The organism is Rhodococcus sp. WY5, from assembly GCF_018588185.1.
GTDB lineage: Bacteria > Actinomycetota > Actinomycetes > Mycobacteriales > Mycobacteriaceae > Rhodococcus_F > Rhodococcus_F qingshengii.
Genome location: NZ_JAAMPR010000001.1, coordinates 1 through 115,343 on the forward strand (window position 1 = coordinate 1; position 115,343 = coordinate 115,343).

Sequence of the window (115,343 nt, forward strand, 5' to 3'; positions counted from 1 at the left end):
AAGACGACAATCACCCGACGCGAGCACCGGTTGTTGCTCATGCCGACGGCGCGGTTGTCCAGTCGATGCTGCTCGACGGAGCAAGCCCGAACTCTTCGATCTTCGCGCGCAACTCTTCCGCGCCGTAGATATTGGGGAACCCACTGGTGAACATGGCGAGCGGGAGTACGACGAAACGGTTCTGCTTGACTGCGTCGAGATCGCGTAGGCCTTCTCGGCTCTTGATCGCGTCGATCTTGCCCTGTACTTCGTCGGCACTCTTCTTGTAGTCCATGATCACGATGATGTCGGGTTCTGACTTCGCGACGGTCTCCCAGCTCGCTTTGAACCAGGTATTGTCGACGTCGGCGAACACATTGGTTCCCCCGGCGACGTCGATGATTCCGTTGGGGGCTCCGTTGCCTCCGCTGGTGTACAGATCTTCTTCACCGCTGTCGTAGATCAGCACCTTCGGCTTGTCGGCGGCATCTGGCGCGGACTCCAGACGTGCCAAACGTGAATCCAATTCGGTCAATGCCTCGGCGGCGGTGTCCTCGGTTCCGAACAGCTTTCCGTAATTGGTCACGTCCGCACGAAGGGCATCCCACGGACCCATCGTGCCGAGCGCGGAATCCGCTGCGGCACTCTGCCGACAACTATCGGAGATCACATATGCATCGATGTTGTTGCTCTGCAGCGATTCCGGCGTCACACCGGAGGCGCCCTTGAACAAGCCACTGTAGGAGCCGACCACCAGGTCCGCCTGCTTACCCAGAATCGTCTCCATCGTGATCGTTCCGTCCAGGTGTGGGACGTCCGCAATTCCAGGGCCGAACATCGACTCCATGACCGCGTCGTTGTTCGTGTTCAACACGACGGCCGCGAGACGATCCAAACCGCCGACTCGAAGAATGGTGCCGATATTGGCCGCATTGCTTGTCGCAACGACGTTCTCGATCGGAAGCTGGAAAGTGCTTTCGGTCCCGCAGTTCTCCAATGTCACCGAAGTCTTGTCTGCAGCTTCGTCCACCGGTGCAGTTGCCGAGCAGCCGGCAACTGTCAACAACGCTGTCGCGGCTACAACCGCACCGAACGACGCGCGGGTCTTGACCTGTATCAAAGTGCACTCTCCGAAAATGATTGTTGTGGTTGAGAATTTCGTGATTCGAATACGAGGTGTGAACGGCCTGTCGCGGGGTTCACGAGTTCGAAAGTCTCGACGCCGAAAACAGTTGCCACCACCGAGGTGGTGAGTACGTCGGATGGATGTCCGAACGCCCTGGCCACTCCATCCGCGAGCACGAGCACCCGATCGCACACTGCCGCAGCCAAATCGAGGTCGTGCAGTGCCATGATCACCGTCCGGTCCAACGACCGGACCAGATCGAGCAGTTCGAGTTGATGCCGGATGTCGAGATGATTGGTCGGCTCGTCGAGGATGAGCACACCGGCGTCCTGCGCGAGACCTCGGGCGAGAAACACCCGCCGACGCTCACCGCCGGAAAGCGTGTCCATCGAAGAGAACCGGTGCTCGATCATTCCGACCTCGCCCAGAGCACGATCGACGACGGCATTCTCGTGCTTTCCACCGACGCTCCAGGGCTTTGCATGTGGTGTGCGGCCCAGACTCACGTACTCGTGAACCAACAAATCGGCGGGACTCTGCTCTTCCTGCGCCACAAAGGAAATGGCTTTGGCCCTCGACCGCGCGGACATCGCGTGCACGGACTCGCCGCCGACACGAATGTCACCGCCGGCGATCGGCCCGAGACCGGCGAGAGCACGCAAGAACGTCGACTTGCCCGAGCCGTTCGGACCAACCACGCCGACCACTGCGCCGGCGTCGGCCGCGATGTCGACGCCTTTGACGATGGTTCGACGGTCGATGCGGACAACGACTCCGGACGCGGTCAGCGCCAGGGCTCGGGCGCTCACGAACTGCCACCGAATCGGTAGCGCCGACGGCCGAGAAGCAGGAGAAACAGCGGTGCACCGATCACCCCGGTCACCACGCTCAGCGGGATCTCGGTCGGCCGCAACGAGGTCCGCGCCACGACGTCGACCCACACGAGGAACGACGCGCCGATCAGCGCTGCCGCCGGCAACACCACTCGATGTCTGGCTCCGACAAGCATGCGTGTGACGTGCGGTATGACCAAGCCTACGAAGGCAATCGCGCCGGACACCGCAACCATCGTGCCGACCAACGCTGCCAGCACGCCGAACAGCACGTTTCGCAGGGTTCGGATGGGAATACCGAGCGAAGCCGCGACGTCCGGTCCGGCCGCCAGCGCGTCCAGCCAACCGTGCAGCGCGAACACCGCTGCCGTCAACAGGAACACAACGATGACCGGCGCCCACAACTTGTCCCAGGATGCCCCGGCCAAACTTCCTAGGAGCCAGAACAATACGGACTGCGCGGCCTGGGAATCATTGGTACGCAGCACCAGAAAACTCGCGATCGCCGACAGGGCGGATGCGGTAACGGTGCCGGTCAGAACCAATCGCAGTGGAGTGATACCGCCTTGCAGCGTCGCGATGGTGAAGACGAGAATCGCAGCTCCCAACGCCCCGATCATCGCGCCGAAACTGAGCGCCCACACTCCCGCGCCGGCGAACAGTCCGGTGGTGATGACGGCGGTGGCACCGACACTCGCGCCGGACGACACTCCCAGCAGGTGGGGATCGGCGAGAGCGTTACGGACGAGGGTTTGCACCACCGCGCCGGCGACGGCAAGACCAGCGCCGACGGCCAGACCGAGCAGTACCCGAGGTGCTCTGATCCCCCACACGATCGCAAGTTCGGAACGCGTGACGGGTGGGCCTCCGAAGCGCGAGTGCACCACGTCCACCACAGTGGACACGGGGAGCATCTCGGATCCGAACGCCAACGCGCACACAGCAGAGAGCACGGTGACGACCAGCAGAGCGGGCAGCACGATACCCGGACCGAGTCGTCCTCGCGGTGCACCAGCCTTCGGCGCAGGCAGGTGGGTAGGTGGAGACAGAGCTCCGCCAACAGCATTCATGGTGTGACCGATCCATCCTCGTGGCATGACACAACGTCAACGAGGGTGGTATCTGGCTACGGTCGACGCAGGGACGACCTCACAGTGGCGGGACCGCGCCGGAATTGCACCGACTTCCCATTACCTCGATGATGACGTCAGAACCATAACGGACCGCGGTCACCATTCTCGACACCGGATCAAGGTTGCGACCCGATCATCGATCTCGCGTGCCGTACGACGGCTTCCGTTCGCACTCGAAGTTCTTCGGGTGAATCCGATTCCAGCACAACCCGATGCACCTGACTGTCCACGGCAGTCACGGTCAGCCGCGACGTCAACAACGCATCCTCCGCACTGAAACCGTGGCTCTGGAGGCGCTCCGAAAAGCCGAGTACCAGTTGACGATTCATTTCTTCGACCTGCTCGATGAGCTCACGCGTACGCGGAACCTGATCGTAGAGCAGGTGAAAGAACTCTCGCGGCTTACTGTTCACTTCGACCGCGCACTCCACCAACATCCTCACGGCCTCGTCCGGGGTGAGCTCACGCTCGACGATGTCGGCAAGGCAGAGCGCAAAACTCTCCCGCGCAGCACTCACGTGACGGTTCGCCAACTCCGAGAGGATCTCGTACTTGTCGCCGAAATACTGGTAGAGCGAGCCCACCGACACCCCTGCTTCGTCAGCGATCCGGTTGGTGGTCGCTGCCATGGCTTCCGAAGCGAAAACGCGAGTAGCTGCCTCCAGGATCGCGTCGTAGGTAGCCCTCGAGCGCTGCTGGGAGGGCCTTTTCCGCCGAGTCGACACGGTCCTCCGATGCGAGTTGTCAGCCGCGACGCCGATACCGAGAATTGTGTAGGTGACCAGCGCCGATTACTGGAAGTTTATGCCCGACCGGTACACCGACCACATGCCGGCGCCGACCCCGACGTGGTGGGAGTGGAACGGCAACACCGTCCACGTCGCACGGGCCGTGGTTCCAGACGCGCCGGTTCGTGTTCTCGGCATCCACGGCGCCGGCGGCTACTCGGGCGCGTTGTGGCCGTTCGCCGGGATCGGCGTGAAACTCGGAGCCGAAGTCCTCTTCCCTGACCTTCCGCTGTACGGCGACACCGTCGTAGCCGATCCCGCCGGCGTCCGGTACGAGCAGTGGGTCGATCTCCTCTGCGATCTCGTCCGGGCCGAGAAGGCAGCCGACGATCGGCCGCTGGTGTTGTTGGGCGCCAGCATCGGCGGTCTGCTGGCCTACGAGGTGGCCGCGCGGACCGGTCTGGCCGACGCCGTCGTCGCTACCTGTCTGCTCGATCCCTCGGATCCATCGGCCAGAGCTGCCGCGGCGCGGTTCGGCCCGATGGGTGTCTACGGCGCTCCCCTGATGCGGCGCACCGAACGACTGGTGGGCCGTATCCGCGTGCCCATCCGTTGGGTCGCCGACGTGGCGAACATGAGCAGCAATCGGGAGCTCGCAACGCTGTGCGCAACCGATCCGCGCGGTGGCGGTGTTCGGGTGCCACTCGGATTCCTCAGCAGCTACTTCTCGTTCGAGCACACCGCACCCGAAGCATTTCGGACGACGCCCGTTCTGCTCACCCACCCGGCCGACGACCGATGGACGCCACCCGAACTGAGCCTGCAGTTCCTCCGCCGCATCAACGCTCCCACCGAATTCGTGATGCTGGACGGGTGCGGGCACTTTCCCGTCGAAGAGCCGGGCCTGACGCAGTTCCACGACGCCGTCGCCACACTGCTGCACTCCGTCGCCGAGCGTCACCGCACGAAACCGTCGTCACCCGCCTAGCCTGAGAATCGTGAGCACCGAAACGGAAGCATCGGCCGACGAGAGCACCACGACGGTCGTACTGGCGTTTGCGGCGAACGCGCTGATCGCCGGTGCCAAGACGGCGGCCGCCATCGTCACCGGATCTGCATCGATGGTCGCAGAGGCCACCCACTCCTGGGCCGATACCGGCAACGAAGTGCTGCTGCTGATCGCGAACCGCCGCTCGAAAAGGGTTCCCGACCGAGACCAGCCACTCGGCTACGGCCGGGAGGCATACATCTGGTCGATGTTCGCCGCTCTCGGACTGTTTGCACTCGGCGCGGGTGTCTCGATCACTCATGGCATCCAGGAACTGTTCCATTCCGAACCGGCGTCCGACTTCGGTGTCGCCTACGCCGTCCTCGGCGTCTCGTTCATCCTCGAAGGCATCTCGTTCCGGCAGGCGTACAAACAACTCCGAAACGAAGCGTCCGCCGTGAACCGCGACGTCATGACCCAGGCACTCAACACATCCGACCCGACGACTCGGGCCGTGTTCGCCGAAGATGCTGCGGCACTTATCGGTTTGGTCATCGCGTTCGTCGGTGTTCTGTTGCACCAGGTCACCGGTTCACCCATCCCCGACGCCCTCGGCTCCATCTTCGTCGGCATTCTCCTCGGGGTCATCGCAATCATCCTGATAGATCGGAACCGCCGCTTCCTGGTCGGCGAAGAGGCCTCACCGACGCTGCGGGCAGCAGCCGTCGAAGCTCTCACCCAACTGCCCGAGATCAACCGAATCACGTTCCTGCGTATGGAATACCTCGGGCCGCGACAGGTCTACCTGGTGGCCAGCGTCGATCTGGTCGGTGACTACGCGGAATCCCGTGTGGCCCACACGTTGCGCGAACTCGAACGCTCACTCGAGCAGAGCCCACGTGTCGTGCGGGCGATCCTGACCCTCTCGACGCCTGAAGAACCGTCGATCGCAGTCTGAACTTTCGGCTGGGCGATAGGCTCTTTCGATGCGCGCACTGATCGTGATTCTGGCGGTTCTGGGATTTGTAGTCGGGGGAATTCCCCTGGTGGGCAGTCTGATCGACGTGATGACCAGCCCTGACGAGACCATCGTCTATCAGGGTTCCTACGTACCGTTCCGGGACGTGCAGATGGCTCGGGACTACGAGTCGACAATAGCCACCGCCTACGAACCCTTAGACGGACCGCGCTGGCTCGTCCTGGCCTGCTATCCCTTGATCGGAGCAGCATTGGGCGCTGCGACGGCCGTCGTACTGGGACGTCGCGGGTGGCACCTGACGCGAGCCTGAACAGACGCCGATGGCCACCCGCCGTCTACACGAGGGTGGCCATCGAAGAAGGAGTGCTTCAGATGTACATCGCCGGATCGATGTAGCTGTTCGGGTCCACCAGTTTTTCCTTGGTGGTCCGTGGCCGCGCCACCGCCGGGATACCCGTCGCGATGGATTCGGCCGGAACATCTCTGGTGACAACGGCATTGGCGCCGATAGCGCTACCTTCACCGATGACGACAGGTCCGAGGATCTTGGCACCAGCGCCGACGGTGACCCGGTCTCCCAGCGTCGGGTGACGTTTGACCTGTTCGAGCGAGCGACCACCGAGAGTGACGCCGTGATAGAGCATCACGTCGTTACCGACCTCGGCCGTCTCCCCGATCACGACGCCCATGCCGTGGTCGATGAAGAACCGCCGACCGATGGTGGCACCGGGATGAATCTCGATGCCGGTAACGAAGCGTGTCAGCTGCGAGAGCACTCGCGCCGGGCCGCGTAGTGCAGGGACAGCCCACATACGATGCGCAACCCGATGCGCCCAAATGGCATGCAGCCCTGAATAAACGAGCGCGTTCTCCACATTGCTGCGCGCGGCAGGATCCTGACCGCGCGCAGCCTGCAGGTCCTCGCGAATTGTCCCGAGGATACTCACAAGTCTCAGTCCCGGATGTGTTCGAACAGCGGGGTGGAGATGTAACGCTCGCCGAAGTCACACACGACAGCCACGATCAGCTTGCCGGCGTTTTCCGGACGCTTCGCCAACTCGAGTGCGGCCCAGACGATGGCACCGGACGAGATGCCGCCCAGGATGCCTTCCTGGGTGCCGAGTGCGCGAGCGACCTCGATGGAATCGGGGAACGAGACGTCGATGATCTCGTCGTAGATCTCGCGATCGAGGACGTCGGGCACGAAGTTCGCGCCGATTCCCTGGATCTTGTGGGGGCCGGGCTGGCCACCGTTGAGGATCGGCGAGTCGATGGGCTCGACGCCCACGATCTTGACCTCGGGCTTGTACTTGCGAAGGGTGCGTCCGACGCCGGTGATAGTGCCGCCGGTGCCGATGCCGGACACGAAGATGTCGACGGCGCCGTCGGTGTCGGCCCAGACCTCTTCGCCCGTCGTTGCCTCGTGGATGGCCGGGTTGGCCGGGTTCGCGAACTGGCTGGCCGAGACAGCGTTCTCGGTCTGCTCGACGATTTCCTTGGCCTTGGCGACCGCACCGGCCATGCCCTCGGATCCCGGGGTCAGCACGATCTCGGCGCCGTAAGCACGCAGCATCACGCGACGCTCGGTGGACATGGTCTCGGGCATGGTCAGGATGACCTTGTAGCCGCGAGCAGCACCGACCATGGCGAGTGCGATACCCGTGTTACCGCTGGTTCCCTCGACGATGGTGCCACCGGGCTTGAGTGCACCGGACTTCTCGGCGGCGTCGATAATCGCCACGCCGATCCGGTCCTTGACGCTGTTGGCCGGGTTGTAGAACTCGAGCTTGACGGCGACCTGTGCGTCCAGGCCCTCGGTCAGACGGTTGAGCCGCACGATCGGGGTGCGCCCGACCAATTCGGTCACGTTGTTGTAGATCCCGCTCATATCTGGTCCTCCTGAGGATCGAGTGTGTCGACCCGCTCGCTGATCACTGCTTTACGGCTGAACTGCATAACGGCTGAACTGCTTAACGGCTACAGGCAAGGGCATACAGACGACCGATGCCGCATCGGTTCATCAAATTGAACCAATGCGGCATCAGGCCACTACATACGGGGGCGGTTTATCAGGCCAACCGCTGCTTCAGAGCTTCGAACTCGTCGCGAATGCCGGTCGGCAGCTTCTCGCCGACGAAGTCGAACCACTCTTCGATGAGCGGGATCTCGGCCTTCCACTCGTCGATGTTGACCGCGAGAGCCTCGGTGATGTCGGCGTCCGACACGTCCAGGCCTTCGATGTCGAGTGCCGATCCGGTGGGAACGACGCCGATCGGGGTGTCGATACCGGCAGCCTTGTGCTCGATACGCTCGACGATCCACTTCAGGACGCGAGAGTTCTCGCCGAAGCCTGGCCACAGGAAGCGTCCGTCGTCGCCGCGGCGGAACCAGTTGACGTAGAAGACCTTGGGGAGCTTGGACGCGTCGGCGGACTTGCCGAGGTCGATCCAGTGCTGGAAGTAGTCACCGACGTTGTAGCCGAGGAACGGCAGCATTGCCATCGGATCGCGGCGAACCGTACCGACCTGGCCTTCGGCTGCTGCGGTCTGCTCGGAGCCGACCGTTGCACCCATGAAGACGCCGTGCTGCCAGTCGCGAGCCTCGGTGACCAGCGGAACCGTCGTCTTGCGGCGTCCGCCGAACAGGATTGCCGAGATCGGCACGCCCTTCGGGTCGTCCCACTCGGGAGCCATGATCGGGCACTGCGACATCGGGGTGCAGTAACGCGAGTTGGGATGAGCCGCATGGGTGCCCGACTCGGGCGTCCACTCGTTGCCCTTCCAGTCGATCAGGTGCTGCGGGTCGCCTTCGAGGCCCTCCCACCAGACGTCACCGTCGTCAGTCAGAGCGACGTTGGTGAAGACCGTGTTGCCCTGGTCGATGGTGCGCATGGCGTTGGGGTTCGAGGACCAGTTGGTGCCGGGAGCCACGCCGAAGAAACCGAATTCCGGGTTGACGGCGTACAGCTGTCCGTCCTCACCGAAACGCATCCAGGCGATGTCGTCACCGAGGGTCTCGGCGCGCCACCCGGGGATGGTCGGCTGGATCATCGCGAGGTTGGTCTTGCCACAAGCGGAGGGGAATGCCGCCGCGATGTAGTAGGCCTTGTCCTCGGGCGAGATGAGCTTGAGGATGAGCATGTGCTCGGCCAGCCAGCCCTCGTCGTGCGCCATTGCCGAGGCGATACGCAGCGAGTAGCACTTCTTGCCCAGGAGAGCGTTTCCGCCGTAGCCGGAACCGAAGCTCCAGATCTCACGATCCTCGGGGAAGTGGGTGATGTACTTGGTGTCGTTGCACGGCCACGCGACGTCTTCCTGGCCTTCGGCCAGCGGAGCGCCGAGCGAGTGCAGCGCCTTGACGAAGAATCCGTCGGTGCCGAGCTTGTCGAGAACCTTGCTGCCCATGCGGGTCATGACGCGCATGGATACGACGACGTACTCGGAATCGGTGAGCTCGACGCCCAGCTTCGGGTCCTCGGCGTCGAGGGGGCCCATGCAGAACGGCACGACGTACATGGTGCGTCCACGCATGCAACCGCGGTACAGGTCACCCATGAGGGTGCGCATCTCCGCCGGGTCCATCCAGTTGTTGGTGGGACCTGCGTCGATTTCTTCCTTCGAGCAGATGTACGTACGCGATTCGACTCGCGCGACATCGGACGGATCGGAGTTGCCGAGGAAAGAGTTCGGCTTCTTCTCGTCGTTGAGGCGGGTGAAGGTTCCTGCCTCGACCAACTTCGTTGTCAGTCGGTCCCATTCTTCGTCCGAGCCGTCTGCGAAGACGACGCGATCAGGCTGGGTGAGTTCGGCAACCTCTTGCACCCATGCAAGCAGTTCCTTGTGCTGCGTGGGGGGCGTGCCGTCAGTTCCATTGAGACCGGGAATGGTCGCTGAGGTCATCAAACTCTCCTGGGGTGAGCCGGAACCGGGTTCTCGTGACACCGGATGCGAACTGCAGCGCCCCGATACCAGTCGATCCCGGTGTCCCCCTCTCGACGGGGTCCAGCCGCGTCATCCACTCACGTGGATTTCACGGACGCCGGGTGTCCTATGTATTGAGGTTAACGCTGGCTGTTCACCTGCAGGTAATCGGGTGCGGTCAGAAATGTCACAGAAACGATTCAGTTGGTGTGTTCAGGTGCCTACCCGGCGCTCAGAGCACATAAACGGAAGCTTTTCAGAGCGCTCCGGCATCGATTTTCTGCCACACGAGGGCGCCTTCGTCGTCTCGACTGCATTCCCAGGCCGAGTAGTCGCCGTCCGAGTCGATCATCGTGAGGCGATCGGCGCTACCGTCGCGATCGAAATCGGACACGATCACGACGGCGTCGTCGGAGTGGACGACACGGCTGTCGACCGTTCCGTCACCGTCCAAGTCGAAGGCGTCGAAGTTCAGGTCGCCGGCATCGACCGGTCCCGACGCGGGCCCGAAGGTCTCGGGCTCGATACGCCCAGGATCGAGCGCTTCGGCTTCGTGCCCGTCGATGTGTCCGGCCGTGATCAGAAATGCTTCCATTACTCCCCCTACTGGATGGTGACCTACTGCTTCGGCAACCCCTACCGAAACCGTCCGCTCAGTATTACCAGACCCCGACGATCAGTCGTGGCCGAAATTGCCGCACTGTGGAGAACTCTGCACTCGCGAAATGATCAGTAGGCGGTGTTCAAAACGGCGAGGTCGCGCTCGCACGACGCGAGCTGACCCGATCTGGCCGCGGCGAGCTCACGAAGTTCACCGTCGATCTCCACGATTCGAGCCTGCGCCGACGCCAACTGCTCGCGACTCTCCGCCATGATCGCCGCTCCCAGATCCGCCTCGGCCTCGAGCAGCACGCTCTGCACTCGCTGCTCCCACTGAGCGCGAACCGCCGACATCGATTCGACGATCCACGACCTGGAGTGGGCACGATCGGCCGTCAGCCCGCGAGTTCGCGCCAACCACCACGCCGCGGCGCCACCCAGAATCAACGTCACGGGGATACTTGCGAACTCCAAGGCCGGAATCATTTCCAGCGGAGTCACTGCGATACGGCCGAGGCCGAGACCCGCGGACGCGCCGACAAGAATTGTCACCCGGTCCTCGTTTCCGCGCTGACGGCCCGGCAGGCCCTCCGGAATCTGCGGGGAAGGCATGTATCCGTTCGTCCCCGCAGATTCCACCGCTGCCGCCATCGCGGCGTCGAACACCCGGGTGTGGTGGTCGACCTCGTGCTGCAGTCGCGTCGGCACGCTGCCCAATTCGGCTCGCGAGGCCGTGTCGACCCAGGCACGTGCCCCGGCGACCGTCGCCCGGGTTGCCTCGGCGATTTGTTGTGACAGATCCCCGCGCGCTCGTTGCAGTCGGCTTCGCACCTGCACCAGGCGTTCGCCTCGCCGGCCGTCACGGTCTGCGAGCAGCTGCGATCGCTCTGCCCGCAGTTCGGCACCAGGAACACCGTCACGTAGATTCCGGATCTCCATCTCGATCATCCGGCGCGTCTGTGCGATGACTCCGGAATCCGAACCACCTGCTTCCCTCTCCCGTGCCGCCCGGCTCACGACTGCAACGAGTGACTGCTCCTGACCAGGCGCAATCGGGACCACGGGAGCCTGCGCAAAAGCGGTGCAGTGCGAAGCGAGAATCTCGGCATCACGCCGGCGCACCGCCTGCCAGTCTCGATAGACGTCGACGCGGGTCAGCGCCACCACCACCGGGGTTCCGCTCGCCGCAGCGTCGCCGAGGAGAAGGAGATCCTCGCGTCCGATCACACTGGCGGCGTCGACGACCAGAAGTACGACGTCGGCGTCCACCTCGCGTGTCACTGACGAACAATCATCCGAAGCATCGAACATCTGCGCGACGTCTTCCCGTCCACACCTTGGTGGACCGACAACGTAAATGCGAGTGCCACTGGATGTTTCGGCGGCGACCCGACGACCCGGATCGGATGCCGGATTCCATCGCTGCACCACGCGCAGCACCGAATCCGGAAGTACCGAAACGCTATTCATCGGTCACCGCCGGGGCAGAGCGATCGCCTCCGAGCTGCGCCCACCGACGCACATACCCGCGTCGAATCAGTGAGACCCGTTGTTGCGGACACTGTTCCGACTCGTTCATGAGCTCGCTCCACCACCGGCTGCACGTGCCCGCGTCGTCAGCAGTCCGAGGATCGGGAGGTTCGCCTTGACGCAGGGCTCGAATTTCGGGGCTCATCATCGCCGCCGCGGCGCCGAACAACACCGCGGAGTCCGAACTCAGATACAACTCGATCTCGTCCCTGCCCGCAGCGCTGCGCGAGGCAGATCGCCTCAGCGCCGGGCCGATCTGCTCGACCCGGCCCCACCACTGCGCCTCCAGAACAGGTCCGAGAGCCGCGAACAACTCTTCGACGCCGCGCCCGGTCAGTGTCTCCACCGGAACCGTGGGCACGCCGACGTTCTCCGAGATTTCCGCCGCCCGTCCCAGCGCCTCGTCCCAGCGCGGACCGAACAAGTCAGCCTTGTTCGCAGCGACGACCACACGATCGGAAACTCGAGCAATGGCTCGGCCGTCGACGTCGCGGACCGCGTCGACCACCACGTAGACAACGCAACGACGACCCAGATCGGGGTTCGACGTTCCAGGGACATCGAATGCCCTCGACTCGGTCACCACAACCGGTGCGCCGACAACTCTGCGCGAGAACCGGTCGTCGCGCCTCAGGATTCGCGCCAACGACGACCGCCCCACCCCGGCCCGTCCGGCGACCACCAGCTCGAGCGGCGCAGTCAGCGATCCGAGCACCGAGTGGACCGCCTCTGCGGCTCCCGAATCGATCGACGTCAGCCGATATGCCAGAGCGCGCAGCTGATCGATCGGCTCCGAGCAGGCGTCGTCGATCGATTCTGCGGGCAACATTCGTGACCACTCACGGCATGCAAATCCTGTGTTCATCCCCACCCCACGTCCCCATCGTGTCGGTGAGATTCTGTCAGGTTCTCGGCAAGGACGGCAGGTGACACCACCCTTTCGCCGACAGTCCGAAGTCGACGGTTTCAGGACTTTCCGTGGAAAGTCTCAACTCAAACTTCAGACCCGTCTGCGCTAAACGGGGGTCATGCGTGACAATGGGTTCGTGAACGAAGCCGATCAGCATGCACCGCAGACCCCTGACACGGGGCAGACGGACCACACCAAGGGGTCCCGTCTCCATCCGAGAGTGACCAGCTTTCGCTCTCGCCGGGGTGCGCTGACCGACGCACAGCAGCAGGCTTGGGACCGTCAGTGGCCGCTCATCGGCGCCGACGTCTCGGACACACCGCTCGACGCGAACGCCTGGTTCGGACGTGAAGCACCCCTGATCATCGAGATCGGTTCGGGTACCGGCACCGCGACGGCCGCAATGGCCAAGGCGGAACCGCACGTGAACCTGATCGCGATCGAGGTGTACCGCCCCGGGCTGGCGCAGCTTCTCCAGCAGGTCGAACGCGAAGAAATTCCCAACGTCCGCGTACTGCGCGGTGACGCGATGGACGTACTCGAGAACATGGTCGCCCCCGAATCGCTGACGGGCGTCCGGGTGTTCTTCCCGGATCCGTGGCCCAAAGCCCGACATCACAAGCGTCGCCTCCTGCAGGGGCCGACGTTCGCGCTGATCGCCAACCGTCTCAAGCCTGGCGGAGTGCTGCACGTGGCAACCGATCACGCCGAGTACGCCGAATGGATCGAAGAAGCCGGCAATGCCGAGCCGCTGCTGACCGCACTCGACTGGGAGTCTCCGATGACCCACGAGCGTCCGGTCACCAAGTTCGAGGACAAAGCCCATAAGGTCGGAAGTGCAATCACCGAGCTTATATGGGGGAAGATCAGAGCATGAGCGTCAGCGAACAGCTATCCGACGACGTGACGTCGTCGGAATCTCCTCTCGACTTCGGTCGTGACTCCCGCCACCCCAAGCGGGTGCTTCTGGTCTGGGACGCCCCTAACCTCGATATGGGCCTCGGCGCTATCCTCGGTGGCCGGCCTACCGCCGCCTACCGGCCACGATTCGACGCTTTGGGTCGTTGGCTGCTCTCTCGCACCGCCGAACTGTCCGCACAGAACAGCGGCACGCTCGAGCCTGAAGCGACCGTCTTCACCAACATCGCGTCCGGCAGCGCCGACGTCGTTCGTCCTTGGGTCGAAGCCTTGCGTAACGTGGGTTTCGCGGTGTTCGCCAAGCCGAAGGTCGATGAAGACAGCGATGTCGATTCGGACATGCTCGAGCACATCGCGCTCCGGTACGGCGAGGGCCTCGCCGGAATCATGGTCGCGTCCGCCGACGGCCAAGCGTTCCGCGAACCGCTCGAGGACATCGCAGCAACCGGCATCCCGGTCCAGGTTCTCGGGTTCCGTGAACACGCCAGCTGGGCTGTGTCGTCCGATATCTTGGACTTCGTCGATCTCGAGGACATCCCAGGTGTCTTCCGTGAGCCTCTGCCACGGGTAAGCCTGGACACCCTGCCCGACGAGGGCGCCTGGTTGCAGCCGTTCCGACCGCTTTCTGCCCTGCTCATCGGGCGAAAAAGTGTTGCCGAGTAGGAGTTGATCAGTGTTCGCCAGCTGGGGAAGCATCGTCTATCGAGCCCGCTTCACCGTCATCGCTGTCATGGTGGCGGGGCTCCTCGGGCTCGCTGCGTACGGCCTGAGCCTGCAGGATCATCTCAGCCAGAGCGGCTGGGACGATCCGGGGTCGGAATCGGTAGAGGCTGCCAAACTCGCTGACGGCACGTTCGGACGCAGCACGACGGGTGACGTCCTGGCGCTGTACACGGCGCCAGAGGGCAAGACCGTCGACGACCCCGAGTTCCAAGCGAAGGTCATCGACAATCTGCAGCGACTCGTCGCCGACAACCCCGACCAGATCATGAAGATCAACGGCTCGTACTTCAAGGTCGACAACGGTCTCTCGGTGGCGGCCCTGGCGGACAAGACCAAGCAACACGCGGTCACCAGCATCGCGATCGCCGGAGACAACGACACCGCTGTGTCCAACAACTTCCGCGACGTCGAGTCGCAGTTCTACATCGACGGCGTCGACGTGCAACTCGCCGGCCTGCAACCTGTCGCGAATTCGCTCAACGACACGATGGCCAACGACATCAAGCGCATGGAAATGCTCGCGATTCCTGCTGTCGGTGTCCTGCTGTTCTTCGTCTTCGGTGGCGTCGTCGCTGCTGCCCTCCCGTTGATCGTCGGCGGTCTGACCGTCATCGGCGCCAACGGCATCATTCGACTGATCACCAACTTCACCGAGGTCAACGCGTTTGTTGCGCCCGTGGTCTCTCTGGTCGGCCTGGGTCTGGCGATCGACTACGGACTGTTCATCGTCAGCCGTTTCCGAGAAGAGATAGCCGAGGGGTACGACACCCCGACCGCTGTACGCCGAACGGTCATGACGGCGGGTAGAACGGTCATGTTCTCGGCGACCATGGTTGCCGTCAGCCTCGGCGGTCTGCTGTTGTTCCCGCAGGGCTTCCTCAAATCGGTGGCTTACGGCGCCATTGCTGCCGTCATGCTTGCCGCGATCTCGTCCATCACGATTCTTCCCGCGATTCTCGGCATTCTCGGCAAGCGGATCGACGCGCTGACCTTCAAGAAGCTGCGCCAGACCAAGACCAACGAGGAAATCGAGAACGGTTTCTGGGGCAAGCTCACCCGCTGGGTCATGCAGCATCCGCTCAAGGTCGCGGTCCCGATCGTCGCGGCTCTACTGCTGATGATCATTCCGCTGACGGGCATCAAGTTCGGCGGTATCAACGAGACGTACCTGCCCCCGGACAGCCCCACGCGTGTCGCGCAGGCGCAGTTCGACGAACTCTTCCCCGGCAATCGCACCGAGCCCGTTCGACTCGTCATCGAGGGAGCCGACAACACCACCCTCGGTCAGATTTCCAAGACCGCAAATGCTGCGCCGGGTCTGGTCGAGAAGTTCACCCCGGAGGTTGCGACGAAGGACGGTGTCAACGTCCTCAAGGCCGGTCTGACGGAGCGGAACGAAGCACGTCCCACCATCGACTATCTGCGGTCCGCGGACTGGCCCGAGGGCACAACTGTGCTGGTCGGCGGTACTCCGGCCATCGAGCAGGACAGCGTCGACGCATTGCTCGATCGTCTGCCGCTGATGGTCGTATCCGTCATCCTGCTGACGACCTTGCTGATGTTCTTGACGTTCGGCTCGCTCGTCCTGCCCATCAAGGCCGCATTGATGAGCGCGCTCGGACTGGGTTCGACGCTCGGAATCTTGACCTGGATCTTCATCGACGGGCACGGTTCCGGTCTCTTGAACTTCACGCCGGGACCGATCATGTCTCCCGTCCTGGTGTTGATCATCGCGATCGTCTACGGCCTGTCGACCGACTACGAAGTGTTCCTGCTCTCCCGCATGGTCGAAGCGCGAGCGCAGGGCGCGAGTACTACCGAATCCATCCGTATCGGCACGGCACATACCGGCCGGATCATCACCGCTGCCGCACTGATTCTGATCGTGGTCACCGGCGCATTCGGCCTGTCCGATCTGGTGATGATGAAATACATCTCCTACGGCATGATCTCCGCGCTGATCATCGACGCGACTCTCATCCGAATGTTCCTGGTCCCCGCGACCATGAAACTGCTCGGCGACGACTGCTGGTGGGCTCCGGCCTGGATGAAGCGGATCCAGCAGAAGATCGGGCTGGGCGAGCCGATCCTCGACAACGAGCTGGTACTCGCGAACGTCCCGCAGATCGCGCCTGTCGGTGCGATCGCCGGACCGGGTCAGCCGCGCAAGATCGAAGCGGCCTCGCGGGTCATGCCGCCGCCTGCCCCGGCTGCACAGCCGGAAAGCGGACCTCGCGTTCCCGATCCTCTCACCGAGCCCATTCCGCTCAGCGAAATGGCGATCAAGGCACCCAACACGGAGGCTCCCGCCGCGGAGAAGCCGGCACCGCGACGTCGTCTCGATATCGGGAGTGCAGCCAGCGCCCCCCAGAACCTGATCGAGGCACCGGTACCCAATCCCTCGTACCGGCCGCAACCGAATGCCAGCGACAAGCGCAGAAACCCCACGCCCGCTGCGCCGGCCGAGCGTCCCATCGAGAGTTGGTTGTCGGACCTGCGGGCCCGGGAACAGACTCCCCCGGCCTCACGTCCACTGCCGGTGGTCCGGACGCCTTCGCGGACAAACGGTTCGGCGACCAACGGTGCTGCCAGCAGCAGTTCAGGCTCCAACGGCGCGAGCCGGAACGGCTCCGCAAACGGTGCTACCAACGGCTCTGCAACAAACGGTTCAGCCCCGACCTCGGTGGAGGCGACCCCCCAGTCGCCGCCTCCACCGACCGCTCCGGAGCGTCGTAACGGGGTTTTCACGGATTCGCCTTCGCCTACCAACGAGCCCCGAGTCTCGGACTCCACCCCTGACGGCGACGACAACGCCACCGGCAGGCACCGGCCTGACGACGCAGGCGCCATCAGCGTGAGCGAGCTCATCGCTCGCCAGGAGCGAAGCTGACCTGCTCCTGCTCCTGCTTGGCGAAGGCTCGTGCATAACGTGTCCCGACCAGCAGGAGCAGCAAGCCGACCACCAGGAAGGCAACGCTACGCACCAGCCCACTGAGTGTGGCCAGGTCGAAGAGGAACAGCTTTGCCACGGCCGCACTGGTGAGAGCAAGCCCGGCTCCGAGCAAGACGCGAGCGTGCTGGCGGTTGTTCAATCCGAGCACCAGCGCTGACGTGGCGGCAAGCATCCACACGATGGTTGCAACACTGTGCCCGGCAACGAATCCGGTTGCACTGTCGAAAATTTCGACGCCGGATGAGACGAGCGCGCACGTCACCGCGTAGAGGACACCGAACCCTGCGGCCGCCCATAGAACCGCCGCGTTGGAATCGGCAATCAACTTCAGTCGGTGAATCGCCCAGACCAGCATCACCACCGCGCCTATCGCCGTCAGGCTCGAGAGCGCCGTGATCGCACCGAGTTGCCTGGATGCGGCGCGAGCGGTCGTCAACGCTTCCGGCGGAACCGTCGTGAGGTATCCGATCGATCCGATTGCCGCAAAGGCGGTTCCGAGCGCGAAGACGAAGCGCGAACCCGCATACAGCGAGACTCCGAGGAAGATCATTCCGACCGTGAGGATCAGCGGTACGACCAGAGATTCAGTCGCCCCGGAGAAGCAGCAGAGCAACAATGCGAGGGCGCCGGTTGCGCCCAGTCCGAATCGCAGTTGCGTCGGCAAAGGCTTGGCCGCCGCTGCAGCCGAAAGAAGTAGTGCCGCAGCAATTCCGTACAGCACTGCGGATTCGGTGCGCCCGAGCACGGCTCCGACGCTCATCAGCGGAAGGGACGAGACGACAAAGGTAGCAGTGGACCACGCCCCTGCAATGCCGTCACGCGAGGGCGAACCCGTCCACTGCATAACCATCGCGCAGCCGGCCCCCACGATTGCAACCACGCCGGCACTGATCACCAATTGCACTGCACTGTTTCCGGATTCGTCGAAGATGAACTCCGACGCCATCGCTGCGAGCAGTGCGAGAACCACCGGTACGGTGCGCGCCATGCCCAGGTACTTCCAGTCACGACCGAGCTGGGCGGAGAATGTCGCCGATTGGATCGCGAAGAGGAAACCGATGAGGGTCAACGATATTCCCGACGTCAACACGGGAGCCAGCAGCGCTGCTCCCAGAACGATCATGAGCGCCAGCGATTCGGAATCCCACTTCACGGCGAGGGCAACGCCGGCGGCGGCGATTCCGAAGGCAATCACCATCGCGAGCGGTGTCGTCACCCAACCGTAGAGAACGGAGGCTGCGACGACATCGAGATACATCCCTGCAAAACCTGTGGCAGCCAGGGCAATTGCCCCCACTTTGCCCCCTGGCCGTCCGTGGACCCGCACCCCGGCAAACACCAAGGCGCCGGAAAGGAGCGCACCACCGAGCACCCGCAGCGGAGGTCCGAAGAATCCGGCCTGCGCTGCAAGTACCAGCAGCATCACGACGCCGATCAGTGTGACGGCAACACCGGCCGCGGCCAGGAGTCGACTGATGACACCGTCGCGTTGCCACCAGGGCTGGCGAGGTGCGGCAACCGGATACGTCGGCGGCTGCCACGCGGGCACGCTCTGCTGAGGACGCATTGGCGGCATCTGCGGCACCTGTGGCACCGGAGATGCGGGTGCCGGAACTACCGGCATGGGCGGGGTCGCAGTAGCCGAGGACAGCTGAGTCTGCAGGATCGACAGGTTCTGGCCCATGTGACGCAACTGCCGGCCGATGCTGTCGCACTCGGCCGAGAGGGCGGTCACCAGTCGCGGATCGACGGCGGAAGAGCTCGGTGTGGTCATGGCTTCGAGCTTGCTGCGTGGCCGAACCGATCAGATGAGTAGTACTACTCGATCAGCCTGGGGACTTCTCGTACTCAACTGAGGACACCTTCGACTGACAGCACCCTCGACTGACTGCATCATCGACTGACAGGGCACTAACGCCGAGGTGCCGCGTTCCGCAATCGTTCGGACAGAAGCCGACCCGAAGTGTGAAGCGGAGCGGGATCCTGACGCGCCCGAGCAAGGACCAGCGCGCCCTCGAGTGCGGACAGAGCGAGAATTGCCTCGGACTCGGCGTCTTCGCGGGACCAACCGTCTGCCTCGAGGCGCTGAGCCAGCAGTGCGAGCCACGAGTTGTACCCGTCCGCGCAAGCACCGCGGATGACCTCGGATTCGGTTGCGGCATCCAGTGTTGCCGTAGCCAGGGCGCATCCACGTTCGTAGTCCGAATCCGACAAACGCGCAGCCAATGCGGCGGCGAATGCCGAGATCGCGGTGGCTGCATCGGGTGAGCTCTCCAGCAGGTGCCGGATGAAATCGGCCATTGCCTCGCCACGTCGCCTCAGAGCCTCGCCTGCGAGTTCTTCCTTGCCGCCGGGAAAGTGAAAGTACAAGGAACCTTTGGTAGTCGCACTAGCCGAGAGAACTTCCGACACCCCCGTTCCGGCGTAGCCCTTCCGCTGCAACAAATCGGCAGCGGCATCGACCAACAAATCCCTCGTAGACATACGTTGAATATACCGATCAGTACACATATCGACAACACTTGAAGTGTATAAATTGTCAAAACCTTGCATCACTAGACCGATTGGTACATGATTCGGGAATCAACAAACCGGAGCGCGGCCAACGACGCTCACGACGACGAAGGACTGAATCGATGTCACCGAATTCCCCGAACAACACCACCACGACCGTCCTCGGACCGGACGAAGACCTCGCCGGGACCCTCGCGGCCACCGGCGTCCGGATGATGGTTCGTAACAAACAAACCGAGGGAGGTTTCTCTCTTGTACAACACCGCATCGCTCCGCATTCGATGACCTCACCGGTCCATCGCCACAGCCGGGAAGACGAGTACACGGTGGTTCAAAGTGGCCGCGTCGCAGCGATGGTCGGAGACGAGGTCGTCTACGCGGAGACCGGCGCCATGATCTTCAAACCGCGTGGCCAGTGGCACGCCGTGTGGAATCCCGACGACGCTCCAGCGCGGATTCTCGAAATCATCACGCCCGGAGGGATGGAAGACCTGTTCGAACTGATGCCGAAACTACTGGCCGAAGCAGGTTCCGCCGCGGAATCGGTTGCAGCGCGGGTAGAAGCAGACTTCGGGATCGAATTCGATCTCGTTGCCACCGCCGAGATCGCACAGACACACGGTGTGGGATTCGGCATCGAAAGTCACTGACCGACTGTCAGCACCTACCGATCGAAGGAAAATTCATGCTTGTACTCACCGGAGCAGAAGACCTCAGCGCCAACCTGAACCAAGAGCTGGGCGTCAGCGACTGGCACGATGTCACCCAGGAGTCCATCGACGAGTTCGCCCGGGTCACCGGCGACGATCAGTGGATTCACGTCGATGTGGATCGCGCGAAGGAGTCACCGTTCGGCGGAACCATCGCGCACGGCAACTACACGCTCTCACTCGGCCCCAAGTTCTCGTACGCAATGTTCTCGCTCGAAGGTTTTGCGTTTGCTCTCAACTGCGGATTCGACAAGGTCAGGTTGCCTGCTCCGCTTCCGGTCGGCTCTCGTGTCCGCATGCGCGCGACGTTGAGCAAAGTCGAACCGATCAACGGCGGTGTCCAGATCACGGTGACGCAGACGTTCGAACGAGAACACGGTGACAAGCCCGTGTGCGTCGCCGAGATGTTGACCCGCGCGTATCACTGAAAGGTCAGGAGCCGAACATCTTTCGGATCGTGGTACCGAAGGGATGCTTCGCGGTGACACTGCCGAATCGCACCTTGCCATGCACCACCAGATGCAGCGGGCCCATCTGTGGGCCGGACCGAACCTTGTTCGACGCGCTTCCCCCGACTGCCTCGACACCGTTCATGTCCACCGTCGCCTCTTCGGGAACGATCAGTGAAATCGAGCTGGCGTAGTCGTCGATCGAGATGTTCACGACCTGCGTCTGCATCACCGCACGCGTGAAATCGATAGTCACACTGGACATTCTGGTGTCGACCACGACAGCTGGTGGAACGATCCAGGCACCGTTCCGCGTCACCGTCGCCATTCGTCCACGGATCACGGCAGCATTTGCCGCTCCGTAAGTACCTACAACCGGAGCCCCGACGGGAGCGCGGTAAGGCGGGCTCGGGTGAACCGGCGGCGGTTGGGGTTGGTACGTCGGCGCCGGGTAGGGCTGGCCTTGGTACATCGGCTGACCCGCATTGGGATACGCGGGTGGGTCGTAGTCGGAGATCAGTGTGATGCCCGGAAGATCGGCGAGAACCGAGTTGAGCTCACCTCGTGTCTTTGCGGCCAAGGCAGTGTCCATGCGCTCGGTGAACTCACCGAGCGAGAGCATCCCTTGACCGACAGCTTTCTGCAGCAGCTCGCCGACATGCTCTCGTTCGGCATCGGATACGCGTAGATTCCTGGCCTCCATGATTTCCAGGATAAACGTTATTCGAGACCTTGTTCTATCGCGTATCGCGTGAGCTCGACGCGATTGGCCAACTGAAGCTTCCGAAGCGTTGCCTGCACATGGTTTTCGACGGTCCGGTGGCTGAGCGAGAGCCTCGTGGCGATCTGTTTTGCGCTCAGCCCCTTGGCGACAAGACGGAGCACTTCGGTCTCACGGTCGGTGAGCCGAGGCAGCTCGGGTGCGCGATCGTCGGCCGGTGCCGTCGACATCCGGCGGTACTCACCGAGCACCAATCCGGCGAGGCCGGGGGTGAAGACGGCTTGTCCGTCGAAAGTCGCTCGCACGGCCTCGAGCAGTTCCGCCACCGAAGCACTCTTGACCAGGTAACCCGACGCTCCGGCTTTGACCGCGTCGAGGACGTCGTCACGTTCGGCAGAGGCCGAAAGCACCAGTACCTTGCTCTTCGGCGAAACCTCGAGAATTGCGGTGGTGGCGTCGGCACCGTTTCCGTCCGGCAGGTTCATGTCCATCAGAACCACCGCCGGTTGCACGGCGGCGGCCCGGCGGCGCGCACTCTCGACACCCTCCGCCGTGGCGCTCACGGTGAAGCCGGCAGCTTCGAGGTCCCGGGAGACACCGTCGCGCCACATCGGGTGATCGTCGACGACCATCACCGTCACCGGATTCTCGCCATGTTCGTCAGCCGCGCTCACTTTTCCCCTTCGGAACGTTGATCTCCCATTCGGTGCCCTCCCCCGGCCCGGTTTGCAGGACTGCAGTGCCGCCGAGCACCTGCACTCGGCCGAGAATGGACTTCGATACTCCCATGCGGCCTTCGGCTTCGGCCTGCGCCAAGCGACCCTCGGGGATTCCGACGCCGTCGTCGCGGATGCTGACGATCACCTCGTCCGGCAAATCTTCGAGCAATACGTATGCCTTCGCCGCGGGCCCGGCGTGCAGCCCGACATTGGACAGAGCATTGTCGACGATGGCTGCCAGTTCGATGGCTCGATCACGCTCGATCACGACGGGGTGCGCGGGCGTCGACACCGACACTGACGTGCTTGCCTGCGTGGTCAGCAGCGGACACAGATCCACTGTCTGTCCGCCGACGTCTGCCGCGGCGCCCGAAACCTGCTCGGAGATCAGCATTCTCAAGGCGACCTCCTGCTCACCGGCCAGAGCAGCCAGTTCAGCTGCCTCGCCGCCGAGTGCCGCACCTCGCCTGCGCACCATCGCCAGCACCTGCAGAACGCCGTCGTGTACTTCGCGTGCCAAACGCTCGCGCTCTTCGGTGGCCGCCGCCAGACGGACGGCTTGCTCGAGTTGTCGATGCGAGCGCCGAGCGGTGGTGGTGGCCAAGCCCAACGCCAGGCCGACCGATACGAGCACGGGAGCCGTCGCATCGCGCCAGAGGTCCAGGTTGACCTGGTCGCGGATGATCGCGCTGGCCGCCGAGATGACAACTCCGGACGCCATACCGAGCCACGGCCCGCCGAGAATTGCCGCGGAGATGACCGCGTTGGTGGCCCACAGCGTGGTGGGCAGCGTCTGGTGATTCTGATACCACTCGTGGTCGGAGACCAGCCTCGTCGACGCCATCAGCAAGATGACGACCACCTGATCGGCGATCACCACCTGATACCGCGGCAGCTTCTTCCCGAACAAAGCACCGGATGTCCCGAGCAACAGTGCCGACACCCCGGTCCACACGGCCATCAGAGCGACGAAGAACCAGCTGAGCCGAGAGTTGGTGTAGTCGGAGGCCGAGGCGAACTGGTAGCTGATCGCGTACACCAGCGTGACGAGCCGAAATGCCTGCGCCGCCCGCCACAGCGGGGCATCAGGGTCGGTGTCGACGCCCGACGCCTCGCGAACGGTCGGCTGATAGTGCAGCCGACGACGGCGGGTGGGCTCAGTCATCGGGAGGAGTGGGGTTCACGATGCGAGGCTCGGCGCGCGGCTCGTCGGGTTCGGCGGGGAACAGTGGGGTTTCCGGATCTTCGACGTGCAGTTCGGCGTACGCGATGTCCGGGTCGTCGGCGAGGAGGGAACGAATAGCGGTATTCAGGACCGCGACGATCGGGACAGCCAAGAGCCCGCCGACGATTCCAGCGAGAACGATGCCCGTTGTAATGGCGAGAACGACTGCCAGCGGATGCAGTCGAACAGCGCGACCCAACAACAGCGGTTGCATCACGTGCGCTTCGAGCTGCATGACGCCGATGATGATGCCGAGGACGATCAGCGCCGTCAGGAAACCCTTCGTGACCAGAGCGACAAGCACCGCGAGAAAACCGGTCAGAAATGCACCGACGATCGGAATGAACGCGCCGATGAACACCAACGACGCCAGCGGCAGGGCGAGCGGCACCCCGAGGATCGCCAGGCCGGCACCGATACCGATCGCGTCGGCGGCGGCAACCGCGACCGTGGCGCGCACGTAGCCGATCAGCGACCCGAAACCTGCAGAACCGGCGATCCGTACGCGACGACGCGCGTCGGTGGGAACGATCCGGGTGACGAACTGCCAGATCTGATCGCCGCCGTAGAGGAAGAAGATGAGAGTGAACAGCGTCAGCAATGCCCCGGTGAAGATCTCGCCGATTACTGTCGCCGTGGTCAAGGCGCCGCTGGTCAGGGACTCACGATTGGATTGCACCGACTTGACGACCGAATCACCTGCCTGGCGGATCTGATCCTCGCTGAAGTGCAGCGGACCGCTGGTGAGCCAGTTCTGAATTTGCGTGACGCTGGCCGTGAACTGGTCGGTGAGCTGGGGCAACCCGTCGATGAACTGCTCGACGACAAACGTCATGATTCCCGCGACCAGTCCGATCGAGGCAAGCAGAACGACGATGACGGCTGCCGAGCGGGGAACACCCCACACCTGTAGCCGATCGACAATCGGGATCAGCAGAGCTGATGCCAGCAGAGCCAGCCCCACCGGGATGAGCACGGTTTCGAGGCGGAGTACGACGTACCCGAGAACCAACAGTCCGGCGAAGATCACAATGAGGCGCCACGACCATTCCGCAGCGATGCGCACGCCGGGATGCACCGCCCGAGCGTCGGCGGAGATGGGTTTGTTCATCCTCGATGCTCGCTCCGCACGCCCCCTGTTTGCGTTCACATCGCGAGCCTAACCGGCCCGGCCGACACAGGTGAGCGGACGAATAATCGGACGCGCGTACCAACACTTCGACCTCTGCCAGCTAAATTGAACCCTGTGCGGGCCTCATACAGAGCAATAGCGGTGACCATCCGCAGCCGGTGGCCCCTCTATATGCTCTCCATGCTCGCAGCCAATCTGATCGGCGCGGTACTGGTCTTTGCCTTCGTCCGGTACGGCGTGCCGATCCAGGAGTCCGACGCGATAGTTGCCGACCGGGTCCGCAATTTTGCGATCTTCGGCGTGTACCTGGCATTCGCCGGCGCCGTCAGCCTTACGGCGGCGGCAATGATGTTGAAGTCGGTCATCCGTTGGCGGCTGCGCGGGGGTCCACCCACGAGGTCCGAGCAGATGGCGGCACTGCACGCGCCGCTTCGCCAGGCCATCGTCCACCTGGTGCTGTGGATTCTGGGCGGCATCATCTTCGTGTTCCTGACCATCACCGAGATGCCCGGACTCGCGATCGCCGTGATCGTGACGGTGTGTATGGCCGCGACCACGACCTTCGGGTTCACTTACATGCTCGGTGAGCGCATTTTGCGTCCGGTCGCCGCCCAGGCTTTGAGCGAGGGCGAATTCGATCGGACCATGGCGCCTGGCGTCGGAACCCGGCTGGCGATGACCTGGGGACTCGGCACGCTGATGCCCGTCGCAGGCATCATCTTGCTGTGCTCGACGCAGCTCACGACCGATCTCGAGTTCTCCCCCGACTCGCTCGCGTGGGCGATCCTGCTCATCTCGATCATGGCGATCGTGCAGGCCTTTGCGCTGTCGATGCTGACGGCTACCCAGATCTCCGATCCGATCCGCCAACTGCGACGCGCCATCGAGCGGGTGCAGCGCGGCGCCACCGACGTACGCGTCGAGGTGTTCGACGGCAGTGAGATCGGCCGGCTGCAGGTCGGCTTCAACCGCATGATGAAAGAGTCCGACGAACGTCGTCTGCTGCGTGAGCTGTTCGGTCAGCACGTCGGCGAGGACGTGGCCCGGCGCGCGTTGAAGTTCGGTACCGAGCTGGGCGGCGAAACTCGATTCGTGGCAGTTCTGTTCGTCGACATGGTCGGATCCACCGGTGCCGCGGCCGAGCGCCCGCCGGGTGAAGTGGTCGAACTGCTCAACGAGTTCTTCCGTGTGGTCGTCGACGTCATCGATCGTCACCATGGTTTTGTCAACAAGTTCATGGGTGATGCAGCGCTCGCCATCTTCGGTGCACCACTCGATCGACCCGACGCTCCGACGGCAGCCCTCGCTGCGGCTCGCGAGCTGCGGTTCAAGCTCAACGACATCACCGGCCTCGACGTCGGAATCGGTGTGAGCGCGGGGCTCGCGGTCGCCGGCAACATCGGTGCTGCCGAACGTTTCGAGTACACCGTGATCGGTGATCCGGTCAACGAAGCGTCACGGCTCACCGAGCTCGCGAAACTTCGGCCCAGCCGGGTGCTGGCGTCGACGAGCGCGTTGTACTTCGCCGACGAAGAGGAACAGGCCGAGTGGGAACTCGGCGAGCAAGTCCAACTGCGTGGGCGCCGACGACTGACGCATCTGGCGTGGCCCGAAAAGTATCCAGAGGTCGATCCGGATCAAATTGGTTAGGGTGAGTCGATGGCTCAGCCTGGAAACACCCCACGGCGACTGAGACGACCACGCTCGCCCGTGGCCGAGACCAGTCGGGTCAGAGGGCGCTTCTGGTGGCTGAAGTGGGTGCTCGGGATAGCACTCATCGCCCTCCTGATAGTCGAAGGCGCATATCTCTGGCCCAGGCTCAGTGAGGCCTGGCGGGTCCTGACCGAAATCCATTGGGGTTGGGTGGCCGCGTGCGTCGCGGCCCAACTCATTTCACTCAGCGGTTACGCGTCCGTTCAACAACGTCTGCTCAATGCCGCTGGTGTGGTTGCCGGTCACCTCAAGAACCTCTCGGTCATCTATGCCAGTACGGCAATGGCGCTGACGTTGCCTGCGGGCCAGGTCTTCTCCACTGCGTTCACGTACAAGCAGACTCGAAAGTGGGGCGCTACACCGGTTGTCGCATCCTGGCAGTTGGCGATGTGCGGTGTCATCGCCGCCGCGACTCTGGCACTACTCGGCGCTACCGGCGCGGCGGCGTTCGGCACCAAGGTCAGCCCGGTGACGCTGACGATTTCGCTCGTCGGCATGGCAGCACTGTTTCTGGCGTTGCGATACATAGCCCAGAATCCCGGCAGCATCGAGCGCATCGGGCACCGAGTTCTGGCGCTGTACAACCGTTCTCGCAAGAACCCGACCGGGCGCGGTATGCACCGTTGGTCCGAAATCCTCAAGCAACTGGATTCGGTCGAGCTCAGCCGCACCGACTCGGTCATCGCATTCGGGTGGTCGGCCATCCATCGTGTCGCCGATGTCGCTTGTTTGGGTTTCGCATGCTGGGCGGTGGGCGCGGAACCCTCCTTCGCGGGGCTCCTGATTGCCTTTACCGCCGCCAAAGCAGTCGGCAGCATTCCGCTGCTGCCCGGCGGGCTGGGCTACGTGGACACCGCACTGATCACCGCGCTGACGATCGCCGGTGCCAGTGGAGCGCAGGCAATTGCGGCATGGTTTGTATATCGGATGGTCAGCTTCGTCGGGGTCGCTGTCGCCGGTTGGATCGTCTTCTTGATCACTTTCCGTGCAACCCACCACGAAGACCTCGAGATGGACCTCGAGTTCGAACGCCGCGAACAGCCGGGCGTCTAGCGTCGCAACGCTGCCGCCATGTCGTCGAGGTGTGCCCGGCTGATCCGTACGGCTGCCTCCGCGTCGCCGGCTTCGATGGCGTCCACCAACATTCGATGCTCGTCCGCATCGGGCTGGCTGTGGGGATGCAGGTCCAGAACCGCGATCAACTCGATCAACGCAGCCCGCAGACGCGGTACAAAGGTCTCGAAGAGTTCCGACAGCACGGGATTGTGTGCCGCGTCCACCACTGCTCGGTGGACGGCGATGTCGGCGTCGACGAACGCTGCGTCGCCAGAGTGCGCTGCGGCAGTTCTACCGTCGAGCGCTTGCCGCAGAGCCGCGACGTCAACGGCATCGCGCCGCTGCGCGGCGAGGCGAGCTGCTTCGATCTCGACCGCGTTGCGCACCTCGACGACGTGAAGGATCGCCTCGGCTTCGAGCACTCGGGGCCACTGATCCGGAGGCGTCGTACTCCGTAGGAAGACCCCGGCGCCCTGCCGCGATTCGAGCATGCCGAGGCCCGCGAGAGTCCGCACTGCTTCCCTGATAGTGGACCGCCCGATACCCAACTGCGCAGCAAGAGTGGTTTCACCTGGAAGTTTGGCGCCGACTTCCCATTCACCGCTCACGATCCGCGCGCGTAGCAACTCCGCGGCCTGGTCGGTGAGCAGCCGACGCTCGACGATCGGGGACACGTGAACTCCTCAGGTTGTCTGATAAGTGCTTTCGTTCTAGTGTAGCCCGCATGGCTACAGGAGCACTCCTTCTCGACTGCCGCGGCGGGGCCTGAAAGACCGGCACCCCTCCGCGGGGTTTCGCCATGCCGGTCTCTCGACTCGACCGCAGGAGAAACCGAAGATGAGTACTACCCGAGCCAACCGCTGGAACAACCAGAAGCCGTCACCCATGCCGTCCGAGCGCTATCGCGCCGCGTGGGATCGCGTCGACATTCCGACTTTCGAGCGGACGTGGCCGTCCAATCGCACCACCGCGGCGCCCCTGTGGGTGCCCGTCGATCTGCGTGACGGCAACCAAGCCCTCGCAGAACCGATGGACCCCGAACGCAAGCGTCGAATGTTCGAACTGATGGTGGCAATCGGCTACAAGGAAATCGAGGCCGGCTACCCCTCCGCGAGTCAGACCGATTTCGATTTCGTTCGCAACCTGGTGCGCTTCGATCTCGTTCCCGACGACGTCACCATCGTCGTATTCACTGCCGCGCGTACGGATTTGATCGAACGGACATATCAATCGATCGAGGGGCTGCCTGACGCGGTCGTCCACATGTACACGGCGACTGCGCCGACGTGGAGAAACGTCGTTCTCGGCAAGGAGCGAGAAGAGTTGCACGACATGATTTTCCGCGCCGCGCAAGACGTTGCTCGTGGCGGCGAAGGCCACGACGGCTGGCGATTCGAGTTCTCACCCGAGGTCTTCAACCTCACCGAACCCGACTACATCCTGCAGGTCTGCAACAGTCTCACCGAACTCTGGGACGCCAGCCCCGATCGCCCGGTCATCCACAACCTCCCTGCCACAGTCGAAATCGCCACCCCCAACATCTATGCCGATCAGATCGAATACATGCACCAGAATCTGGCCCGACGCGATTCGGTGATCCTCTCGGTCCACCCGCACAACGACCGCGGCACCGGCGTTGCGTGCGCCGAACTGGCAGTGCTGGCCGGCGCGCAGCGCGTCGAGGGATGCCTGTTCGGCAACGGCGAGCGGACGGGCAACGTCGACCTGGTCACACTGGGGCTGAATCTGCATGCACAGGGCGTCGATCCGGAAATCGACTTCTCCGACATCGACAAGATCCGTCGAACGGTGGAGTACTGCAACAGAATTCCCGTCCACGAACGCCACCCGTACGGCGGCGATCTCGTGTACACGGCATTTTCCGGAACCCACCAGGACGCGATCAAGAAGGGCTTCGCGCATCACTACGAGAGCGCGGAGGCTGCCGGCGTCGATCCGGGATCGGCGCCGTGGGCGGTCCCTTACCTGCCGATCGACCCCGCCGACGTCGGCCGCGACTACCAGGCGGTCATTCGTGTGAACAGCCAGTCGGGCAAGGGCGGAATCGCATATCTGCTGCAGACCGAGTACGGGGTCGAACTCCCCCGGCGCCTGCAGATCGACTTCGCCTCGCGGGTGCAGCTCGAAACCGACGACTCGGGCACCGAAATGACTGCCGACCAACTGTGGAAACTGCTGCTGCGCGAGTACGGGTACAACGGAGGAGTGCGTCGGTACTCACTGGAACACACCGCCGACGGTGATCAGTTGTTCGTTGCCATCGATCGCAACGGGCGCGAGGTCACCGCCGCGGCCAGTGCGTCCGGGCCGGTCGAGGCATTGAGCAAAATCCTGACCGAACAGGGCTCGGCCGTCGAGGTTGTCTCGCTCACCCAGCATTCACTGCCCCGCAACCCGAATTCTTCCGGGAGTGCGAATTCGGCAGTCACCATTGCAGAGTGCGTGGTGAACGGTGAAGGACGCTGGGGCATTGCGGTGCATCAGTCGGTGACAGCGTCGGCGCTTCACGCGGTCTATGGCGCAAGCACAAACACTGTGATGCAACTCACATGATCTTGCGGAAGGATTTCCCGGGGTCCATAGTTGAAGCTACAAGAACTTGAACATTCAACTACTTATTCAGGAGCTTCCATGACCACCGCAACCTTGCCCGCATTGACCGCCGGAACCTGGGTCATCGACACCGTCCACTCCACTGTCGGATTCTCGGTTCGCCACCTCATGGTTTCCAAGGTTCGTGGAACGTTCGACGAGTTCTCCGGAACGATCACCGTTGCCGAAGACGGAACCCCCGCCGTCGAGGCCGAGATTTCCGTGGACTCCATCAACACCAAGAACGAGCAGCGCGACGGCCACATCAAGTCCGCTGACTTCTTCGACGTCGAGAAGTTCCCGAAGGCCACCTTCAAGTCCACCGCAGTGCGCTCCAAGGGCAGCGACTTCGTCCTCGCCGGCGACTTCACGCTCCACGGCGTCACCCGCGAGGTCGAGCTGAACCTCGAGTTCAACGGCGTCAACCCGGGCATGGGCCAGGGCCCCGTCGCCGGATTCGAGGCCACCACCGTCATCAACCGCAAGGACTTCGACATCTCCATCGAGATGCCCCTCGAAGGCGGCGGAGCAGTTGTCGGCGACAAGATCACGATCACCCTCGAGATCGAAGCCGGCCTCCAGGCCTAACAGCACTGTGCGCCTTTATTAACCGCCCGCGGTTAATAAAGGCGCACAGTCGTATGGTGTGAGCGTGAAGAAGTACGCACCATTCCTGCTGATCGACGCCATTCTTGTCATAATCTTCTGCGCGATAGGGCGCCGTACCCACGAAGAAGCCAATGCGCTCGCCGGTCTGGCGAAGACATCCTGGCCCTTCCTGACCGGCCTGGTGATCGGATGGGCTGCCACGTTCGCGCTCTACCGCGACAAGTTCAACGCCGTTCTCCTTGTTCCCACCGGCGTTGTCGTTTGGCTCGGCGCCGTCGTCTTCGGGATGATCCTGCGAGTGTTGAGTGGCCAGGGCACCCAGTTCAGCTTCATCGTCGTCGCGACGCTGGTCCTCGGCGCGTTCCTTCTCGGTTGGCGCGCACTCGCTCCGCTGGTAGTGAGAATCCGCACCAAGTCGTAACCAAACTCCACGGCTCGGAACCACCCGAAATGCCCGAGCACGTAGGACACTTTTCGGATGAGCAACACTACGGAGCCCGTCGAACGTAGCGAGAAGGAAGACCGGGGGTTCTTCGGCCAACCCTTTGCGCTGGCGAACCTGTTCGGCGTCGAGATGTGGGAGAGATTCTCCTTCTACGGGATGCAAGGCATCCTCATCTACTACCTGTACTACAGCGTCAGCGACGGCGGCCTCGGCATCAGCCAGGCGGCAGCGACCAGCATCGTCGGCGCGTACGGCGGCACCGTCTACCTGTCGACGATTCTCGGGGCGTGGGTGGCCGACCGACTGCTCGGCTCCGAGCGCACGCTCTTCTACAGTGCTTCGCTGGTGATGGCCGGCCACATCGCACTGTCGGTTCTTCCCGGCATGTGGGGTGTCGGCGTCGGCCTCGTCATGGTCGCCTTCGGCAGCGGCGGCTTGAAGGCCAATGCGACCTCTCTGGTCGGAGATCTCTATTCCGAACAGGATGTTCGCCGCGACGCCGGATTCTCCATCTTCTACATGGGCATCAACATCGGCGGTCTTGTCGGTCCGCTGCTCACCGGAGCCGTCCAGGACGCCTGGGGATTCCACGCCGGTTTTGCTCTCGCTGCCGTCGGCATGGCGCTCGGCCTGATCCAGTACACGCTGGGCCGCAAGCATCTTCACGGAATCGGTGCCGAACCAGGCAACCCGTTGCCGGCGGACAAGCGCGCACTCTACATCGGGATCGGCATTGCCGCGATCGTCGTCGTCGCGGTCGCCTCCGTCACCGGTTTGATCACGGCGGACAACATGTCCGACGTCGTTGTCGGACTCACGATCGTCGCGTCGGTCGGTTACTTCCTCCTCATGCTCACCAGCAAGAAGGTCACCAAGGTCGAACGCAGTCGAGTCTTTGCGTTCATCCCGATGTTCATCGCGAGCGCGGCCTTCTGGTCGCTGTTTCAGCAGCAGTTCACCACCGTGCCGGTGATCTCAGACAAGCTCCTGGACCGCAATCTCTTCGGTTGGGACTTCCCGCCGACGTGGGTACAGTCGATCAATCCGGTGTTCATCATCATCTTTGCCGGTGTGTTCGCAGCGATGTGGACCAAACTCGGTGACCGTCAGCCGTCGTCGCCGATCAAGTTCGCGCTCGGTACCGGCACGATGGGTCTGGCGTTCCTGGCGTTCATCCCGATCACCGGGGGCGGACCGAACAGTGCGCCGCTCCTCGGCCTTGCCGGTGTGCTTCTGCTCTTCACCTTCGCGGAACTCTTCCTGTCCCCCGTCGGCCTTTCCCTTGCAACCAAACTCGCGCCCGAGCATTTCCACACTCAGATGGTGGCGTTGTTCTTCTTGTCCGTTGCATTGGGTTCTTCGATGGCGGGAACCTTGGCCGGTTACTTCGACATCGACGACAGTCGCCCGTTCTTCCTGATCATCGGTTTCTCGTCGATCGGAATCGGAGTGATTCTTGCTCTTGCCTCGCCGTGGATCAAGAAGCTGATGCAGGGCGTGAAGTAGACGGGCTCACTTCACCCACAACCACAGAGCCAACACGAATCCCGCTATCGCTACTGCCACACGCAGTACCGATGGCGGGATTTTCTTGACGACGGGCGGGCCACACCAACCTCCGGCCAACGCGCCGAGCGCCATCGCCAACGCGGCCACCCAATGCACCTGTCCGGAGAATGCGAAGATGAGTGCAGCCACAAGATTGGCGATGCCGAGAAAGAAACTCTTCAGGATCGTTGCACGCCACACCGTTTCGGAAGTGAGGATGAGCGTCGCAGCCAGGAAGATGACTCCGGCACCGGCACCGAAATAGCCGCCGTATACCGCGACGGCGAACAGTGCTGCGGAGTAGATTCCGGGGCGGTCACCGCCGCCGGACAACTCACGAATCTTCGGTTGCAGCAGCAGCGCGAGCGAGGCGAACACGACCATCGCCGGCACAACGGATTCGAACGAACCTTCCGGTGCCAGCCACAGGATGAGGGCACCGATGATGCCACCGGCCGCCGAATAGAGAGACCAGCGAACAAGTTTCGGACCGGTATCGGCAACTTCACGGGACGAGTTCGCCAACGCTCCGACGCCGACGGCCACCAACGCGACGGTATTGGTCATGTTCGCGCTGACCGGTGAGAGCCCGACGCTCAGCAGCGCCGGATACGAAACGATCGATGCAAGACCGGTGACAAAACCGACTAGACCGCTGAAGAATCCCGCTACGACGAGGAAAAGGAAATCGAGCAGGTTCACGAACCAGGAATCTACTCGCGGTGCCCGGTACTACTTGTCGGCAGGCTTGCCGAGTTCCTGGAAGAGCTTGTCCGTCATCTGCATTGCTCGATCACCGCCGTCGGCGTCTGCGACGAACACCGCGAACGCGAAGTCTCCGCGTGATCCGTAGAACCAGCGATCGTCACCGCTCGCTGCACCGGCCGCCATCATGTCCGGGTACCCAGCCAGTCCGCCGGCGCCTCGCATGGCGTCACGCAGACGATTGTTGACGTCGCCGGGCAATGCCGTCGGCGTGACGTCGGCGGTAGCCGGTTGTCCGAAGACCATCATCGGCATCGGGGCACTGCCGCGGGCGATCGATGCCGCGAGCATCGCCATTCCGAACGGAGTTACCGTCGGTGCGCTCGCGTCGTTGGACGTCTTGTTGGCCATGACGTTGTTCATCGCCTGGTCCACGCCGGGGCGGTTCGCGGCAAGCACTGCTGTCTGCTGTTCGAGTCCCTGAATGTGGAAGCCGTTGCCGAGTCCGAGTTGCTGCCCGGTGTCGGCCAACTGTTCGGGTGACACAGATCCGGGGTCGACGCCGTTCTGCATCGACGATGCGAGACGGACCAGATCGAGGGCACCGCCGGCCGGGCGCAACCCGGTGAAGGCGATCGGGCCCTGTTCGATGGCCTGATTGTTCTGTGCTGCAGCCAGAATGGCGCCGTCCGACGGGCGGATCGCGACGATGGCCGCAGGAGTACCTGCACTGACGACAGCTTCGATCGCGGCGAGTTGAGCGTGCGAGTCGAGGGTCGCGGCGACGTCGGGCCCGGGAGGTCCCTGGAAGCCGGCTTGCTTGATCGGGAATCCGTTGGGCTCGACCAGATTGACCGCCCAGCCGGCGGTGGCGTCGCGATTGGCCTGCCACACGGTCCGCAGTGGGTCCAGCAACGGCGAGTTGATGCGACGGTCGGAGGCGATCAGCTTGGGTGTCTTGACCACGACGACACCGGGGATCGCAAAATCGCTTTCCAGGTAGGCGTAGTCGGGATCGCGGAGCAGTACGGCGGTGACGGGCTTGCCGGGGTTTGCGGCGAGGTCGGCCAACATCGACTCCGAAGTGACCAACGGTGCGACAGGTTCGAGCACCGTGGCGAGGCGACGAGTGGTGTCGACGGGGTCCGGCATGGTGGCCGGGTCAAGAGTGATCGCGTTGATGGTCTGCTCGTTCATGAGCAGGGTGCCGGTGCTGTCGACTACCTTCGGCGGCGCTGCGTCCGTGCGGGTGTACGAAACGGTGCGACCGTTGCCGAGGTCGGGGACGAGGACCGACGGGTCCCAGGACACACGCCAGCCGACCGACAGATCACGAACCTCACCCTGCGACTGGTAGCTCCAGTCCTTGCCTTCGCCGAAGTTCCAGGACGCGTCGAGTGTGAAGAGTCCGGAGTCGCTACCCAGATCCATGACCTGAGCGACGTCGAAGTCGGTGGACTTGGCGGCCAGTCCGTCGAACATCTGCTGGATCGACGGCCGCGCCGCGTTGGGGTACGACGTGAGCGCCGCGGCAGCTTCGGCGTCGTGGTTGTTGAGGGCGGTGACGAAGTCCTCCACCACCGAGGCGGCGTCGGATTTCTTCTCCCCACCGATGACACACGACGCGAGCGCCACTGTCAGAACGACAGCAGTTATCGACGCAACGACATATTTTCCACGACGGTTGTGCTGTCCTCCGGGCCCCATGCATGTAACTCTTTACTTCTGTCACACGAGTAACAAGCACGGGATGCCTACGAACGTGTCACGGTTGAGCTACGACGGTGTGATCCAACTGCAACGGAAAACAGGTTTCAGCGCAGAAAAGTGCCCGCTACCTGCACTGCAGGCGAAGAGCTGTCCGCACCCGCGATGAATACCGCAAATGCGAGGTCTCCCTTGATTCCGACAAACCACCCATGTGCCGGGCCACCCTCGGTTTCGGCCGTGCCGGTCTTGCCGAGAAGCCCCGCAATGTCCTGCAACGACGTCGCCGTACCGCCTGTGACGGTCTCGCGCATCATCACCCGCAACTGTTCGGTCACCTCCGCGGGAGCCGGTGCAACGGTCTGATCTGCCACGCCGGGCTGTCCCTTGACCAACATCGGCGCGGGTGTCGTTCCGTTGGCGATCGAGGCCGCCACGAGAGCCATCCCGAAGGGCGTGGCGGTCACCGTGCCCTGTCCGATCGCGGACTCGACGCGTTCGGCGGGGGTGTTCGCGTCAGGGACGTTGCCCGTCACCGTCGTGAGTCCGGGGGTGACGTAGTCGACGCCGAGCCCGAACTGCAGCGCCGCCTTGTGCAAAGCATCGGCGGGCAGACCGACGGCCATCCTCGCCATTGTGGTGTTGCACGACTTCGCGAACGCGGTGTGCAGCGGAACCGATCCGAGGTCGAACTCGTCGTCGTTGGGAATCTGACGGCCCTCGATGTTCTCGGTACCCGGGCACGGCAGAACGGTGTCCGGTGTAGCGACACCGGCTTGCAGGGCCGCGGACGTCGTCACGGTCTTGAACGTCGAACCCGGTGGGTACAGGCCGGTCAGAGCGATCGGGCCCTGTGCGTCGGCGGGGGCGTTCTGGGCCACCGCCAACACCGCTCCGGTCGACGGCTGCAGCGCAACGATCGCCGCCTGTTGTGTCACCCCGGCAAGCGCATTCTCGGCCGCGAGTTGCATCGGTCGGTCGATCGTTGTGGCGATGTTCGGAGCAACCGGCCCGTCTTGGCCGGCGACGGTGGTGACGGTTCCGTTCTGCTTCACCTGCTGTACCGCCCAGCCCGCGGACTTGTCCTGCCCCTCCTGCCACAGATCGGACAACCCACTGAAAGTCGGCGACGCCAGAGTTTTGTCCACCGAGAGCAACCGAGCCTGCGGCGCCAAGCTCACTCCGGGAATCGCCGCCAACCGCTCCTCGATCGGTGCAAGATCCTCGGCCCGCAAAGTGATTGCGGTGACCGGCTTCCCACTTGCCGACGCAAGATCGCCGCTCAGCGATGCCGCCGTGATCGTCGGTGCGATGGGCGCGAGAAGGGCCGCCACGGCTGCCGTGTCCACCGGGGGCACCGCGACGGAATCGAGATTGACCAGCGTCACCACCTGCTGCTCCATGATCGGCTGGCCCGCCGCGTCCAGCACCGACGGCGGAGCACCGGTGGTGGGTGTGTAGCGCAAGGTCGTCGAGGAGGTCAGGTCCGGAGCCAACAGCGCCGGGTCCCACTGAATCAGCCAGTTGTCCCCGCTTTTCGACGCGTTTCCCTGCGTCGAGTAGTTCCAGTCCTGACCTTCACCGAACTTCCACGCCGCATCGAGTGTGAACGTCCCCGCAGAATCACCGGACTCGGTGGCGTCGGAGACGGTGAATGTTCCCTCGTCCTTGCCCAGCCCGTCGATCAGAGCCGAAATCGCAGTCGACGCCGCCGCCGGATCGGTGGTCAGGGCTGCCGCCGCTTGCACGTCATCGGACGTGAGCGCGGAGGCGAACTCCTCTGCCACTGATTTCGGCTGGTCAGGGCCAGAACTGCAGGCAACTACCGATCCTGCGGCCAATACCCCCAGAGCCACGGCAGCCACGGGACGACGGAAAGTTCGGAAGCTCTGACGAGCGTGTGAAAGGCGCACGACTCCGATCATGCCCGAATTTGTGGCGCCAGTTCGACTATCGGTGTAATCATGTAATCAGTGCAATAAACGCACGCCACACTCCACCAGCTCTCCGAGGAGAACGCCATGAAGAACTCACAAAACTCCGGCGACCGCAGGTTCGGCCGTCCCGGAGGTTGGCAACAGGCGTCGGTTCCCGACGCGAGTGATGCGTCCGACTGGTTTGCCGGTCGACTTCCAGATGACTGGTTCACCGGAACGGCCGACGTCCAGGTCGACCGCGAAGAAATCGTCGTGATCGGTGAACTCCCGGCAGTCGACGGTGGCGAGGCCGCCGCGGACGGAAGGATCTCACGCTTTCGCGAAACCACGCGCGCCGACCGGATGCGCATCGCCGACGAGGCCGAGGCTCGCTACGGGCGCAAGGTCGCCTGGGGTGTACGTCTGGACGAAAAGACCGTCCTGTTCACACATCTCGCAGTTCCGGTGATGACACGACTACGTCAGCCCGAACGCAAGGTTCTCGACACTCTGGTGGACGCGGGTGTTGCTCGTTCGCGAGCGGACGCCCTCATGTGGACAGTCCGGTTGGCGGGCAAGCACAGCGAACAATGGCTCACCGAACTCCGCGAAGCGATGTCGAAGGTCGACGACCTCCGATCCGAGGGTCCGAAAATCTGAAGGCCCGAAAATCTGAGCACCGAACACCGACGAGACCGACAGCACAGAATAATTCGATTGCACGGGACCGTTCGAGTGTTCTAACCTGGAACACGAATCATTCCCGACAGAACAGGAAACGGGCCGTTGCTCCTCTAGAGGTTCATCACGCGAAGGCACTCGCACCCATCAGCACTTGCTGAGCCGGGCGCACAGTCCAAGCACCCTCTGGAGTACTCATGACCCAATCCCATCTTTCTCTGTCGCTCTCGGATCTCACCTTCATCTGGCCGGACGGCGAATCAGTCTTTTCCCACACCAATTTTGTATTCCCCAGTAGCCGTGTCGGTCTCGTGGGACTCAACGGATCGGGAAAGTCGACTCTGCTGCGATTGATCGCAGGAGAGCTCTCACCGGAATCCGGATCCGTGACCGCTTCCGGCGAGGTCGGCTACCTCCGTCAGGACATCACACTCGATCCGAGCGTTCGGGTGGATGACATCCTCGGTATCCACGAACTCCGAAACGCATTGCACCGCATCGAAACCGGCGACGGCTCCGAATCCGACTTTGCGCTCGTGGACAACAACTGGGATATCGAGGAGAGCGCTCTCTCCACCTTGCATCGACTCGGCCTCGAGAAGGTGGTTCCGGATACCGCAGCATTGAGCCGAACTGTCGGCACCCTCTCCGGCGGAGAGACCGTCCTACTCGGCCTGACCGCAACGCTGCTGAAGAATCCACAGGTACTGCTCCTGGACGAGCCGACCAACAACCTGGATCGCGACGCTCGATCACGAGTTCATGCTGCAGTCCAACAGTTTCCGGGAACCGTGCTGATCGTCAGCCACGACCGGGAACTGCTCGACACCGCGGAGTACACGATCGAACTACGTCGGGGGGATCTACGCGTGTTCGGCGGCAACTACTCGCACTACCAGGAGGTCGTGACCGCTGAGCAGGAAAACGCACTCGCCACCGTTCGCGACGCCAAGGCCGATCTGGCAAAGCAGAGCCGCGAGCTGATCGACGCTCGAACGAAACTGGACCGGCGTAAGCGTTATGGGCAGAAGATGTTCGAGAACAAGCGGATGCCGCCGATCATCGCGCAGACACGAAAACGTCAGGCCCAAGTTTCGGCGGGAAAGCTGGCCCTCAACCATATCGGGAAGGTGGACGAGGCCAAGTCTGTCCTGTCGGAGGCAGAGGAACTCCTTCGAGACGATCGCGAGATTCGTCTGGATCTGCCTGCTACAGAGGTTCATCCGGGGCAGCAGGTTGCGCGGCTCGACGAGGTGACGTTGCAGAGCGGCCAAGTGGTATCGCTCCAGATCACCGGGCCGGAGCGGATTGCGATAGTGGGACGCAACGGAATCGGCAAGACGACGTTGCTCGATGCACTCGCCGCGTCGACTCCGTTCGTAGCCTCTCGTGCGCTCCCCCAACGTCTCGACGTGTTCGACGAGGATCTCTCGGTGGCGGACAACGTCGCGTTGGCCGCGCCACACGCGACAGCCGAGGAAATTCGCGGGCAGTTGGCACGGTTCCTTTTCCGGGGAACGGATTCCGACGTATCGGCATCCGCACTCTCCGGCGGTGAACGATTGCGTGCGGCGTTAGCCACGATCCTGCTGGCCGAACCCGCGCCCCAGCTGCTTCTTCTCGACGAGCCGACCAACAACCTGGACCTACCGAGTCTCGCCCACCTCACGCAGGCACTTTCCGATTTTCGCGGCGCCATGGTGGTGGTGAGTCACGATCTGCCGTTCCTTCGCGGCATCGGCATAACGCGATGGATCAGCATGGACGAGACTGGTATTCGAGACATCGATCCCGAGTAGGCCGACGGTTGACGCTGTCGGTGCTCGACGGTCTGGCCTACCGTGGGGCGATGTGCCTTCACCTCGACGCAACCGCCGCGCTGTCGCTCGCAGGTTGGGTTCGCGAAGAACCCACTCGATCGGCCTCTGCCCCAGTTCCGCAACCACTGGTCGGCGGTTGTGACCAACTCGTAGTGTGGGCGAGTTCGTTCTCCGTACTTGCCAGCTCCGACGACCAGGTGTGGTTTCTCTCGGCGGAGAACTATGCCGGTGGCGTTGGCGTCAGCGATGAGGCGTTTCCCTGGAATGCGTTCCGGCACGAGAGCCTGGCGGTCGCTTCCGGGCCGGCGGAGCGCGCGGCGATCAACGCCTTCTGGTCCACTCACCTCCCGGTCCTGCTGTCGGTGCGCAATGGGTACGAGTACTTGGCGCTCGCACCCGACGGTCAGGTTGTCCGTGGAGGAGAGCCGGAGTTCGAGGAGGTCACCATCGTCGCCGCTGATTTCGAGGCTCTGATTCGGGGCATAGCCGCAGGCGTCAGCACTGCAGACCCCTCAACCGATGCATTGCTTGGAACAGTGGGTACTGCCCCGCCGGGCAGTGACCGGTAGCTCTGGGGGAGGCGAGTTGACGGCCCGACTGTTCGTGAGAGTCCACGCCATCCGTCGAATGGGTCCGGACGACTACTCGAGTTCACGTGCGTAGCAACTGGCACCCATACTGGACGGGTGTTGCACGACGTGAGAAATCCGGTGGACGGTGCGCGGATCACCTATCAGATCGTGGGCGATGGCCCACCCCTGTTGATGGTGCACGGCACAGCGTTGTCGCGCTCCATCTGGCGTGGCTTCGGGTACGTCAAGGCACTTCAGGAGCAATATCGTCTGATCCTCGTCGACATGCGGGGTCACGGACGCAGTGACAAACCACACGACTCCGATTCGTATGCAATGGATCTGGTGGTCGGCGATCTCCTGGAGATCCTCGACACGGAGTCTCCGTTCGAGCCGGCACACGTCCTCGGATACTCGTTCGGCGGACGTTCGGTGATGTCGCTGACAGTCGAGCACTCCGAACGGGTGCGATCGCTGACCGTCGGGGGCGGTAGCAGCCGACCGATGACGGGCGCGTTCGACGCATTGTTCTTCCCGGGTTGCATCGACGTACTCGAAAGCGGCGGTATCGAGGGATTTCTGACCGGTTGGGGCGTGAGGCGCGGCAAACCGGTGGATCCTCAGACTGCGACTGCCTTCCGAATCAATGATGCCATCGCGCTCGCTGCCTACATGCGCCGCGCGGAGAAGGAGCACGGCATCGACGACGCCGTGCTGCAACGGATCACCACACCGGCGTTGTTGTTCGTCGGATCGAGAGATCGCGAGCGCCTGCCGGATACCGAGCATCTCGCGTCGCTGATCCCGGACAGTGCCTTGACTGTGATCGAAGGGGCTGACCACGCAAGCGCAGTCGCAGACTCCGATGCTGTACTGCGTGCGCTCATTCCGTTCCTCAGCCGACAGTAGTCCGCCTTGAACCTCTCGCTACTGCGATGTGAGCACTCTCGACTCCAGCGCGGTCACCGGTGGTTGCCGCAAGTCCAAGCGCCTCAACAACTGGGCATTCGCGGCAACGACCACAGTGGATACCGACATCAGGATTGCTCCGACCTCCATCGGCAGCACGAACCCGACGGGCGCCAGTACTCCCGCAGCGAGGGGAACCGAGATCGCGTTGTATCCCGCTGCCCACCAAAGGTTCTGAACCATCTTCCGGTAGGTGGCGCGGGAGAGCTCGATGACCGAGCTCACCGAACGCGGATCATCGCTGGCCAGAACAACTCCCGCCGACGCGATCGCCACGTCGGTTCCGGCACCGATCGCGATGCCCACATCCGCCTGGGCGAGTGCCGGCGCATCGTTGACCCCGTCACCGACCATCGCCACGCGGTGGCCCGCAGCCTGAAGCCGAGATACCTGCGCTCCCTTGTCCTGCGGAAGCACTTCGGCGAAAACTTCGTCGATCCCGAGCCTGCGAGCCACCGAATGGGCCACGGCCTCCGCGTCTCCGGTGACCATGGCCACCCGCACACCGCGAGCATGGAGGGCGTCGACGGCCAATGCTGATTCCGGGCGAATCTCGTCGGCCAATGCCAATGCGCCGATTACCTTCTCGTCACGCACTACATGCAGGACGGTCGACCCGTCACTGAGCCACTCTTCGGTCCCCGGGATCGCGGTGGCCCCGACCGATCGCAGCATCCCCGGTCCGCCGACACCGACGCGTGCACCGGCGACGTCCGCAGCAACCCCGATCCCGTTGTGCGCCTGAAAGTCGGAACCCGAAGTGAATTCGAGCGACAACTCCCGCGCCGCCGCGACGACGGCGCGCCCGAGTGGATGTTCGCTGTCGAACTCGACGGCAGCCGCTGCGCTGAGAACGTCGTCATCGGAATACCCGTCGACACCGCGTACACCGACCACTGCGGGCTCCCCCTTGGTGAGAGTGCCGGTCTTGTCGAAGAGAACGGTGTCTACGTTACGCATCGCCTCGAGGGCCATGCGGTCGGTGATCAAGATCCCAGCCCGAGCCGCCCGTTCCGTCGCGATCGAGACGACCAGTGGAATCGCCAACCCGAGCGCGTGCGGGCAGGCGATCACCAGAACGGTGATCGTCCGGGTGACTGCGCTCTCCGGGGTGCCCCAGATACTCCAAGCGATCGCGGTCAGCACTGCCGCGCCCAGTGCGTACCAGAACAGCAGAGCAGCGGCCTTGTCCGCCAACACCTGCGCGCGACTCGACGAGTTCTGGGCTTGTTCGACCAGGCGCCGGATACCGGCGAGCGCGGTGTCTTCTCCCACGGCGGTGACTCGAAGCCGAAGTGCCGAGTCGGTGGCTACCGTGCCGGCCACCACCTGATCTCCGACAGTCCGGCGCACAGTCTTCGACTCGCCTGTAATCATGGATTCGTCCATGTCGGCGCTTCCCTCGACCACCGTTCCGTCCGAGGGAACACGGGCGCCGGGACGAACTATCACCAGGTCGCCGGTCGCCAGAGCTGCGGTGGGCACGGTTTCCACCGATTCCCCCACCACCCGTTCTGCCTCGTCGGGCAGCAAAGCGGCAAGTGAATCCAAGGCGCTCGATGTCTGACTGAGCGAACGCATCTCGATCCAGTGGCCCAACAACATGATCACGATCAGAAGCGCGAGCTCCCACCAGAAATCGAGAGTGTGATCCACCCAGTGCAGACTCGCAGCCCATGACGCGAAGAAGGCCACGGTGATCGCGAGCGCGATCAACAGCATCATTCCCGGCTGCCGAGAACGGATTTCGGCAACAGCGCCGGTGAGGAACGGCTTGCCACCCCAGAAGTACATCACCGTGCCGAGTACCGGTGAGATCCATTCCACCAGAGAGTTTTCCGGCAGTGTGTACCCGACCAGATCAGCGAACATCGCGTCTGCCGCAACGACCGGAACCGCGATGACCAGCATGACTGCAAACAACGTCCGGAACTGTGCGACGTGATCCCCGTGACCACCGTGTGCCCCATGCTCCATCTGGCCATGGCTCATCTCGCTATGGTCCATCTGGCCATGGTCCATCTGGCCATGGTCCATCTGACTGTGATCCATGTGGCGGTCATCCCCTCGCGTGTGATTGCAGCACAGCACCGGTCAAGCCATCAGCCTCGAACGTATGCCCAGGTAGCCACCCGAGCAAGGTCACGCGGCCAAGGCCTCCTGTTCAACTCCCCTTCAACATCGCTTCCATCTGAGTGATTTCCGCCTGCTGACCGGCAATGATCGCTTCTGCCATCTTCTCCGCCGACGGGTCGAGCCCGTTGTCGAGTTCGGTCTGGGACATGGTGATGGCACCCTTGTGGTGCTCGATCATCATCGTCAGCCACAACTTGTCGAACTCCGCGCCACTGGCATCGGTGAGGGCGGTCATGTCGTCGGCCGACATCATTCCCGGCATCTCGGCCATCCCGACGCCGTGTCCCGCGTGCGCCGACTCATCCATGCCCTCCATCGAACTCGACGAAGGCTCGGGGCGTCCCCACTCCGTCAACAATTCGGTCATCTGAGCCATCTCCGGGCCTTGCGCTGCCTCTATCTGCGCTGCAAGAGAGAGAAGTTCGGCATTGTCGGTTCGACCGTCGACCATCCTGGCCATGTCCAATGCCTGCGCGTGATGCGGGTACATCCCTTCGAGAAACTCGATGTCGGCGGCATTGACACCCGCAGGAATCTCCGACTGTGCTGCAACACTGGCTGTTTCGGAAGAATGGTTGATGCTCTCCCCGGAGTTGTCCGAGCATCCGGCAATCAACAGTGCTGCCGCTGCCACAACCGGAACGAACCGCGCGGCGCTCTTCCTGACCGTCAAAGACATGTTTTCACTCCCGAGAATTGATTCTGTTCGATATGCACTGCACCACAATTGATTTGACAAGAGTGCTGCACATGCACAGTTGCCACGTTACCGGCGAAAATCCACCGCGAAGCCCGATAACCGGTTCGAACAGGCTTCCTTCATCGAATCTTCACAGTCGAGTGGAAACCACCACGCGCCAGCAATGCAGACACGCAGTCGACTAACCTCGGTCTGATGAGCGCCGAACTACGACCTGGCGAGGAACCGGGGCGCGTTCTTGTCGTCGACGACGAGACTGCCCTCGCCAAGGTTGTCGCCAACTATCTGACACGCGAAGGATTCACCGTGCGCCTCGCCCACGACGGGCCGAGCGCAGTACGTTCGGTGCGCGAATTCGAGCCCGCGCTGATAGTGCTCGATCTAATGCTCCCGGGCTTCGACGGCATGGAAGTCTGCCGACGAATCCGTACCTTCTCCGATGCGTACATCCTGATGCTGTCCGCCCGCGGTGAAGAGTCGGACAAGGTGACGGGTCTGGCGGCCGGCGCAGACGACTACGTGGTCAAACCCTTCGGCCCCCGCGAACTGGTTGCGCGAGTGAAAGCACTGCTCAGACGGCCACGCGCGTCGAGTTTGCTGCCAAAAGTGCTGCCGACGCCTCCCGGTCTCGACATCGACGTCCTCGCCCGCACCGTGCATGTCGACAACCACCCTGTCGATCTCACTCCCACCGAGTTCGCGTTGCTCTCCGCGCTTGCATCCCGACCCGACGCTGCCTGGAGTCGGGCCGAGATCATCGCCTCGGTGTGGGGCTCGTCCTGGTTCGGGGACCAGCACATCGTCGACGTCCATGTGCGTGCATTACGCCGCAAACTCGGCGACGACGCGACCGATCCTCGGTTCATCAGAACCGTCAGGGGCGTCGGATACTCCCTGAGGTCGTCATGAACGCGGTCGTCATGAAGAAACTCGGGCTACGCGGAAAACTGCTGCTGGCGCAGCTTGTCGTCCTGTTCGTCTCCTGCCTCGCCATCGCCGCAGTCGCCATTGCCGTCGCTGCCCCGCTCTTTCACAACCACCTCATGATGGCCGGCATCGAAGACTCGAATGTCCGTACCCACACCGAAGAGGCATTCGCTCAGACCATGACCATTGCACTGTTGTGCGGGATCGCGGTCGCACTGGTGGGCGCAGGCATCGCCGCGGTCTACATCGTCCGACGCATCACGGCCCCGATCTCAACGCTGGCGGAGGCGGCGCAAAGCGTCGCAGACGGGAACTTCGACGTGACTATCGGCAGGTCCGACGTAGATGCCGATTTCACGCGTCTCGAAACTGCCTTTGCCGACATGGCGGCACGCCTTGATCATTCGGATCGGGTCCGCAAACGCCTGCTTGCCGATCTTGCCCACGAATTACGCACTCCGGTATCGACTTTGGCTGCGTACGTCGACGGCATCGAGGATGGCGTCCTCCCCACGGACAACTCTTCATGGTCGGTCATGCGCGATCAACTCGAAAGACTGCGTCGGCTCTCTTGCGATCTGGCGGACGTCTCCGCGGCCGACGAACACGCTCTCGAACTCGATCGCCGAGACGAGAAGATCGACGACATCGTTTGCAGCGCAACGGCAGCAGCGGCGCCACGTTTCGCCGATCGTGGAGTCGAATTGACGACCGCGCTACCTCCGCAACCGATCACGGCCGAGGTCGATCGCCAACGAATCGAACAGATCCTCGCCAATCTGCTCGAAAACGCGTTGCGGCACACTCCGAGCGGAGGTTCGGTGACGGTGACACTCGCACGGGAAGGTGACCACCTCTCGGTGTCCGTCACCGACACCGGTGACGGAATTCCCGCAGACCAACTCGAATCAGTCTTCGACCGTTTCCATCGCGGTGATCGATCCGACGGTTCCGGTTTGGGGCTCACGATTGCGCGCAGCCTCGCGCTCGCACACGGCGGCGATCTGTCGGCGCTCCGAAACGAGCAACCTCTCGGCAGCACGCTGATCCTCACCTTGCCGACAGGTTTCAGGCTGCCGCTTTGAACGGATCGTGCTCGGCGATCAGCTTCTCGAGTCGAGCCTCGTCCACTCGAACCCTGACTGTGGATGCCTCCTGCTGATCACGAATCACCTTGGCCAACGTGAACGTACTGGTGACCAAGAACAGCAAGGACATTCCGAGAAATCCGCGTTGCCACGCATCGATCGGAAGATACGCAATTCCGAGGAGGGTGCCGACAAAACTGACGGCAAAGGCTATTCCGGCCTGAAGATAGAAGGCTGCAGTGGTCTTCGAGGGTGTTGTCGGTGTGCTCATGCTTCGAAGTCTGCTCGCCCATCCCGGCACTCGGATGCGTAGTCCTACTCGAGTGCGCACGGTACTTCCCCGGCAAAAATCAGATGCCGTCACCCATCCTGGTGGATAGTCTCGGTCCGGTATCCGGAGTTGTTCCAGAACAGTCAGACGGCAGGAGTGATCGATGACCCGCAGACATATCGCCATGGTGAGCATTCCGGCGCCGGGCCACGTCAATCCGAGCCTGGCGATCATCGCGCGTCTCGTCGCCGCCGGTCACCGCGTCACCTATGCCAACGACGAGTCGATGCGTGAGATCATCGAGGCGACCGGGGCCGAATTCGCACCGTACGTCTCCACGCTGCCCAGCCTCGTCCCTTCTCCCGACGGCGCCGAACCCGAGAAGAGCTGGGACGGGGATCTGATCGATCAGTTGACGATTTTCCAGGACGATTACGAGTCGATGCTGCCGCAGCTACGCCGAATCTACGAAGACGATCGCCCTGACCTCTTTCTCTACGACATCGCCGGCATTCCGGCACGAATACTGGCTCAGCAGTGGGGCGTTCCCATCATCCAGTTGTCGCCGACGTACGTTGCCTGGGACGGTTACGAAGCCGACGCCGCACCGATGTACGACGAAATTCGTTCCGATCCGAGAGGCGTCGCTCTGCTCGATCGGGAGACCCGGTTCTTCCGCGCCGAAGGCGTCGAGGTCGATCCGCGTGAGTTCACCGGACGCCCACCCCGTGCAATCGTGCTGATCGCAGAATCGATGCAGCCCAACGCCGAACGCGTGAACCGCGACGTCTACACGTTCGTCGGCCCCGCACTCGAACCGAGCAGTCAACCTTGGGTGAACCCGGATCCCGAACGCAAGCTCTTGTTGATCTCGCTGGGTTCAGCATTCACCGATCATCCGGATTTCTACCGCACCTGCGTCGAGGCTTTCGGCCAGATGGACGGCTGGCACGTCGTCCTCCAGATCGGAAAGCAGGTGCAGATCTCAGATCTCGGACCATTGCCCGACAACGTCGAAATACACCGTTGGGTACCGCAGTTCGCGATTCTGCAGCAGGCCGACGCGTTCGTGACCCACGCGGGTATGGGCGGATCCAGCGAGGGACTCGTGACCGGGACACCCATGATCGCAGTGCCGCAAGCCGTCGATCAGTTCGGCAACGCCGACTCGCTCGTCGACGCCGGTGTCGCAGTACGCGTCGACAGCGCTACCGTCACGGCAGTAGAGCTTCGTGAGGCGCTGACTCTGTTGAGCGCCGACGAGTTCCGCCGACGCAGCGCGGAGTTGGCAGAAGAACTCGCAGCGGCGGGCGGTGTGTCCCGTGCCGTCGAATTGATCGAAGCCGCTCTACCCGGCAGCGGGCCCAGATAATGTCTGCTACCAGTGCCAGGCGTCGCCGCCCACGTTCTTGATGGTTCGCTGCAGCACAGTGATGGTGGTGACAAACTCCTCTTCGGTGATTCCCTGCATCCGCTCTTCCTGCAGCATCTGCTGTACCCGCGCGGCGCGATCGAACTGCTCGGAGCCCGCATCAGTCGGGCGAAGGACAGACCCGTCTTCGCGCGCCCACCCCAGTTCGAGGGCAGAGTCGACGGCGTCATCGATCACGTCGGTGGATTCGTTCGGACCGATCGTCCGCAAGAGGACAGCGCGCTCCACCCCTTCAGGGTGCAGCGAAAGTTGGTGCAGGACCCACCACCCCGGCTGGGTGACGCCGATCGCTTCGAGTGCTCCGCGCGTGCGCGTGCGAATCGCTTCACCGGCTCGCGCGGTCCAGAATCCGATCGGCTGGTTGGCCGGTGGCTGCATCGCTTGTTTGTTCATGCACACGACGATAAAACCTCAACGGAAGTTCAGGTCAACCACCAGCGAGGTGAAGTTCTACATATGTTGCGTGATTGCTCGGCCGATAATGCGGGCGGCGTCGGGGAACTCACCCGGGTTCGGTCCGGCGTAGTTGAGCCGCAAGAACTTTCCAGTCGGTTCTGCCGGGAACCAATCGTCACCGGCCCCGACGATGACGCCGGCCGACCGGCAGTCCTGCACCACGCGTTCGACGTTCGTGGTGTCCGGGAGCCGAAGCCAGAGGTTGAGTCCGCCTTTCGGTACGGCGTCGAGGTGAGCGTCCGGCGCGTACTCGCGCAGACTCGACACGAGGAGGTCGCGTCTGGCCTCGAGTTGGTGACGAAGCCTGCGCAAGTGCGTTCGCCAGGCCGGTTGGGTCACGACGTCGAGCGCTACCGCTTGCAGCATCCCGCTGACGTACATCGAATCTGCCTGTGTATCAGCCAGAATCCGCTCGTACGCCGGACCCCGAGCGATCAATCCGGCAACTCGCACCGATGGGGACACGCTCTTGGTCAGCGCACGAAGGTAGACGACGTGACCGCTGTCGTCTCGTGCAGCGATGGGGCTGGGATCTGCGGTGATTCCGAAGTCGAGCGCCGAACTGTCCTCGATGAGGAATGCGCCGTGCCGACGGACGGTGTCGAGAACCTTGTCAGCCAACGACGGCGACCACAGCGCTCCCGTCGGACTCGCGAAGCTCGGTTGTGCGTAGAACGCACGGGCACCGGTCTGTTCGAATGCACGCGAAAGCTCTTCAGGATCAGGACCGTTGGCGCCGCTGGAAATCGGAATGACCGTGACTCCAGCCTGCGCGGCGGCCAGGATCGCTCCCCAGTAGGTCGGCGATTCCATGAGCAACGGACGCCCCTCCCCCACCAACGCGCGAAAGGACGTCGCAAGCCCACCCTGACTGCCGGGAAGTACAACCACGTCGTTCGGCCCCGGCGGAGTGATCCCGGCAGGAGTGGCGGAACCCAATTCGGAGGCAAACCAGGACTGCAGTTCCGGAAGCCCGGCAGCGAGGGGCCGATTGAACACGGCGTCGGTTCGCGTCGCCCTGGTGAAGGCTGCACGAACCAGACCTTCCGGCAACAGCTCTCGGGCCGGATAGCCGGAATGCAGCGCGATCACGTCGTTGGAGGTGGACTGCAGCGCCATGGGCAGCTGCAGACGATAGTTCGGCGATCCAAGCGCCGCTGTCTGCCACCCGTAGTCGTTGGGTCGCACGACGCGCGCCGCGCGCACGAAGGTCCCCACACCGGGACGAGCCTCCACAACCCCCTGAGATACCAGTGTTCGCAGCGCCTTCTGCACGGTGACCGGACTCGCCCCGTGCAGGCTGACGAGCGACCGAGTGGACGGAAGCTTCGCGCCTGGAGGAGCCGTCGCGATCCACTCACGCAAGGCTGCGACAATCCTCGAACTGCTATCATTGGACATGTCGAATCATAGTAGCGCTACTCCTCTTTCGCCGCTAGCGCTATCGCGAATCAATGTCCGTTTCCAGACCGAACCCTGAGGCGCCCTTCTCATCTGAAACACAACTCGCCCACCCGAACCGGAGAGGTACGTAACCGCGTGAACACACCCATCGATCAGGCCCGCAAGCTCGAGAATGTCAGGTACGACATCAGAGGGCGAATTCTCGACAAGACCGAAGAACTCGAGGATCAGGGACACACGATCCTGCGACTCAACGTCGGCAATCCGGCCCCCTTCGGGTTCGAAGCTCCGGACGAAATCATGATGGCCATGATCCGCAATCTCCCTACCGCGCAGGGATATTGCGATTCTCGCGGACTGTATTCGGCGCGCACTGCGGTGGTCCAGTACTACCAGACGCGGGGTATCACCGACGTCACCGTCGACGAGATCTATCTCGGAAACGGTGTGTCCGAACTGATCACCCTGACGATGCAGGCCCTCTGCAATCCAGAGGACGAGATCCTGATTCCCGCTCCCGACTATCCCTTGTGGACGGCTTCGGTTTCACTTGCCGGCGGCACGCCCGTCCACTACCTCACCGATGAAAGCCAAGGCTGGGCACCGGACTTCGACGATCTGGAAGCTCGGATCACGCCGCGCACCCGAGGGATTGTCGTCATCAATCCCAACAATCCGACGGGCGCCGTCTACTCGACGGAGGTGCTGCAACGCTTCGTGGATCTAGCGCGCAAACACGATCTGATGCTCTTCGCCGACGAGATCTACGAAAAGATCGTCTACGACGGCCGATCCATGACAAACCTTGCGACGATGACCGGGCGAGACGTTCTGTGTCTGACGTATTCGGGACTGTCCAAGGCCTACCGCGTGTGCGGATTCCGAGCCGGATGGCTGGCCATCACCGGACCACTCGAGCGGGCGTCGAGCTTCATCGAAGGCATCAAATTGCTGGCCAACATGCGAATGTGTGCCAACGTGCCGGCGCAGCACGCTATCCAGACTGCACTCGGCGGACGTCAGTCCATCGAGGACCTGTTGCTTCCACAAGGTCGGCTGACGGCCCAGCGCGATCTCGCACACACCACGCTCAACAGCATCGACGGGATCAGTTGTCAACAGGCCGACGGGGCGCTGTACCTGTTCCCCAAGCTCGACGTCGACAAGTTCGGCATCGTCGACGACGAGAGGTTCGTTCTCGATCTACTGGAATCGGAGAAGATTCTTGTCAGCCACGGTCGCGCGTTCAATTGGATCGAACCCGATCACTTCCGGTTGGTGACTCTCCCCAACACCGACGATCTCTCGACGGCACTCGAGCGACTCGGCAACTTCCTCAGTTCCTACAGCCAGTAGCCCTGGGTACCGGGCCCACATACGACTGAACGCCGACCGGATTTCCGGTCGGCGTTCAGTGGTGAAAATCAGCAGGCGATCAGGCAGTGACGATCGCGTCGAGGGCCGAGTAGAACAAGCCCAATCCGTCGTCACTGGGACCGGTGAGAGCCTCGGTGGCGTGCTCGGGGTGCGGCATCAAACCGACGACCCGGCCGTTGGCCGAGGAGATGCCGGCGATACGACGCTGCGAGCCGTTGGGGTTCTCCTCCGAGTAACGGAAGACGACGCGGCCTTCGCCCTCGAGTTCGTCGAGAACCTTCTCGGACGCCTGGAAGCGACCTTCACCCGACTTGAGGGGGATGAGGATCTGCGCGCCGGCCTCGTATCGCGAGGACCACGCCGTGTTGTTGGCTTCGACCGTCAACCACTCGTCGCGGCAGATGAAGTGCAGACCCTGGTTACGGGTCAGTGCACCGGGGAGCAAACCTGCTTCGCAGAGGATCTGGAAACCGTTGCAGATGCCCAGGACCGGCATGCCGCCCTTGGCTGCTTCCACAACCTTGCCCATCGCGGGAGCAAAACGTGCGATCGCGCCGCAACGAAGGTAATCGCCGTACGAGAATCCGCCGGGAACGATGACCGCGTCGACACCCTTGAGGTCTGCATCGCCGTGCCAGAGTTCGACAGCTTCACCGCCGGCCAGGTTCACTGCCCGCGCCGCGTCGATGTCGTCGAGCGTGCCGGGGAAAGTGATTACTCCGATACGTGCGCTCATGCCTCGACTCGCCTGACGGTCCAATCCTCGATCACCGTGTTGGCCAGCAGGCCTTCGGCGATCTTCTCGAGTTCGGCGTCTTCGACACTGCCGTCGATCTCCAACTCGAACCGCTTGCCCTGACGGACATCGGATACTCCTGCAAAGCCCAGGCGAGACAGTGCCCCGACAATTGCCTGTCCCTGGGGGTCGAGAATCTCGGCCTTGGGCATGACTTCGACGACGACACGGGCCACGTGCTGCTCCTCGGTACTAGTGCGCGAACCCGGAGTGAAACGCTCGGGTGATGGCCAGTTTACCGGGCGGACCCGAGATGGTTCGCATCGAGTGATCGGGGCGTGACGGCCACCACCTGTGAAACCCGCCTGCGAGTCCCTTCGGGGCGGCGCATACTCGAAATCATGCGACTGACACATTTTGGCCATTCCTGTGTGCTCGTGGAGTTGAACGGCTCGAAGATCCTCTTCGATCCCGGCAACTTCTCGCACGGATTCGAAGGCATCACCGGTCTCGACGCCATCCTCGTGACACATCAACACCCCGATCACGCAGACCCGGCGCGGCTGCCCGAACTGGCCGAAGCGAATCCTGACGCCGTGCTCTACAGCGATCCGCAGACGGCTGAAAAGCTCGGTGGGCGCTGGACCGGCGTCCGGCCGGGCGACCGGTTCAGCATCGGCGACGTCGAGGTGACCGGAACGGGCGGAGAGCACGCAATCATCCATCCGGACCTACCGATGATCGACAACACCGCGTTCCTCCTCGGTGACGCCACCAACCCGGCACGGTTCATGCATCCCGGCGATTCCCTCTACGTCCCCGAACAGAAGGTCGACGTTCTCGCCCTCCCCGCCGCCGCACCGTGGCTCAAGATCTCGGAGGCCATCGACTACCTCCGCGCGGTGGCGCCGCGCGTTGCGGTTCCCATTCATCAAGCGATCATCCGCGACGAGGCCGCAGGCATCTTCTACGGTCGCTACTCGGAAATGGCTGCCGACGGCACCGAGTTCCGAGTTCTCGGCGAGGAGTCGAGCGTCGAAGTCGCCTGATTCGGTTCTCACGCACTCACATCGACGATGATCCAGCCGGTGCTCGTGCCACCGGCTGCGTCGGTGAGTGTGTAGAGAATCCTGTCGGTGCCTGCCTTCGTTCCGGCTTCGAACACCACTTCGCCGTTTTCGAGCTTCACGGTGCCACCGAGAAGTGACGTCGCCCCGACGCCGGTCACTGTGATCGAATCTCCGTTGCTGTCATGATCATTCGCGACGGCGTCGACGGCGACTGTGCCGCCTGAGCGGACCCGCGCGGTGTCGAGTGCGGCGTACGGCGGGATCGGGCTTGCCGTGTACCGACCGACGTCGTCGAGTCGAGCCGAGGCAACCTCCGCCGCATCGACGATGGCAGCGAATTCGGTGCCGTCGAAGCGCGAGAGGTCGTTACCGTTCATGATGGTCGATCCCTCGGCGCCGCCGCCGTGGTAGTCGTCGGCATAGAAGTTGTGGCCCAACTCGTGGCGGAGAACGCGGCTGAAGTTGCCGTCGGACTCGGCACCGACATGCGCGTAGCTGTGGTCGAGTTCGAACTTCGAGTAGTAGGCATTTCCGCCACCGGATGCGCACACGACGGTCGCCTGATCGACACTCGACCCGACCTGATCGGACCACAGATCTTCCAACTGCTCGAGATTTTCACAACTGCTCGAGTACGGATCGCCGGCGGAATCTGCCCGCAGGACAACTCGACCGAGGACCGGCCGAATCCCGACGTCTCTGATCCAGATGGCAGCGGTGCGGGCCATTGATTCCTCGGCCCGATCCAGAGCGACGGCGGCACTGCCTGCGCCGTGCGCGGAGTACCACTCGCCACTGAGGTCCAGTCCGACCACGAACTGCTTGACCGTCTTGCCGACCCTTGCGGCCGAGGCCGGCGCAATGGCCGCGGTGGGCCACTTGGGTTTTGCGTCGATCGGCGCCGTGCTGCGACCGACCACCTCGGATCCGACGAACTCTATCGAAACACCACGATCGAAAATCACCTGCCCGCGCAGTGTTCCGGCGGAGTCGACGATGGCCGAGACGATTGCGTCCGGACGCCCTTCCACGCTGCCGATGTACGAACGGGGCGCCGGGATCACCGCGTCGGTCAGCTCTCCGTCGCTGTCTTGCACAGCCATCGAGAACTCGGATCCCCGCAGGTTCATCTTGTGAAGGCGCAGTGTGAGTTGCTCACCTTCATCGTCGACGGTTGCGGTGCGGACGCCATCGCTCGATCCGCTCGATCCGCTCGACCCGCCGTCGACACTGCCCGTCGGCAGCATGTGAACCGCGCCGGTCGGAGCGGCAGACGCGAGCGCCGGAACGAACGCAGCACAGACGACTGCGCCCACAGCCACGGCGACAAGACCCTCGGCCGACTTGGAGAACACTCTCGTGCGCATGGCGAGATCCCAATCCCATCTACTAGCGGCAGATTAACTGCACGCACTCTAGCAGTGGGAGAGTTGGCTGACCCAGCGCTCTAATTGATCGTCCGTTTTATGCGATTTTGACCCACTCTGCACTACTACCAGCAAGGAAGTAGAGAAACGCGAAGAGTCTGCCCGCTCGGACAACCCGGACAGACGACATGTTCTCGTAGCTATCAAATAGTTGCCAACTGCCGAATTCAGGCAGCGCCGAGCTCCTGAGACGGGGAGTTCCACCGATACACCTGCGAGTCGGCTTCGTGGAAGAGGGCAAGGTCGACGGCGTCGAGGACGGCCTGACGTGGGCCCTCGTTTCCCAACTGCTTGGCCGTGATCGACAATCTGACCAGTCCCCCACGTTTGGCGGCACGCCCGGCTCCGAGAACCAATGCGCGACACCACCACGGCTCGGCCTTGAAGCCTTCGCCGATCCCGAAAACCCTTCCCCGTTGCAAGGTTCCGCGGGTCAGATCATGTACTGCCCCGAGGCCTGCCATCGTGCGAAAGCCCGTCTCCGGCAACACCGACATGGCACCGGGCGATGCCACCCAGCGCGGCGGTGCGAACACCCGGGTCCGAAGGCCTGCATGCTCGAGAACGCGGTCCGCAGCGAGTAGTCGCAGTTTCGCTTCGTGCTTCGACAGAGTGGCGAACTCGGCTCGGCGACGCTTGGTCGCGGCCTGGTCGTAGCCGTGCAGAACGATGGCATCGCCGTGCTCGCGACGCTCACGCAGCCAAGCCGTCGTCACCGCGTCGTCGGCCAGTCGGTATTTGTCCTTCAGTCGCGGCGCCACCAGGAGCGACAAGCGGACACCTCGAGTGTCCATCTCGTCTGCGAATCCGGCAGCGAGATAACATGTCTCGTCTCTGATTCCGGATACCGACACGATCAGTTCTGCGGACATACTCCGATAGTGGCAGCTGTGGGTGAACAGCACACTGCCGCCGGATGATCATCCGGCGGCAGTTTTCAGCGCACCTACTGGTTCTTGGAAACCTCTAGTTCTTGGGAAGCGCAGCTTCGATCGCGGCGACAACCTCGGGTGCGTCAGGCTCGGTCCGCGGACGGAAGCGGTTGACGACGGTGCCGTCCGGTCCGATCAGGAACTTCTCGAAGTTCCACTGAATGTCTCCCGCAGCGCCTTCGGCGTCGGCCGCCTTGGTGAGCTCGGCGTACAGCGGATGCTGGTTTTCGCCGTTCACCTCGATCTTCTCGAGAAGCGGGAACGTGACGCCGTAGGTAGTGGAGCAGAACGTCTCGATCTCTTCGGCGGTACCCGGTTCCTGCCCCATGAACTGGTTGCACGGGATACCGATCACGGTCAGACCGCGATCGGCGTACTCGCTGGCCAGCTTCTCGAGCGCCGAGTACTGCGGGGTCAGTCCACACTTGGACGCGACGTTGACCACGAGGACGGCGCGGCCGTCGTATTCACCCAAATAGGTAGGCACGCCACCGAGGGTGTTGATCGCGATGTTCTGTACTGGAGTTGTCATAGGCTCCAACTTAGCGACTCTCTCACGCACTGCTCCTTCGCGCACTGCTAATTCGACGCTCCGAGAATGCGATCGAGGTCGTCCAGAACGGTGAGGCCGCCGAGCGGTCCGACGCCGGTGATCCAGTAGGACATGTCCACCAGATGCGGGTTCGGGAAGAATCCAGCGTTGTCGGCCACGGCCTTCGGCATCGTGCCGGCATCGGCCGGTTTCGCGGAGGTGACCAGGATGAGGTCGGCGTTGGCTCCGGAGACGAATTCCGGGGAGAGGTCGACCGAGATCGAGTTCTCCCAGTCGCGTGCGGGAATCGTGAGTCCAGCACATTCGAGAGTGCTTCCGGCAAACGACGTGGGTCCGTACAGCGTCAGAACGTCGTCGCGTGGGCGGATCAGCTGAGCGGTCTTGCCCTCGGTGCTGTGCTTGCTCGCCACTTCCTCGCAGCGTGCCGTGTAGTCACCGAGCAGTTCACCTGCCTGATCGGTCTTGTTCAACGCCTCTGCGACGAACTGGACGTTGTCCTGCCACGGATCGGTCTGAGTTGCCATGTAGACGGTCGGTGCGATGGCAGCGAGCTGCTCGTACAGATCACCGTGCCGCGATTCCGTTCCGATGATCAGGTCCGGGCTCAGTGCGACGATCTTCTCGAGGTTCGGTGCCGCGACGGTTCCGACCATCTCGATCTCCGCCGCCTTCTCACCGAGGTACGCCGGAACGCCGGTCGTCTCGCTGAGTACCGCGGTGCCCACGGGAATCACGCCCAGCGCTACCGACGTGTCGAGCTGAACCGGCTCGAGCACGACAACTCGCTGCGGATCCGTCGGTACGTCGGTAGTTCCACGGGCGTGGGTGACCGCGTGCACGGTGTCGGCAGACTGACTGCCGGTATCCGTCTTGTCGTCACTGCCACACGCCGTTGTCGTTGCCACTATGGCGGCGAGGACAAAACCACCCAGCATGTACTTCGTCCGCGAGTTACTGCGTTTCATTCACAAACTCCTGTTACCGACTGCTTCCGACCGTCACAGCCACGTGCATTCACCGCGGCTGAGCAAAGGATTCACCATCCAATAGTCTGGTGAGCCTAACCTACGAGACTGGAGCCTCATCATGTCTTCCCTCCCCTGCCACAGCGACGGTGTCCTGGGGAAAGGATCTATGCAGTGCCTTTCGGAATTTGTCGCCAATCCGCAAACCAGTCGACGCCCTCACGCCTGTACACGGCAGTCGTCGACCGCCGGCGAACCTATGGTCGGTCGCGCCGGAATGACACATCTGTGGGTATTGATCGAGCATCCCGGCCCCTGGCCGGCGTCCGCCCCTGACGACATTCTCCCCGTCGCGCTCACCGAAAAGATCTACGCAGCGCAGGGCCGTATCCGTGTCGTGGTGATCCGGCGGACCCGCAACCGCCGGGTGCTCACCCCGACGTGTGTACTCGCCTGGACGGACGGCACACGCCAATGGATGCGGGAAGGGGCGGTCGACCGATACGAGGACCTGTCGGTACTGCCGTTCGAATCGATGGCCACCGGTGCGGAACCCGACTTCGGCCGCTCCCGCACGGAACCACTCTTCGCAGTCTGCACGCATGGAAAGAAGGATGCGTGCTGCGCGGAACTCGGCCGCCCGGTCGTTTCGGCGCTGAACGCGGCACAGATCGCAGATGTGTGGGAATGCAGTCACATCGGCGGAGATCGTTTCGCGGCCAACATGATTGCGTGGCCTGCCGCAGTCTATTTCAGCCGACTGGACGGCAACTCCGCAATCGATGCTGCCGAGAAATACCTAGCCGGAGAATTGGAGCTGCTGCACCTGCGCGGCCGGGCGGCACTGTCACAGGCCGCTCAGGCAGCCGAACATGCTGTCCGACGCGCCACCGACATCGTCGCCACGGACGCACTCGAGAGCATCAGCGAGAGTATGGACGGAGAACACACGACTGTCGATCTTCGGTTGGAGGGGAGAGACTTTCGCGTCGTCGTTCGCTCCGGTCCTCCAGGGCTGCCGTTCCGACATGATTGTGGTGCCGGAGGGACCGTCGAATGGAGCGGATGGACCGTCGAGCACGTTCGCGAGCAACCCCACTGACCACTCGATTTCGACAAGAGTGCCCGGCAGGCCATCGAACCGAGATTTGCGCTGACTGACAACACTTCGAATCAGGTCGCGATGAAGGATCGACGCCCCTGGTGTTTACAGCTTGCATTCTTCCCATGACCACCGCACTGACGCCGAATGCCGTACCCCGGTCTGCTGATCCGATCAAAAGTGAGGTCGACTACGAAACACTGGCAGAGAAATTCCGTCCGATCTTCGCGGACATCGCACAAGGCGTCGTCGAACGCGAACGCGATCACGTGCTTCCCTTCCAACAGATCGACGCGCTCAAGAATGCAGGCTTCGGCGCCGTTCGGGTGCCGACAACACACGGTGGATCGGGTGCGAGCATCCCGCAATTGATCCGCTTACTAGTCGAGCTGTCGAGCGCCGATTCCAATATCACCCAGGCCCTGCGCGGACATTTCGCGTTTGTCGAAGACCGACTGGTCGCCGACCCCGGCCCGGAGCGTGACATCTGGCTCCGACGCTTCGCGGAGGGACAGTTGGTCGGCAACGCATGGACCGAAATCGGCGACGTTGCATTGGGCGAAGCCAACACCAAGGTCTCGCCCGCACCCGATGCCGACCATTTCCTGGCGAACGGGGCAAAGTTCTACAGCACGGGTTCCATCTTCGCCGACTGGATCGACCTGTACTCGCAGCGCACCGACACCGGCGCATTCGTGATCGCGGCGGTCGAGGCGAGACAACCCGGTGTCACACACAGTGACGATTGGAACGGGTTCGGTCAGCAGACGACTGGCTCCGGTTCATCCGTCTACGAGGACGCAATTGTACAGCCGGAGAACATCTTCGACTTCTCGACGCGATTCAAATACCAGACCGCGTTCTACCAATTGTTCCACCTCGCCACTCTCGCCGGCATCGCCAAGGCTGCGACGATCGAGATCTCTCGTCGAGTTGCCTCTCGTACTCGAACCTTCAGTCACGGCAACGCTCCGAGATACGCGCAGGATTCGCAGATCCAGCAAGTTGTCGGCGAGGTGTCCTCTGCTGCCTTTGCAGCCGAGGCCGTTGCACTGCACGCAGCACAGTCGTCCCAATGGGCTTACGAAGCCGCATTCTCCGGCTCGCCGGAGGAAGAGAAAGCCGCCAACATCGCAGCCGAAATCGATTCGGGGCGAGGGCAAGTCGCCTCGATCGGACTCGTCGTGCCGGCCACGGCCAAGATCTTCGACGCACTCGGTGCTTCCGGAGTCAGCCGCGACCTCGATCTCGATCGATTCTGGCGCAACGCCCGCACCGTCGCCAGCCACAATCCGGTCGTCTTCAAATCCAAAGTTGTCGGCGACTACGAAATCAACAGAACCGAACCGATTTACGTGTGGGCCATCGGGACCGCACCGACCGAAAAGGATGAACAGGCATGACCGTGACCAGTGAAACCGAAGTCTTCGTCGGCGTTCCCGAAACATCCGAGGGCTGGATCGACCGGGCTCGCGAGGTGAGCAACATCATTGCCGCCGACGCACTCGCCCGCGACCGAGCCGGCGAACCACCGTTCCGAGAAGTTCAGCTGCTCAAGGACAGTGGTCTTGTGACGCTCCTGGGCCCGGTCGAGTTCGGCGGCGGCGGGCAGCGATGGGAGACCGCCTACAAGGTGGTTCGGGAGATCGCCCGCGCCGACGGCTCCATCGGACAACTGCTCGGATACCACTACCTGTGGGCATGGGCAGCCAGATTGGTCGGAACCGATCCGCAGATCTCCGCTGTCGAGGAGCTGTACACGAGCAACCGATTCTTCTTCGGCGGCGCGGTCAACCCTCGAGACACCGACCTCACCGTCGCGGACCGCGGAGACACCCTGGTGTTCAACGGTGTGAAGTCGTTTTCCACCGGCGGCCGAGTCACCGACCTCACGGTGCTCGAAGGAATCATCGACGGAACTGCGACGCATGTGTTCGCAATCGTGCCGACTGCTCAGGACGGCATAGTCTTCCGCGGTGATTGGGACAATCTCGGGCAGCGCCTCACCGATTCCGGCAGTGTCGAGATCAACGACGTCGAGGTCGACTGGGCAAGTGCGGCAGGCTTTGTCGACAAGGAATTCCAACCTCTGGTCTACAACACCCTGAACTTCCCGGCGATCGAGATCGTGTTCGCCAACTTCTACCTCGGGATCGCTCGTGGCGCACTGGACACTGCCGCCGAGTACACCCGAACCCGTACGCGTCCATGGCCGTACGGCGGTGACAACCGCGAAATCGCAACCGACGAGTGGTACCTCCGTGAGGGCTACGGCGACTTGCAATCCAAGCTGTGGGCAGCGGAGGCCTTCGTGGATCAGGTCAGCCGTGAGGCCGACGCCGTGCTCCACGACGCTCGCGAAAACCTCACCGAGCAGGCTCGCGGCGACCTCGCCGTACGCATCGCGGCCGCAAAACTTCGCGCCGCCGACGTCTCCTTGGAGATCAGCAACAAGATCTTCGAGCTGACCGGTGCCCGAGCCACGTCCAACGACGTCGGCCTGGACATCTACTGGCGCAACATCCGGACGCATACCCTTCACGATCCGCTCGCGTACAAACGCCGTGAAGTCGGTAGTCGTTTTCTGACCGGCGAGATTCCCGAACCGACCTGGTACACCTAGCCACGAACAGAAAAAGACCGTCGCACGGTTGGTGCGGCGGTCTCTTTCATCGTTACGACCAGGATCACTGATCGTAGATCGGGTTCCGCGCCTGCAGCGCAGTCAAACGTTCAGCAGAGCGGACGTTTCTAGTGATGGCTCACGAACGACTGTTTGGTGCCGGTCGGAGCCGTTTCGAGCTTGTGCTGCTCTTCTTCGTCCTCGTCGTCGAGCATCGTGGCTTCGTTGAACGGAATCTTCCCGTCGAGTACCTCGACGACGCGTTCCTTGTCGATCGTCTTGGTCCAGGCGCCGACCAGGAGAGTCGCAACCGCATTGCCCGAGAAGTTGGTGATCGCTCGCGCTTCCGACATGAAGCGGTCGATTCCGACGATGAGTCCGACGCCGTCGAGAAGCTCGGGGCGATGGCTCTGCAGTCCGCCTGCCAGCGTGGCCAGACCGGCGCCGCTGACTCCGGCAGCGCCCTTGGAGGCGATGATCATGAACACCAGCAGCGAGAGCTGTTCACCGAAACCGAGTGGCTGTCCCATGGCGTCGGCGATGAAGATCGAGGCCATGGTCAGGTAGATCGCGGTGCCGTCGAGATTGAACGAGTAGCCCGTGGGAACGACGATGCCCACCGTGGTGCGCTCGACGCCTACGTGCTCCATCTTGGCGATCAGACGCGGCAGTGCCGATTCGGAGGACGACGTGGCGAAGATGAGCAGGTACTCACGGGCCAAGTACTTGACCAGCTTGAAGATGTTGAATCCGGTGACCGCGCGCAGCAGCGTTCCGAGAACACCGAAGACGAAGATCAGGCAGGTCAGGTAGAAGCCGATCATCAGCGTGCCGAGCTGGACGACGGCGTTCAAACCGGTCTGGCCGACGACGCTGGCGATGGCACCGAAAGCACCGATCGGGGCGAGCCAGAGGATCATCGTCAGGATCTTGAACACGAGCTTCTGGATGTATCCGACGGCCTTGAGGATCGGTTCACCCGACTTGCCGAGCGACTGGATCGCGAAGCCGACCAGAAGGGCGACGAACAGAGTCTGCAGCACGCTGCCGGCTGTGAGGGAGGACAGCATCGACGTCGGAATGATGGACGCGATGAAGTCCCAGGTACCGCCCGCGCTGTGGGCCTGATCTGCAAGCTTGGCCACGGAGGCCGCATTGGGCGTGATGTTCAGGCCACTGCCCGGGTTGAGCAGGTTGCCGACGCCCAGGCCGATCGCGAGTGCGATGGTGGACATCCCGATGAAGTAGGCGAGTGCGAGGCCGCCGACCTTGCCGACCTTGGCCGCCGCTCGAACCGAGCCGATGCCGAGCACGATGGTGCAGAAGATGACCGGGCTGATCATCATCTTGATCAGGCTGACGAACAACGTGCCGAGTACACCGACGGACTTACCGAACTCGGGTGCGAGCCAACCGACGAGGATGCCTCCGATGACCGCGACGATGACGCTCATGTAGAGCCAATGCGTCTTGTCGCGCTTTGCCTTGGTGCCCTCGGGCTGTGGGGAACCGTCTACTGTCCCTGTTGCCGTGCTGCTCATGGGGTGTCCTTTGGATCGGATATCTGTGAAGTGATCGGGATCACTTCGAGTCGTGGAGAATTCTTGTTGCAAACAGGTGGGCCCGGAAGTTTGTGTTCATTACGTTCAGGAGGCGCTCGATGGTCGAACGAAAGACCGGCCGACGTATGAGCGTCGCCAGGCAGATCCTGCTCCTGCAATTGGCGTTGTTGGCGCTGGTCATCGGTGTGGGGGCCGCGCTCGCAGTTGTCGACGAACGCCGAGACAGCGACGACGCGATCCGCAGGCAGGTGAGCTCGATAGCGCAGACTCTCGCCCTGTCGGATTCGACGGCGGCAGCCCTGACGAGTCCGGACCCGACCGCGATTCTGCAACCACAGACCGAGAAGATCCGACAGGCAACCGGCGTCGATTTCATCGTGGTGATGGCGCCTGATCGCACTCGGTTCACCCACACGAGCCCGGAGCTGATCGGTCAACTCTTCACCGGGAACATCGACCGCGCACTTGCCGGCGTGACCTTCACAGAGACGTACGCCGGGTCGCTGGGGCCGTCGATCCGCGCAGTCACTCCTGTCTACGATTCCGGCGGAACCTTGGTCGGTCTGGTTTCTGCCGGTGTCACCCGCGAGCAGATCACCAAGCAGTTCGCCCAAAGTGTTCCGGTCATCCTGTTCGTTGCCGGCGGCGGTCTTCTTGCCGCCCTCCTGAGTTCACTTCTGGTGAGTCGGCGTATCCGGCGACAGACCCTGGGGATGGCGCCGGATGAACTGCGCACCATGTACGAACACCACGACGCCGTCCTGCACAGCATCGGTGAGGGTCTGGTGGTGATCGGGCGAGGCCGAAGCAGAGATGCGCGAGTGGATATCGTCAACGACGAAGCGCGTCGCCTCCTCGATCTACCGGACGGGCCCGTGCCACTTTCGTCCATCCCCGAGACCATGCGAGTCGACGACGCCTCTCCCGCGAAGGATCAAGTGCACCTCACCGACAAGCGTGTGCTGGTGGTCAACCAACACCCGGTTGAGTGGGAGGGCAACAGAATTGGCACCGTGCTGACAATTCGCGATCACACCGAATTGCAGAACGTACTCGGGGAATTGGATTCGGTACGCAGTTTTGCCGAGTCGCTTCGATCGCAAGCCCACGAGAGTGCAAATCGTCTGCACACGATCATCACGATGGTCGAGTTGGGCCGGAACGAAGACGCAGTGGCCTTCGCCACCAATGAATTGCGAGTGTCCCAACAGTTGATAGATCGTCTGATGAATGCGGTCCACGAGCCGGCGCTCGCCGCACTGCTGCTCGGGAAAATGAGTGAAGCGGCCGAACGCGGGGTCGACCTGACCATCACCGAAGACACCGCGCTCGGTCCGGTTCCTTCGCTCAATGCACGCGAGTTGGTCACGCTGGTCGGCAATCTCGTGGACAATGCTATTGACGCATCGCGCGCGAGCGAGTCTCCGTGGGTGGAAGTGACGGTAATGGAAGAGGATTCGATGATGGTTGTTGCCGTCGCCGACAGCGGCCCGGGAATGACACCCGAAGCACTCGAAAAGGCCAAGGGCCGTGGCTACTCCACAAAATCCGGCTCTCGCGGACTCGGTCTCGCACTGGTCTCTCAAGTTGTGAAACGGCACGGCGGCACGCTCACCAGCGAGCCGGCGATGGGCTCCATGCTGGTTGTCCGTATCCCGCTGCGCGAGGTGGAAGCACCGCGATGATCCGTGTGCTGATAGTCGACGACGAACCGTTGATCGCCCAGGCGCACCGTTCGTACGTCGAGCGTGTGCCGGAATTCGTGGTCCACGGCGTGGTTCATTCCGGGAACGCCGCCGTGCGTGCAGTTACGGCGGCCAACGCCACCGACCAGCCCATCGACCTGGTCCTGCTCGACATCGGGTTGCCCGACGCCAGCGGTCTCGACGTGGCTTCCGCCCTGGGCGGTTTGCGGCCCAGTCCGGACATCATCGCGGTTACCTCGGCGCGCGATCTGGAGGTGGTCCGAAGCGCCGTGGCTCGCGGGATCGTCCTCTATCTTCTCAAGCCGTTCACTTTCGCAGCATTCCGCGACAAGCTCGAGCGCTACCTCGAATATCGTGCAGCGCTTCCCGCTGGAGAGTCTGCGGTCAGTCAACACGACATCGACCGCGCGATGTCTGCGCTACGAACGTCCGACGATCGAGCAGCGGCACCGAAAGGCTTTGCGTCTCAAACACTCGGACTCGTCGCAGCGTCTGTCCGGGATTCTGAGGGACCCGTGACCGCTGCAGAGGTGGCAGCATCGGTCGGCGTGTCCCGGGTGACAGCCTGGCGCTACCTGGAAAAGCTGGCAGACGACGGCATGCTCACCCGGGAGACCGAGTACGGGCGCGCTGGGCGCCCTCAAGTTCGTTACCGCAGAACCTGATTGACGCAGAACCAGATTGACACCGGAGCTAGTTCGCACCCACGGTGTCCAGCACCCAGGCGAACTCGAACGCGACCTCTTTCCACTTCTCGTACCGACCGCTGACACCGCCGTGTCCGGCGCTCATCTCGGTCTTGAGAAGTAGCGGAGCATCACCGGTCTTGGTGGCGCGCAGTTTTGCGACCCACTTGGCCGGCTCCACGTACAGAACACGGGTGTCGTTGATGCTCGTGATCGCAAGAATGGCGGGATAGTCCTTGGCTTCCACGTTCTCGTACGGGCTGTACGAGCGCATGTAGTCGTAGACGTCCTTGTTGTGCAGCGGATCTCCCCATTCGTCCCACTCGATGACCGTCAACGGCAGCGACGGATCGAGAATCGACGTCAACGGGTCGACAAACGGAACATTGGCGAGAATGCCGGCAAACAGTTCCGGAGCGATGTTGGCGACAGCGCCCATCAGCAATCCACCTGCACTACCGCCGTCGGCAACCATCCGGTCGGCCGACGTGACACCGGTGTCGATCAAATGCTTTGCGCAAGAGACAAAATCGGTGAAGGTGTTCTTCTTGGTGAGCGTCTTGCCGTTTTCGTACCAGTGACGACCCATCTCGCCGCCGCCGCGCACGTGTGCGACGACGAAGACGACACCGCGATCGAGCAACGACAAGCGGGCAACCGAGAACGACGGGTCGATGCTCGCCTCGTAGGAACCGTAGCCGTACAACAGCAGCGGCGCGGGACCTTCCGGCGCACCTACGCGCCTCACGATCGAGAGCGGAATGCGGGTTCCGTCGTCGGCTACTGCCCAGTCGCGACGCTGCTCGTAGTTACTCGCATCGAAGTCACCGAGAACAGGCTGCGACTTGCGCAGTGCCAGTTCACCACTGGCGACGTAGTAGTCGTACACCTGCCCGGGAGTGATGAACGACGTGAAGCCGAGCCGGATGGTGGGCTGCGCCCATTCCGGGTTGGACCCCATGCCGATGCTGAAGAGTTCTTCGTCGAAGTCGATCTCGTGGCGTTCGCCGTAGCCGTCATCCGTCAACGGCCACACGGCAACCCGAGTGAGCGCCTCGCGGCGGTAGCTCAGGACGAGGTGTCCGGCAAAGGCTTCGGCTTCTTCCAGCCGAACGTCGGCGCTGTGCTCGATCAGCATCGTCATGTTCGTCGGATCCGACACGGGAGCTTCCACCAACACGAAGTTCTCGGCCTTGATGCCGTCGACGACGTCGTTGTGGAGAATGAGGAAACGGTCCTCTCCCCCGATCACGGCGTGCTCGGCCCCGTACTCGACGCCCTCGCGACGTGGGATGATGACGCGGAATTCGCCTTCCGGGTTCGCCGATTCCAGCATCCAGCCTTCGCTGGTCACCTTGGAACCGACCCAGATCATCAGGTACTTCTCACTGCGGGTGGACCCCACCGAAACCCAGTACCGTTCGTCGGGCTCGTGGAACACCGAAACATCTTTACTCTGCGGCGTTCCCAGCTTGTGACGCCACACCGTGTCCGGACGCCAGGAGTCGTCGACCGTCATGTAGAAGACGTGACTGTGGTCGATCGCCCAGGTGGCGCCAGGCGCGGTATCGGGAATCTCGTCGGCGAGCATCTCACCGGTCTCGAGGTTCTTGAACCGCAAGGTGTACCGCTCGTCGCCGACGATGTCCACCGAGTACGCGAGCAACGTGCCGTCCTCGCTGATGGAGAACGCGCCGAGCGAAAAGAACTCGTGCCCTTCGGCTTCGACGTTACCGTCCATGAGGATCTGCTCGTCGGCCAGCTCGACGCCGGGCGTCAGGTCGGGCGGAGTCCAGTCGTCTTCACCGGCGATGGGGCACCGGCACTGGACGGTGTACGACTTGCCTTCCACGCTGCGCGAGTAGTACCACCACTTACCCATGCGCGTGGGCACCGACATGTCGGTTTCCTGCGTCCGCGACTTGATCTCCTGGAAGATCTTCTCGCGCAACGGCTCGAGCGCGGCCGTCTGCTCGTCGGTGTACGCGTTTTCGGCTTCGAGGTATGCGACTACCTCGGCGTTGTCCTTGTCCCGCAGCCACTCGTAGTCATCGACGAACGTGTGTCCGTGATGGGTACGTTCGGCGGGGACCTTCTTTGCGACCGGCGGGATCAGGCTCATGCGCTGGGACCGACCCAATCGTCGAAGGACAGACCGGAAATGCGCTCGTACGCCTCGATGTAGCGTGCCCGGGTCGCGTCGACGATCTCCTGCGGCAACGGCGGCGGTGTCGTGTCCGAGCTACGGTCCCAGCCGGATTCGGGGCTCGTGAGCCAGTCGCGCACGAACTGCTTGTCGAAACTGGGCTGCACCTTGCCCGCTTCGTAGCCTTCGAGAGGCCAGTAGCGCGACGAGTCGGGGGTGAGCACCTCGTCGGCGAGCACGAGGTTTCCAGCGGAGTCGAGACCGAATTCGAGCTTGGTGTCGGCAAGGATGATTCCGCGATCGGCTGCGAAGTTGGAGGCGCGGGCATAGACGTCGAGAGTGTCCTCGCGAAGCTGCACTGCCAGCTTCTGGCCGACCTTCTCCACTACCTGATCGAAGCTGATGTTCTCGTCGTGATCCCCGAGAGCCGCCTTGGACGCCGGGGTGAAGATCGGGTCGGGCAGACGCGACGCCTCGACGAGGCCCTCGGGCAACGCGACGCCGCACACTGCGCCGGTGTTGTTGTAGTCGACCAAGCCGGAGCCGGTGAGGAAGCCACGAACGACGCATTCGACGGGAACCATGTCGAGGGAGCGCACGACGAGAGCGCGGCCGAGTACCTCTTCCGGGATACGATCGTCGTCGGGCTCGCCGGCCAGGTGGTTGGTGCCACCGAGGACGTTGAAGAAGAACACGCTCATCGCGGTGAGCACGCGACCCTTGTCCGGGATCGGTGTGCTGAGCACGTGGTCGTAGGCCGAGATCCGATCACTCGCGACAAGCAGCAGATGCTCGTCGTCGATCGTGTAAAGGTCACGGACCTTGCCACCGGCCAGATGAGTGTAGGAATCAAGTGTAGGACGCACCCGGTCACCCTATCGGGCGTTCGCAGTTCGTACAGAACCCCGGTAGCCGGGACAGGTAAGCGTCCTCGCCGTTCGGAGAGCTGTCCGCCCTGCTCATCCGGATATGCAGGTGGCCCCTCGCCATCAGGCGAGAGGCCACCGTCACAGTCGATGAACTACTGGTTTGCGGGCAGCTTCGACAGGCCCTCGTCGATCGAATCCAGCGTCAGAAGGGCCGTCTGATAGGTCGCGGCCAGCGAATGCTGGACCTGGACGACGTTGCCGGCCTTCACTGCGGGCAATTCCTTCCACAGCTCGGAATTGACCAGCTCCTGCAACTGCGGAGACATCGAGCCGTCGGCGTTGAGGCCGTAGACGATCACGTCGACATTTCCGAGATTTTCGCCGATCTTCTCGATGGATACCTGTTCGACGTGGATGTCGGCGGGGTCTGCGGGGGTGCCGGGGAACTGCAGTCCGAGTCCGTCGAAGAGATTGGTCGTGTACGAGGACGCGTACTCGCGTGAGAAGGTGCCGGCTTCCGGCTTGCAGACGTTGCACACGCCGCCGAAGGTCAGCGAGCCGAGCTTGTCCTTGTACTTCGCGGCCAGTTCGGCGGTTTTGGCGTCGTAGTCGTCCTTGAACTCGCCGTAGTTGCCGGAGACATTCGCGGCATCGGCGAACTGCTCGCCCAGCACTCGCCAATCAGCAGGAACCGTCGGTCCCAGGAAGACGACGGGAGCGGCCGCCTCGAGCTGCGCCATGTCCAGCTGGCTTTCGACTCGAGCGGGAACGCCCATGATGATCAGATCGGGCTCGGCAGCGACGATTCCCTCGTAGTTGAGCTGGGAGACGTTGCCGTCGGGCGCGACCTTCGGCAGAGCTTCGTAAGCGGCCTTGGTCTTGTCGTCCATGTTGCCGAGTTCACGGGTCCACTCACATACTGCTGCCAGGTTCGCTCCCGCCTGAATCAGCGGCAGAACTGCGTATCCGCAGGCCACGATCCGTTGCGGGTCGCTCGGGATCTCGATGGATCCGTTCTGTGCCTCGAAGACACGGGTCGGCGAGCTCGCGGCTGTCGTCGACGATTCGGACGACGCCTCCTCGGAGTTGCTGCAGCCGGCGACGCCGACCGCCAGCGCAGCTGCTGCGCCGATCACCACTGCGCGGCGAAACCGCGACAGACCTTGAACCCGCATGTTGAACTCCATCTGAACGCACCGGACTGCTCCGGAATTGATTTGGTGAGGCTAACCAATATCAGGGCACTGGACCTTTACACAAACAAAGGTCCCGAGGAATGAACTGCGCCTCCCGAGCCGCCCACGCTCACAGCAGCACGCCTCCCACTGAGAGGGAGCAAAGCAAGATTCCTCTCGAATCGGACACGCGAACTCGCTACCTTGCCTTCGCGATACCTCATCGACTCGCCACTCTCTCCGCTCGACGAAGGGCTCACACATGTCCCGATCCACCCGTACCTGCTCACTACGGTCTGCCGCGGCCATTGCGTTGACCAGTAGCTTTCTCATCACCGGTTTCGGCGCCTCGATCGCGCAGGCCGAACCTGGCCCCTCGGCTCCGCTGTTCGGCTCGCTGGATTTCGGATCCAGCAACTTCGGCAGTTCCGAGCAGACCCCAGATGCGCCGCGGCTGACCGGGATCGACAATTTCCGCGACGTCGCAGGCACCGGCGCCGGATACTCGGGAACTTTCGGCCTGCCCGTGAACAAGGGAGTCTTCTACCGCGCGAACGCGATCACGCCCAAGGGCGATGACATGAGCAATCTCGAAAAGCTGGGACTGACAAAGGTTTACGATCTGCGCACGGAACCCGAGATCGCCAGTAAGCCCGATGTCTTGCCCGACGGGGTTGCGTACGAGAACATTCCGATCCTGTCCGGGAACATCGCCGAGATGATCGCGAAGATCAAGTCCCCCGAGGACTCACGATCGATGATGCAGGACATGAACCGCGCCTTCGTCACCGGAGCGACGGAGCGAGCCGGGTTCGCGCAGTTGCTCACGGGTCTCGCGGAAACCGAAGGTGCACAGGTCTTCCACTGCACCGCAGGCAAAGACCGCACCGGCTGGACGTCGTTTCTGCTGCTGAGTATCGCCGGTGTCGACCGCTCGGTGATCATGAACGACTACTTGCTGACCAACGAGTACACAGCCGAAGGCATGAAGGCCACGCGCGCGGGCATCGCGGCGAGCCTGGGCGAACAGATGGCCGTCAACATGGAGCCTCTGTTGGGTGTCGAGGCAAGCTATCTCGATGCCGGTCTCGCCCAGTTGGACCAGACCTACGGGTCGGTCGATCGGTACCTGACCGAGGGCCTGGGTCTGAGCCCGGCGACTGTCATGACGCTCAAAGCCAAACTGCTGGGCTGAGTGGCACGGATGCCCCGGGTTCGACGAGGGATCGGACCCGGGGCACGTGTACTTCTCTGCCCGTGCCGCGGCGGATGCGCCGCAGCGTCCCGTGCGTCAGCGCGATACGGCGATCACGTTGTTTCGGTACGCCCAGATGACGATCTGCACACGGGTACGCACCTGCAGCTTCTTGCAGATGTTGCTGATGTGCGACTTCACCGTGCTCTGTTCGAGGCTGAGGGAATCTGCGATGTCGTTGTTTCCCAAGCCTTGTGACAGCAACTGCACCACATCCATCTCACGCGCACTGAGACCGTGATCCGATCCGGAGCGCGCCGTGGACATCGGTGCCGGCTTGCGCCTCGCGAACTCCACGATCAGTCTCGACGTCAATCTCGGCGAGAGCACCGAACCACCTTCGGCCACGGTCAACACTGCCGACGAGAGCTCTTCGGGATCGGCGTCTTTGAGCAAGAACCCTGCGGCACCGCTGTCGAGCGCCTCGAAAACGTACTCGTCGAGATCGAACGTGGTGATCACGATGACGCGGGTCCCGGGAAACTCGGCAAGGACCTCCCGGGTCGCAGTCAACCCGTCGCCGTGCGGCATTCGGATATCCATCAGCACGACGTCCGGACGCAGTGCACGCACCTGCTCGTACGCCTCGACTCCCGTCTTGGCATGCCCGACGACGCGAATCTCGGGGTGACCGGAGAGAAACAGCTCGAACCCCTGCCGTACCACCTGCTGGTCGTCTGCAATAAGGACATCGATCATGCGTTGATCCTCCCGTTCACCGGCACCAGTGCCTGCACAGCCCACTCACCTTCCGAATTCGGTCCGGCGTCCAGTTGACCACCCATGAGCGTCGCGCGTTCGCGCATTCCCACAATTCCGAGGTTTTGCCCGTCGGAGGCCGGGCGAGCATTCCCGAGAGTATTGACCACCCGTACCCTCACCGCACCGGCTTCTCGACTCAGACACACCTTGGACTCGCTACCCGGCGCATGGCGAAGGACGTTCGACAACGCCTCCTGCACGATGCGGTAACACGTCAACTGGACTCCGCTGTCCAGGTCGTCGAAGCGGCCGACCTTCTCCAACGAGATCGACGAGATGGTGCGCTTGCAGTCGTCCACCAACTCGTCGATGTCGGAGACCATGGGCGTCGGGAAATCGGGGTCTTCCTCACCCAGGCGAAGTATCCCCACGATCTGCCGCAAGCTGTTGAGGGCCCGCTGTCCCTGCTCGATGACGCCCCCCAGAAGGGCTTGTGCTTGTTCGGGATTGCTCGAGAAGAACTTGTCGGCGGCACGAGCCTGGATGATCATGCCGGTCATGTGGTGGGCAGCGACATCGTGCAGTTCACGTGCCATGTCCTGCCGTTCGGCGACAACGGCATTCGCAATCTTGCGTTCGCGGTCCCGGTGCAGATCCGCTACTGCCTGACTGTTCTCCACTGCTTGTTTTCGCAGGCGCGCGACGATCTTTCCCATGGCTGCGACGACCAGAAAACTCGTGACGGTGTTTGCCGCCGGTTCGAGGAACAAGTGAGGCAACTCCCCCACCTGAACCTCGGCGACCGTCAGCCCGTCCCGTTCGGTGAGATACATCGCCAAGATCACGTCCATCGCCATTCCGAGGACCAGCAGTCCGACCAGGCGCATGCCTGTCACTCGGATGGACACTGCCATGATCGCGAACCAGAAAAGCGGCGTGGCCCCCAGCGATCGACTGCCGAGGAAGAGCATCAATCCGCCGGATCCTGCCAACGTCAGGAGGTAGTACGCGATCGGGTACCGCCGGCGCGCACACGCCACAACGGTCAACACCGTCAGGAAACCCATGATGCCGACGACGGTTCCCGGATCGCTCAGCACTCGATTGCTCGTCTCGGGTTCAGTCTTGAGACTGGCGAGACCGAACACCCACGGCACACTCAGCAGGCCGACGATCACGGCCGCCGTGGCCGGGTTGTTCAGGTTGAAACGTCCCCACCCTCGCGATGCCAGGGCTTGCCCCGGGGCATTCTGACCAGCCGAGTCGAACATCCACTCCCCATTCCGCATCCGATGATTGACGTTCATGGTGGCATGCGCGCACCACTTGGTCCCACATTCGGCGAACGTGAAGGGAATGTTCGATTCCCGGCTCCTACCAAAGCACTAGTTGAAGGTGAAAGGCCTAGTACTTATGGCTCAGCTGAACTGCTCGACCAACCGGTTCACCATGTTGGTTGCGCTGTAGTAGTCGAGACGGAAGGTGTCCAGACCCACGGCATAGACGTGGTGATCACGAATTGCCGGATGCTGGGCCAACAGTGGAAGTGCCTCGACCGCCTTCACCGCACCGTCGTCGGCACTGACCAAGATCAGGGTGTTGCCCGCGATACCGTCGTAGAGGTTCTCCGCCGAGACCTGAATGATGTCCTTGCGCTTACCCATGGATTCACTGCTCTTCGCGGACTCGGGAATGTCGGCGACCGTGAAACCCATCGCCGTGAGCAACTTCGCCTGCCCCGACTCGTGCGTCCAGATATTGGCGCCGCTGCCGTCCTCGTAGTAGACCAGCGCAGTGGTCGGCTGCGGGGGAAGTGTGATCTTGGCCTTCGCGGCCTCTACTGCGCTGTCGAACTTCGCGACCGTGGCCGCCGCGTTGTCTTCGAGACCTGTCGCCTTACCCAGCACAGCGGCGACTTCCTGCCAACTACTTCCGCCGTAGTCCACCACGATTGTCGGCGCGATGGCCGTGAACTGTTCGTACAGATCGACGACGGAGTCACCTCCAGTTGCCGAGACGACGATCAGGTCCGGGTTCTGCGCCAGAACGGATTCCGCGTTCGCACCGCCCATCGGCAACACTGCAAGTCCGCGTTCTTCTGCTATGTCGCCCCACTGTGTGAACAACCCCTGCGCATCCGAGACGTCGGTGTTCGGTCCCGTCGATGCGGTAGCCACCACCGGAGCGTCGATCGACAACAGCGTGCCCGTCAGCGTCACACTGGTCGAGACGATCCTCTCCGGCTTCGACGTGATCTCCACCGGCCCCTTCGGCGTTTCCACGGTACGCGGCCAATTACCCTGCGATGCAGCTGAGTCAGCATCGGAATCGGCATCCGCAGAACTACAACCGACGAGGGCGAACCCTGCTACCAAGACTGCGGAGAGCACCTTCAGGGTGCGTGATTTTTTCATTGTGACGCCCACTGGCGGACCACTCCTCGAATTCAAAAGCCCATCAAATTAGGTTAGGCTGTGCTCATGCTAACTCAGGCGGTGACCGAATTGTCCGCTACCCTCGCAGCCTCGCCCGACATCGAGACGTCCTGGAATCGGATAGTGCAACAAGGAACGCCGATCATCGAAAGCATTGATACACAGACTGTTCGAGTTACGTTCCTCTGGCGTCAGCCCGAGGAGACCGAGGTCGAGCGCGTTTACCTGGATGCAAATTCGCTGACCGACCATCACGCAGAACAACTCAGCGTGATGCAGCGACTCGGCGACAGTCCGGTGTGGTTCTACACCGCCGAAGTCTCGAACACCTGGCGTAGTAGTTACAGCATCATCCCGGTACCGAAGTCCGTAGTCGACGAGTTCGACTATCCGGGAGCAGGCAAGGAAGACTCGACCCGCCGCACCCGCTGGTTGGGGTTGCTCGAGCACCGAATTGCCGACCCACTCAATCCGCTTTCCGCAGGTGTGGACACAAGGCGTTCCGTCGCCGAGATGCCCTTGGCGCCGGTCCAGTTCGGTTGGGATGCTCCAGTTTTCAGGAAGTCGGTACAGCTCACCTGGGCTAGTTCGACTTTGGACGTCGAGCGGCCGGTGTGGATCTACGAGACCGTGGACGACGGATTGACACCGCTCGAAGAACGGCCGCTCGTGATACTTCTCGACGGGCGCCACTGGGCCGAGGTCATGCCGGCAGGCGCCGCCTTCGATCGTGCGGTCCAGACCGGCAAACTGAAATCCTGCGTTCTGCTTGCCATCGATTCCGTTGACAATCAACGCCGTTCGCAGGAATTGCCGTGCAACCGCGACTACTGGAGTGCAGTCGTCGACGAACTGCTTCCGCAGGTGCGCGCCGTCACACCTTTCTCGTCTGATCGAACGCGAACGGTGGTCTCGGGGCAGAGCTTCGGCGGCCTGGCTTCGATGTTCGCAGCACTCGAATTCCCCGAACACTTCGCGCTGGTCGCCAGCGGGTCCGGTTCGTTCTGGTGGCCAACCGGCTTGAAGCGCGGGGAAGACGGCCCGCCGGGTGGAGACATAGCCGCACGGATCGAGCGCGACGGCGTACCGGACGGTTTACGCGTTGTCCTCGAAGTAGGTAAGCACGAGTCCGACATGGTCGGGCACAGCGCAGCGGTCGCACAGGCGCTGGAGGCCGCAGGAGCGCAAGTGTCGTGTCGGATCTTCGACGGCGGCCACGACTGGTTGTGCTGGCGCAGTGTCCTTCTGGACTCCGTTGTCGAACTGATCGGCAGTCCGTGAGACAGACCACGCTCTAGGCCGGCTCGATGTCACCAAGCTTCCAAGTCCGATCGAAATATGGTTCGAGCGGTCCGTAGAAGCGGAAGTACGAGAACCAGTGCTGACCCACAATGGTCTGAACCCAATTGGGTTCCTTCCCTACCGGAGTTGTAGGTCCGTAGTAGAGATCCACCGAACCGTCCTCGTTGACAACAAGATCGGGATCTCGCGAGCCACGGTCGCCTCGGCCCTGCTGGTTGTCGACAAGGCAGCGTGTGTCGACCGAGTAGACCGTCGCGGACCAGAACAACTTTGCCGGGACATCGGCGGGTACGTGGAGTGTGTAACTCTTTCCTCCGTCCAACCAGTGCCCCTCGGCGTCGGCGTAGCTACCCAGATATGCCTGCCCGAGTCCGGGCGTCGTACTCTTCATCGCCTCGGAGAAGGTGACCGCCTCGTAGAACCACGACGCGCGTTCGTAGAACTCGTCGTAGTTGTCCCCTCGCTGAGCTGAGTTGTCCAGGACAATCGCCAAGTCCCACTGGCGATCCGGCCAGTAGCGCGAACCGGGGAAGCGTTTGACGAACGCATTCGCCTGGGCGAACACCTCCCCCACTTCGACGGCCCGTCGCAAGATCTTTCTCACTCGATCATCCGGGGCGAAGGGCTTGCCCTTCTCAATCCCCAGCTGCCGAAGCCACGCCATCGGGAAGCGGTCGCGCTCTTCGACAGGTTCGTCCTGCACGATGTCGTGCAGGAGTTCCCAGTATCGAAGGTCTCGCGGCTGAATTCCGCTCCAGGGCTTGCCGTCCGGTGAGACCAGACGCGTCGGACTCGGATTCTCACGATCGGAGTACGGGTACACCCGGACGGCGTCGACCAACGTGTCCGAGCGCGCCGGGTCGGGATCGAGCGTGCGGAAGCCGAACATGATGTGCATCATCGGGGAGTGGACAACGGTGTAATCACCTGTGTCCTCGACACTCTGGCCTGGGCCGACTACCAGGGTCTTGCCACCCTTGCCTGCATCGGGGCCCATCTCACCGAGCACCGCGAATTCTCGTTGCCAGAAATCTGCGATGCCCCCGGCGGTCGGCCCTGGCGGCAATTCGATCACCAACGGCCCCGTTGCACCGAGATCGAAAAAGTTCAAGATGTACGGAGTCGTCGCGTTGGCGGTGATCAGGCCTAGTCGGTCACGATATGAGCGGTAGACGACGATATCGGAGGCAGTTGCTCCGAAGGTGTTGGTATGCACGTCCATCCACTGAGCCCAGGACACGATGGGTATGGCCCACAAGTACGCCTGCACTGCTGTTTGGAAGTCGAGCTCGTCGAAGACCGTTGCGATGGTTTCGCGAGCGGGAAGCTCTCCGTCCCTCGGGACAAGTCCGGAGGAATACGTCAGTTCGATGTCGGCCATACCCAGATGGTGCTGGGAGAAACCTCGGCGCGAATCACCCACACCGGGTGAACCTCTAGTTCAGTGCGCCTCGAATGACGGCAGCCGTGCTGTCGAGGATTGTCCGATTGGGCGTGCGAGGTAGGGCGCGCAGGCCGAAGCCGTCGCCGCGATTTCGCGGAATGACATGCAGATGAACATGGAAGACTTCCTGCCCCGCAACAGCTCCGTCGGAGAGGTGCAGATTCACTCCGTCGACAGGGAGAGATCCGGTACGCATCGCCGCGGCGATCTTCTGCGCGACGGCGAAGATCCTGGCACCGTCGTCGGGATCGAGCGTGGACAATCCACTGGCGTGGCGCTTCGGCACGACCAGGAGATGGCCGGATGTGAACGGCCGAATATCCATGAAGGCAAGGACATTCGCGTCGTCGTAGACGACGCTGGCCTCGGCCTCACCGGCGATGATGGAACAGAAGATGCAGTCCATGGTCTTCGACCCTGTGCGCCTTTTCGGTAGTGGTGACCACCGGAAAGGCGCACGGGGCGTAGCCCTTACAGAATCGGCGACGGCGCGTACGCCGCAGCTTCGGGGTTGGCGTCGACAAGTTTCTGCACCTCGGCGACAACGGCATCGACCTGAGCCGAAGCGGCACCGACAAAAGCAGCCTTGTCGGCCAGGGCCTCGTCGAGTGCAACGCGGTCGAGCGGCAAACGGTCGTCGGCGGCAAGGCGATCGAGCAGGTCGGGCTCCTTGCCCTCTTCACGCATCGCCAGCGCAACTGCGACGGCATTCTCCTTGATCGCCTCGTGTGCGGTCTCGCGTCCGACGCCGGCGCGGACGGCGGCCATGAGCACGCGCGTCGTGGCGAGGAACGGCAGATACCTGGTCAGTTCCTTCTCGATGACGGCCGGGTACGCGCCCATCTCGATCAGCACGGTCAGGAAGGTCTCGAACATGCCGTCGATCGCGAAGAACGCGTCCGGAAGCGCGACGCGGCGCACGACGGAGCAGAAGACGTCGCCCTCGTTCCACTGCGCACCCGCAAGCTCGGCTGCCATGGAGCCGTATCCGCGCAGGATCACCTGAAGTCCGTTGACTCGCTCGCACGAGCGGGTGTTCATCTTGTGCGGCATCGCCGAGCTGCCGACCTGGCCGGGCTGGAAGCCTTCGGTGACCAACTCGTGGCCGGCCATCAGGCGGATCGTGTGTGCAAACGACGACGGTCCCGCGCCGACCTGAACGAGCGCGGAGATGACGTCGTGGTCGAGGGAACGCGGGTACACCTGGCCGACGCTGGTCAACACGTGAGCGAATCCGAGGTGCTCCGCAACCTTCGCTTCGAGCTGCTCGAGTTTGGCCGCATCGCCGTCGAGGAGGTCGAGCATGTCCTGAGCGGTCCCCATCGGGCCCTTGATCCCACGAAGCGGGTACCGGTCGATCAGCTGGCGCAGACGCGTCAGTGCAACCAGCAGCTCGTCGGCGGCCGAAGCGAAACGCTTGCCCAAGGTCGTGGCCTGAGCTGCGACGTTGTGCGAGCGGCCGGCCATAACGATGGACGAGTACTCGGCAGCGCGCTCACCCAAGCGGGCGGCAACGGCGATGCCGTGGTTGTAGACATGTTCGAGAGAACGCACGATCTGCAGCTGCTCGACGTTCTCGGTGAGGTCGCGGCTGGTCATGCCCTTGTGGACCTGCTCGTGCCCGGCGAGTGCGTTGAATTCCTCGATGCGTGCCTTCACGTCGTGGCGGGTGACCCGCTCGCGGTCCGCGATGGACTCGAGGTCGACGTTGTCGATGACACGCTCGTAGTCGTCGATGGCGTCGGCCGGAATGTCGATGCCCAGCTCTGCCTGCGCACGCAACACCGCCACCCACAATTGACGCTCGAGCACGATCTTGTACTCGGGAGACCACAGAGCAACGAGCTCCGGGCTGGCGTAGCGGTTGGCAAGGACATTCGGGATGCGGCTCACGAGGCCTCAGTCTAACGGGGGCCAAGCAGTGCCGTTACCCCCGATAGAGACCGAGCTAGACCGGCGGCGCCATCACGTCGATCGATTCCAAGAGCATTCCCCTGGCCAACCCCCGTGGGTCCGGGTCGTACTCCCCCAGAGCCGTGATCATCGCACCGTCGACCATCGCGACAAGACGGCGCAATTGCCCCTCGGGAGCCGACCGGCCCGAGCGTCGAAGCGCATCGGTCAACAGGTCGTCGAGCTGGGCTCGTAGGCGCAACTGCACGTCACGAAGTGCGGGATGACGGGCACACGCGACGAATCGTTCGTAGCGCGAGATCAAACGCTCGCGGCTCTCCGGCCGCTTCTCTTCGTCTCCGAGCAGCAGCTCGACCAACAGTTCGACGGTTGATTCCGCGCCCCGCCGACGTTGGGTCACCGCAGCCACTCTGGCGCGCATCGCTTCCATGTCGGCGTTGCCGTTGAGCTCGACGGCACACGCGATCAGATCGTCGAGTGAGTCGAAGTAATAGGTCGTCGAAGCCAGTGGAAGGTCAGCTCTGGTTGCCACCGCTCGGTGACGAACGGCGTCGAACCCGCCCTCCAGCAAAAGTTCAGCAGCGGACGCCACCAGAGCTTGGCGACGTCGTTCGCCCTTGGGCGTAGCTGCAGAAGACACCACGACATCGTGCCAGCAGAGGGCACCTCCGCATGGCGAAACAGCTCGAAGACCCTGCTGTTTGTTACCCGAGCCACTTCTCGAGGCGGGCCAGTGCCTCCTGGATGTCTGCTGTCGCACCCGCGAACGAGAGTCTGACCATCCGGTTTCCGTGGACGGTGTCGAAATCGATTCCGGGTGCCAGCGCGACCCCGGTATCTGTCAGCAACCGGGCACACCACGCGGTGGCGCCCTCGTCGCCACACAGATGGCCGATGTCCGCGTAGACGTAGAACGCACCGTCGGCGGGAGCCAACTCGGTGATGCCCAGTTTCGGCAACCCGGTCAACAACAGTTCACGATTGACGGCGTACCGCTGAACGTGCCCGTCCAACTCGACCTTCGCCTCGTCCGAGAATGCCTCGACGGCGGCGTACTGAGAGATCGCGGGCGGACACACGGTCATGTTCGACGCGAGTCTCTGCAGCGGGCGCCGAAGATAGGTCGGCACCAACATCCACCCGAGTCGCCAACCCGTCATCGAGAAGTACTTGGACACCGAGCCGATCACGACGGATTCGCGTGAGGTCTCCCAGGCGCTCGACGTGTGCTGATCGCCGTATCCGATGCCGTGGTAGATCTCGTCCGAGATCAGAAGAGTTCCGTGCTGCTCGCACCACGTCGCCAATGCAGCGAGCTCCTCGGGCGAGATCACCGTGCCCGTGGGATTTGCCGGGCTCGCGACGATCAGACCGGCAGGCGGCGACGGCAAAGCCTCGAGCATTTCCACTGTCGGCTGGTATCGAGTTGCCGGCCCGCAGTCGAGTTCGACGACGTTGCAGCCGAGAGCGGCAAGGGTATTGCGGTACGCGGGATATCCGGGTCGAGCAACCACCACGGTGTCGCCCTCGTCGAACGCGGCCAGGAAGAGCAAGGTGAACGCCCCGGACGAACCGGTCGTCACCACCACGTCTTCGGCGTCGACGGCGATTCCCGATCGCTCGCTGTGGTAGCGCGCAATAGCCTCGCGTAGCTGCAGGATCCCGAAAGTCTCGGTATACCCGAGTAGTTCGGTGCCCAGAATCTCTCGCGTCGCACGTAGCACCGGTGCCGGCGCGGGCGTCGACGGTTGACCTGCCGCCAAGGTCAGGACGTCACCATGTGTCCGCTGACGTTCGGTCGCGGCCTTCCATACATCCATGACATGGAAGGTCTGGATATCTGATCGACGAGATTCTGAGCGCACACTCCGACGGTAGTCGAACCGTGGTGCGGCAAGAAACGACGACCACCCATTGTGACGATCCGACAGATTCAGGCGCTCAGCATGAGTCGATTCAACGAGACCTGGGCCACGTCCCTCGCGCAACATTGATCAACGACTTCCTTCGATCAAAAGGTGCATCAGATGAAAGCTCGCTCAGTGCCCACTGCGGCTCTGGTCACGATCGGCGTTCTCACGGTTGCCTCGTGCGGAAGCACCTCTGATCCTGGCGGCAATTCTTCCGGCGACTACGCGAAGGACGGCAGTTTCACCACGATCGTGAACACCGATCCCGGCAACCTTCATCCCCTGATCACCAATCTGACTGCCACGCAGGCGATCAACAGCTATACGAACGACTCGTTGTTGGCCATCGACCCCAAAACCCGCGCAGCGGGCTCGTATCTGGCCGAAAAATGGAGCGAGAACGGAACTTCGCTGAACTTCACCCTCAAAAAGGGGATCACGTGTGAAGACGGCACGACCTTCACTGCCCAGACAGCGGCAAACAACATCAACTGGGTCGTCGACACGACCAACGGCTCGCCGTGGTTGGGAGCATCCGTACCCGAAACTGCGGTAGCAACCGCTGATGGTGACGAGCTCACGATCAAGACAACGGAACCCGCGCCCTTCCTCCTCGAGCGCATCGGCGCTCTCAAGATGGCGTGCCAGGCAGCCCTCGACGACCCTGCCAGTGTTCGAGGCAGCAGCAACGGAACCGGACTGTTCAAGATCACCGAAGTAGTGGCCAACGATCACGTCACGCTCGAACGCCGCGACGGATACAACTGGGGGCCGAACGGCGAAACCACGTCGGACACGCTCGGAGTGCCCAAGACGGTCACGATCAAGGTCGTGACCGACGCCGCGACGACGGCGAATCTCGTCCTCACCGGAACGGTCAACGCGGCCCCGGTTGCCGGCGCGGATATCGAACGTGTGGAAGCTTCAGGCCTCGAGTCGATGACGTCCAACACCCTGAGCGGACAGTTCATCTTCAACCACAATGCGGCTCTCCCCACCAAGGACGAAGCCGTACGCACCGCACTCGTGCAAGCGATCGATCTCGACGATTACACGGACATCAACACCGGTGGCAAAGGCTCACGAGCTACGGCACTGGCAGTAGTCGATCCGCGGGCGTGTGACTTCGACAGCGTCACCGGTGTAGTTCCGAAGTTCGACATGGCCGCTGCGAAAAAGACTCTTGCGGACGCCGGTTGGAAACCCGGATCCGACGGTGTCCTGACCAAGGACGGTCAAGCGCTGCAATTGACGGTCATCTTTGCCAACTACCGCGACACCACCTCTGCAGCAGCAGAATACGCGATGAAGCAGTGGCAGGAGCTCGGCGCGAAGGTGGAGCTTCGTGGTGGTGACAACAACTTCATCATTTCCAACACATTCGCAGCGAAAGACCTTACGTCATGGTCGATCTCGATCGGACTGACCGTCCAGAGCGATACCCCCAGCATCTTCGTTCCGTACTTCGCCGGCCCCACCCCACCGTCGGGTGTCAACTTCGCATCGATCGACAATCAAAAGTACGCCGAACTGGCGGCGAAGGCCTCGGTTCTGCCCGGGCAGGAATCCTGCTCGGTGTGGAAGGAAGCGGAACAAGCACTGTTCACCTCATCCGACGTCATTCCGGTGTCCACGTCGCCGAACTTCATGTTCTTCAACGGCGCAACGGCCCTGTATGCACCAGTTGGCGGCACCCTGGCCGGCCCTGGCATTCGCGTTCTGAAATAAGCCGGAAGACAAAGCTTTACGTCTGCATCTATTTCTCCGATTCGAAGGATCTACATGACTGACCGTCCATTTGTTCTCGACGACCTCCACCGTGTGGTCACACCCACTGAGACCTCAATCTCTCCCGACGGCACCGTGGTCGTCTTCGTTCGCTCGGAAATTGTTGCCGGAAAGGCAACTACATCGCTCTGGGCGGTGTCCCGCGATTCCCGGGCTCGCCGCCTCACCGCAGGGCCCGCCGATTCTGCCCCTCGGTTCTCTCCGGACGGAACCTCGATTGCCTTCCTGCGTAAGGTCGGCGACTCCGCGCAGCTGCACCTGATCCCGCTCGCCGGTGGCGAGGCCGAAACTCTCACCACATCAGCATCACTCCCCCTCGGCGCCGGTGCAGCAGCCTGGAGCCCGGACGGAAATGCCATCGCGTTCGCCGCTGTGGTCTCACGCTCGGACTCCGCCGATCCGAATGCTCCCATCGTCACCGACCGACTCGGATACAAGGTGGACGGTGCCGGTTGGCTCGGCACCTTCCGTCGCCACCTTCACACCGTCGATCTGGAGACGAAGGCAGTTCGACGGCTCACCGACGGTGATTGGAATGCCGACGTTCCGTCCTGGTCGCCCGACGGCACGGCCCTTGCCTTCACCGCGAATCTCGAACCGGACAGCGATCTGAACCTCACGTTCAGCGCTTACCGCATCCTCGTCGACGATCTGTCGGTTCCCCCGCAGCGACTCGGTCATGCCACCGGAGTGCAGGGCTCCACACTGTGGCATCCGCAGGGAGATTCGGTCGTCGCCATCGGCACTCCCGAGGTCCGTGTCGGAACTGCAGACCTGATCCGGCTGTCCGTCCCCGGCCCAACCGAGACACCGGTCGACGTCACCCTCACAGCTCATCTCGATCGCAACGTGATGCCCGGTGCACCCGGTTACCCCGGCGGCACACCGGCACTGTCGAATACTCGCGACGAAATCGTGTTCTGCCTACGCGATCGTGGATGGACGCATCTGTACGCGGCCGACATCGAAACCGGCACCTCTCGATCCCTCGTCGCCAATCCCAACGAGGTCGTCTCGGCGCTCTCCGTTGCCCGTGACGCCCGCGTCGCCTCCGTCATCGTCACCACGCAGCAGTCCTTCGGCGAGGTCGCACTCGTCGATCTCGACAGCGGCGCGGTCACCACGCTGACGAAATTCACCGCAGAAGCACTCCCCGAGGTGACACTGTTTGCCGCCGAGGAACGCGAGTTCACCATCTCCGACGGCCGCACCGTGCATGGTTGGTTGCTGTCCGCTCCCGAAACCAGTGGTGCCGCACCCCTTCTGCTCGACATTCACGGCGGACCGCACAACGCGTGGACCGGCGTTGCAGATACCTATCACCCCGCCCACCAGGTTCTCGCCGCCCAGGGTTGGCGCATCCTGACCCTCAATCCACGTGGGTCGGACGGGTACGGCGCAGACTTCATGTACGCCGTCAACGGCGCCTGGGGTACCTCCGACCAAGCCGACTTCCTCGAGCCGATCGACGCGCTTGTCGCCGAGGGACTTGTCGACGGGGACCGTCTGGCGATCACCGGGTACAGCTACGGCGGATACAGTACGTGTCACCTGACGTCCGCGACGGATCGTTTTGCCGCTGCGGTTGCCGGCGGGCTGATCTGCGATTTCAACGCCATGGCCGGAGTCTGCGATTTCGGTCCGCACCTCGCGTCACTCGCCACCGGCACGACTGTTCCCGAGAACTCCGCGGGGCTCCTGGCAGCCTCACCGCTCGCCGCCGTGAAGAACGTGGTGACCCCGACGCTGATCCTGCACGGAAAGTCGGACGAGCGGTGCCCGCTGGGTCAAGCCGAGGCCTGGTTCGCCGCACTGCGCCAGCAGCACGTACCCACCCGTCTGGTGGCGTATCCCGGTGCAAGCCACGGGTTCCTCGTCAACGGCTCGATCTCGCACCGAATCGACTACAGCACACGACTCATCGAATGGGTCAAGCGATACACCTCCGCGAAGCTGCCCAAGACCGGCCTGGCCAACGCGTCTGCCGGAGCCGACGCGTGGAAGCGTTCGCTGGACGTACTGTGTGAGCGTTACGGCGTCACCGGTGCTCAATTCGGTATTCTCACACTCGATTCCAACGGCAAGGAAATCACCCGTACGACGGTGGCTTCCGGCGTGATCAATGCAGACACCGGGGTCGAGGTATCCACCGACTCCCTGTTCCAGATCGGATCCATCACCAAGGTATGGACCGCGATGCTGGTCATGCAGCTTGTCGACGAAGGCTTGCTCGACCTGGACGCGACCGTCCGGTCGATTCTGCCCGATTTCGCACTGCAGGACGAGGAAACAGCTGCCCGCATCACGGTTCGCGCACTTCTGAACCATCGCAACGGAATCGACGGTGACCTGTTCATCGACAAGGGTCGCGGCGACGACGTCGTCGAACGCTACGTCGAGGGCCTGCGTGACTTCCGTCAGGTTCATCCACTCGAGGACGGCTTCGCGTACTCGAACTCCGCGTACGTCCTTGCAGCTCGTATCGTCGAGGTTCTTCGCGGCGGCATCTGGGACGACATCCTCAAGGAGCGGATCATCGATCCGCTCGGCCTCGCGCACACACTCACGTTGACCGGAGATACACCGAGATACTCTGTGGCAGCGGGTCATACGGGGAACTCCGTCGTGATGCCCGTCTGGCCGATCACGCGCTCGATGGGGCCCGCGGGTTGCATCACTGCCAGCATCGGAGATCTACTCACGTTCGCGGAACTCGGTCTTCTCGAAGGACAGAGCGTCGACGGCGTACGGATCGTGTCGGAAAAGTCAGCCGCCGCGATGCGCACACCCGAAATCGACATCAGCGAACTGTTCCCGGACAAGTCGGGTTGGGGCTTGGGCTGGTTCCACGAAACCTGGTCGGGCGAAGAGATTTTCGGGCACGACGGCAGCACCATCGGCCAGCACGCGTATCTGCGCATCTTCCCCCGCCACAATGTCGCGATCGCACTGCTGACCAGCGGCGGCAAGGCCGACGGCCTCTACCGTGATCTCTTCACCGAAGCCGCGGCCGCGTTGGTCGGACTCGAACCTCCGCAAGCCCTCGCCCCGAACCCCGCGAGTGTGGAGTCGATTCCGGATTCGGTTCTGGGAAAGTACAGCTCGGGCGGAATAGCAATCGAGTTCCGTCGTGGAGAGTCCGCTGACGAGGCCGTGATCACCGTCATCGGCGACGTAATCCCGAATCCCGAGGAAGACGAGACAGCTCCGAAGAAGCCTGCAACGGTAGCCACTCTCGTACCGTCGCAGATCCCGGGGACCTGGACCACCCGTCAACCCGGGGCCGCGGGTTGGACGACGGTACGGCCGCACCGAGACGGAGTGTACGTCGGATTCCGCTTCCTACCACGGGTTAACGCGTGACGATGACCGATACACATACGATGACGGAAACACAGAACGCCGAAACACAGAACGCCAGCGAACTCGAGGAATCAAAGATGCAAGAACAGCTTCAAGAACTCGTCGATCAGTGGAGGGTCGAGGCAAACATCCCCGGCGTCTCGGTCGGCATCGTTCACGGCGACAAGGACATCGTCGTCACCAGTGGCATCGAGAGCGTCGAAACCCAACTCCCGGTCACCGACAAGACGATGTTCATGATCGGCTCCACCACAAAGGTGTTCGCCGCAACAGCCGCGATGGCACTCGTCGAGGACGGCCTACTCGATCTCGACACCCCGTTGGTCGAGTACGTCCCCGAACTGACCTTCGCCGACGAAACAGCCACGCGCACAGTCACGATGCGTCATCTCCTCACCCACACCGGCGGATTCACCGGCGACGCGGGCCTCTCGGCAGGCTGGGGCGAAGACGCCCTGGGACGCTCAGTTTCACGGCTGAACGAACTGCGACAAGAATTTCCCGTCGGAGAAGTCTTCTCCTACAGCAACTCCGGATTCGTTCTCGCCGGACATGTCGTGGCCAAGATCAGCGGACTGACCTTCGAAGAGCTGGTCAAGCAGCGCGTGCTCGACCCCCTCGAAATGAAGAACTCGGCCTTCCTGCCCTGGGACGTGATGACCCACCGGTTCGCACTCGGTCACTACATCCGCGACGGTGTGCCGTTCGTGTCCAACGAAACCGGGCTGGACCGCGGCATGATCCCTTGCGGCGGAATGTGGTCCTCGGTGCGAGACCAACTCGTCTGGGCACGTTACGCACTGTCTGGCGAACACCCCGGCGAAGGACAGCCGCTCGACGAGTCCACCCGGTTGTTGATGCAGAAGCCGCAGCGTCCCGCCGCGATGATGTTCGAAGAAGTCGGCCTGGGATGGCTGTTGACTCGATACGGAACCACACAGGTAGTCCGGCATGGCGGAAACGTGAGCAACCTCCAGGTCTCCGAGTTCATGACAGTGCCCGAGAAGAACTTCGCCGTCACCGTGCTGACCAACGCCCTCGGCGGCGGAATCGGCAAGAAGATCGTCGACTGGTGCATGGCCAACCTCACTGAACTACCCACGCCGGCATCCCTCGACGTGGTCGAGCCCGAACCCGCTGCCGTCGACGCAGTCCTGGGCAAGTATCAGGCCGGCTCACTGACGATGACCGTCGCCCCCGGTGACGAGGGAATCGGCATCCGGATGGGCAGCGCGCAGGATCTCGGTGAATACGAGGACATCGTCTGGCCGCCGGCAATCCCGATCGCCTTCCTCAACGACCGTGACTTCGCTGCGCGCGCCGACACCACCCGGGCGTTGGGACGCTTCGTCACCGACGACACCGGTCGCGCCGTGATGCTCGAATTCGGCGGCCGCACCGCCAAGCGAGTGGCCTGATCCTCTAGACGGGTGACGCGGTCCGAACAAGTGCGATCGAACTCGCCGATCTCACCGGACCGCGTCACCCGTTTGTGCGTCTGTGGGCTGCCGTTCATTGCTCGGTTCTGGCAGAACATCGACTTTGGTGCCAGTGAGAAAGGCGACCAGCGCGACGATCACGATCGTGAAGACAATGCTCACCACCGTCGGCCCGAATCCCAAGCCGCCCTCATCTCGGTCTTGGGTCAACAGGTCACCGATGGACGCTCCCAATGGACGAGTGACAACATAAGCGATCCAAAATGCAAGTACAGCATTGAGTTTCAGGCCGAAGTGCGCGGCGGCCACTACGGCGATCACGACGCCGAACAACACAGCAGACTTCGCATACCCCAGGTCCACCTGTTCGGCAATCAAGTCTCCTGCCGCCGTTCCCAGTGAAAATGTGAACAGGATGGCGAACCAGTAGAACGCTTCGCGCTTCGGCGTGCGAATACTGTGGATGGACAACGTCCGTTCACTGGCAAACCAGATCCCGAACGTAGCGGCCAGGGCAACCGCAAAGACTCCCGTACTCACTTCGAGCGGTACACCGAGATCGTCGGTCAGAATGTCGGTGATGAGCGTTCCGACTACGCTGATCAGAACTACCACCAGCCAATAAATCCACGGTACATACTGTTTCCGCGTGAACTGGATGATCAGCGCGACGACCAAGAACACCGAAGTCAACGCAGCGGTGCCGATCAGTCCGATACCTAGATCCGCGTCGAGTGAATCCGCGGCAGTCTCCCCCACCGTCGTGCCCAGAATCTTGATCAGCCAGAAGTACAGCGTGACCTCTGGGACCTTGCTCGCCATTTCACGCGTGAACGCCATGTCGGCCAGCGTGGCACCTGGTTGTTGAAGGGAAGCTGAGAACGTTCGCCGCGATTGCGCCGGAGAGTACAGACTGGACGCCATGGAGCATCTTGCCTCGTCGATTCTGCACCCGTCCCGGTGGAGCGTGCGCGCGCGGTCGACCGTGGCTTCGACACTCGTGATCGCCTTCTGCCTGGTGATCGCCGGGCTTGCACTGGTTTTCGTGCTGGCAAACTCCCTGCATCTGTCCGCGCTGAACAGCTCCGACGCTCGCGCCACGCAATTGGTCCAGCAGCTCAACGGAAAAAACCCGGCCGATCTCGACCCTTCGCTTCTGTCCACAGACAGTCAGATCGGAATCGTGCAGATCGTCGACGCCGATCACCGAATAGTCGCCCAATCACCTGGAACCGACAGCGACCTCCTGTCCGAACGTTTTCTCGGCCCTGACGAGTCGGACGCTCTCGGAAGGGTCAAGAAGTCCGACGACGAGGACTACTGGCTGATCGGGCGAGGCGCTCAGACGCCGACCGGACCAGTCACCGTCTTCGTCGGCGCCGACCGCGAACCGGTTGAAACCGTGGTGACGACCGTTGCCGTTCTGCTGGCCATAGTCGGACCTCTGGTCCTGGGGCTGGCAGCGTTTGCCACCTACCGCCTTGTCGGTTCGGCCCTCGCTCCCGTCGAACGCATCCGCGCTCGGGTAGCGTCGATTTCTAGTGGGCGTCAAGGTGAACGAGTGCCTGTACCGTCAGGGAACGACGAGATAGCCCGACTGGCAACAACAATGAACGACATGCTGGCGCGCCTCGACGAAGGTGCGCTGGCCCAGCAACGATTTGTCAGCGATGCCTCACACGAGTTACGCAGTCCGCTTTCCACGATCACGACGGCCCTCGAACTGGCACACCGACGCCCGGATCTCCTCGACGACGCGTTGATCGAAGACGCACTCCTTCCCGAGGCGCGCCGAATGCGGCAGTTGATCGAAGACCTGTTGACTCTCGCGCGCTCTGACGAAAGCGAACTCGAAAAGTTCGGCATCGTCGTCGACGTCGACCTCGATGACATCTTGTTCGCCGAGCAGAAAAGGATCGACGGTATCTCCGCAGTTACGGTCGCCGCTGCCGTGGCTCCGGTTCGGGTCTCCGGAGACCCGAGAGCATTGACGCGGATGGTGCGAAACCTCGTGGACAATGCAGTGCGGCATGCGGAGACCCTCGTGTATCTGGAGTGCTCCGAAGCCGGAAACGAAGCCCACATCGTGATCGAGGACGACGGGCCCGGAATCCCTGCAGCAGAACGCGAACGAATCTTCGGACGTTTCGTCCGCCTGGACCAGCCGCGGTCGAGGCAGGGAGGCGGGTCCGGACTTGGACTCGCCATCGCGTCGGAAATAGTTGCGGCGCACCACGGAACCATTTCCGTCAGCGAGAGGGCGGGCGGTGGAAGTCGATTCGAGGTGACGATTCCGGTACCGAACGACTGAAGATCAGGCAGTGCCGACAAAGCGGTACCCGACGCCTCGGACCGTTTCGATGCTCTGAGTTCCGAACGGGAGGTCGAGCTTCTTACGAAGGTAACCGATATACACCTCGACGATGTTCTCGTCACCTTCGTAGTTGGTGTCCCAGACAGAGCGAACGATCTCGGTCTTCGTGACCACCACACCATTGTTGCGCATCAAGAATTCGAGAACGCTGTACTCCCTTGGCGTCAGGGTCAATTCGATTCCCGCTCTGCTCACCTGATGTTTGGCCGGGTCGAGGGACAGGTCTCCAACGGAGAGTATCGCCGGACGTTGTGGAGCGCCGCGACGCACCAGTGCGCGCAGCCGAGCGAGAAGCACGACAAACGAGAATGGCTTGACCAGGTAGTCGTCGGCGCCGAGATCGAATGCATCAGCCAGGTCGTATTCGCCGTCCTTTGCCGAGAGCATGAGGATCGGCGTCCAGATCTCCCGGGCGCGTAGATCCCGCACGATGTCGTACCCGTGTTTGCCCGGCAACATGATGTCGAGAACGATCACGTCGAATTCGTCACTGCACGCAGTCGCGAATCCGTCGTCACCGTTGAGTTCGACCGCGGTCACGAATCCCTCGGCCACCAATCCCCGCCGGATCGTCTCGGCCAAGCGCACTTCGTCTTCGACCACCAGTACTCGCACCACCGGCCCCGTTTCGTCGCCACGCAGTTGTTCGGATGCACCCAGTAGAGCAGACGGTAGACCCAGAGCCGAGTTCCGTTCAGCGTTTCTTCAGCTTCGGCTCGTCACACTGCATTCATGCCTGCAACTGTGTCGACCGTGCGAAACGTGGTCACCGAAGTCCTGACCGAGAGCACCACCGCAGAGATCGCGGTTGCCGCAATCGTGGTGGCCGCAGCTCTGTTCGCGTTCGGTTCGATCTACCGAGCTTCCAGCGTTCGGTCTACAGCCCTTCGCACGTGCGGACTCGTGCTTGCACTGGTGACGCTGTCGATCCAGGTGTATGGAAGCGGGTGGTTGACGAGCTTCGACGGGCCGGTGACCGACTGGATGGTCGATCATCGGAGCGGCGCCCTGAACCAGATCGCGGTCGCCGTCACAGATCTCGGTAGCCCGGTCGCCACCGCGCTACTCGGGATCACCAGCGGAGTGCTCATCTCATGGCGAGCGCGTTCGGTCGTTCCGGGCTTGATCGTGATCGGAACCGTTGGCGGGGCGGCGGTCGCCAGCACGGTAATCAAAGCGCTCGTCGGTCGCGAACGTCCGCCGACCAACATCCAGGTTCTTCTCGAGACCGGCCACTCGTTCCCGTCTGGTCACGTCACCGGGACCGCTGCACTGTTCGGCATCGTCGTCCTCGTTCTGAGCGCGCACCGCACACCCGCCGTCAAGAGACTGCTGATGCTCCTCGCCGTGACAGTCACAATCGTCGTAGCCCTGACTCGCCTGTATTTGGGAGTTCACTGGCTCACCGACGTCATCGCCGGGGCCATTCTCGCGACGCTTGCAGTCACCGTGGGCGGAGCCGTCTTCCGGTTCGTCGAAGGCCGCTCCAAGACGACCGACCGCACTTCCTCTGCCTCTCGCGATCGGGCGCTCGTATGACGCTCGCACTCACCAGCGGAATTCTGAACCCCGATACCCTGCTCTCCACGTTCGGTCTGATCGGCTTGCTTGGGGCGGTATTCATCGAAACCGGTCTTCTGTTCGGGTTTTTTCTTCCCGGCGATTCGCTCTTGTTCACAGCTGGTGTCCTCGTCGCACAGGAGCAGCCATTCGTTCCACTATGGGTTCTCCTCGTGACTATCCCCATCGTCGCTGTGGTCGGCGACCAATGCGGCTACCTTGTCGGACGCGCAGCGGGTCCTGCGGTTTTCGATCGACCTGGAGCCAAGCGACTTGGTCCCGATCAACTTGCGCGGGCAGAAGCATTCTTCGAGAAGCACGGACCTCGTACCGTCGTCCTTGCGCGATTTGTTCCCGTCATCCGAACCATCACCCCAGTAATGGCGGGTACTTCACGGATGCCGTATCGAACCTTCCTGACATACAACGTCATCGGAGGACTCGCTTGGGGAGTTCTCGTTCCGGTACTCGGCTACATGCTCGGAGGAATCGAGTTCGTTCGCGCCCACATAGAAATCATCCTCATCGCTGTCGTCGTCGTCTCGATTCTGCCCATCGCTGTGAATTACTTGCGCTCACTGCGAGTACCGACCATCCAGGCTGAACAAATCGAGATTCCCGAGTAATTACTACCGCTGCAGTGTGCTCTGCAGAACCTTCAGCACTTCACGAGCCGCAGTCGGCCCGGTATTGAGGTAGAAGACGTCGTCGTCAACAGCGACGGCATGGTTGGCGACCACACCACGTAACTGCGCCCACAACGGCGCGTTCGTCAATGTCGCCGGGTCCCCGCCCTGCACGCCGTAGAAGATCCAGTCGGCGTCCGCCACATTCAACTCTTCTTCACTGATGTCTCGGGAAGTATCGTCGAACTGCTGCGACTGCGGACGGGTCAAGCCGGCATCCTCGGCGATACTGCCGGTGAACGAAGGAATACCGAAGATGCGCAGACGATTTCCGTTCTGGCGCGTGAACGACACCGTCGGCGGCGACGACAGGGAAGCACCGAGGGCCGCGGCATCGGTATTGAAGGTATCCAGCAGTGCCATCGCCTGCTGCGTCTTACCTACCCCGTCGGCAACCAGCAGGAAGTCCTGCTTCCAGTAGACGCCGGTTCCCTGTGTTGCCACCGTGGGCGCAATTGCCGAAAGCTGGTCGTACAGCGAATCAGCGTCCTTTCCTGCAACATTCATCAAGATCAGGTCAGGATCGAGCGTGACGATCGCTTCGAAATTCGGTGTGAAGCGTCCACCTGTGTCAACGACATCACTTAGCTGAGTACGGAATTCGGGGTACGCAGACAACAAGTACGGAGGCACCAGGTCCGCACCGTCACCACGCGTCGAACCTGCGGGCACGACACCGAGCGACAGGAGTGCATCTGCTTGCCCGGTCGAGATGACGACAACCTTTTCGGGCTGCGATTCGATCGTGGTGTCCCCTTTGAAGTGTGAGACGGTACGAGGGAACTCGCCGTCCGACTTTCCGCTCCCCATTCCAACCGGGACTTCTCGCGGAGCGACAAACGCAGAGTCCGCCGGAGCTGACGCACTGATCTCGGCATCTGTGGGCGACGCGTCCTCGCTCGAGCAGCCACTGAGAGCTGCCACCAATGTCAGTGCGCCGATCAGCATTACACTGCGTGACTTCTTTCGAAAATTCATGATCGTGTCCCGTACGTCGTGAAGCATGACAGCTTCATCTTCCGTCATGGTTAGGTGACCCTACCCTTTGAAGAACTGTAAACTATATCTGTGTCAGATACAGTTCCAGGGCGTGGATCACACGGGGTCGATCGCTACTCCGATCGCATGCCCACCGCGGAAGAAGCATCGAGATCACTCATCGCTGCGGCGTTCGAATTGCGTCGAGCGCTGCGGGAATACATGGATACGTCGGGTACCGACGCGACTCTGCCAGAGGCACAATCCGAAGTACTTCACGATGTCGCACACCATCCGGGCACTCGCATCGGGGCGGTCGCCGATCGTCTCTCCAGACGCCCGAACACCGTCAGCACGCTGGTGCGCACACTCTCCGACAAAGACCTGATCGAACGGCGACCCGATCCCACGGACGGCCGAGTGAGCACACTTTTCGTGAAGGACGAGCGAAGCGCGCGACGAGACCGTCGATCCGAACTACGCATCGGCGTTCTCGCCGAAGAATTGGCGTCCCTCGACGAGGGCGACCTCGACACATTGTCCGCTGCCATCGACATCTTCGACCGGGTCAATCGATCATTGCGAGATCACGCACCGCGGTGACGCTGCTCAGGTGACTTTCTCGCTTTTCTCGTAGACGTCGGCAAAACGCTTCATCTGCTCGGTGATGCCCGTCAGGCTGTACCCCGTACGAAGTTCGACCGACGCAACCTGACCCGAAACCACAGCCGGAAGCCTGGTGAAAGTCGGCGAATTGAGCTCCGGTGCATCCGACCAAGTCGGCGGAATCAGGAGGAGATCAGCCGGAAAGGCGCCTGGCTCTTCCCAACTCGCTGATGCCCAGAAACCGTCCTCGCTGTCGAGCTTGGCGAATTCGACGCCCATCGTTTCGAGAATACTTCCGAGCGGAGTCCATCCCGGCACCGCATAGTCAAGGCTCGACTCCAACGGAATCACATATGCAACAGAGATATTCGTTCGCGATGTGGCCAAGTCACGCACCCGGTCACCGAGCGCACTCAACTCTTCCCGTTTTGCCGCATAGACCGGCGAGGTGTCGGTGCCGCCGATACCCTGGACCAACGAACTGAAGCTGTCCAACGCCGCTTGCGCCCCGTCGGTGATCTTGACACCGGCAATGGGAGCAACCTCTTCGACGCGAACGATGTCGTCGCCCCAGATGCTGCCGAAGTTTCCACCGTTGTACGAACTCCAGATGTCGATGACCAGATCCGGGTTCACTGCCAGGAGTTTCTCGGCGCTGATGTCCGTATCGGTTTCGCTGACATGGGCAATTCCACTGAAGTCGAATGCATTCAACGTTGATTCGTCCAGCCTGGAAAAGCCGATGATGCCGACCGGCACGACGCCGTATTCGAGCAACACCGGCGCGGTGTCTGCCGTCGCCACGATGCGTTCGGGGATCTTGTCGAGCGAAATCTGCTGACCACGCGCATCGACATACGTCCACGCATCACCGTCGGACTTCGTGTCGGTCGTGGAGGTGCCACATGCTGCCAGCACCGTCGAAAGTGCCACCGCCACAGCCATGAAGATGGCCCTGCTACCGCGTTTCGAACGCGGCGCAACAAAATCGATCACTTCTGCCCCATGCTGTCGAGCGGGTCTCGGGAGAACCCCGAACCCGGAAAGTAAAGTAAGCCTCGCCTACATGGCTACGGTAGAACGGATCAGGAGATGACGCAATCGCGGAGTTTTGTCAAAGAATGTCGAAATCTGATCAACGGTCCGCAGTCTTTCGAAATGCCATCGGCGTGACACCGGTGGACTGCTTGAAGGCGGCGACAAAACTACTGGGCGTCGAGTATCCGACCTGTTCTGCCACATCGGCGACCGCAACATCTTGGCCGAGTAGGGACATCGCCACGTTCATCCGAAGCAGTACTCGCCACTGGCCGAAACTCACGCCGGTGTCCACCTTGAATCGACGAGCCAAAGTGCTGGTGCTGACGCCGATCTCGTTCGCCCAGTCCCCGAAACTGCGTGGATCCTCCGGATGGGACAACAGGTCGCGTGCAATCCGGCCGACCGGGCCCGAATCGGGGATCTTCATCGCTCCGCGCTCGTCGCCGGGAACAACGAGGTCGAAGAACACTCGCTCGGCGCGGCGCCTCGCGTCGTCCGACATCTCGCGAGCACTCAGATGCAGAAACAACTCGTAGAGTAGCGGCGTGCCGTGTACCGCAACCGGGTGATCACCGAGCGAAGGCCCCTGCCCTACAGCGCAATACACCGTCAGGAACTGCGCACCCGCGGCAACGCGCACCGAGTGTCGATGCAGTGCCGGTATCCACAGCCCTCGTCCCGGCAACAACGTCCACATCTGGGCGCCTGAGCGCACAACCACAATGCCGGAACGAGGGAACAGAATCTCGTTCGATCGGTGCGCGTGGGTTTCCCATGTCACCGGTTGATCAGCACTCGACGCACCACCCCACAGAACCAAATCTTCGGGCTCGTCGTCTAATTCGTGTTCGGATACCACCAGCTCGTCGCTCGACGGCACGCCCCACCGGAGCCAATCACCGTCGACCTCGGATTTTGTCCGCCTCACGTCTACATCCCTGGATCGACCGTCGTCTGTCCAGGTGACTGTAACCGCTGCCCACGCCGAGCAGGTGCGGCAGGAAGTTGATCCCACCGCACCTGACCCCGAGTCGCCGCCCTAGTTCATGTCGTTCGCAATGATGTTCTCGATATTCCGTTCGGCCAGAGCGGTGATGGTGACAAACGGATTGACTCCCACATTGCCCGGTACGAGGGATCCGTCCATGACGTACAGACCCGGGTACTCCGGGAGTCGACCGTAGCCGTCGGTCGCCTTGCCGAGCACACAACCGCCGAGGGGGTGGTACGTCAACTGATCGCCCCACGTCTGCGTCGGGCCGAAGAGGTCGGTCCGGTAGATCGTGCCTTCCTTCTTGTTGATCTTGTCGAAGAGCTTCTTCGCCATGTCGATCGACGGCTGGTTCTGCGAGCGCTGCCAGTTCAATCCGACTTTGCCTGTTGCCGAGTTGAATTGGAACTGAGCACGTTGCGGATTCTTGGCAATCGCCAAGTACAGGCTGACCCACAGTTCGGTACCGGCCGGGAAGGGTGCGATTTCCGCAAAGACGGGAGCGGATGTGTCGGCCCAGTTGTCGATACCCATCACGGGGATCGCCGACTGCTTCGCACCGGTGGCGTCCCACATGTGATTGGCGCGGCCCACCATCACGTTGCCGTTGTGACCCCATTCCTGTCCAACTGCACCCGGCAAATTCGCCAGCTGCCCTTGCGCTTTCATCGCGACCAGGAGCTTGCTGGTCCCGATACTGCCGGCCGCGAAGAAGACCTTGTCCGCCGTCACTGTCTTGGTGCCGACGGTATTGCCCTGCTCGTTGATCTGGTTCATCACCACTTGATAGCCACCGCCGGTCGCGGCCGGGGCAACCGAGGTCACGACGTGCAGAGCTGAAATGGTGAGCTTGCCGGTGGCCGATGCCGCAGCGAGGTACGTCTTGTCCAGAGATTTCTTTCCGGCATTGTTGCCGTAGATGACCTCACTGACCAGAGCGGACTTGGTGACCTGGCCGGCAGCTTCCTGCTTCATGTAGTTGAAGTCGTAGACATTCGGCACGAACGTTGTTGTGTAACCGGATCTCTCAGCGGTCTTTCGCCCCGTCCGCGCGAACTTGTAGTACTCGGTCGATTCGAACCAGGCCGGGTCGATGTTGTTGACTCCGAGCGCAGCGTTCGCGCGCGGGAAATACGTCGAGTACATCTCGTTGGAATCGACACCGGGCAGGATCTCTTCGAAATAGTTACGCTTGGGTGTGACGGCCATACCGCCGTTGACCAGCGACCCACCGCCGACCCCTCGGCCCTGGTAGACCTTGATCCCGCCGAAGTCCTCGGCGTCGAGAACACCGACGTAGCGGCTGATGTTCTTGTCCACCGAGCCGCCGGAGAAGTGTGAAACCGGTTGAACTGTACGGTCTCTGAGCCAGAAGGACCGACCGTCGGGCGAGAGCATCGGGCAGAAGATCTTGCCGTCGGACCCTGGTGTGGTCCACGACTTCCCCATCTCGACCATGTGCGTGTCGATACCGGCCTGTGTCAGGCGAAGTGCCGCAACGGCACCGCCGTATCCACTGCCGATCACGAGCGCGGGGACACGGTCTCCGTCGTTCAATGCTCGTCTGGGCGCAGCGGCCGCCGTGGTCCACGAGGACGAGAGTGCGGCGGCCCCCACAGCTAATCCTGTTGCTGCCAAGAAGTTTCTACGCGAGAGCGTGGAATTGGTACGTGCGTGCCGTTCGTTGGATCCAGCGCGAATGCTCAAGTGTGCCCTTCTCTTTCCGTGACCCCCGCGCTGAGATATACCGGGAGAAACCGAACGAGAAGTCCATACTCGTGGGTAACTTCGAGGAACCGTTGATTTTCCATGAAAAGGGCCGATGAACAGAAAGTTCACCGGCCCTCCGAAAGAACGAGTCAGGGAATTGAGATGCGACCTTCGACGGCGCCGAGCCCGATGTCCTTGCGGAAATGACCGCCGGGAAGCTTGACGTCGGCGATCTTTGCGTAGGCGTCGTCGCGAGCTTCGGTCAGATCCTTGCCCACTCCGACAACACTCAGCACACGCCCGCCTGCCGAGACGACGGCACCGTCTTCACGCTTCTTGGTACCGGCGTGCAGGACTCCGTCGGCGTCGGCTCCGGTGATCACGTCGCCGGTGCGTGGGGTTGCCGGGTAGTTCTCCGCGGCAATCACGACCGTGACAGCGGAACCGTCGCGCCACTGCAACGGACCGACCGAATCGAGTGTTCCGGTCGAGGCCGCATTGAGTAGACCGCCCAGCGGCGTTTCGAGGAGAGCAAGCACGGCCTGAGTTTCGGGGTCACCGAACCGGCAGTTGAATTCGACGACGGCCGGGCCGTCGACACCGATCGCCAGACCGGCGTAGAGAAGGCCGGAGAAACTGCTACCGCGCGCGACCAACTCGGTAGCGACAGGCTTGACCACGTCGTCGACGATCTGCGTGACCATCTCGTCGGGCAGCCACGGCAATGGGGTGTACGCGCCCATGCCGCCGGTGTTGGGTCCGGAGTCTCCGTCGCCGACTCGCTTGTGGTCCTGAGCCGGGAGCAGCGGGATCACAGTTTCGCCGTCGACGAGGCAGAAGAGCGAAACTTCCGGACCGTCGAGGAAGGACTCGAGGAGAACCGGGTGTCCGGTCTCGAGCAGTTCTGCGGCATGATCGCGCGCGGCGAGACGATCCGCCGTGACGACTACGCCCTTACCCGCGGCCAATCCGTCGTCCTTGACCACCCAGTTGGGACCGAAGCGGTCGAGTGCTTCGTCGAGCTTGGCCGGATTGTCGACGATCTCACTGTGAGCGGTCTTGACGCCGGCGACAGCCATCACGTCCTTGGCGAAAGCCTTCGATCCCTCGATGCGGGCGGCGTCGGCCGAAGGCCCGAAGCAGGCGATACCTGCTGCGCGCACCGCGTCTGCGACACCGAGGACCAGCGGAACCTCGGGTCCGATGACGACGAGGTCGGCTTCGACCTTCTGGGCCAGCGCGGTAACCGCGTCACCCGAAGCGACGTCGATGGGGTGCTGCTCGGCGATTTTTGCGATCCCGGCATTGCCAGGCGCGCAGATCAGGGCCGTGACACCTGGATCGCGAGCAAGAGAGAGAAGGAGGGCATGTTCACGGGCTCCGGAGCCGATTACTAGTACGCGCACGGGGAACAGACTACGGCCTGCGATAACAGCGCTCTCGGAGTGCCACTCACGGGGCCAAGGTCCCAGCGTTCGGCCTTTGTGCGAAATATCCGTTTCGAGATGAGATCATATGAATACCTGAATAGGTGAACAGATGTTTTCGGACACCTGTCCACCAAGGAAAGGACACCCGTGAAACTCCACAAACCAGGCGTTCTGACGCTCACCGCAACCGCCGCAATCGGCGCACTTCTGATCACGTCGTGCAGTAGCCCGACTGGCACCGACTCCTCGGGCAACAACGACGGCCTGGTCTTGGCCGACGGCTACGAGCTGGGCGGCTACAACCCGGTCGCAGGCTTCGGCGCTGCCGGTGAGGCCAAGATGTACGACGGCCTCGTCCGGCTCACCGGAGGGACCGGCATGCCGGGATTCGAGCCGTCTCTGGCCGCGGAGATGCCCACTGCCAATGCCGACGCGACAGTCTGGACGGTCAAGCTACGTGACGGCGTCACCTTTTCCGACGGGTCGACCTTCGACGCCGACGACGTGGTTGCCACGTACAAGGCGATCCTCGATCCGGCTTCCGCCTCCGAAGCGCGGTCGTCGTACGACATGATCAGCGACGTCGTGGCCGTCGACGACAGCACAGTCGAGTTTCGTCTCGCCTACTCGTATGCGCCCCTGCTGACGAAGATGCTGATCGGCATGGTCCCGTCGGAATCCCTCGCGACCCCCGGACTTGCCGCCGAATCGCCGTTGAACACCGCGCCTGTCGGTACGGGTCCGTACACACTCGTCGATCTCTCACCGGATCGAGCGGTCTTCGAGGCGAACGAGAACTACTGGGACGGTGCACCGGAGATCAAGAAGCTCACTCTCCTCTACGTTCCGGACGACAACACCCGCGCCCAACGTATGGTGTCGGGCGAGATCGACGGAACCAACCTCCCTCCACTGCTTGCCAATACGTTCTCGGGCAAAGACAACATGTCGGTGACTGCCCATCAGTCAGCGGACTGGCGCGGTCTCTCACTTCCGACGAACAATCCCGTGGCAGGCGACAAAGCCGTACGGATGGCGCTCAACCTCGCCGCCGATCGCCAGTCGATGATCGACAACGTCCTGGGCGGACACGGCCGCGTCGCCGCCACTCCGATCCCCGAGGTCTACGGCGATTCGTACAACCCGAACGCAACCTTCGCCTACGACCCGGCCGAGGCCGAGCGAATTCTCACCGAAGCGGGCTGGATCGAAGGTGCCGACGGAATCCGTTCGAAAGACGGTCAGCGGGCGCAGTTCACGATCATGTACAACTCCGTCGACACCGTTCGACGTGATCTCGCTCAGGCATTTGCCTCCGATGCTCTCGCTGTCGGCATCGAGGTGGATCTCGAAGCGCTCTCCTGGGACCGCATAGACCCTCGAATCAACCAGGATTCGACGCTTCTCGGTGGTGGAGACGAACCTTTCGATCCAGACACGCAGGCGTACGACGCGCTGAACTCGAAGTACATAGCGCCCGGGGTCGGCAGCATCTACGACAACGCCAGCGACTACTCCAATCCAGCAGTCGACGCAGGCCTGGAAGTAGGACGCCGCAGCCTGGATCAGGCAACGCGTGACGCCGCGTATCGCGACGTGCAGCAGGCGTACGTCGAGGATCCCGGATTTGTCATCCTCGTATTCCTCGACCATACGTACGTTTCGAAGGATTCCGACTGGCAGATGTCCGGACCTGTACTCGAGCCACACTCACACGGTGTGACCTGGGGCCCGTGGTGGTCACTGCAGACGTGGGCCAGAGGGCAATGACAGCGGTCGACGTTCGGGTAGACGCGCGGCAATCGCTCGACCACCGTGGCAACTCCCGCCGAAAGGCCATCCTCACGATGGTCGGTCGGCGGGCGTTGTTCATCGTGCCGGTGATCGCCGTGGTGTCCGCGGGACTCTTTGCCGCCGCCGCGATCTCACCGTTCGATCCACTTGTCGGCTACCTGGGCACGCGATACATGACGACCAGCGACGCGGACAAAGCGTTGATCGCCGATCAGATGGGTTTCGACAACCCCTGGTACAGCACGTACTGGAATTGGCTCCAGGGCGTGTTCACCGGTGATCTCGGGATCTCCAGATCGTTCAATCAGCCTGTTTCCCAAGTTATCTCCCAGCGTCTGCCATGGACCCTGCTGCTGGTCGGTATCTCACTCCTCATCGCGATTCTCGCCTCGCTGACACTCGGTGTTCTCGCCGGAATCCGCAGTGGAGGATTCTTGGACAAGACCGTGTCCGGGCTGAGCGTCGTGGTCCAAGGACTTCCGCCGTTTGTCTTGTCGCTGGGTGCCATCGCGCTCTTCGCGTTGACTCTCGGCTGGCTCCCGGTCGCCGGGTTGACCGACGGGGGTGCCGATCCCACACCGGGACAGGTGATCCGGCACTTGGTGCTACCGGTGACGGTCCTCTCCATCTCGCAGATGCCGTGGCTCCTACTCGCGGTCCGAGAATCCGTCGTGGGTTCGAAAAGTGAGGGATTTGTCGCGGGCGCCGTAGCACGCGGAATCCCGACGCCGACCATCACGAAACGCCACATACTGCCGACCTCACTGGCGCCTTTCGTGAACATCGTCGGCGTGCGACTGCCCGAGCTGATAGTCGGGGCAGTGCTGGTGGAAGAGGTCTTCAGTTGGCCAGGGATCGCCGGCGCCATCGTCTCGTCAGCCCGTGACCTCGACATGGCACTGCTCGCGTTCCTCACCGTCGGTACGACATTGACGGTCATGCTCGGCTCACTGATTGCCGACGTCCTCGTTGCAGTACTCGACCCGAGAGTGAGTACCGATGGCTGAACGACGCTTCAAGATCGCCGTCGGCGTGCTGATTCTCGTGGCGCTGTACGCGGCGTTGGTCCCATGGTTGGCCGACGTCGACGACCGAGTCACAGACTTCTCGGCGGCTCGCCTGGCTCCGTCGTTCGATCACCCGTTCGGAACTGACTCGGCGGGCCGAGATCTATTCGTGCGCATAGCTGCAGGCATCAGAACCTCACTTCTGATCGCACTCGCCTGCGCGCTGCTCGCCACGGTGATCGGCGTCGCCGTCGGCACTACGGCCGGACTGGTCGGCGGCTGGGTGGACAGGTTCGTCATGCGCGGCACCGATGCCGTCAACGCACTCCCCCACCTGTTGCTCGGCATCGTCATCGTCGCGATGTTCCGTGGAAGCATTGCCGCCATCGTGCTTTCGATCGCACTGACCCACTGGACCCAAGTGGCCCGGATCATCCGCTCCGAGATCTTGAGTCTGCGCGAGCGTCCCTACATCGACGCCGCCATTCTCGCGGGAGCCAGTCGACGTCACGTGATCATGCGCCACCTCGTGCCGGCGACGGCGCCACAGGCTTTGATCGCAGTCGTTCTCCTGCTGCCCCACGCCGTCTGGCACGAATCGACGTTGTCCTTCCTGGGATTCGGCCTTCCCCCGCACAAGCCCAGTCTCGGGACGCTTCTCGAAGAGGCACGCAGTTCTCTGCTCCTCGGCGGTTGGTGGACGCTGGCATTCCCCGCCGCAGTTCTCGTGATCGCCACCGTCGCAGTTGCCGTCGCCGGTTCGGCCCTGCGGTCGATGCTCACGCCCCCTCGACCTTCGGAGTTGCGACTGTGAACCACGGCCTGCGCATCGAATCTCTCACCGTCAGGATCCCTCTACTCGGAGGATCGGTAGTTCACGCTGCGAGCGACATCGACCTCGACGTTCCAGCCGGCACGGTGACCGCACTTGCCGGGGAATCGGGGTGTGGCAAGTCGATCATCGCCACCTCGGTCATGAACATGTTGCCGCCGAATGCTTCTCGAACCGGAACGGTCACCGTCGGAACACCGGACCTCGAGATCGACGTCTTCTCCGGCACCGCGTTCCGTGGGCGGCACGTGGCTCTCGTTCCACAATCCGCCGCAACACATCTCACCCCCGTCCGGACTGCGCGATCGCAACTACAGGAGACGATCGACGCACTCGGCAGCGATCACACTTGCGATGCCTTGGCACTTCGCGTCGGACTCGAACCGTCGGCCCTGGACTGCTACCCGCACGAACTGTCGGGCGGCATGGCGCAACGCGTGGCCATTGCCGGTGCGCTGGCCGGGAATCCGTCGGTGATCGTCGCAGACGAACCCACCGCCAACCTCGACCGCGAACTCACCGACCACGTCATGGGATTACTTCGAGAGTGCGCTGACTCCGGGGCGGCTGTCCTGCTCATCACCCATGACCTTGCATCACTCACCCGCAGCGATATCGCGGATCGACTTGCCGTCATGTACGCATCACGCATCATGGAAACCGGTCCGGCCGCGCTGGTGTTCCAAGATCCGCTTCACGATTACACCCGAGACCTTCTCGGCGCCTTACCTTCCAGAGGTTTGACTCCCATGCCGGGATCGCCACCGCAACTCACCGATCTCCCCGAGGAGTGCGTCTATCACCTACGACGCCCGGAGTCGAAACAATCCGGTGGCCCGACCGAACTCGTCACATTGGGTGACCGCACGTACCGAACGCTGCGGAAGGTGGGCTGACATGAGTCTGCAAGCTCTGGGAATCACCAGCGGTTACCGTCGCAACCGGCCAGTTCTCGAGAACGTCTCGCTCGAGATTCCGTCGGGAAAGCTGATCGGCCTGACCGGGCCTTCGGGCACCGGAAAATCAACACTTGCAAGGATTCTCGCTTCGCTGGATGCACCGTGGTCAGGCGAAGTGCGGATCGACGGATCACCCGTCGTGGGTACCAAATTCTCGGTACCCGCGGCACTACGCGGCACGGTGTCCATGCTGTTTCAGTCACCTCGCGCATCGACCGACCCTCGGCAGACGCTCGCCTCGATCATCGGCCAACCCGGTGACATTGCCAGTAGGTCAATCGATGTGGCCGCGCTGGCAGTAGAAGTGGGCCTCACTCCCGATCTCTTGTCGCGCAGACCACACCAGGTGAGCGACGGCCAACTACAGCGCGCATGCCTGGCGAGATCGCTGGCGCAACAACCGAAATACCTCATCTGTGACGAGGCGACGGCGATGCTCGACGCCGCCACGACGGCCGCGCTCATTCGGTTGATCGAGAGTCGCGCCGCCGAAACCGGCGTCGGCGTATTACTCATCAGCCATGATCGCGAATTACTCGGCGCCTGCTGCGACGTGGTCCACGACCTCGACAGTATCAGCGCTTAGCCCCTGCGAAATCAACTCTTGACTCGAACACGTGTTCGAGTATGATTTGGGGAGGGGATCGGGGGATTCAATGAGCGTCTTGTTGTCGGACGTGGTGTCTGGTTCTGCGGTGGGGTTACGCGGACGCCTGTGGCAGTTGACTGCTGCCGAGTTGCGCGCTGCTGCTGTCGAAGCGAGTGCGGAGATTCTGCGCCTCGAGGCGGTTCGTGTGGCCGTGGTGGACGAGTTGTCGTTGCGCCCGGATGATCAGGTGATTGCGAGCCGCGGGGTGGGTGCGTGGTTGGCGGGCAACACGATGCTGCAGGTTCGGGACGGGAAGAAGATCGCCGCGTTGGGTGCGGCTTTGCGGCCGCTTCCGGGTGTGGCTGCTCGGTTCGGTTGTGGGGACTGCTCCTTCGAGCATGCCGTGTTGATCGTGGCGTTCTGTGAATCACCACCGAAAGGCATGCCGGACGAAGCGCTCCCTCGTTGTATCGACCTACTGTTGGCGGCTGCGTCGGGAGTGGAAGCGACGACCACGAAAGTGCGGAACGTGATCGCGACCTTGGAGCGAATTTTCGAATCCGATGAGATTCCGCCCGCCGAGGATGTCGATCTCAACGAGTTGCGGATCGCGTCGACCTTGAACGGTCGAGTGGTGGTGCGTGGCGATTTCGATGCCCTCACCGGTGAAATGTTGCTCTCGGCGTTGTCGAATCTGACGATGCCGACCCCAGCACCGGATGGGACGCCGGATGCCCGGTCGGCGGCGAAACGCACCGCGGACGGGTTCACCGAACTGATCCGGCGTTACCTGGACTGCGCGAAAACCGGTACCGATGGTGGTCAGCGTCCGCATGTGAACGTGCACATCAATGCTCGGGATCTGGCGGAGCATCGGGACTGCGCCGCAACACCCTCCACTGCTGATGGTGAAGAGTCTCTGTCGGATCTTGATGTCGGGCACATGCCCTGGCTGGGACCGCTGTCGGTGTCGCAGACCAGTCTTCTCGGGTGTGATTGTTTCCTGTCCACGGTTCTGCTCGACGGTCACGGCGCACCGTTGGATGCGGTACCAGGGAAGAGGTTGGTCACCGCCGAACAACGCGTCGCCCTCATCGCCCGAGACAAAGGCTGCGCGTTCCCCGGCTGCACATGTGTACCGGCCTGGACTGATGCGCACCATATCCGGCACTGGGCCAACGGTGGCCCGACGGTGATGAACAACCTGGTCCTGCTGTGCCGTTCGCACCACCGGTTGATGCACCGAAAATCAGGGTTCGTCGGCAAATGGGAAATCCGAATAGGAGTCGACAACAAACCCTGGTTCATCCCGCCACCCTCGATCGACCCGCAGCAGCACCCGCGGCCGGCGAACACCACCTTCAAAACCTGAGGACGAACCTCAGGCATACAACTTCACGCCAGGTCCGCATCGGAGGAAGCACCTCCGATGCGGACCTGGCGTGCGTTCCTGTTGGTCAGCCTGCAACCGTCAAGTCGTAGAGGGTTACTCCGTCCACCGTTGTGGCGGTGAAGTTTTCGGTCACCCACGTCGAGATAGCGGTAGCGGTGCCTTCGGCGTTCATACCGCCACCCATCCCACCGCCAGCGATGAAGAAGTGAATCTTGCCCTCTGCCACGTACTGCTGGAACTGCGCGAGCGTCGGCGACGGATCGCTCCCGTTGAACCCTCCGATAGCCATGACCGGTGACTGCGTCGCAAGCTGATAACCCGATGCGCTGTTGGACCCGATTGCCGCGGCTACCCACGTGAACTGGTCGGAGTTCTCTTCGAGAGCGGACACAACAGCGGCTCCCGGCGTGCTGCCCTGCAGTAGACCACCGGCACCGCCTCCCATTGCGCCTCGCGTTCCGTCGGTGGTCGGCGTGGTACCACCCGGAACTGTTGCACCACCGGGCATCTGACCCATTCCTACAGGGGGCGTGCCCGGCATTCCGGTCCCAGCCCCGTCAGTCCGACGGTTACCGCCATCAGCCGTGCCACCGAATCCACCGAAGCCTCCGCGGCCACCGCCGGGCCCGCCCATTCCACCTTCGACGCTCGGTCCGGCCGAAACTATGGAACCGGTATGCGGAGTATTGATCGTGTCGATCGCGTATGCAGTCGGACCCGCCAGACCGGTGAAGATCGCTGCGAGAATCACTGCCACAGCCAATCGACCTCGCGTCACTGCCGGAATCAGCACTGCCACGGCACTGACGATGCCGACCACCAGAATGGTCCAGCGAAGCCACGGTACGAACGTAGGCGAGCGTCCGAGCAGTACCCACGCCATCGCGACGGTTGCGGCCAAGAACACCGCCAGAATGATGCGAACCCAGAGGACGTCACGATGACGCCACGCCACTACCGATCCTGAACCGATCAGCGCGGCGATCGCCGGCGCAAGCGCAACGGTGTAGTAGGCGTGGAAGATTCCCGCCATGAAACTGAAGGTCAGTCCGGTCACCAACAGCCACAGTCCCCAGACGATGAATGACGCGCGCTGTGTATCAGCGCGGGGTGCCCTGCCTCGCAGCACGATTCCAGCCACCAGAAGTATCAGCGCAGCAGGAATCAACCAGGCGATCTGTCCGCCCTGGGCCGATTCGAACAGTCGGGTAATACCGGTACTCCCCCACATACCACCGCCGGCCGCACCACCTGGTGCCATACCTCCCCCGGCCATACCACCTGCGGCCTCGCCCATACCTGGGAAACCGCCCGCAGCAGCGCCGGCCGCGGCATCACCAGCACCGCGCATTCCGCCGCCGCCGACGCTTCCGGTCTCGTTGCCGCTCAAGCGCCCGAGCCCGTTGTAGCCGAGCGTCAGTTCGAGAATCGAATTGTTCTGTGAACCACCGATCCACGGACGCGAGTCGGCCGGCCACAGTTCGACGATTGCCAACCACCATCCGGCGGAGACGATCAGTCCGCCCAGTGCCGCGAACAGTTGGAGTACGCGCTTACCCAGTTTCGGCGGTCCGGCGATCAGATAGGTGAGCGCCAGCGGTGGAACCACCAACATGACCTGTAATTGCTTTGTCAGGAAACCGAATCCGCAGAAGATACCGACCAACACGAGCCAGCGGGTGCGGCCGTCCTGCACGGCGCGCATCATCGCCCACACTGCTGCGATCATCAGGAGCACCAGCAGAGCATCCGGGTTGTTGAACCGGAACATCAGCGCCGCTACGGGTGTGAGCGCAAGTACCAGGCCTGCGAGGAGGCCGGCGGCCGCACCGAAATACCGTCGAACCGTTCCCCACAACAGTGCAACCGATCCGACCCCGAGGAGTGCCTGCGGCACCAACATCGCCCAGGAATTGAGTCCGAAGATGCGAACCGACAGCGACATCAACCACAGGGACATGGGCGGCTTGTCGACGGTGATCGAGTTTGCAGCGTCCGAGGAGCCGAAGAAGAAAGCCTTCCACGACACCGAACCTGCCTGTACCGCAGCGGCATAGAACGAGTTGGCCCATCCGGACGCGCCCAGGCCCCAGATGTAGGCAACTCCGGTGCCCACTAACAACACTCCCAGCGCCCACGGTTCCCAGCGCACCTGACGTTGCGGTTCCGGCGCTGGCAGCGGCGCGGCGAGTGTCCCTGCAGTGGCGGTCATCGATTGGCTCCTACGGATTGTGCGGTGCGAAACACCCAGCGCAGTGCGATGAATCGACTGACTGTGGCAACAAGATTGGCGATGACGAGTACGGCAAGCTCCACGTGCTTGGAAGCATCGGGCGCCATGACGTCGAGCACGAACAACGATCCGCTGGTGAGCAGTAGACCGAACCCGAACACGAGCAGGCCCTGCATCTGGTGACGAGCGGATCCTTCCGACCCTCGGATCCCGAAGGTGAAGGCCCGGTTGGCGGCGGTGTTGAATACCGCGGTCACCAGCAATGCGACGGCGTTGGCCCACTGCGCACCCATGATCGAGTGCAGAGCGAGGTAGAGCAGCGCGTACGCGAGCGTCGAAATGACTCCCACCACGGCAAAGCGTGAGAGCTGCCCGACCATTCCTCGTGGAACTCCGGGAACCAACGGTTCACGTCCGAAACTAGCCCTGAGCTCGGCCAATGGAAGGGAACCAGTAGACAGTGCTCGCCCGACACGGACCACACCTTTGAGGTCGGCAACTGCCGTGGCAATGATGTCCACCCGACTGTCCGGGTCGTCCACCCAGTCGACAGGGACCTCGTGAATCCGCATGCCCGCTCGCTCGGCCAGCACCAGCAATTCGGTATCGAAGAACCACCCGGTGTCCTCCACCAGCGGAAGTAGTTGCCGTGCAACATCGACGCGCATGGCTTTGAATCCGCACTGGGCGTCGGAGAAGCGAGCATGCAGTGCGCTTCGGAGGATGAGGTTGTAGCTACGTGAGATGAACTCACGCTTGGGGCCGCGCACCACGCGGGACGATCGTGCCAGCCGGGAACCGATGGCGATGTCCGAGTGTCCGGAGAGCAACGGAGCAATCAACGGCATCAGGGCGTTGAGGTCGGTCGAGAGGTCGACGTCCATGTACGCGACCACGTCGGCATCGGAGTCGCTCCATACCTGCCGCAGTGCTCGACCACGGCCCTTCGCATCCAGGTGGACGACCCGGACGTCGTCGAATTCTTCGGCGAGGGAACGTGCGAGTGGCAACGTGCCGTCGACACTGGCGTTGTCCGCGATGGTAATTCGTGCAGAGAATGGCACCTGCGTGCGTAAATGCCGGCGCAGGCGCCGCACGCACGTCTCGAGGCCTGCCTCTTCGTTGTATACCGGGACGACCACGTCCAGCACTACAGTCGTCGCGGAGACCTCCTCTGCGTCCGTGCTGCCCGCAGTCTGCATGGCTTCTGTCGTCATACGTCCTAGATTTGTCGGGCCGGCTCCGACGAACCTGCGTCCAGCCTGGGAGTTTCCTGGCAACCGGACGCGGGCTAATCTCGGGGTATGCCTTCAGTCTTCAGTGCCATCATCAACGGGGATCTACCAGGACGTTTCGTGTGGGAGGACGAGGACGTCGTCGCGTTCTTGACCATCGCGCCGGTAACGCAGGGCCACGTGCTTGTGGTTCCGCGAGCCGAGGTCGATCAGTGGCAGGACGTGGATCCTGAACTCTTTGCCAAGGTCACCGCTGTTGCCCGCAACCTCGGCCAAGCCGTGCGGAAGGCGTTCGACGCGCCTCGGTCGGGTCTCCTCATCGCAGGTCTGGAAGTTCCGCATCTTCACGTTCATGTTTTCCCCGCATACGACATGGGGAACTTCGACATCAGTGGCGCCGACACCTCGCCGTCACCCGAATCTCTCGACGAGGCACAGACCAAACTCAAGTCGGCGCTACGCGACCTCGGCTTCGAGGCAACTGTCTCGACTCGTTGATCGCATACCTTCGACCGAATTTCGCTGGCCGATAACTGGACTCCCCGCCGCAGCCTCCAACGGAGGTTGCGGCGGTCGCATTTGTCGCTCCTACCGACCGTGACCTGCGATTGCACACCGAACAGTCCGTTTCGCGCTGTCGCGCGAGCACGAGATTCGCTGCTACCGTGGGTCGCTGGTCCGGGACCTAGGGCCCTAAAACTGGTTCACGTGTTAACAGTCGGAGGACAAGGGAGCAATGCAGGAACGTGCCAAGATCAGTCGCCGACAGATTCTTCAAGGTGCTGCTGATCGGTTCGAAGTCACGGGGTACGGCAGCACGAGCATGAATGACATCGTGTCCGCGGCGCAGATGACCAAGGGCGCGGTCTATTTTCACTTCTCGTCCAAAGACGAACTGGCTCAGGCGGTGATCGAAGAACAGCACCAGATCTCGATCAGTGCCTTCACCGCAGTTGCAGCCACAGGCGCACCGGCACTGGAACAGCTCGTCATGGTGTGCCACGAGATGGGCCGCCAACTCGTCGCAGAGCCTATTGTTCGTGCGGGAATCCGACTTACCCTCGAGTTGGCCTCTGCCGACGGTTCGCAAGGCCCGTACGTCGCGTGGATCCGCGAGCTTCGAAAACTGGCCGAGGCCGCGAAGCTCGAAGGCGACATCCGCGACGATGTGGAGCCGGAATCGGTGGGTCGCGTGGTGATCTCGGCATTCACCGGCGTTCAACTGGTTTCGAACGTGCTCACCAGACGAAGCGATTTGAACGACCGTATCGACGAATTGTTCACCCTCCTGTTGGCAGGCGTGGTCTCCGACAAGCGACGCAGCGCCGTCGCCGAACTGGTCGGATGTCGCCTCGAAACTTATGCGTCCTGATCCGGAGAACACCCCGACGCCCGGATGATTCGGCGCATCAGCACCGAACCGTGCGCCAACCTTCGTCGATTCGTACAAGACCCCCCGTCGTCGACTCACTATCGTCAGATCCACGAATAACCCAGATACATGGATACCGACGAAAGGGCTTCTCGAATGACCGAAACCGCCACGTACGTTGAGAGCGCACAGCAGGAGATCGCTGCTGTACTCGCCGAAGCGAAGACCGATGCCTACGTCCACGAACGCGACATCGATTCCGGCGAAGAGTTCGGCTACGGCGCGGACGAAGGTGTCATCCTCGCCTCCGTTTTCAAGATTCCTGTTGTGCTTCAGTACGCCCGTGAAGTAGCGGCAGGCACCCTTGATCCGACCGAGCACGCCACGGTGACCGCCGAGTTCCGCTCCGGCGGCATCGGTATCGGCGGCTGCGCCGACGACGTGACTGCAAGCTGGCGAGACCTCGCTCTGCTCATGATGAGCTTCAGCGACAACGCCGCCACGGATTTCTTGTACGAACGTCTCGGACTCGACAACATCGTCGCAACGCTGCGCGGGCTCGGTTTGGAGAAGACCAACTTGGTCCGTGACTGCCGAGGCCTCTTCAAGACGGTCTACGACGACCTCGGCGTCGACAAGGGCACCTTGCTGGAAATGCCCCCCATCGAAATTCTTCGGACAATTTCCGTCATGGATCCCGCCCGCTCCAATTCCAGTACTCCTCGTGAGATCACAATGTTGCTGGCTGCAATCTGGAGGGACGAAGCCGGCCCCGCATCGGCTTGTGAAGAGGTCCGAACCATCATGAGCAAGCAGGTCTGGCCGCACCGCCTTTCGTCCGGTTTCCCCGACGAGGTCACTGTCGCCGCCAAGACCGGAACGCTGGGACTGGTACGAAACGAAGCCGGCGTCGTGGCGTACCCGGACGGCAAGCGTTACGCCGTCGGTGTCTTCACCAAGTCCCACGAGCTCACCCACCGCGCCCCGAAGATCGACGCCTCCATCGGAACCGTCGGCCGCATCGCTGTCGAAGCACTTCGCAACAACAGCTGATCCGAACCCACTGACAAAGAATGCGGGTCGCGCTGAGAAATCAGTGCGACCCGCATTTTTCGGCTTTCGAGCTAGCGTGGACCGCGCAGACGAAGATGCACCATCAACCGGAAGCGGACGTTGGGGTCGTCGAGATCCAACGCGGCCATACCCTTCAACTTGCTGAGGCGATACCGAAAGGTGTTGGGGTGCACGTGCAATGACGCCGCGGCGTCACCGACATCACCGAACGCGTTGAGCCACGCATCGAGAGTGTCCACGAACGAGGTCGCATGAGCGGCGTCGTGGCTGGCGATCGCCTCGATCGGTCCGAGGTCCGAGAACCCTTCGGCTGCAGCTTCCGACGCGATCTCCAACAGGATGGCATCGACGTGGACGCTACTGAAGGTGGCGACGCTGCCCGACGCTCGTCCCGCCAACAACACTTCGAGGGCATGTTCGGCGTCGCGCTTCGATCGGCTCAGCTGCGCCGGTCTGGTCACGACCCGGCCGATCCCGATGATCGTGTCGCCGGACGCTCCGGTGCGGTCCAGGAAGTCCGAGGCCACACGGAACGCCTGCAACTCGGCTTCGGCCGGGGAATGCCCTCGTACAGACAGCACCGCGTAGCCGGTTCCGTTGACCAAGGCTGCCGCCGACTGCGAGTGGACGGCGCCGAGGTGCATGGCCAGAGCGTCGGTCAGTCGCACCACGTGGGCGGCATCGTCCGGCTTCGACGATCCTTCGAAAGACCTACGACCCAAAGCCATCACGAGTGCGGGGCCGGTCCCGAGGCCGAGGCGATTCATCGCGTCGACCGCACCTGACCCACCGTCGAGAAGGGTTGCGATCAGGTCTGCGCGCAGTCGGCGCTCGGCGTCGGCGCCGCCGCGCAACCGCAACATCTGCAGCGCGATCAACCCGGCTGAATCGCGCAGAGCACGCATCCGGTCGTCGGACATCGGCTCACCGGTTGCCACCCACATGGAGCCGAGGAACTCGTCGCCGGCTCTGATGGACACGGCGATACGACCCATTTTGGTACCGAGGGTCTCGGCCGAGACCCACACCGGATCGTCGCTGCGATAGAGCCGGTCGAAGACCCCGGCCTCTTCGAGCACTCGAATGTACTGGTCAGGAACTTGCCGCTCCAGAACGGTCGCGATACGTGGACCGTCTCCTTCTTCCTGGCGGCCGGAGAAGGCGATGACCCGTGAGCTGCGGTCCTCGATCGTGATCGGCGCATCGAGAAGTGCGCTGACAGCGTTGGCGAAGGCGAACAGATCGCCGGCCGGGCCGCCTCCGCGTGAGTGGATGTGCCCGACTTCGTTTCGGGCCGAGAGCACCGAATGAAGCAGGCTTGTCAGCTGAACCCACGAGACGCCACGCGCCAAGGCCAACAGCACGACGCCCGAGGCGATGACGGATTCGCGGTCCGCATCGCTGACCTCGGTGGTCACTCGCGCGACCACCACGCGTACTCCGCGCTCGGCCAGGCCGGCCACGGACTCCGCGATACGTTCGCCTCCGGTGACGCCGACGAGCAGCACCATGGAGTCCGGTGTCGAGGGTGAGTCGTCGTCGGGGTCGTGAATGACCACCGAGGCGATCTCCTGGACCGCCTCCGGGTCGCCGACAACCGGATTCAGCACCGTAGTTCCCACGTCTTCGAGAAGCCGCACCAAACTGATGCGAGGTCGTACGGTGCCCACGTCTATCACTCCTTCGTCCGGTGAACGAAGTGTGTCATAGTGATTCGTCAAAGCCGATCCATGCCGATCCATTCGACCGACGTGGTAATTGCTTCGAGCAGGTCGGGGATCGGTTCGACGCCGATACCCGGTCCTTCCGGAACCTTCACGTAACCGTTGTCGAGTACGAACGGCTCGGTGATGTCTTCGGCGAAGTACCGGTCGGAAGCCGATGTATCGCCTGGTAGGACAAATCCGGGGAGCGCGGCAAGCGCGACGTTGGCGGCCCTGCCGATTCCGGTCTCGAGCATTCCGCCGCACCACACGGCAATTCCGTTGGCCTTGCAGACGTCGTGGATACGACGCGATTCCAGATAACCGCCCACACGTCCCGGTTTGATGTTCACCACGCTGCACGCACCGATTGCCAGCGCGTCGGCGGTGACCTTCGCGGAGGTGATCGACTCGTCGAGGCAGACCGGCGTCCGCATCATCTCGGCCAGCCTGGCGTGGCCACGCAGTTCCTCTTCGGGAAGCGGCTGCTCGATCAGCAGGAGGTCGAAGTCGTCGAGCCGCTGGAGATGGCGGGCGTCAGCCAGGGTGTACGCGGTGTTCGCGTCGACCTGGAGGAGCACGTCGTCGCCGAACCTCTCGCGGACTGCGCGAACCGGCTCGATGTCCCAGCCCGGTTCGATCTTCAGTTTGATGCGCAGGTATCCGGCATCGAGGAACCCGCCTACCTCCTCTAGCAGCTCATCGATCGAATTCTTGATACCCACCGAGACACCCGCGGGTACGCGATCGACTACTGCACCCAGGTACGAAGACATGCTCGTCCCGGCAGCCCGTAACTCGGCGTCGAGAAATGCGGTTTCCAATGCCGCTTTGGCCATGGGGTGCCCGGCGAACTGTTCCATCGTCGCGCTCAGTGCGTGCACGTCGGGATCGGTGAGTTCACCCAGAGACGGAATCAGGAACTTACGAAGGACTTCGGCGGCGCCGTCCGTATATTCGGAACAGTAGCGAGGCTCGGACATCGCCACGCACTCGCCCCAGCCCTCCGACTCCGAGGTGACGACCTTGACGAACAACACGTCCTTGGTGGTCTCGGTGCCGAACGAGGTACGGAACGGCGCTTTCAACGGCATTGCCGCCCGGCGTAATTCAACTCCTTCGATCTTCACGATGTAACCTCCGCTGTTGTCCTGCCTGCCTGTGTTCCCGGCGCACGGTCCAGCACGTACTTTCCGGTTCTGGTAACTGCGAGAACCACTCCGTTCTCGGCGAGCACACCACCGAGAGTCTCGCGGACTGCCAGGCGCCAGTCGTTCGCTGCCGTCGGGTCCGACTTACGCAGTGTGTACACGTCATTCGGTGTAGCCACCGTGACGAATCGATTCTTGGTCGACTTCAACACGGGCAGGCCGGCTTCGGAGACGGACAGCAGTTCGCTCGCCCCCAAGGACTCGGGAGTCGGGACTTCTCCCGAACCGGCGACGACGTCGGCAACCTTGCTACTACCGATTTCCCAGTCGATCAACAACCGGTCGCTGTCTGCGCCGCCGTTGAGGCTGTCGTTCATCGGCGCGTAGAAACGCGGCAGATACTGGATCGGGAACGCACCGAGTTTCGAGACGTTGAAGTAGGCATTGCGTGCGACGAGCGGGTCGAAAGTCCACCGCACGTGGAGAATTCCCCGTTCCAGTGCCCACGCACGCTGGAACAGTTTCAACGCGAGGCCGATGTGCCCGTTCTGCACGTTCGGGAGGATCCCCGTGATGTGCGAATGCAACGAACGGTGTTGCGGTTCCTCGAAGAATGCAACCGAGCCGCCGATCAGATCCCCGCCACGAAACGCGCCGGCGACGTAGTTACCGGAGTGTGCGAGCGCCTTCATCATGTCCCGATGGACGGGAGGGTTACCGCTCTCCGGCTGCCATACCTTCTCGAACAGACCGAATACCTGTTCCAACTCGGCATGCCCGGTGACGGTTTCGATAGTCACACATGCAAGCAGAGCGGCCTGCTCGGCCTGGCTGATTGCCTGCCGCATCCGTGAAGGCGATACACCTCCGAATGGTTGAACGGTCTTGCGTTGGACATTGTTCGGCGACGTCATCGTCACAGTCCTCCTTCCAGGATTCGAGTCACCAGACCGGCCAACAAGGTGGCGCGCGGGATCATCTGATCTATCTCTACGTGTTCTGTCGCTGCGTGGGCACCACCGCCGACGGCACCGAGGCCGTCCAACGTGGGAGTTCCGACTGCAGCGGTGAAATTTCCGTCCGACGCACCGCCGACTGCGCAGTCGCGAAGCATTCCCAACCCGCTCTCACTGCTGACCTGGTGAGCGAGAAAGTACAGCTTCTCCGAAGACGCTGATTCCAGTGGCCCACGGTTGGGTCCTCCGGATACCGAAATTCGGCTTTCGGCCAGCGCCGGTGTCAGTGCACGGATCGAACGGTCGATGCGTTCCTGTTCCTTCGCGGACCACATTCGAACGTCACACCACAGTTGTGCTTGCGCTGCAACGGTATTGGTGGTCGTGCCGCCACTGATCACGGACGGAACCACCGACGTTCCCGCCGCCGGGTCCGCGAGCTCCACCACGGCCTGAATCTGGTGTGCGAGCTCCACTACAGCGTTCACACCTCGTTCCGGTTCCAGTCCGGCGTGTGCAGCGCGTCCCTCGATGTCGACGCAGTACAGCGACATACCCTTGCGCGCGGTCTTCACTGCGCCGTCGGCTGCGGCTTCGAGGACCAGCACCGCGTCGACCTGACGTGCTTGCTCCTCGATCAGTGCGCGCGAGGTCGGGGAGCCGATTTCCTCGTCGGAATTGAGGAGCACGACCACCCCGTCGAGCGACGGAAGCGATGCGAGCGCATGGAACAGCTGGACGATGCCGGCCTTCATGTCGAAGACTCCGGGTCCGGTGGCGATGTTGTCGGTGACAGACCAGGGCAACTCCGCGAGCGTTCCGAGCGGCCAGACGGTGTCGAAATGGCCCAGGAGCATCACCTTCGGCTCCGCGCCGAACGACCAACGCAAGTGCTGACGCCCGTCGATGCGGATACGTTCGGGGGTGCTTCCGAGGTGGCGTTCGCCGATTTCGGCCACCACGTCCGCACATGCATCGACTGCGCCGAGATCGGAACTGGGCGACTCAGCGGTTACCAACGCCGCCAGGTCTGCCACCATTGATTTCTTGTCCACTCCGACGCTCTCCTGTCACCGACTTGCAACTTCGCAGTCAAGCTTGGTCGAAGCGACCCTGTCGGATCTTGTCCAAGACTCCTGTCCTTCGGGCTCGGATTCGTCGTGTGTCACGAACAGCTGGGTGCCATCAAGCAGGTGTGTCAGGTACCGATCTCTGTTCGGGCGGCAAACAGCTCGGGAAAGAAGCTCAACTCCAGCGCACGTTGCAGGAAGCCGGCACCACCACTCGAACCGCCGGTCCCCTTCTTCATGCCGATCACCCGCAGCACCGTCCGAAGGTGCCGGAACCGCCACAGCTGAAAGCTCTCCTCGAGGTCGACCAACTCCTCGAACGCCTCGTACGCCGTCCAGTGCTGTTCGACGTTCTCGTAGATTGCTTTGACCAGCGGAATCAGTTCGTCGTTTCGCACGTAGGGCGCGCTGACGTCTCGTTCGAGAGCCGACGCCGGAACGTCGTACCCCTGCCTGGACAGGTACCGCCAGAACTCGTCGTACAGTGTCGGCTCCCCGAGCAGGGTCTCCAACAATCGATGGGCGGACGGATCCGATTCGAACACCTTCAGCATGCCCGC

The 115,343-nt window shown here is 62.5% G+C and carries 103 protein-coding genes and 1 riboswitch (1 of these 104 running past the window's edge); of the genes, 46 read left to right on the top strand and 57 right to left on the bottom strand.

The window, feature by feature from the left end; translation table 11 throughout:
• Positions 1-37: 37 nt before the first annotated feature.
• From G4D79_RS00005 to G4D79_RS00020, 4 genes are all read right to left on the bottom strand, one after another.
• Positions 38-1,099, bottom strand: a complete 1,062-nt coding sequence (locus G4D79_RS00005) for an ABC transporter substrate-binding protein (RefSeq protein ID WP_099696990.1) — start codon at positions 1,097-1,099, stop codon at positions 38-40.
• Positions 1,096-1,914 (bottom strand): ABC transporter ATP-binding protein, encoded by an 819-nt coding sequence (locus G4D79_RS00010; RefSeq protein ID WP_054187997.1) that lies wholly within the window; start codon positions 1,912-1,914, stop codon positions 1,096-1,098. The genes G4D79_RS00005 and G4D79_RS00010 overlap by 4 nt, the downstream gene beginning before the upstream one ends.
• Positions 1,911-2,918: an iron ABC transporter permease gene (locus G4D79_RS00015; protein WP_003945625.1), complete on the bottom strand. Its 1,008-nt coding sequence runs from the start codon at positions 2,916-2,918 to the stop codon at positions 1,911-1,913. Before G4D79_RS00015 ends, G4D79_RS00010 begins: the two co-directional genes overlap by 4 nt.
• 115 nt (positions 2,919-3,033) lie before the next feature.
• Positions 3,034-3,181: riboswitch (cobalamin riboswitch) on the bottom strand.
• A 6-nt stretch (positions 3,182-3,187) separates the two neighbouring features.
• The gene (locus G4D79_RS00020) at positions 3,188-3,796 is read right to left on the bottom strand and encodes a TetR/AcrR family transcriptional regulator (protein WP_099696991.1); all 609 of its coding nucleotides are present in this window, start codon (positions 3,794-3,796) and stop codon (positions 3,188-3,190) included.
• A 52-nt stretch (positions 3,797-3,848) separates the two neighbouring features.
• Between G4D79_RS00020 and G4D79_RS00025 the strand changes: the two genes are divergently transcribed.
• Genes G4D79_RS00025 through G4D79_RS00035 form a run of 3 tightly spaced genes read left to right on the top strand, consistent with a single transcriptional unit; the run spans position 3,849 to position 6,076 of the window.
• Positions 3,849-4,787 (top strand): alpha/beta hydrolase, encoded by a 939-nt coding sequence (locus G4D79_RS00025; RefSeq protein WP_099696992.1) that lies wholly within the window; start codon positions 3,849-3,851, stop codon positions 4,785-4,787.
• A 10-nt stretch (positions 4,788-4,797) separates the two neighbouring features.
• A complete protein-coding gene (locus tag G4D79_RS00030) occupies positions 4,798-5,745 on the top strand; it encodes a cation diffusion facilitator family transporter (RefSeq protein ID WP_003945700.1) in 948 nt (315 codons plus the stop codon).
• Between the two features lie 28 nt (positions 5,746-5,773).
• On the top strand, positions 5,774-6,076 hold the full coding sequence (locus tag G4D79_RS00035) for a hypothetical protein (RefSeq protein ID WP_042920270.1): 303 nt from the start codon (positions 5,774-5,776) through the stop codon (positions 6,074-6,076).
• 58 nt (positions 6,077-6,134) lie between these two features.
• On the opposite strand, the gene epsC is transcribed toward G4D79_RS00035, so the two are convergent.
• From epsC to G4D79_RS00065, 6 genes are all read right to left on the bottom strand, one after another.
• Positions 6,135-6,713 carry a serine O-acetyltransferase EpsC gene (epsC, locus tag G4D79_RS00040; RefSeq protein WP_003945907.1) on the bottom strand — a complete coding sequence of 193 codons (579 nt, stop codon included), beginning with the start codon at positions 6,711-6,713 and terminating at the stop codon, positions 6,135-6,137.
• A gap of 5 nt (positions 6,714-6,718) precedes the next feature.
• Positions 6,719-7,654, bottom strand: coding sequence for a cysteine synthase A (cysK, locus tag G4D79_RS00045; protein WP_019747115.1), 936 nt, complete (start codon positions 7,652-7,654; stop codon positions 6,719-6,721).
• Positions 7,655-7,835: 181 nt separating this feature from the next.
• A complete protein-coding gene (locus tag G4D79_RS00050) occupies positions 7,836-9,665 on the bottom strand; it encodes a phosphoenolpyruvate carboxykinase (GTP) (RefSeq protein ID WP_003945806.1) in 1,830 nt (609 codons plus the stop codon).
• Between the two features lie 277 nt (positions 9,666-9,942).
• Complete coding sequence (locus G4D79_RS00055; protein ID WP_058039155.1) at positions 9,943-10,281, bottom strand: DUF6802 family protein; 339 nt, start codon at positions 10,279-10,281, stop codon at positions 9,943-9,945.
• A 134-nt stretch (positions 10,282-10,415) separates the two neighbouring features.
• Complete coding sequence (locus G4D79_RS00060) at positions 10,416-11,756, bottom strand: hypothetical protein (protein WP_228401925.1); 1,341 nt, start codon at positions 11,754-11,756, stop codon at positions 10,416-10,418.
• Positions 11,749-12,681 carry a GTPase domain-containing protein gene (locus G4D79_RS00065; RefSeq protein WP_228401924.1) on the bottom strand — a complete coding sequence of 311 codons (933 nt, stop codon included), beginning with the start codon at positions 12,679-12,681 and terminating at the stop codon, positions 11,749-11,751. Before G4D79_RS00065 ends, G4D79_RS00060 begins: the two co-directional genes overlap by 8 nt.
• 163 nt (positions 12,682-12,844) lie before the next feature.
• Here G4D79_RS00065 and trmB point away from each other — a divergent pair, with 163 nt between their 5' ends.
• Genes trmB through G4D79_RS00080 form a run of 3 tightly spaced genes read left to right on the top strand, consistent with a single transcriptional unit; the run spans position 12,845 to position 17,257 of the window.
• The gene (gene trmB / locus G4D79_RS00070) at positions 12,845-13,603 is read left to right on the top strand and encodes a tRNA (guanosine(46)-N7)-methyltransferase TrmB (protein WP_037132323.1); all 759 of its coding nucleotides are present in this window, start codon (positions 12,845-12,847) and stop codon (positions 13,601-13,603) included.
• On the top strand, positions 13,600-14,307 hold the full coding sequence (locus G4D79_RS00075) for an NYN domain-containing protein (RefSeq protein WP_003945733.1): 708 nt from the start codon (positions 13,600-13,602) through the stop codon (positions 14,305-14,307). The genes trmB and G4D79_RS00075 overlap by 4 nt, the downstream gene beginning before the upstream one ends.
• Before the next feature lie 10 nt (positions 14,308-14,317).
• Positions 14,318-17,257 (top strand): MMPL family transporter, encoded by a 2,940-nt coding sequence (locus G4D79_RS00080; protein WP_099696993.1) that lies wholly within the window; start codon positions 14,318-14,320, stop codon positions 17,255-17,257.
• Here the strand turns inward: G4D79_RS00080 and G4D79_RS00085 are convergent.
• Positions 17,232-19,094 (bottom strand): DUF2339 domain-containing protein, encoded by a 1,863-nt coding sequence (locus G4D79_RS00085; RefSeq protein WP_099696994.1) that lies wholly within the window; start codon positions 19,092-19,094, stop codon positions 17,232-17,234. The genes G4D79_RS00080 and G4D79_RS00085 overlap by 26 nt on opposite strands.
• 137 nt (positions 19,095-19,231) lie before the next feature.
• Complete coding sequence (locus G4D79_RS00090; protein WP_042920278.1) at positions 19,232-19,804, bottom strand: TetR/AcrR family transcriptional regulator; 573 nt, start codon at positions 19,802-19,804, stop codon at positions 19,232-19,234.
• A 152-nt stretch (positions 19,805-19,956) separates the two neighbouring features.
• Here G4D79_RS00090 and G4D79_RS00095 point away from each other — a divergent pair, with 152 nt between their 5' ends.
• Positions 19,957-20,484, top strand: coding sequence for a cupin domain-containing protein (locus G4D79_RS00095; protein WP_007734488.1), 528 nt, complete (start codon positions 19,957-19,959; stop codon positions 20,482-20,484).
• 35 nt (positions 20,485-20,519) lie between these two features.
• Positions 20,520-20,972: a MaoC family dehydratase gene (locus G4D79_RS00100; RefSeq protein WP_003945664.1), complete on the top strand. Its 453-nt coding sequence runs from the start codon at positions 20,520-20,522 to the stop codon at positions 20,970-20,972.
• Positions 20,973-20,976: 4 nt separating this feature from the next.
• On the opposite strand, the gene G4D79_RS00105 is transcribed toward G4D79_RS00100, so the two are convergent.
• The 4 genes from G4D79_RS00105 to G4D79_RS00120 are packed head-to-tail and all read right to left on the bottom strand — an operon-like array spanning position 20,977 to position 24,769.
• A complete protein-coding gene (locus tag G4D79_RS00105; RefSeq protein WP_007734485.1) occupies positions 20,977-21,696 on the bottom strand; it encodes a DUF1707 domain-containing protein in 720 nt (239 codons plus the stop codon).
• Between the two features lie 17 nt (positions 21,697-21,713).
• Complete coding sequence (locus tag G4D79_RS00110; RefSeq protein WP_042453521.1) at positions 21,714-22,346, bottom strand: response regulator transcription factor; 633 nt, start codon at positions 22,344-22,346, stop codon at positions 21,714-21,716.
• A gap of 28 nt (positions 22,347-22,374) precedes the next feature.
• Positions 22,375-23,598 (bottom strand): MacS family sensor histidine kinase, encoded by a 1,224-nt coding sequence (macS, locus tag G4D79_RS00115; protein WP_007734482.1) that lies wholly within the window; start codon positions 23,596-23,598, stop codon positions 22,375-22,377.
• Positions 23,591-24,769 (bottom strand): AI-2E family transporter, encoded by a 1,179-nt coding sequence (locus tag G4D79_RS00120; protein WP_007734480.1) that lies wholly within the window; start codon positions 24,767-24,769, stop codon positions 23,591-23,593. The genes macS and G4D79_RS00120 overlap by 8 nt, the downstream gene beginning before the upstream one ends.
• A gap of 192 nt (positions 24,770-24,961) precedes the next feature.
• On the opposite strand from G4D79_RS00120, the gene G4D79_RS00125 reads away from it, so the two are divergent.
• Positions 24,962-26,440 carry an adenylate/guanylate cyclase domain-containing protein gene (locus G4D79_RS00125; protein WP_003945952.1) on the top strand — a complete coding sequence of 493 codons (1,479 nt, stop codon included), beginning with the start codon at positions 24,962-24,964 and terminating at the stop codon, positions 26,438-26,440.
• A gap of 9 nt (positions 26,441-26,449) precedes the next feature.
• Positions 26,450-27,556 carry a TIGR00374 family protein gene (locus G4D79_RS00130; protein ID WP_064688534.1) on the top strand — a complete coding sequence of 369 codons (1,107 nt, stop codon included), beginning with the start codon at positions 26,450-26,452 and terminating at the stop codon, positions 27,554-27,556.
• On the opposite strand, the gene G4D79_RS00135 is transcribed toward G4D79_RS00130, so the two are convergent.
• The gene (locus G4D79_RS00135; protein WP_007734477.1) at positions 27,553-28,233 is read right to left on the bottom strand and encodes a FadR/GntR family transcriptional regulator; all 681 of its coding nucleotides are present in this window, start codon (positions 28,231-28,233) and stop codon (positions 27,553-27,555) included. The genes G4D79_RS00130 and G4D79_RS00135 overlap by 4 nt on opposite strands.
• A 163-nt stretch (positions 28,234-28,396) precedes the next feature.
• On the opposite strand from G4D79_RS00135, the gene G4D79_RS00140 reads away from it, so the two are divergent.
• The 4 genes from G4D79_RS00140 to G4D79_RS00155 all read left to right on the top strand — a co-directional run bounded on the left by G4D79_RS00140 (position 28,397) and on the right by G4D79_RS00155 (position 32,732).
• Entirely contained in the window at positions 28,397-30,133 is a 1,737-nt protein-coding gene (locus G4D79_RS00140; protein ID WP_099696995.1) for a 2-isopropylmalate synthase, read from the top strand.
• 78 nt (positions 30,134-30,211) lie between these two features.
• The gene (locus G4D79_RS00145; protein WP_003945643.1) at positions 30,212-30,760 is read left to right on the top strand and encodes a YceI family protein; all 549 of its coding nucleotides are present in this window, start codon (positions 30,212-30,214) and stop codon (positions 30,758-30,760) included.
• Positions 30,761-30,824: 64 nt separating this feature from the next.
• Entirely contained in the window at positions 30,825-31,202 is a 378-nt protein-coding gene (locus tag G4D79_RS00150) for a DUF3054 domain-containing protein (RefSeq protein WP_042453523.1), read from the top strand.
• Between the two features lie 57 nt (positions 31,203-31,259).
• Positions 31,260-32,732, top strand: coding sequence for a peptide MFS transporter (locus tag G4D79_RS00155; RefSeq protein ID WP_003945468.1), 1,473 nt, complete (start codon positions 31,260-31,262; stop codon positions 32,730-32,732).
• Positions 32,733-32,738: 6 nt separating this feature from the next.
• Here the strand turns inward: G4D79_RS00155 and G4D79_RS00160 are convergent, their stop codons facing one another.
• From G4D79_RS00160 to G4D79_RS00170, 3 genes are all read right to left on the bottom strand, one after another.
• The gene (locus G4D79_RS00160; RefSeq protein ID WP_003945554.1) at positions 32,739-33,476 is read right to left on the bottom strand and encodes a sulfite exporter TauE/SafE family protein; all 738 of its coding nucleotides are present in this window, start codon (positions 33,474-33,476) and stop codon (positions 32,739-32,741) included.
• 30 nt (positions 33,477-33,506) lie between these two features.
• Positions 33,507-35,186, bottom strand: coding sequence for an NTF2-like N-terminal transpeptidase domain-containing protein (locus G4D79_RS00165; RefSeq protein WP_042452630.1), 1,680 nt, complete (start codon positions 35,184-35,186; stop codon positions 33,507-33,509).
• A 107-nt stretch (positions 35,187-35,293) separates the two neighbouring features.
• Complete coding sequence (locus G4D79_RS00170; protein ID WP_180279552.1) at positions 35,294-37,111, bottom strand: penicillin-binding transpeptidase domain-containing protein; 1,818 nt, start codon at positions 37,109-37,111, stop codon at positions 35,294-35,296.
• A 96-nt stretch (positions 37,112-37,207) separates the two neighbouring features.
• Here G4D79_RS00170 and G4D79_RS00175 point away from each other — a divergent pair, with 96 nt between their 5' ends.
• The 4 genes from G4D79_RS00175 (at position 37,208) to G4D79_RS00190 (ending at position 41,084) form a co-directional block, all read left to right on the top strand.
• On the top strand, positions 37,208-37,762 hold the full coding sequence (locus G4D79_RS00175; protein ID WP_003945732.1) for a hypothetical protein: 555 nt from the start codon (positions 37,208-37,210) through the stop codon (positions 37,760-37,762).
• A gap of 218 nt (positions 37,763-37,980) precedes the next feature.
• A complete protein-coding gene (locus G4D79_RS00180) occupies positions 37,981-39,582 on the top strand; it encodes an ABC-F family ATP-binding cassette domain-containing protein (RefSeq protein WP_099696996.1) in 1,602 nt (533 codons plus the stop codon).
• A gap of 8 nt (positions 39,583-39,590) precedes the next feature.
• Positions 39,591-40,172, top strand: coding sequence for a hypothetical protein (locus G4D79_RS00185; RefSeq protein WP_228401920.1), 582 nt, complete (start codon positions 39,591-39,593; stop codon positions 40,170-40,172).
• Positions 40,173-40,313: 141 nt separating this feature from the next.
• Positions 40,314-41,084: an alpha/beta fold hydrolase gene (locus tag G4D79_RS00190; protein WP_058039300.1), complete on the top strand. Its 771-nt coding sequence runs from the start codon at positions 40,314-40,316 to the stop codon at positions 41,082-41,084.
• A gap of 18 nt (positions 41,085-41,102) precedes the next feature.
• On the opposite strand, the gene G4D79_RS00195 is transcribed toward G4D79_RS00190, so the two are convergent.
• Both G4D79_RS00195 and G4D79_RS00200 read right to left on the bottom strand, forming a co-directional pair.
• Positions 41,103-43,181 carry a heavy metal translocating P-type ATPase gene (locus G4D79_RS00195; protein WP_099697079.1) on the bottom strand — a complete coding sequence of 693 codons (2,079 nt, stop codon included), beginning with the start codon at positions 43,179-43,181 and terminating at the stop codon, positions 41,103-41,105.
• A gap of 127 nt (positions 43,182-43,308) precedes the next feature.
• Positions 43,309-43,959: a DUF305 domain-containing protein gene (locus tag G4D79_RS00200; protein WP_099696997.1), complete on the bottom strand. Its 651-nt coding sequence runs from the start codon at positions 43,957-43,959 to the stop codon at positions 43,309-43,311.
• Positions 43,960-44,175: 216 nt separating this feature from the next.
• Between G4D79_RS00200 and G4D79_RS00205 the strand changes: the two genes are divergently transcribed.
• Together G4D79_RS00205 and G4D79_RS00210 are read left to right on the top strand one after the other, a co-directional pair.
• Positions 44,176-44,889, top strand: a complete 714-nt coding sequence (locus G4D79_RS00205) for a response regulator transcription factor (protein WP_007734457.1) — start codon at positions 44,176-44,178, stop codon at positions 44,887-44,889.
• Positions 44,886-45,992, top strand: a complete 1,107-nt coding sequence (locus tag G4D79_RS00210; RefSeq protein ID WP_099696998.1) for a cell wall metabolism sensor histidine kinase WalK — start codon at positions 44,886-44,888, stop codon at positions 45,990-45,992. Before G4D79_RS00205 ends, G4D79_RS00210 begins: the two co-directional genes overlap by 4 nt.
• On the opposite strand, the gene G4D79_RS00215 is transcribed toward G4D79_RS00210, so the two are convergent.
• Entirely contained in the window at positions 45,976-46,266 is a 291-nt protein-coding gene (locus G4D79_RS00215) for a YiaA/YiaB family inner membrane protein (protein ID WP_003945505.1), read from the bottom strand. The two genes, G4D79_RS00210 and G4D79_RS00215, sit on opposite strands and share 17 nt — an antisense overlap.
• 163 nt (positions 46,267-46,429) lie before the next feature.
• On the opposite strand from G4D79_RS00215, the gene G4D79_RS00220 reads away from it, so the two are divergent.
• Positions 46,430-47,638 carry a macrolide family glycosyltransferase gene (locus G4D79_RS00220; RefSeq protein WP_099696999.1) on the top strand — a complete coding sequence of 403 codons (1,209 nt, stop codon included), beginning with the start codon at positions 46,430-46,432 and terminating at the stop codon, positions 47,636-47,638.
• 6 nt (positions 47,639-47,644) lie between these two features.
• Here the strand turns inward: G4D79_RS00220 and G4D79_RS00225 are convergent, their stop codons facing one another.
• Both G4D79_RS00225 and G4D79_RS00230 read right to left on the bottom strand, forming a co-directional pair.
• Positions 47,645-48,091: a MarR family winged helix-turn-helix transcriptional regulator gene (locus G4D79_RS00225; protein ID WP_007734451.1), complete on the bottom strand. Its 447-nt coding sequence runs from the start codon at positions 48,089-48,091 to the stop codon at positions 47,645-47,647.
• Between the two features lie 57 nt (positions 48,092-48,148).
• Positions 48,149-49,555, bottom strand: coding sequence for a PLP-dependent aminotransferase family protein (locus G4D79_RS00230; protein ID WP_007734449.1), 1,407 nt, complete (start codon positions 49,553-49,555; stop codon positions 48,149-48,151).
• A gap of 138 nt (positions 49,556-49,693) precedes the next feature.
• Between G4D79_RS00230 and G4D79_RS00235 the strand changes: the two genes are divergently transcribed.
• Complete coding sequence (locus G4D79_RS00235) at positions 49,694-50,914, top strand: pyridoxal phosphate-dependent aminotransferase (RefSeq protein ID WP_003945423.1); 1,221 nt, start codon at positions 49,694-49,696, stop codon at positions 50,912-50,914.
• A gap of 79 nt (positions 50,915-50,993) precedes the next feature.
• On the opposite strand, the gene purQ is transcribed toward G4D79_RS00235, so the two are convergent.
• Positions 50,994-51,671 (bottom strand): phosphoribosylformylglycinamidine synthase subunit PurQ, encoded by a 678-nt coding sequence (gene purQ / locus G4D79_RS00240; RefSeq protein ID WP_003945887.1) that lies wholly within the window; start codon positions 51,669-51,671, stop codon positions 50,994-50,996.
• Positions 51,668-51,907 carry a phosphoribosylformylglycinamidine synthase subunit PurS gene (gene purS, locus G4D79_RS00245; protein ID WP_003945817.1) on the bottom strand — a complete coding sequence of 80 codons (240 nt, stop codon included), beginning with the start codon at positions 51,905-51,907 and terminating at the stop codon, positions 51,668-51,670. The genes purQ and purS overlap by 4 nt, the downstream gene beginning before the upstream one ends.
• Positions 51,908-52,072: 165 nt before the next feature.
• Here purS and G4D79_RS00250 point away from each other — a divergent pair, with 165 nt between their 5' ends.
• Positions 52,073-52,720, top strand: a complete 648-nt coding sequence (locus G4D79_RS00250; RefSeq protein WP_042452645.1) for an MBL fold metallo-hydrolase — start codon at positions 52,073-52,075, stop codon at positions 52,718-52,720.
• Between the two features lie 8 nt (positions 52,721-52,728).
• Here G4D79_RS00250 and G4D79_RS00255 read toward each other — a convergent pair whose 3' ends face one another.
• The 4 genes from G4D79_RS00255 to G4D79_RS00270 all read right to left on the bottom strand — a co-directional run bounded on the left by G4D79_RS00255 (position 52,729) and on the right by G4D79_RS00270 (position 56,618).
• Complete coding sequence (locus G4D79_RS00255) at positions 52,729-54,108, bottom strand: Ig-like domain-containing protein (RefSeq protein WP_099697000.1); 1,380 nt, start codon at positions 54,106-54,108, stop codon at positions 52,729-52,731.
• A gap of 227 nt (positions 54,109-54,335) precedes the next feature.
• On the bottom strand, positions 54,336-55,040 hold the full coding sequence (locus G4D79_RS00260) for a DUF2334 domain-containing protein (protein ID WP_007734443.1): 705 nt from the start codon (positions 55,038-55,040) through the stop codon (positions 54,336-54,338).
• Between the two features lie 94 nt (positions 55,041-55,134).
• A complete protein-coding gene (locus G4D79_RS00265; RefSeq protein WP_099697001.1) occupies positions 55,135-55,632 on the bottom strand; it encodes a glutathione peroxidase in 498 nt (165 codons plus the stop codon).
• Positions 55,633-55,679: 47 nt separating this feature from the next.
• On the bottom strand, positions 55,680-56,618 hold the full coding sequence (locus G4D79_RS00270) for an ABC transporter substrate-binding protein (RefSeq protein WP_042452648.1): 939 nt from the start codon (positions 56,616-56,618) through the stop codon (positions 55,680-55,682).
• Between the two features lie 277 nt (positions 56,619-56,895).
• On the opposite strand from G4D79_RS00270, the gene G4D79_RS00275 reads away from it, so the two are divergent.
• The 3 genes from G4D79_RS00275 (at position 56,896) to G4D79_RS00285 (ending at position 60,343) form a co-directional block, all read left to right on the top strand.
• Positions 56,896-57,720, top strand: coding sequence for a sucrase ferredoxin (locus tag G4D79_RS00275; RefSeq protein WP_235867738.1), 825 nt, complete (start codon positions 56,896-56,898; stop codon positions 57,718-57,720).
• A gap of 125 nt (positions 57,721-57,845) precedes the next feature.
• A complete protein-coding gene (locus G4D79_RS00280) occupies positions 57,846-59,123 on the top strand; it encodes an acyl-CoA dehydrogenase family protein (protein ID WP_063314974.1) in 1,278 nt (425 codons plus the stop codon).
• A complete protein-coding gene (locus G4D79_RS00285) occupies positions 59,120-60,343 on the top strand; it encodes an acyl-CoA dehydrogenase family protein (protein ID WP_099697003.1) in 1,224 nt (407 codons plus the stop codon). Before G4D79_RS00280 ends, G4D79_RS00285 begins: the two co-directional genes overlap by 4 nt.
• A gap of 128 nt (positions 60,344-60,471) precedes the next feature.
• Here the strand turns inward: G4D79_RS00285 and G4D79_RS00290 are convergent, their stop codons facing one another.
• Entirely contained in the window at positions 60,472-61,884 is a 1,413-nt protein-coding gene (locus tag G4D79_RS00290) for a C4-dicarboxylate transporter DctA (protein WP_007734438.1), read from the bottom strand.
• Between the two features lie 119 nt (positions 61,885-62,003).
• On the opposite strand from G4D79_RS00290, the gene G4D79_RS00295 reads away from it, so the two are divergent.
• Complete coding sequence (locus G4D79_RS00295; protein WP_099697004.1) at positions 62,004-63,590, top strand: sensor histidine kinase; 1,587 nt, start codon at positions 62,004-62,006, stop codon at positions 63,588-63,590.
• Positions 63,587-64,276 carry a response regulator gene (locus G4D79_RS00300; protein WP_003945570.1) on the top strand — a complete coding sequence of 230 codons (690 nt, stop codon included), beginning with the start codon at positions 63,587-63,589 and terminating at the stop codon, positions 64,274-64,276. The genes G4D79_RS00295 and G4D79_RS00300 overlap by 4 nt, the downstream gene beginning before the upstream one ends.
• A gap of 28 nt (positions 64,277-64,304) precedes the next feature.
• Here the strand turns inward: G4D79_RS00300 and G4D79_RS00305 are convergent, their stop codons facing one another.
• The 3 genes from G4D79_RS00305 to G4D79_RS00315 form a co-directional block, all read right to left on the bottom strand.
• Positions 64,305-66,419, bottom strand: a complete 2,115-nt coding sequence (locus tag G4D79_RS00305; protein WP_099697005.1) for a S9 family peptidase — start codon at positions 66,417-66,419, stop codon at positions 64,305-64,307.
• Positions 66,416-67,309: a phosphoribosylaminoimidazolesuccinocarboxamide synthase gene (locus G4D79_RS00310; RefSeq protein ID WP_003945463.1), complete on the bottom strand. Its 894-nt coding sequence runs from the start codon at positions 67,307-67,309 to the stop codon at positions 66,416-66,418. Before G4D79_RS00310 ends, G4D79_RS00305 begins: the two co-directional genes overlap by 4 nt.
• A gap of 155 nt (positions 67,310-67,464) precedes the next feature.
• Positions 67,465-68,499, bottom strand: a complete 1,035-nt coding sequence (locus G4D79_RS00315; protein ID WP_080726727.1) for an ABC transporter substrate-binding protein — start codon at positions 68,497-68,499, stop codon at positions 67,465-67,467.
• A 250-nt stretch (positions 68,500-68,749) separates the two neighbouring features.
• Here G4D79_RS00315 and G4D79_RS00320 point away from each other — a divergent pair, with 250 nt between their 5' ends.
• The gene (locus tag G4D79_RS00320; protein WP_054781000.1) at positions 68,750-69,682 is read left to right on the top strand and encodes a tyrosine-protein phosphatase; all 933 of its coding nucleotides are present in this window, start codon (positions 68,750-68,752) and stop codon (positions 69,680-69,682) included.
• Positions 69,683-69,778: 96 nt separating this feature from the next.
• Here the strand turns inward: G4D79_RS00320 and G4D79_RS00325 are convergent, their stop codons facing one another.
• The 3 genes from G4D79_RS00325 to fepB form a co-directional block, all read right to left on the bottom strand.
• Entirely contained in the window at positions 69,779-70,441 is a 663-nt protein-coding gene (locus tag G4D79_RS00325; RefSeq protein WP_003945911.1) for a response regulator transcription factor, read from the bottom strand.
• Positions 70,438-71,715 (bottom strand): sensor histidine kinase, encoded by a 1,278-nt coding sequence (locus G4D79_RS00330; protein WP_007734428.1) that lies wholly within the window; start codon positions 71,713-71,715, stop codon positions 70,438-70,440. The genes G4D79_RS00325 and G4D79_RS00330 overlap by 4 nt, the downstream gene beginning before the upstream one ends.
• A 147-nt stretch (positions 71,716-71,862) precedes the next feature.
• Positions 71,863-72,858 (bottom strand): Fe2+-enterobactin ABC transporter substrate-binding protein, encoded by a 996-nt coding sequence (fepB, locus tag G4D79_RS00335; protein WP_037132295.1) that lies wholly within the window; start codon positions 72,856-72,858, stop codon positions 71,863-71,865.
• A 66-nt stretch (positions 72,859-72,924) separates the two neighbouring features.
• On the opposite strand from fepB, the gene fes reads away from it, so the two are divergent.
• Positions 72,925-74,160, top strand: a complete 1,236-nt coding sequence (gene fes, locus G4D79_RS00340) for an enterochelin esterase (RefSeq protein WP_054188035.1) — start codon at positions 72,925-72,927, stop codon at positions 74,158-74,160.
• Between the two features lie 13 nt (positions 74,161-74,173).
• Here the strand turns inward: fes and G4D79_RS00345 are convergent, their stop codons facing one another.
• The 5 genes from G4D79_RS00345 to G4D79_RS00365 form a co-directional block, all read right to left on the bottom strand.
• A complete protein-coding gene (locus tag G4D79_RS00345; protein WP_064688688.1) occupies positions 74,174-75,562 on the bottom strand; it encodes a DUF1254 domain-containing protein in 1,389 nt (462 codons plus the stop codon).
• Positions 75,563-75,617: 55 nt separating this feature from the next.
• On the bottom strand, positions 75,618-76,031 hold the full coding sequence (locus tag G4D79_RS00350; RefSeq protein ID WP_042920316.1) for an HIT family protein: 414 nt from the start codon (positions 76,029-76,031) through the stop codon (positions 75,618-75,620).
• Positions 76,032-76,096: 65 nt separating this feature from the next.
• Positions 76,097-77,518: an adenylosuccinate lyase gene (gene purB / locus G4D79_RS00355; RefSeq protein WP_003945775.1), complete on the bottom strand. Its 1,422-nt coding sequence runs from the start codon at positions 77,516-77,518 to the stop codon at positions 76,097-76,099.
• Between the two features lie 55 nt (positions 77,519-77,573).
• Positions 77,574-78,179, bottom strand: coding sequence for a TetR/AcrR family transcriptional regulator (locus G4D79_RS00360; RefSeq protein ID WP_003945736.1), 606 nt, complete (start codon positions 78,177-78,179; stop codon positions 77,574-77,576).
• 64 nt (positions 78,180-78,243) lie between these two features.
• Positions 78,244-79,404, bottom strand: a complete 1,161-nt coding sequence (locus G4D79_RS00365; RefSeq protein WP_037132442.1) for a pyridoxal phosphate-dependent aminotransferase — start codon at positions 79,402-79,404, stop codon at positions 78,244-78,246.
• A gap of 162 nt (positions 79,405-79,566) precedes the next feature.
• On the opposite strand from G4D79_RS00365, the gene G4D79_RS00370 reads away from it, so the two are divergent.
• Genes G4D79_RS00370 through G4D79_RS00380 form a run of 3 tightly spaced genes read left to right on the top strand, consistent with a single transcriptional unit; the run spans position 79,567 to position 86,018 of the window.
• A complete protein-coding gene (locus tag G4D79_RS00370) occupies positions 79,567-81,177 on the top strand; it encodes an ABC transporter substrate-binding protein (protein WP_042452661.1) in 1,611 nt (536 codons plus the stop codon).
• Between the two features lie 54 nt (positions 81,178-81,231).
• Positions 81,232-84,600 (top strand): serine hydrolase, encoded by a 3,369-nt coding sequence (locus G4D79_RS00375; protein ID WP_099697006.1) that lies wholly within the window; start codon positions 81,232-81,234, stop codon positions 84,598-84,600.
• Between the two features lie 2 nt (positions 84,601-84,602).
• Positions 84,603-86,018: a serine hydrolase gene (locus tag G4D79_RS00380; protein ID WP_235171365.1), complete on the top strand. Its 1,416-nt coding sequence runs from the start codon at positions 84,603-84,605 to the stop codon at positions 86,016-86,018.
• A gap of 51 nt (positions 86,019-86,069) precedes the next feature.
• On the opposite strand, the gene G4D79_RS00385 is transcribed toward G4D79_RS00380, so the two are convergent.
• The gene (locus G4D79_RS00385) at positions 86,070-86,879 is read right to left on the bottom strand and encodes a hypothetical protein (protein WP_064688689.1); all 810 of its coding nucleotides are present in this window, start codon (positions 86,877-86,879) and stop codon (positions 86,070-86,072) included.
• Between the two features lie 82 nt (positions 86,880-86,961).
• Between G4D79_RS00385 and G4D79_RS00390 the strand changes: the two genes are divergently transcribed.
• The gene (locus tag G4D79_RS00390; protein WP_099697007.1) at positions 86,962-88,350 is read left to right on the top strand and encodes a cell wall metabolism sensor histidine kinase WalK; all 1,389 of its coding nucleotides are present in this window, start codon (positions 86,962-86,964) and stop codon (positions 88,348-88,350) included.
• A gap of 3 nt (positions 88,351-88,353) precedes the next feature.
• Here the strand turns inward: G4D79_RS00390 and G4D79_RS00395 are convergent, their stop codons facing one another.
• Complete coding sequence (locus G4D79_RS00395; protein ID WP_037132434.1) at positions 88,354-89,028, bottom strand: response regulator transcription factor; 675 nt, start codon at positions 89,026-89,028, stop codon at positions 88,354-88,356.
• A 117-nt stretch (positions 89,029-89,145) separates the two neighbouring features.
• Between G4D79_RS00395 and G4D79_RS00400 the strand changes: the two genes are divergently transcribed.
• Positions 89,146-89,952, top strand: a complete 807-nt coding sequence (locus tag G4D79_RS00400) for a phosphatase PAP2 family protein (protein ID WP_235867739.1) — start codon at positions 89,146-89,148, stop codon at positions 89,950-89,952.
• Entirely contained in the window at positions 89,949-90,599 is a 651-nt protein-coding gene (locus tag G4D79_RS00405) for a DedA family protein (protein WP_054782115.1), read from the top strand. The genes G4D79_RS00400 and G4D79_RS00405 overlap by 4 nt, the downstream gene beginning before the upstream one ends.
• A 3-nt stretch (positions 90,600-90,602) precedes the next feature.
• Here the strand turns inward: G4D79_RS00405 and G4D79_RS00410 are convergent, their stop codons facing one another.
• Positions 90,603-91,685, bottom strand: a complete 1,083-nt coding sequence (locus G4D79_RS00410) for an ABC transporter substrate-binding protein (protein WP_223304465.1) — start codon at positions 91,683-91,685, stop codon at positions 90,603-90,605.
• A 42-nt stretch (positions 91,686-91,727) separates the two neighbouring features.
• On the opposite strand from G4D79_RS00410, the gene G4D79_RS00415 reads away from it, so the two are divergent.
• Positions 91,728-92,240, top strand: a complete 513-nt coding sequence (locus G4D79_RS00415; protein ID WP_223304464.1) for a MarR family winged helix-turn-helix transcriptional regulator — start codon at positions 91,728-91,730, stop codon at positions 92,238-92,240.
• Positions 92,241-92,246: 6 nt separating this feature from the next.
• Here the strand turns inward: G4D79_RS00415 and G4D79_RS00420 are convergent, their stop codons facing one another.
• The 4 genes from G4D79_RS00420 to purD all read right to left on the bottom strand — a co-directional run bounded on the left by G4D79_RS00420 (position 92,247) and on the right by purD (position 97,391).
• The gene (locus G4D79_RS00420; RefSeq protein WP_075835153.1) at positions 92,247-93,188 is read right to left on the bottom strand and encodes an ABC transporter substrate-binding protein; all 942 of its coding nucleotides are present in this window, start codon (positions 93,186-93,188) and stop codon (positions 92,247-92,249) included.
• A gap of 190 nt (positions 93,189-93,378) precedes the next feature.
• Positions 93,379-94,212, bottom strand: a complete 834-nt coding sequence (locus G4D79_RS00425; protein ID WP_075832266.1) for an AraC family transcriptional regulator — start codon at positions 94,210-94,212, stop codon at positions 93,379-93,381.
• Positions 94,213-94,323: 111 nt separating this feature from the next.
• On the bottom strand, positions 94,324-95,892 hold the full coding sequence (locus G4D79_RS00430) for a GMC oxidoreductase (protein ID WP_007734403.1): 1,569 nt from the start codon (positions 95,890-95,892) through the stop codon (positions 94,324-94,326).
• A 242-nt stretch (positions 95,893-96,134) separates the two neighbouring features.
• Positions 96,135-97,391, bottom strand: a complete 1,257-nt coding sequence (gene purD / locus G4D79_RS00435; protein ID WP_099697008.1) for a phosphoribosylamine--glycine ligase — start codon at positions 97,389-97,391, stop codon at positions 96,135-96,137.
• A 171-nt stretch (positions 97,392-97,562) separates the two neighbouring features.
• Here purD and G4D79_RS00440 point away from each other — a divergent pair, with 171 nt between their 5' ends.
• The 6 genes from G4D79_RS00440 (at position 97,563) to G4D79_RS00465 (ending at position 103,968) form a co-directional block, all read left to right on the top strand.
• Positions 97,563-99,185, top strand: a complete 1,623-nt coding sequence (locus G4D79_RS00440) for an ABC transporter substrate-binding protein (protein WP_065456111.1) — start codon at positions 97,563-97,565, stop codon at positions 99,183-99,185.
• Positions 99,182-100,216, top strand: coding sequence for an ABC transporter permease (locus G4D79_RS00445; RefSeq protein ID WP_099697080.1), 1,035 nt, complete (start codon positions 99,182-99,184; stop codon positions 100,214-100,216). The genes G4D79_RS00440 and G4D79_RS00445 overlap by 4 nt, the downstream gene beginning before the upstream one ends.
• Entirely contained in the window at positions 100,209-101,030 is an 822-nt protein-coding gene (locus G4D79_RS00450) for an ABC transporter permease (protein ID WP_007734397.1), read from the top strand. Before G4D79_RS00445 ends, G4D79_RS00450 begins: the two co-directional genes overlap by 8 nt.
• A complete protein-coding gene (locus tag G4D79_RS00455; protein WP_099697009.1) occupies positions 101,027-101,944 on the top strand; it encodes an ABC transporter ATP-binding protein in 918 nt (305 codons plus the stop codon). Before G4D79_RS00450 ends, G4D79_RS00455 begins: the two co-directional genes overlap by 4 nt.
• Position 101,945: 1 nt before the next feature.
• Positions 101,946-102,593, top strand: coding sequence for an ABC transporter ATP-binding protein (locus G4D79_RS00460; protein ID WP_099697010.1), 648 nt, complete (start codon positions 101,946-101,948; stop codon positions 102,591-102,593).
• A 70-nt stretch (positions 102,594-102,663) separates the two neighbouring features.
• Entirely contained in the window at positions 102,664-103,968 is a 1,305-nt protein-coding gene (locus G4D79_RS00465; RefSeq protein ID WP_099697011.1) for an HNH endonuclease signature motif containing protein, read from the top strand.
• 85 nt (positions 103,969-104,053) lie between these two features.
• On the opposite strand, the gene G4D79_RS00470 is transcribed toward G4D79_RS00465, so the two are convergent.
• A complete protein-coding gene (locus tag G4D79_RS00470) occupies positions 104,054-106,201 on the bottom strand; it encodes a glycosyltransferase family 39 protein (RefSeq protein WP_099697012.1) in 2,148 nt (715 codons plus the stop codon).
• The gene (locus tag G4D79_RS00475) at positions 106,198-107,439 is read right to left on the bottom strand and encodes a glycosyltransferase (protein ID WP_099697013.1); all 1,242 of its coding nucleotides are present in this window, start codon (positions 107,437-107,439) and stop codon (positions 106,198-106,200) included. The genes G4D79_RS00470 and G4D79_RS00475 overlap by 4 nt, the downstream gene beginning before the upstream one ends.
• A gap of 87 nt (positions 107,440-107,526) precedes the next feature.
• Between G4D79_RS00475 and G4D79_RS00480 the strand changes: the two genes are divergently transcribed.
• The 3 genes from G4D79_RS00480 to G4D79_RS00490 all read left to right on the top strand — a co-directional run bounded on the left by G4D79_RS00480 (position 107,527) and on the right by G4D79_RS00490 (position 109,882).
• A complete protein-coding gene (locus G4D79_RS00480; protein ID WP_042449536.1) occupies positions 107,527-107,955 on the top strand; it encodes an HIT family protein in 429 nt (142 codons plus the stop codon).
• Positions 107,956-108,193: 238 nt separating this feature from the next.
• Positions 108,194-108,829 carry a ScbR family autoregulator-binding transcription factor gene (locus G4D79_RS00485; protein WP_007734383.1) on the top strand — a complete coding sequence of 212 codons (636 nt, stop codon included), beginning with the start codon at positions 108,194-108,196 and terminating at the stop codon, positions 108,827-108,829.
• A 156-nt stretch (positions 108,830-108,985) separates the two neighbouring features.
• A complete protein-coding gene (locus G4D79_RS00490; RefSeq protein WP_099697014.1) occupies positions 108,986-109,882 on the top strand; it encodes a serine hydrolase in 897 nt (298 codons plus the stop codon).
• Positions 109,883-109,953: 71 nt separating this feature from the next.
• Here G4D79_RS00490 and G4D79_RS00495 read toward each other — a convergent pair whose 3' ends face one another.
• The 5 genes from G4D79_RS00495 to G4D79_RS00515 form a co-directional block, all read right to left on the bottom strand.
• Entirely contained in the window at positions 109,954-111,573 is a 1,620-nt protein-coding gene (locus G4D79_RS00495) for a CdaR family transcriptional regulator (protein ID WP_003945928.1), read from the bottom strand.
• Positions 111,574-111,620: 47 nt separating this feature from the next.
• Complete coding sequence (gene menC, locus G4D79_RS00500; protein ID WP_054188095.1) at positions 111,621-112,736, bottom strand: o-succinylbenzoate synthase; 1,116 nt, start codon at positions 112,734-112,736, stop codon at positions 111,621-111,623.
• Positions 112,733-113,671 (bottom strand): GNAT family N-acetyltransferase, encoded by a 939-nt coding sequence (locus G4D79_RS00505; RefSeq protein ID WP_202426978.1) that lies wholly within the window; start codon positions 113,669-113,671, stop codon positions 112,733-112,735. Before G4D79_RS00505 ends, menC begins: the two co-directional genes overlap by 4 nt.
• 2 nt (positions 113,672-113,673) lie before the next feature.
• Positions 113,674-114,768: a M20 family metallopeptidase gene (locus G4D79_RS00510; protein ID WP_007734375.1), complete on the bottom strand. Its 1,095-nt coding sequence runs from the start codon at positions 114,766-114,768 to the stop codon at positions 113,674-113,676.
• A 143-nt stretch (positions 114,769-114,911) separates the two neighbouring features.
• On the bottom strand, positions 114,912-115,343 hold the 3' portion of the coding sequence (locus G4D79_RS00515) for a tryptophan 2,3-dioxygenase (RefSeq protein WP_019747028.1). It continues 426 nt past the right edge of the window; the window shows 432 of its 858 coding nt (coding positions 427-858); the start codon falls outside the window, past its right edge — the gene reads right to left on this strand; the stop codon is at positions 114,912-114,914.

Bases quoted from the DNA above. Each gene is read 5' to 3' on its own strand.
- G4D79_RS00110 (WP_042453521.1), bottom strand. From the start codon at position 22,346: ATGGTCGTCGACGATCACCCGATGTGGCGCGACGGTGTCTCCCGGGAC.
- G4D79_RS00330 (WP_007734428.1), bottom strand. From the start codon at position 71,715: ATGTTCGACTCGGCTGGTCAGAATGCCCCGGGGCAAGCCCTGGCATCG.
- G4D79_RS00100 (WP_003945664.1), top strand. From the start codon at position 20,520: ATGCTTGTACTCACCGGAGCAGAAGACCTCAGCGCCAACCTGAACCAA.
- G4D79_RS00290 (WP_007734438.1), bottom strand. From the start codon at position 61,884: ATGAGCAGCACGGCAACAGGGACAGTAGACGGTTCCCCACAGCCCGAG.
- trmB (WP_037132323.1), top strand. From the start codon at position 12,845: ATGCGTGACAATGGGTTCGTGAACGAAGCCGATCAGCATGCACCGCAG.
- G4D79_RS00035 (WP_042920270.1), top strand. From the start codon at position 5,774: ATGCGCGCACTGATCGTGATTCTGGCGGTTCTGGGATTTGTAGTCGGG.
- G4D79_RS00275 (WP_235867738.1), top strand. From the start codon at position 56,896: ATGACACATCTGTGGGTATTGATCGAGCATCCCGGCCCCTGGCCGGCG.
- G4D79_RS00285 (WP_099697003.1), top strand. From the start codon at position 59,120: ATGACCGTGACCAGTGAAACCGAAGTCTTCGTCGGCGTTCCCGAAACA.
- G4D79_RS00060 (WP_228401925.1), bottom strand. From the start codon at position 11,756: ATGAATAGCGTTTCGGTACTTCCGGATTCGGTGCTGCGCGTGGTGCAG.
- G4D79_RS00055 (WP_058039155.1), bottom strand. From the start codon at position 10,281: ATGGAAGCATTTCTGATCACGGCCGGACACATCGACGGGCACGAAGCC.
- G4D79_RS00085 (WP_099696994.1), bottom strand. From the start codon at position 19,094: ATGACCACACCGAGCTCTTCCGCCGTCGATCCGCGACTGGTGACCGCC.
- G4D79_RS00370 (WP_042452661.1), top strand. From the start codon at position 79,567: ATGAAAGCTCGCTCAGTGCCCACTGCGGCTCTGGTCACGATCGGCGTT.
- G4D79_RS00120 (WP_007734480.1), bottom strand. From the start codon at position 24,769: ATGAACAAACCCATCTCCGCCGACGCTCGGGCGGTGCATCCCGGCGTG.
- G4D79_RS00295 (WP_099697004.1), top strand. From the start codon at position 62,004: ATGGTCGAACGAAAGACCGGCCGACGTATGAGCGTCGCCAGGCAGATC.
- G4D79_RS00270 (WP_042452648.1), bottom strand. From the start codon at position 56,618: ATGAAACGCAGTAACTCGCGGACGAAGTACATGCTGGGTGGTTTTGTC.
- G4D79_RS00065 (WP_228401924.1), bottom strand. From the start codon at position 12,681: ATGAACACAGGATTTGCATGCCGTGAGTGGTCACGAATGTTGCCCGCA.
- purQ (WP_003945887.1), bottom strand. From the start codon at position 51,671: ATGAGCGCACGTATCGGAGTAATCACTTTCCCCGGCACGCTCGACGAC.
- G4D79_RS00490 (WP_099697014.1), top strand. From the start codon at position 108,986: ATGACCGAAACCGCCACGTACGTTGAGAGCGCACAGCAGGAGATCGCT.
- G4D79_RS00265 (WP_099697001.1), bottom strand. From the start codon at position 55,632: ATGACAACTCCAGTACAGAACATCGCGATCAACACCCTCGGTGGCGTG.
- G4D79_RS00125 (WP_003945952.1), top strand. From the start codon at position 24,962: ATGCTCTCCATGCTCGCAGCCAATCTGATCGGCGCGGTACTGGTCTTT.
- G4D79_RS00105 (WP_007734485.1), bottom strand. From the start codon at position 21,696: ATGGAGGCCAGGAATCTACGCGTATCCGATGCCGAACGAGAGCATGTC.
- cysK (WP_019747115.1), bottom strand. From the start codon at position 7,654: ATGAGCGGGATCTACAACAACGTGACCGAATTGGTCGGGCGCACCCCG.
- G4D79_RS00405 (WP_054782115.1), top strand. From the start codon at position 89,949: ATGACGCTCGCACTCACCAGCGGAATTCTGAACCCCGATACCCTGCTC.
- G4D79_RS00170 (WP_180279552.1), bottom strand. From the start codon at position 37,111: ATGATCGGAGTCGTGCGCCTTTCACACGCTCGTCAGAGCTTCCGAACT.
- G4D79_RS00090 (WP_042920278.1), bottom strand. From the start codon at position 19,804: ATGTCTACGAGGGATTTGTTGGTCGATGCCGCTGCCGATTTGTTGCAG.
- G4D79_RS00375 (WP_099697006.1), top strand. From the start codon at position 81,232: ATGACTGACCGTCCATTTGTTCTCGACGACCTCCACCGTGTGGTCACA.
- G4D79_RS00095 (WP_007734488.1), top strand. From the start codon at position 19,957: ATGTCACCGAATTCCCCGAACAACACCACCACGACCGTCCTCGGACCG.
- G4D79_RS00200 (WP_099696997.1), bottom strand. From the start codon at position 43,959: ATGTCTTTGACGGTCAGGAAGAGCGCCGCGCGGTTCGTTCCGGTTGTG.
- G4D79_RS00250 (WP_042452645.1), top strand. From the start codon at position 52,073: ATGCGACTGACACATTTTGGCCATTCCTGTGTGCTCGTGGAGTTGAAC.
- G4D79_RS00445 (WP_099697080.1), top strand. From the start codon at position 99,182: ATGACAGCGGTCGACGTTCGGGTAGACGCGCGGCAATCGCTCGACCAC.
- G4D79_RS00485 (WP_007734383.1), top strand. From the start codon at position 108,194: ATGCAGGAACGTGCCAAGATCAGTCGCCGACAGATTCTTCAAGGTGCT.
- G4D79_RS00385 (WP_064688689.1), bottom strand. From the start codon at position 86,879: ATGGCGTTCACGCGTGAAATGGCGAGCAAGGTCCCAGAGGTCACGCTG.
- G4D79_RS00130 (WP_064688534.1), top strand. From the start codon at position 26,450: ATGGCTCAGCCTGGAAACACCCCACGGCGACTGAGACGACCACGCTCG.
- G4D79_RS00255 (WP_099697000.1), bottom strand. From the start codon at position 54,108: ATGCGCACGAGAGTGTTCTCCAAGTCGGCCGAGGGTCTTGTCGCCGTG.
- G4D79_RS00075 (WP_003945733.1), top strand. From the start codon at position 13,600: ATGAGCGTCAGCGAACAGCTATCCGACGACGTGACGTCGTCGGAATCT.
- G4D79_RS00505 (WP_202426978.1), bottom strand. From the start codon at position 113,671: ATGACGTCGCCGAACAATGTCCAACGCAAGACCGTTCAACCATTCGGA.
- G4D79_RS00475 (WP_099697013.1), bottom strand. From the start codon at position 107,439: ATGACGACAGAAGCCATGCAGACTGCGGGCAGCACGGACGCAGAGGAG.
- G4D79_RS00145 (WP_003945643.1), top strand. From the start codon at position 30,212: ATGACCACCGCAACCTTGCCCGCATTGACCGCCGGAACCTGGGTCATC.
- G4D79_RS00420 (WP_075835153.1), bottom strand. From the start codon at position 93,188: ATGGCTGTGGCGGTGGCACTTTCGACGGTGCTGGCAGCATGTGGCACC.
- G4D79_RS00215 (WP_003945505.1), bottom strand. From the start codon at position 46,266: ATGAGCACACCGACAACACCCTCGAAGACCACTGCAGCCTTCTATCTT.
- G4D79_RS00470 (WP_099697012.1), bottom strand. From the start codon at position 106,201: ATGACCGCCACTGCAGGGACACTCGCCGCGCCGCTGCCAGCGCCGGAA.
- G4D79_RS00300 (WP_003945570.1), top strand. From the start codon at position 63,587: ATGATCCGTGTGCTGATAGTCGACGACGAACCGTTGATCGCCCAGGCG.
- G4D79_RS00140 (WP_099696995.1), top strand. From the start codon at position 28,397: ATGAGTACTACCCGAGCCAACCGCTGGAACAACCAGAAGCCGTCACCC.
- G4D79_RS00305 (WP_099697005.1), bottom strand. From the start codon at position 66,419: ATGAGCCTGATCCCGCCGGTCGCAAAGAAGGTCCCCGCCGAACGTACC.
- G4D79_RS00400 (WP_235867739.1), top strand. From the start codon at position 89,146: ATGCCTGCAACTGTGTCGACCGTGCGAAACGTGGTCACCGAAGTCCTG.
- G4D79_RS00320 (WP_054781000.1), top strand. From the start codon at position 68,750: ATGTCCCGATCCACCCGTACCTGCTCACTACGGTCTGCCGCGGCCATT.
- G4D79_RS00165 (WP_042452630.1), bottom strand. From the start codon at position 35,186: ATGGGGCCCGGAGGACAGCACAACCGTCGTGGAAAATATGTCGTTGCG.
- G4D79_RS00350 (WP_042920316.1), bottom strand. From the start codon at position 76,031: ATGGACTGCATCTTCTGTTCCATCATCGCCGGTGAGGCCGAGGCCAGC.
- G4D79_RS00220 (WP_099696999.1), top strand. From the start codon at position 46,430: ATGACCCGCAGACATATCGCCATGGTGAGCATTCCGGCGCCGGGCCAC.
- G4D79_RS00210 (WP_099696998.1), top strand. From the start codon at position 44,886: ATGAACGCGGTCGTCATGAAGAAACTCGGGCTACGCGGAAAACTGCTG.
- G4D79_RS00050 (WP_003945806.1), bottom strand. From the start codon at position 9,665: ATGACCTCAGCGACCATTCCCGGTCTCAATGGAACTGACGGCACGCCC.
- G4D79_RS00195 (WP_099697079.1), bottom strand. From the start codon at position 43,181: ATGGACCATGGCCAGATGGACCATGGCCAGATGGACCATAGCGAGATG.
- G4D79_RS00380 (WP_235171365.1), top strand. From the start codon at position 84,603: ATGACCGATACACATACGATGACGGAAACACAGAACGCCGAAACACAG.
- G4D79_RS00315 (WP_080726727.1), bottom strand. From the start codon at position 68,499: ATGGAGTTCAACATGCGGGTTCAAGGTCTGTCGCGGTTTCGCCGCGCA.
- G4D79_RS00175 (WP_003945732.1), top strand. From the start codon at position 37,208: ATGAAGAACTCACAAAACTCCGGCGACCGCAGGTTCGGCCGTCCCGGA.
- G4D79_RS00460 (WP_099697010.1), top strand. From the start codon at position 101,946: ATGAGTCTGCAAGCTCTGGGAATCACCAGCGGTTACCGTCGCAACCGG.
- macS (WP_007734482.1), bottom strand. From the start codon at position 23,598: ATGACTGAGCCCACCCGCCGTCGTCGGCTGCACTATCAGCCGACCGTT.
- G4D79_RS00180 (WP_099696996.1), top strand. From the start codon at position 37,981: ATGACCCAATCCCATCTTTCTCTGTCGCTCTCGGATCTCACCTTCATC.
- G4D79_RS00325 (WP_003945911.1), bottom strand. From the start codon at position 70,441: ATGATCGATGTCCTTATTGCAGACGACCAGCAGGTGGTACGGCAGGGG.
- G4D79_RS00225 (WP_007734451.1), bottom strand. From the start codon at position 48,091: ATGAACAAACAAGCGATGCAGCCACCGGCCAACCAGCCGATCGGATTC.
- G4D79_RS00260 (WP_007734443.1), bottom strand. From the start codon at position 55,040: ATGTCCGCAGAACTGATCGTGTCGGTATCCGGAATCAGAGACGAGACA.
- G4D79_RS00230 (WP_007734449.1), bottom strand. From the start codon at position 49,555: ATGTCCAATGATAGCAGTTCGAGGATTGTCGCAGCCTTGCGTGAGTGG.
- G4D79_RS00155 (WP_003945468.1), top strand. From the start codon at position 31,260: ATGAGCAACACTACGGAGCCCGTCGAACGTAGCGAGAAGGAAGACCGG.
- G4D79_RS00280 (WP_063314974.1), top strand. From the start codon at position 57,846: ATGACCACCGCACTGACGCCGAATGCCGTACCCCGGTCTGCTGATCCG.
- G4D79_RS00205 (WP_007734457.1), top strand. From the start codon at position 44,176: ATGAGCGCCGAACTACGACCTGGCGAGGAACCGGGGCGCGTTCTTGTC.
- fepB (WP_037132295.1), bottom strand. From the start codon at position 72,858: ATGAAAAAATCACGCACCCTGAAGGTGCTCTCCGCAGTCTTGGTAGCA.
- G4D79_RS00345 (WP_064688688.1), bottom strand. From the start codon at position 75,562: ATGGCCGACATCGAACTGACGTATTCCTCCGGACTTGTCCCGAGGGAC.
- G4D79_RS00465 (WP_099697011.1), top strand. From the start codon at position 102,664: ATGAGCGTCTTGTTGTCGGACGTGGTGTCTGGTTCTGCGGTGGGGTTA.
- G4D79_RS00480 (WP_042449536.1), top strand. From the start codon at position 107,527: ATGCCTTCAGTCTTCAGTGCCATCATCAACGGGGATCTACCAGGACGT.
- G4D79_RS00390 (WP_099697007.1), top strand. From the start codon at position 86,962: ATGGAGCATCTTGCCTCGTCGATTCTGCACCCGTCCCGGTGGAGCGTG.
- fes (WP_054188035.1), top strand. From the start codon at position 72,925: ATGCTAACTCAGGCGGTGACCGAATTGTCCGCTACCCTCGCAGCCTCG.
- G4D79_RS00410 (WP_223304465.1), bottom strand. From the start codon at position 91,685: ATGACGGAAGATGAAGCTGTCATGCTTCACGACGTACGGGACACGATC.
- G4D79_RS00450 (WP_007734397.1), top strand. From the start codon at position 100,209: ATGGCTGAACGACGCTTCAAGATCGCCGTCGGCGTGCTGATTCTCGTG.